We start from the raw sequence: 115,343 nt of genomic DNA on the forward strand, positions 1-115,343 counted from the left end.
AAAATAATGGCGTAAAATTCTATCACAGAAATCGAGAACAAACTATTTTTGATGTTGCGGTAAAACAACAAAAAATGGAATCCGTAAAGGATCAAATGCTGAATCCTTTGGCGAATCTTACTTTTGGCGGATTCATGACCGGAAATAATTTAAAACCGGACGGAAGTTATACCGGAATGTATCAAAATACAGATTTTAAAGGATTTAGTCTTTCAAGTATAAAACCTTCAAAAAAGCATTCGCTAGCACTTTATTTAAATACAAGCCAAAAAGATATTCAGACTTGGAATACGGATTTAAAAAATCAAATTTCATCAAATAAAAATACTGTAAAACAAGCAGAAAAAAACACGATCAAATGGTGGAATAATTTCTGGAACAGAAGCTTTATTTATACACAAAAAAGCAATTCTATAGCAAAGGATTCTGTCTATCAGATTGGGCAAAACTATCAATTATTTCGCTATATGTTAGGCTGCAATGCGTACGGAAAATATCCAACGAAATTCAATGGCGGACTTTTTACGGTTGATCCTGTTTTTACAAATCCCGATTTGAATTTTACACCTGATTTTAGGAATTGGGGTGGTGGAACGATGACAGCACAGAATCAAAGATTGGTTTATTTTCCGATGATAAAAAGCGGTGATTTTGATATGATGAAATCGCAGTTGGATTATTACCTGAGCCTGCAAAAAAATGCCGAATTAAGAAGTCAGGTTTATTGGAAACATAACGGTGCATCTTTTACAGAGCAATTAGAAAATTTTGGTTTGCCAAATCCTGCTGAATACGATTGGAAACGCCCCGCAGATTACGATCCAGGAATGGAATATAACGCGTGGTTAGAATACGAATGGGACACGGTTTTTGAGTTTTGCCAAATGATGTTGCAACAAAAAGAATATGCAGGAGAAGACATTCAGAAGTACAATCAATTTATTATTAGTTGTCTTCGTTTTTTTGATGAACACTATCAATATTTAGCCAAACAAAGAGGTCGAAAAGCGTTGGATGGTAATGGACATTTGGTTCTTTATCCCGGTTCAGCAGCAGAAACGTATAAGATGACGTATAATGCCAATAGCACGATTTCGGCTTTGCAAGTAATTACAGAGCAGCTTTTAAACCTTTCACAAAAAGAATTACCCAAAGAAGATCTAGAATACCTGAAAGGATTTCAAACCAGGATTCCGCCTTTGAATTTCGGAGAGATAAACAATAAAAAAGTATTAGTTCCTGCAAAAACATGGGAGCGAATTAACAATTCTGAAGTTCCACAATTATATCCGGTTTATCCGTGGGGAATTTACGGAATCGGGAAACCGGATTTAGAAACAGCCTTAAATACATGGAAATATGATACTGATGCGGTAAAATTCAGAAGTCATGTGGGCTGGAAACAGGATAATATTTTTGCAGCAAGATTAGGATTAACCAATGAAGCAGCAAAATATAATGTGTTTAAAATGGCCAATTCAGACCGAAGATTTCCGGCATTTTGGGGTCCGGGTTTCGATTGGGTTCCGGATCATAATTGGGGCGGATCAGGAATGATAGGAATGCAGGAAATGTTGTTGCAGGAAAACAACGGGAAGATTTATCTTTTTCCGGCCTGGCCAAAAGAGTGGAACGTTCATTTCAAACTACATGCAAAACAAAATACAACTGTTGAAGCTGAACTTATAAATGGCGAATTAAAAGTTTTAAAAGTGATTCCGGAAGAAAGAAAAAAAGATGTGATAAATCTGCTGGACAAAACGGTAGAAGAAAAAATAAAAATAAATTAAAAAAACATGATACAAAAATTAGTTAGTTCCTTTGCTTTAGCATTACTTTTTGCTGCAAACGGACAAGCACAATCTGAAAAACAAATCGTTAAAGTCGATTTTGATTTTTTTCAAAGAAGATTAGAAGAAGTTCACGATCCCAGTTATGATTCCTGGGTAATCACCGATGCAAAAGAAGCGGAGAAATCCTTTAATAATGTAACCTTTAAACTAAAAGGAAACTTTACATCAAAATGGTATAAAGTAGGTATGAATGCGCCTTTTTATAACAGATTAGGAAGTGACGGTCTGGTTACTGCTGAAAATTTAGAACTAAAAATAAGCGGATTAAAAGAAGGGAAACATACTATGCTGACTTTTCATAACGCTTTTGATGTGATTACAGGAAAGACTTTTTCACCCATCAAAATTTATGTAAACGGAAAATTAGCAGAAACTGTCAATGCAAGTCAAAGAGCGAATGCTAAGATTGATGCTGCAATGGTATATCTTATTTTTAATGCTGAGAAATCTAAGGATGTGATCATTCGATTTGGAATAGATCCAACCACAAATCCTGATGTGGTAAAACAAATTGTGATCAATGGTTTTGAGATTGACACACCAAATTTAATGAATCAAGCGCGTACTCCGGAACCTAAAAACAGAGACGAGCATGTTGAAGTAACTAAAACTCTGATCTTAAAATGGGATGCTCCAAAAAGCGTTGCAGCCCATAAATTGTATTTCGGAGAAGATGAAACTGGTGTGAGCAATGCGACAGAATCTTCAAAAGAATTTAAAGGAAAATTAACTGATAAATCTTTTTCAGTTTCTGATTTATACAGCGGTACAACCTATTACTGGAGAGTTGATGAAGTAGATCATAAAGGAGAAGTGACTTTGGGAAATGTATGGTCATTTAAACCGGCACAATTGGCTTTCCGCGGAGCTGAAGGATACGGACGTTATGCAGTAGGAGGAAGAGGTGGAAAAGTGGTAGAAGTTACCAATTTAAATGACGATGGTCCCGGAAGTTTACGTGATGCTGTAAATCAGGAAATTGGTCCAAGAACGATTGTTTTTAATGTATCCGGAAATATAAAACTGGCATCAAGATTAGTAGTAAATCAGCCTTATATTACAATCGCAGGACAAACTGCTCCTGGTGAAGGAATTACATTGAGCAGAGCTCCAATTGGGCTTACCGGAAATGACGGTATTGTTCGATTTTTGAAAGTGAGAATTGGCGGAGGTACAACTTTTGACGGAATGGGATTAACGGGTGCAAATTATAGTATTATTGATCATTGCTCGATTAGCTGGACAATTGACGAATCGTTTAGTTCTCGTGGTGCGCATCACATTACGTTACAAAGAACACTAATTTCTGAAGCATTAAATGTGGCAGGACACGATAAATACGAAGCTGGAAAAATGCACGGTTATGCAGCAACAATTGGCGGTGATATAGGTAGTTTTCATCACAATTTATTGGCGCACAATTACGGTCGTAACTGGAGTATTGGCGGAGGCTTAAACGGAGATGGTTTCTATTCCGGCAGGTTAGATATCACCAATAATGTAGTATACAACTGGGGACATCGTACAACTGATGGCGGTGCAAATGAAGTTAATTTTGTCAATAATTTTTACAAGCCCGGAGCTTCAACGAATATTTTTGTAGCGTTAAATGCGCAGCATGAGGGAGTTGGAAAAGGAATGCAGCGTTATTATTTTAATGGGAATGTGATGCCGGGTTATTTCGATGAGAAATCTCAGGAAAAAGGAAGAAAAATGACCGTATCAAATAGAGAGATGGTCAATTATGAAACTTTCGTCGATAAGCCATTTTTTCCATCATTTGTGACTACTCAGTCGGCTAGAGCGGCTTATAAAGATGTACTTTCAGATGTGGGTGCGAATCAGCCTTTCTTTGACAAACACGATAACCGAATTGTCGATGAAACTTTAAAAGGAACTTATACTTATAAAGGCAGCAAAAGTGGTTTAGGCGGAATGATCGATAATGAAGCGGATGCCGGAGGATGGCCCAATTTTGCCACAGAAACCCGCCCAGCTGATTTTGATACCGATCATGACGGATTACCAAATTGGTGGGAAAAAGCATTTGGCTTAAACGAAAATTCTAAAGCAGGAGATTTTTCGGATGCCAATTCAGACACAGATAAAGATGGTTTTACGCAATTAGAAAATTATTTAGATTGGCTGGCAACGCCTCATTATTTTATTAATTCCGGAGGAAAAGTGGCTTTTTCAGTGCAGGATTATTTCAAAGGATATGAGAAGAAACCGGTTTATACATTCTCTGAAGTAAAAAATGGGAAAGTTACTTTAAAAGGAAAAGAAGTTCAGTTTACTGCAACCAATAAAGGTTTTGCATCTTTCATCATTTCAGTAAAAGATGCTGATGGAGACTCAATGAGCCGTGTGATTAATTTCTTTGTCAAATAAAAAAGTTTGCCACTAATTACACTAATTTCCACGAATTAATTATCAAAAAAATTAGTGCTAATTTGTGGAATTCGTGGCGAAAAAACAGCACACAGATGAAGCAGATCTAAACGGATTCACGCAGATTTTTTTAATAATACAATTAAAATATAATCTGCTCAAATCTTTTTAAATCTGCGTGAAAAAACAGCACACAGATTTTACTTATATGAGCGGATAAAAAAAATCCGTAATAATCCGTGTTTTGCTTTAGCAATCCGTGTCATCAGCGTTACAACCACAATACCAAGAACATATTCAAAATGAAAAAGCATATAATCTTATTATCGACAATACTTTTTTCTACTTCCTTTTTGGCACAGAACAAAGGATTAGTAGCCAATTCTGAAAGCCCATATTCTAAATTACAAAGTGTTGGTCTTCAAGATGTAAAATGGACAAACGGTTTCTGGAAAGAACAATTTGATGTAGAAACTAAAAATACGTTGCCATATATGTGGAATTTGTATCATAACGATTCGGTTTCACATGCTTATAAAAACTTCGAAATTGCAGCAGGATTGATGAAAGGAAAATTCAGCGGACCTTCTTTCCATGATGGAGATTTTTATAAAATTTTTGAAGGAATGGCGGCCACTTATGCGGTAACAAAAGATAAAAAACTGGATCAGCAGATGGATAAAGCGATTGCACTTTTTGCAAAAGTACAGCGCAAAGACGGTTACATTCATACTCCGGTTTTAATCGATGAACGTTGGGGAACTTTAGGTCCGGAAGAAGTAAAAAAACAATTGGGTTTTGAGAAATACAATATGGGACATTTGATGACGGCTGCCTGTATTCATTATCGTGCTACCGGAAAAATAAATTTTCTGAATATAGCAAAAGGAGTTGCTGATTATTTATATGATTTTTATAAAAAAGCATCACCGGAATTGGCGCGAAATGCTATTTGTCCATCACATTATATGGGAATTGTCGAAATGTACCGAACCACCAAAAATCCAAAATATTTAGAGCTTGCCAATAATTTAATAGATATTAGAGGAACGACAGAAGACGGAACTGATGACAATCAGGACAGAGTTCCGTTCAGGCAGCAAACTACTGCAACGGGGCATGCTGTAAGAGCCAATTATCTTTACGCTGGCGTTGCTGATTTGTATGCAGAGACCGGAGAAAAGAAATTACTGGACAATCTCGAATCGATTTGGGATGATGTTACCTATCGAAAAATGTATATTACCGGAGCATGTGGGGCTTTATACGATGGAGTTTCGCCAGACGGAACTTCTTATGATCCTACTGTCGTTCAAAAAATTCATCAGGCTTATGGACGACCATTTCAATTGCCAAATGCTACGGCGCATACAGAAACTTGTGCCAATATTGGAAATGTCCTTTGGAATTGGAGAATGCTGCAAATTACAGGAGAAGCAAAATATGCTGACATTGTCGAGTTAGCACTATACAACAGCGTTTTATCAGGCGTTAATCTCGAAGGAGATAAATTCTGTTACAACAATCCGTTGAATGTTTCTGATGATTTACCATTTCATCAAAGATGGGGAAATGAACGCGAAGGCTACATTAAATTATCCAATTGCTGCGCACCAAATGTCACAAGAACCATTGCTGAAGTTGGAAATTACGCTTATAATCTTTCGAAAGAAGGTTTAATTGTAAATTTATACGGAAGCAATACTTTAAATACAAAAACATTAAGCGGAGAATCATTAGAAATAGAACAGCAAACTAATTATCCATGGGACGGAAAAATAACATTGAAAATTGTAAAAGCACCAAAGGATAAGTATACTTTCTTTTTAAGAATTCCGGGTTGGAGCAGTGGTGCTGAAGTTGCTGTAAACAATTCTAAAATTCAGGATAAAATTATTTCAGGCACCTATTTCAAAGTAAATCAAAAATGGAAAAAAGGAGATGTAATCGAATTAAATCTGCCTATGCCAGTAGAGTTGATGGAAGCCAATCCTTTAGTAGAAGAAGTTAAAAATCAGGTCGCTGTAAAAAGAGGACCTTTAGTATATTGCTTAGAATCAGATCAGCTTCCTGTGAATTCGAGTGTAAATGATGTCGTTTTAAATCTTAATTCAGATTTCAAAATTGACTTTACAGAATTAAAGAACAGAAAATTGATGACGATTGAGGCGACGTCTTTTATAGCGCAGGACAATTCATGGAAGTATTCACTTTACAAGCCAATTTCGGCAAAAGACGGAAAATCGGTAACTATAAAATTGATTCCGTATTTTGCATGGGGAAATAAAGGAAAAGGGGAGATGACCGTTTGGATGTCACACTAAAAAATAACATATATAATCTTTGTCAAAGTTTTATACTTTGACAAAGATATTGAGATCAATTAAATTAAAAAATCATGAAATATATTCTAGCTTTATTTTTATTAGCAATCCCTTTTGTACGCGCACAAACCCTTGATAATCGGTTAGAACTAACCGTTGCAAAAGATGGATCCGGGGATTTTAAAACCATTCAGGAAGCCATTAATAATGTTAGAGATAATGCAGATAAACACGTGGTAATAACAATAAAACCCGGAGTTTATAAGGAAAAATTGGTTATTCCCGCCTCTAAAAATTTTATTACTTTAAAAGGAACTGACAGAGATAAAACTATTATTTCATTTGATGATTACTCGGGAAAACCAGTTAGAGAAATAGATGCATCTGGCAAGAAAGAATTTGGTACTTCAACTTCCTATTCGTTTTTAATACAGGGAAATGATTGTACACTCGAAAATCTAACGGTCGAAAATACCGCAGGAAAAGTAGGGCAGGCAGTGGCACTGCATATCAAAAGTGATAGGGTTATAGTAAAAAACTGCAATATTTTAGGAAATCAGGATACGCTATATTTATCCGAAGGCAATACACGCAGCTATTTTGAAAACTGTTTTATAAATGGTACAACAGATTTTATTTTTGGAGCCGCGACAGCCTATTTTTATAAATGTACTATAGAAAGTTTAAGTAATTCCTATATTACAGCTGCTTCGACTCCTAAAGATCAGCCTTATGGTTTTGTTTTTACTGATTGCAGGCTTACAGCAAAAGACAATACAGTTGATAAAGTCTATCTGGGAAGACCATGGAGACCTTATGCACAAACTGTTTTTATAAATACAGACATAGGTTCGCATATTGTACCTGAAGGCTGGAATGCCTGGATTGATACAAGATTTCCTGATAAAGATAAAACGGCTTATTATGCAGAATATGGTAGTAAAGGACAAAGTACCAAAAACGTAGCTCAAAGAGTTTCATGGTCACATCAGCTTAAAAAGGCAGATATCAATAAATACAAAAGAGAATTAGTTTTTAATGGATGGAATCCGAATAAATAACAAATAGACGCTCATGAAAAATTTCAAAATCGCTATCATTACAATAAGCTCAATTTTAATATTGAGCGCTTTTAGTTTTAAATCTAAAACCATGACAATTTATTTAATAGGAGATTCAACAGTTGCAGATTATTCGCTGGAAGAAGACTATCAAACCAAGAAATTTCCTCAGGTAGGCTGGGGGCAAATGTTTCAGCCCTTTTTCGAGAAAGACAGTTTGAAACTTGTAAAAAGTAGTATAGGAAATGCTACCGAAGTAAAAATCGATGATCGTGCCAAAGGAGGAAGAAGTACCAGAACCTTTTTTCAGGAAGGACGTTGGGCTGCTGTTTATAAATCACTTCAAAAGGGCGATATGGTAATGATGCAGTTTGGACATAATGATGCATCGGTTGAAAAAACAGAACGTTATGTAAACATTGAAGGTTATAAAGAATTTTTACGCCTTTTCATCAATCAAACCAGAGAAAAAGGAGCGACACCCATACTTTTGACTCCGGTTGCGAGAAACTATCCATGGAAAGAAGTGAAGTTAACAAACGTTCATGGCGAATATCCGCAAGCGGTAAAAGATGTGGCAAAAGAATTGAACGTTAGGCTAATAGATTTAAACGAATTGTCTATGAAGTTTTTTTCTTCTAAAGGACAGGATTTTGTTACGACAAATTACTTCATGAATTTTGAGGGTGGTGTATTTCCTGCTTACCCTAACGGACAAAAAGATAATACACATTTTCAAACTGCCGGAGGGATAGAAGTCGCAAGATTAGTGTTTGATGCCATGAAAAAAGAATAGTTCTTCACCTATATGAAATTAGTGTCACAAACAAATCCCGTGGCAATTCGTGACATTCGTATTATTCTTAAACTTGCGTCCAGACGGTAGGATCCTTCACTTTTTTTTCTTTTAAAAATTTGATAATCCCTTAATATCGTTAAACAAAAAAGGTTTTTTTATACTGTAAACATCTTGCCAAATTTAATTGGTCAGAATTTACGTTTAAAAAAATAAAATTTTAAAAAAAATCTATAGTAAGTTTTTATTAGTGTTTTTAATAGCTACTGTAAGTTTTTTATTAATTAACAAGTGTGTTTTTTACATGAAAACTAAAATAGAGATTAAAGACATATCTTATTTAATTGATTCTGTATCAACATACAAATTATGAGTTTTACGAATTAAACAGCTTACAATTACTTTTACTGCTTTTTTTTCTTCTTTTTCTATAAAACAGGTTTTTGTATTGGATTATAGTCAAACATTTTCTTTATTTTTTCTGATACACATATTGTTTTTTTCTTTTTTTTATTAATATTGTTTTTTTAAGTGTAATTTTTTGGGATAATACTATTTTAACAGGATAGCACAGGACGGTTGTAATACGCAATCGTTATATTTTTGGATCAAAATTAATAAATGTGTTTTGGACATTTAATAAACGATTTAGGATTTATTTAGATTTTGTTTATTAATAAAACATATTAAACATGGCAAACACTTAAACAATTACTAACCTAACCAAAAAAAAACATTTATGAAACAAGCACTTATAAAAAGATGTAGTTTTCTTTTGTTTACATTAATGACAGTGATGAGTTATGCTCAAAACTCAACCACTTACACTACTGTAACTGTAACAGGAACTGTTACCGATAATTTAGGAGGCCAGTTACCCGGAGTTAACGTAACTGAAAAATCTTCAAAAAATACAGTAACTACAGATTTTAACGGGCAGTATACAATAAAAGTAAAGACTGGATCGACTCTAGTTTTTTCTTTCATTGGAATGAAGAAATCAGAATTACCATTAAACGGACGTAATATTCTTAATGCAAAATTAACCGAAGATTCTAACCAATTAGAGAATATTGTTGTGGTAGGTTATGGTACCCAGAAGAAAAAAGAACTTACAGGTGCTATCGCTACGATAAAAGCAGATGATTTGATGGATTTGCCTGTAGCTAATTTATCTGATGCTCTAAAAGGATTGGTTCCGGGTCTTTCTGTTTCAGGAGGTTCAGGGCGACCAGGAGATGCTTCAAGTATTCAAATCCGACAATCTTTTGGTTTCTCAAAAGATGGAAATTCAACAATACCTTTAGTAATCATTGATGATATGATTCAGGTAGATCCAATGAATGGTAAACCAACATTAGAGCAATTCAATAGATTAGATGCCTCAGAGATCGAAAGTATTACGGTTTTAAAAGATGCGTCTGCTGCAATTTACGGAGCTCGCGCATCACAAGGAGCGATTGTTGTAAAAACGAAACGTGGTAAAGCAGGTAAAGCAAAATTCTCCTATAACAGTCAGTTTGCAGTAAATGATGCTGTGAGTCATAGTAAAACGATGAATGCTTACGAATTTGGAGTTTTTAGTAATAGATTTCTAACGAATCAAACACCAACTATTGATCCAATTAAATTGTATTCTGCAGCTGAATTGGAACAAATGAAAGGATTGGATTATGATTGGCTAAAAGAAGCATGGAAACCAGCTATTCAACAAAAACATTCCTTCAATGTGAGTGGAGGCGGTGAAGATATTACCTATTTTGCAGGAGCAACATATTTTACTCAGGATGCCAATTTAGGATACCAAAAATATGATAAATGGAATTATCGTACAGGACTTAATGCCAAAATTGCAAAAAATTTAGAATTATCTGCTTCTATTTCAGGGACTACAGGAACTATTGATAAAACTTTTAGTAAAGCATCTGCAAATATTAGCGATGGTAGTTTTGCTTCTTCTACGGGAGGAGAACAGGCTGATTATGGGTTCTTGCTACACATGCCACAACACGTACCATGGCAGACAACAATTGGGGGGCAACAGTATTATGTATCGCCGTTTCCTAATTCAAATAAAAATTTAGGAAGTGCAAATGCAAATAATACAATTGCGGGATGGAACTATTTTGCGAATTTAAATAATGGCTCACATCAAATTAGTGAAGACAATTCGACTAACGTAAATGCTTCGCTGAATTATAAAGTCGCTGCTGTAAAAGGACTTTCTGCTAAAGTGACCTATTCAAGGACACAAAGTTCTAACTATACAGAACAAATTCAATTACCGTATGACCTGGTAAGAATTAGAAATTATGAAACACAGGATAATCACCTTGCAAGCGCAGCTGATCCAAGTTTTTATAATCAAACTACTAATCCTCAAGGTGATTACCTTTTAGAAACAAATATCAGAAACTCAAGAGTATACTATAACAATAGTAACAGTAAGAGTACTCAGGGAGATTTTATGATCAACTATGAAAGAACTTTTGGTGAGCATCAGATTGGTGCAATGGTAGGTGGTGAAGCTTCTGAAATTTATAATACAACTACCAGATTGGCTTACGAACAGACCTCTAAAGATTATTTGGGAAATTATGCCACAGCTGGAACCCTTAATGCTTCAAATAGTATTGCAACAAAAGTAGAGGGAGGAACACTTTCTTATTTTGGGCGTATTAACTATAGTTATAAATCAAAATATTTAGCACAATTTCTTTTCCGTAGTGATGCCTCGACTAAATTTGCTCCGGAACACTACTGGGGATATTTTCCATCACTTCAGGTTGGTTGGGTAATGTCTAAAGAAGAGTGGTTTTCTAATAACATACCGTGGGTCGATTTCTTTAAAATTCGTTACTCTATTGGTAAAACCGGAAAAGATAATCTTCAGCCTTGGAAGTGGGTTCAGTTTTATGATGTTATTGTGGACAAAGGTTTCCAATTTGGAGATAAAGGAGGATTAAATGGTGCAGGTTTGACACCTAGAGTAAATCCAAACAGAGATGCAACCTGGGATACTACAATAAAAAATAATCTTGGTTTTGATCTTAATGTGTTAAATAACAGATTAAATTTTACAGCTGATTTTTATTATGATAAAACTTCAAATATGTTAACAGATATGAGTAGTGCTGCTGGTGTGCCAATTTCTATTGGTGGGGCATTTGCAGAACAAAACTATGCAGCTGTTGATGCTTGGGGATCAGAGTTTAGCCTTAATTGGAGTGATAAAATAAAAAGTGATGTTAGTTATAATATAGGTATAAACTTTAGTTATGCCAATAACGAGGTAAAAAAATATCCAACTCAGGCAGTTGTAGCTCCATCTAATAACGCTGTTAGAGAAGGACAATCGATAGGATTTAATCCTGTTTGGGGATTTGCAACATGGAAGGGAACTTCTACAGGAGATGGTATTTTACGTACAGATGCTGATATTGCTAATTATTGGTCTTATTTGACTGAGCGTGCTACTGCAGCTGGTACGGTACCAAGATATTTTGACATCAATTCTGCTTCAGGAATCAGAAAAGGATCATTAGCGTATCAGGATGTTGCAGGACAACTTAATCCTGATGGAACTTTAGGAGCACCAGACGGTCAGATTATGAAAGAGAATGATTACGTAAAATTGGCTAATAGCAGTAGAACTTGGGGTTTTACTACAAACTTAGGTTTTAAAGCAAAAGGATTTTACTTCAGAACTCAAATATCAACTTCATGGGGAGGTGCTACTTTTGTTGATTTAGTACAACAAGGAACTTCTAGTGCAGCAAGTATGTGGTCGCATGAAACTTTCTGGAATGATATGTACGGAGATGATAATCCAAACGGAAAATATCCTAATATGGCACAATGGGCATATATGTCAGGGCCTTCAGATTTTTGGCAACTAAACACTTTCCGTTGCTTCGTTAGAAATTTAAGTATTGGTTATGATATCCCTAAAAAAGTTTTTGCAGATACTAAAATTGCAGCTATAACATTAGGTGTAACAGGTACAAACCTTTGGGATTTATACAATCCTTATCCAAATCGTTACCGTAATATGTATGACAACTCTTCTGTAGGATATCCTACACTTAGAACATGGTCGCTTAATTTCAACATCTCATTCTAATTCTAATTTGAAGACAATTATGAAAACAAAATTTAATATATATATTGCAGTAACACTTACACTTATTTTAGGTGTTTCCTGTAGTGATGATTTTCTTAAAGAAAAGAAAAATTACGGTTCATATGATGATACTTTTTATCAAAGTCAGGAACGTACACAAGCTTATGTCGATAATCAGTATTATGACTTTTTTAGTGCTTTTAAATCACCAATACAAAGCGTAGTGGGATCTTACACAGACACAAATTCAAAACTTACTGAAGAATTAGGAGGTACACAGGATTATATCAATCCAAATAAAACCCTAATAAATGCAGCTGATGCCAGTGCGTATTATGGGGCTAAAATTGGAACAGGTATTACCAATAGTCCTTATAATAGAATTAGAGAGTGTAATAATTTATTAGAAGATATCGATGTAAAAGGAGCCACCCTTGATAAAACATTTCGCGATCAGGCAAAAGGACAAATGTATTATTTGCGTGCTTTGCAATATTTTGATTTAATGCGTACTTATGGAGGGGTTCCCCTTGTAACGACAGTTCAGGCAGCAGCAGCAGATAATCCTGAAATTCAATTACCAAGAGCAAAAGTTTCTGAAGTTGTAGATCAGATTGTGAAAGATTTTGATATGGCGGCAAGTTTACTGCCTGGAACCTGGGCTTCGGCATCCACAAACTACGGACGTGTTACAAAAGGTGCAGCTATGGCTCAAAAAGCACGTGTATTATTGACCTATGCAAGTCCATTATTCAATAAAAACTGGGATGGTTCTAATGACCGCTGGGATGCCGCCTTGAAAGCAGGATTAGCAGCAGAGGCTCAATTAACAGCAGATGGTTATGGATTAGTTGGAAATAGTGCTAAACAATGGGAGCAAATGTTTCTTGTTGATAATGCTTTTTGTCCGGAAGCAATTACAGTACAATTTACTAAGTCTGATAATAATGCTCAAACTATGAATAACTCTTGGGAAAGAGCAATTCGTTTGCAAGGTCAGGGTGGTGTTGGAGGTGGTACACCTGCGCCTAAAGAAATGATAGATTTATTCCCAATGGGAGATGGTAGAAGACCTACAGCTGCAAATGGATATAATGATTTTACGTTCTTCGTAAATCGTGATCCAAGGTTTTACAGAACATTCGCTTTCTCCGGAGCGAGATGGGCATACAAAGAAAATACGACTGCTGTTCTTTGGACATACCGTTGGTTAGATGCATCAAGTAAAATTGGTTACGCAGATGGAAACAGTTCAGCATCAAGCCCAGCTTTTGTTAGAAAAATGACGAATTTGACAGCCTCTAATTCTAGTAATTACCAGTATTCGCCAACTGATATTTTTGAATATCGTTATGCAGAATTACTATTGAACATTGCTGAATGTTATGCAGCATTAGGACAAACAGGAAATACTGTAGCGTATTTAGGAAGAATTAGAAACCGTGTAGGAATACCTTCTGCAAATAATTACGGAATCGGAACATTATCTGATAAATACAGTGCGATAGAAGCTGTATTATACGAACGCAGAATCGAATTGGCTTATGAAGGAAAACGTTTTTGGGATGTACAGCGTTGGATGCTTTATGATAATGAGACGCTTCCCGGAGTTACTGGTGGTACAGTTAGTAAGTTAGGTTTAGCACCCATTAATGGTACACAACGTACAGGGAACTTTTTACAGTATAAAAATACAGCCGCATCAATATCGACTGATCCTTTGGCAGCAGCACGTGCAAATGTAGTTGCAGATCCAGATGCCGCTAATTTTCAGGCTCAATTGGCAACATTAGCAACTTTTTATAATACTAATTTTACACGTACACCTTTAGTTACACCTATGGATAATTTTAATGGTGCTGCGGTCAAAATTAAGTTTAATCCAAATTATTACATAAACGGATTGAATAGTACGGCATTAACACAAAATACATGGTTGCTTCAAACTATTGGATGGAATGATGCTAATGGTGGAAGTGGAACCCTAAATTATCAAGAATAAACATAAAAACACACATAAAAACGGTCACCTGTATTCTTTTTAATACAGGTGATTTGTTTAAAAAGAATTACCAAAAGTAAAAATTAACATGAAAAATTCCGTATTATTTATCGCAACTCTGCTTTTTTTAGGAAGTGCAAAGTGTTTCGCTCAATATCCAAAACTAAGTAAAGAAGTTCAGGAACAAGAAAAGGCAATTAAAGACGAAGCTTCAAGACTTTCTGACGAAGCGTGGGAAAAAGCACTCGTAATTATCGAAGAAGAAGCTAAGCACGGAAAACCATATATTCCGTGGGCATCAAGACCAAATGATTTACCACAAGCAGAGATTCCTGCATTTCCGGGAGCCGAAGGTGGAGGAATGTTTACTTATGGAGGTCGTGGTGGAAATGTTTATACAGTAACAAGTCTGGAAGACAGAGGACCGGGAACTTTGCGTGAAGCCTGTGAAAAAGGAGGAGCAAGAATCATCGTTTTTAATGTTGCCGGAATTATCAAAATCAAAAGCCCGTTAATCATTCGTGCACCTTATATTACAATTGCAGGACAAACTGCTCCGGGTGATGGAATTTGTATTGCAGGAGAATCTGTTTGGATCGATACGCATGACGTAATTATCAGACATATGCGTTTCCGTCGTGGAGAAACTTTTGTAGGCCGTCGTGATGATGCTATTGGAGGAAATCCGGTGGGGAACATTATGATCGATCACGTATCAGCAACTTGGGGATTAGACGAGAATATGTCAATTTACAGACATATGTACAGTCCTGGTGCAGGTTATCCGGACGAAAAGAAACCTACAGTAAATATTACGATTCAAAATAGTTTATTTGGAGAAGCATTAGATACTTATAATCATGCTTTTGGAAGTACTTTAGGAGGAGAAAATTGTGCTTTTGTTAGAAACATGTGGGCAAACAATGCCGGTAGAAATCCTTCGATTGGATGGAATGGTATTTTCAATTTTGTAAACAACGTCGTTTTCAACTGGTACAACAGATCAACAGACGGAGGAGATTATACAGCAAATTATAATATCATCAATAACTTTTATAAGCCAGGTCCTGTAACTGATTTGACTCAGCCAATTAGCTACAGAATTTTAAAACCGGAATCAGGAAGAAGCAAATTGCCATATATGGTTTTTGGTAGAGCGTATGTAAACGGTAACGTCGTTAACAACAACGAAAAAGTTACAAAAGACAACTGGGACGGTGGAATTCAGATCGAAAATAAAAAAGGTGAATTAATGGCGTATGACGAAGCTAAAGATTTTTTTGCTAAAATGAAAAGCGACAGACCATTTCCGATGCCTTGGTTCAATAAATTTATGACTGCAGAAGAGTCTTATGATTTTGTACTTAAAAACGTAGGAGCAACATTACCAATCAGAGATAAAGTAGACGAAAGAATCGTAAGAACAGTAAAAACAGGAGTTCCTGAATATGCAAAAGGATTGGAGAAAAAAACATTCTACCAGTTCGAACACAGACGTTTACCGATGGATTCTTATAAAAAAGGAATTATCACGGATATCTCTCAAGTTGGAGGATATCCAGAATACAAAGGAAAACCTTATGTTGACACAGACAAAGACGGTATGCCGGACAAATGGGAAAAGAAACACGGATTAAATCCAAATGATCCTTCAGATGCTAAATTAGATACTGATAATGACGGATATTCTAATATCGAAGAATATCTTAACGGAACAGATCCAAATCAAAAAACAGACTGGAAAGATTTAAGTAACAATCATGAGACCTTAACAAAGTCCATACAAGAATAATCCAGAGAGAAAGTAAGTAAAAAAGTCTGCCTAATCTGTGAGAAAAAATAGCCCACAGATGAGGCAGATTTTATAAAATCATTGTAATTCATAACCTTTTTTAAAATGAAATCGATAAAAAACATAAGTGTTCTAATGCTGTTACTGATATTCGTTACCAGTGTGGCACAACAGCATTTAGATCCGGAATACATCAAAGTAACCAACGAAAGAGCGGCTAAAATTGTAGAAAAATTAGGATTGAAAAATCCTGAAAAAGAAAAAGCCGTTACAGATATTGTAGCACAGCAATTCAGGGATTTAACTGCTATTCAGGATCCAAGAGATGCTGAAATCAAAAAAGCAAAAGAAGATGCCGGTTTATCAAAAGAAAAGCAAAACGAAAAGATTGATAAACTAAAGTCAAAAGCAGATCAGTCTATCGAAAAATTGCATACAGCTTATCTTAAAAAATTAGGAAAACAATTATCAGAAGATAAAATTACTGAGGTAAAAGACGGAATGACCTACGGAGTTTTGCCTATTACCTACGCAGGATATCAGGATATGTTGCCGGCTTTGACAGAAGCGCAAAAAGAATATATCTATAAAGCTTTAGTAGAAGCAAGAGAACACGCCATGGATGGTGGATCATCTAAAGAAAAACACGGTTGGTTTGGAAAATACAAAGGAAGAATCAATAATTATTTATCTAAAGAAGGTTACGATTTAAACAAAGAAAGTGCCGACTGGCATAAACGTGTTGAAGAAAGAGAAAAGAATAAAGCAAATAAATAGATTCCGCTAAGACCTCACAAGATTTAAAAACCTGCTAGGTCTATTTCGAAAGTCATAAACTTCAGATCATAATTCTCATGCAAAATAATTCCTCAAATAGTATTTTAAAACGAACAATGATGATCGCTTCATTTTGTTCAGTGGTTTCATCTGCATACGCACAATATCCTGTAATTCCGAAACCGGTTCAGGAAAAAGCCGATGCAATTTTAGCAGATGAAGAAAAAAGGTTAAACGAAATTTGGACTTCCAATTATAATATCATTCAGTCCGAAGCAAAACAAGGAAAACCGTATTTGCCTTGGGCTTCTTACCCTAAAGATTTTGTTCTGGCAGATATTCCCGCTTTTCCGGGAGCCGAAGGAGGAGGAGCTTTTACACAGGGAGGAAGAAGAGGAAAAATATTTGTTGTCACAAGTTTAGAAGACAGCGGAAAAGGAACATTTCGTGAAGCCTGTGAAGCCGTTGGGGCAAGAACAATTGTATTCAACGTTTCCGGAATTATTCAGTTAAAAAAACGAATCAGCATGCGTGCACCTTACGTAACCATTGCGGGACAAACTGCTCCTGGTGACGGAATTTGCATTGCAGGCGAAACATTAGAAATAGATACACACGACGTTATCATCAGACACATGCGTTTTCGCAGAGGCGCCACAGATGTTACCCGTAGAGACGATGCGCTTGGAGGAAACCCGATGGGAAATATAATCGTTGATCACTGCTCTGTAAGTTGGGGATTAGACGAGAATATTTCGTTGTACAGACACCAATTTCAAGTCAATGATAAATCTAAATTAGAGAAATTGCCGGCTTGTAATATTACCATTCAAAACACGATTTCATCTGAAGGATTAGATACTTATAATCATGCTTTTGGAAGTACAATTGGTGGATTGAATAGTACGTTTATGAGAAATTTATGGGCAGATAATATTTCAAGAAATGCTTCTGTTGGAATGTACGGAGATTTTAATTTCGTAAATAATGTAATCTTCAATTGGTGGAACAGATCTGTTGATGGTGGAGATTATCGCTCGATGTTTAATATCATTAATAATTATTATAAACCGGGACCAATAACACCAACAGATCAGCCAATTCGCTATAGAATTCTAAAACCGGAATCAGGATATATGGTACCAAAAACTTACGGAAGAGCGTATGTTGCAGGAAACTATATCGATGGTTCGCCGGAAGTTACGGCAGACAACTGGAATGGTGGGATACAATTAGAAGATATGCCAGATGAACAAAAGAAATCATATCTGGAATTAATCAAACAGACTAAACCCTTTTCGATGCCCAAGTTTACTATTATGACGGCAGAACAAGCATATGAGTTTGTATTGAATAATGTTGGAGCAACTTTTCCTAAAAGAGATATTGTCGACGAAAGAATCATAAAACAAGTACGTACCGGGAAAATAGATGCTAAGGACGGATTAGAAAATGCAATTGGCAAAGAATATATAAAAAGAAGATTACCTGCGGACTCTTATAAAAAAGGAATTATAACACACCCGGATCAGGTTGGCGGTTATCCGGTATACAAAGGAAAAGCCTATAAAGATTCTGATAATGATGGGATTCCGGATGCATGGGAGAAAAAGTTTGGTTTAAATCCAAATGATGCTTCAGACGCCAATAAAGATGCAAACGGCGATGGTTATACCAACATTGAGAAATATTTTAACGGAATCGATCCAAAAAGTAAAACTGACTGGACAAAACCTGAAAATAATACAGATACATTGGCTAAACTAAAAGGATTAGTACAATAATGTTTTAAATTTATTCCGTTGACAATATTATTTCAACGTCTAACAGGTTTTTCAAAACCTGTTAGGTATTCAAAGAATAAAAGAAAGTAGGTTAGAATGAATTTCGACAATATAAGATCGAGAACTAATACCCAACAGGTTTTTGGAAACCTGTTAGGATAAATTACAACAAAAAATATTTTAAAGTGAATTTCAGCAAACGACAAAAAATAAATTCTCTTCAAAAGGACAAACTGTTTTTGTTCTGTTTCGTTTTGTTTTTAATTGCAAATATAGGAACAGCACAAACCTCGTTCCCGGATATCATCAAAACCAAAGAAGGAAAACTTTCTTTTACCACTGACAATAAAGGAAACCAAATTCCTGATTTTTCTTATGCAGGATACATGGCATCTGAAAAAGCGATCCCAAATCTTGAGAATAAAATTTTTGTACCAAAACAAGAAGAAGATGCTACCCAAAGAATTCAGGCAGCGATAGATTATGTAAGTAATCTTAAACCAAATAAATCTGGTTTTCGAGGCGCCGTACTTTTAGACAAAGCAACTTTTAAAATCAGTGGGACTTTATATATCAGAAAATCAGGAGTTGTTTTACGAGGAAGCGGAAATACTGAAAACGGAACTATTTTTTTAGGAACCGGATTGAAACGAGAAGCCGTAATTCGGGTTTTAGGAGTTGATGATAAAAAGCTCGGTGAAACTTTCGAATTTAATACAAATTATACGCCACTCGGGACAAAAATAATTCAATTAAAAAACACCTCAAAATTAAAAACATCAGATGAAATTATCATCACTAAACCCTTAACTGCAAATTGGATTAAGGAATTAAAAATGGATGATTTTGGAGCAGAAACAGGTTGGATTGGATGGAAAAAAGACGATTGGGATATTTCGTGGAGCAGAGTTGTAACCAAAATCAGTGGTAATGAAGTAACATTAAATGCTCCGTTGACCATGACTTTAGATGATGTTTACGGAACAGCAAAAGCAACGTCTTATTCCTGGACAGGAAGAATCGAACAAATCGGAATCGAAAATATCCTGATGAAATCGACTTATGATCAGTCAAATCCAAAAGACGAAGAACACAGATGGTTCGGAATTAGCATCGAAAACACAAGAAATGCCTGGGTAAGACAAGTTAATTTCAAGCATTTTGCGGGAGGTGCAGTTTCGTTATTAAAATCGGCACAGCAAATTACAGTTGAAGATTGTATTGCAACGGAACCCATTTCTGAAATCGCAGGTTTTAGACGACATACTTTTTATACAGAAGGCCAACAAACTTTGTTTCAGCGTTGTTACTCAGAAAATGGTTACCACGATTTTGCAGTAGGCGGATTTGGAACAACAGGTCCAAATGTGTTTATTCAGTGTGAATCGTTTATGCCCTTCAATAATAGCGGAGCAATTGGTAGTTGGGCGACAGGCGTATTATTTGATGTTTCTTATGTAGACGGTCACGCTTTAAGTTACAACAACAGAGAACAAAACGGCAGAGGAGCGGGATGGACGGCTGCCAATAGTGTTATTTGGGAAACTTCGGCATCTAAAATAGAATGTTATAATCCGCCAACAGTACAAAACTGGGCTTTTGGAGTCTGGGGCGGAATCATGGCTGGCGACGGTCACTGGAAAGATGTAAACAATCATATTTCGCCAAGAAGTTTATTCTATGCACAATTAGAAAACAGATTGGAAAAACTTCCTGTAAATCCTCACATTTATGATTTAGGTTCAGAACCCTCATCAAGTCCTACAGTAGAAGTGGCGCAGGAATTGACTAAAAATTCAGTAGCTCCAAAAGAAAATTTAGTAGAATGGATTGCAGAAGTTTCAAAATCGAATCCAATTGACATCAACAATTCAGGACTTAAAAATGCAAATGATTTAAAAATAAATTCGGTACAAAATAGTACTTCAGATAATAAAGTAGTTACAAAAAACGGCTGGCTTACTTATGACAACAAAGTAATTGCCGGAAATAGATTAAGCGTGCCATGGTGGCGAGGAAGCCTGAGAGATAGTGATATTTCTAAGTCATTACCGGATATTACAAGATTTGTTCCCGGTAGAACTGGTACAGGATTTACAGATAATATCAACGAAGTTGTAGGTTATTTAAGTGCTAATAATATGGTCGCCTTAGAACATAATTATGGTTTATGGTACGAAAGAAGAATGGACGATCACGAACGCGTTCGCCGTTTTGATGCTGATGTTTGGCCACCATTTTATGAGCAGCCATTTGCACGAAGCGGACAAGATTTAGCCTGGGATCAATTGAGCAAATACGATCTGACAAAATTTAATAGTTGGTATTGGGATCGTCTCGCACTTTTTGCTGATTTAGCAGAGGCGAAAGGACAATTGTTAGTCAACCAACAATATTTTCAGCATAATATTATAGAAGCCGGAGCACATTGGTCAAGTTCACCATGGCGTTCAGCAAACAACATAAACAATACAGGTTTTCCGGAACCGCCGCCTTACGCAGGAGACAAACGTATTTTTATGGCAGAACAGTTTTATGATGTTACAAATCCTGTTAGAAGAAAATTGCACGAGGGGTTCATCAGAAAATCGTTGGAGAATTTTCAAGAAAACAGCAACGTAATTCAGCTGACAAGTGCAGAATTTACAGGACCACTTCATTTTATGCAATTTTGGTTAGATGAAGTTCAAAAATGGAAAGACGAAACAGGTAAAAAAGCAATCATTGGTTTAAGCGCTACAAAAGATGTTCAGGATGCAATTTTGAATGATGCCAAAAGAGTAAAAACAGTAGATGCAATTGATATTCGTTATTGGTATTATAAAGAAGACGGAACAGCATATGCACCGCAAGGAGGTCTGAATTTAGCACCAAGACAACACGCCAGAAAATTAAAAACCGGAAAAGAAACAGACGATCAGGTCTATCGCGCTGTTCGTGAATATCGCGAAAAATATCCTGAAAAAGTGATTTTGTATTCAACAGATGGATCTCCAAAATTTGGATGGCCGGCATTGATGGGAGGAGCCTCTTTACCTAATATTCCAAAAATAGAACTGCCTGCATTTTATTCCGCTTTAAGCGAAATGAAATTAGTAGAAGGAAATACGTTTTCAGACAAGCTATGGACATTAGAAAATAAGGGAAAAAGTTATCTTTTTTATGCGAAGAATCCACAAGATATTTCAATTGATTTGTCAGGTTACAAAGGTACTTTCGAAGTATATGAAATTAATGCTACAAAGGGAACTTTCATTAAAAAAGCAAATATAAACGGAGGAAAACAAGTAACAATTCCACAAGCCGAAATCAAAGAAAAAGTACTTCTTATAGTGAAGAAGAGATAGCCACAGATTTTGCATATTAAAAAGATTAAAAATTAAAAATAAATCTGCGAGAGAATTTAAAGACAAAGCTTGGAAAATCCATTAAATCAGTGAAATCTGTGGCAAAAAAATAACAACACAATTCAAAAACAAACCAAAATGAATCTGAAAATTAAATATTTATACGCCCTAAGTATATTCTTTTTGTTGACAGCACAAATCGGACATTCTCAATCTCAAAATCTGCCGCAGCCTAAAGTATCTAAGAATCAACATTATTTTGTAACCGGAGATGAAAAACCATTTTTCTGGTTAGGAGATACAGGTTGGTTAACTTTTGGAAAATTAGACAGAGCGGGAGTAGATAAGTACTTTAAAGACAGAAAAGAGAAAGGATTTAATGTAGTTCAGGTAATGGTTTTGCATACTCTCAATGTGACAAATGTTTACGGCGATATGGCTTTGATTAACGAAGACGTTTCTAAGCCTTTGATTACTGCCGGAAATAACTTCAAAAATCCACAGGAATATGATTATTGGGATCATGTTGATTATACTTTAGAGGTAGCTCAGAAAAATGGCATTTATGTTGCCATGGTTCCGGTTTGGGGAACAAACGTTGCAAAAGGAAATAAAGTAAGCAAAGAACAAGCTACAGAATATGCGAAGTTTTTAGCCAATCGATATAAAAACAGAACCAATATTATCTGGTTAAACGGAGGTGATACGCACGGAAACGAATTTATGGACATTTGGAATGCGATCGGGAGTACTTTAAAAACCAATAATCCGGATCAGTTAGTAACATTTCATCCTTTTGGAAGAACAGATTCATCTGAAAATTACCATAATGCAAAATGGTTAGATTTCAACATGTTTCAGTCAGGACATCGTCGTTACGATCAGGATACTTTACCAAATAGTTTCAAAGAAGACAATTATAAATTCGTTCAAAGAGATTTAACCCTAAAACCCATAAAACCAACACTTGATGGAGAACCGTCTTATGAAGGAATTCCACATGGTTTACACGATACGCTACAACCAAAATGGACAGATAATGATGTAAGACGTTACGGTTATTGGTCAGTTTTTGCAGGAGCTGCAGGATATACTTACGGACACAATGCCGTAATGCAAATGTTCAGAAAAGGAGATAAACCAGCTTACGGAAATAAAGAATTATGGACATCTGCGGTTAATGCGCGCGGAGCAAAACAAATGATATACATTAAGAAATTAATGTTAGGTTTTCCGTATTTAGAAAGAGTTCCGGATCAATCATTAATTGCCAATCAAGGAGAAAAATATGATTATCTAATTGCAACAAGAGCAAATAATTATGCACTGATTTACACATACACCGGTAGAAAAATTGCGCTTAACATGGCAAAGATTACCGGAGATAAAGTAACTGCAAGCTGGTACAATCCAAGAAATGGAAAAGAAACAAAAATTGGAATCGTAGAAAATAAAGGAATCCAGGAATTTCAGCCATTGGGAGATAAAAAAGATGGTAATGACTGGGTGCTTATTTTAAGATCAAAGTAACCACAATCTTGTCATACCGAGGAACGAGGGATCACACACGAAATTCGACAAAGGTTGACCATTAAGTAATAACCACGATCTTGTCTCCCGAGGGACGAGGGATCTGCTCAATCTGCGAGAAAAAATATTGCACTCAGATTTAAAAAAGATTTAAGCAGCTCCCAAAGATTTTTAATTATAGATCTGCCAAAATCAGCAAAATCTGTGTGAAACCAAAAAACATAAACAATGAAAAATATACTAATAATACTCTTCTTCATTACCGGACTTAACACCACTTTCGCAAATGACGGCTGGTTAAACATCCTAAACGAAGGAGGAAATAACAAAGGAGTAAAATGTACAGAAGCCATTCAGAATGCTATCGAAAAAGCATCTAAAAATGGCGGTGGAACCATCTTTTTTCCTGCCGGAGAATATTTGACAGGAGCTTTAAAATTAAAAAGCAATATTACCATTCATTTAGATTCAGGAGCACTTTTGAAATTCTCAGACAATTTTGATGATTTTTTACCTTATGTAGAAATGCGTTACGAAGGAATTGTAATGCAGTCTTTTTCTCCATTATTTTATGCGAAAGATGTAGAGAATATCACTATTAAAGGAAGAGGCGTAATCGACGGACAAGGTAAAGCGTGGTGGAATGAGGTGTACCGAATTGAAACGGCTAAAGGACCAATTCCGTTAACGAAATACCAGAAAATGTGGGAAGAACAAAACAAAGGAATTGTTTATTCTGATTATTATAAAAGAACGATCGACAAAAAGTTTTTCAGACCTTCTTTCTTTCAGGCCTATAATTGCAAAAATATTTTAATCGAAGGCGTTACATTTCAAAATTCTCCTTTTTGGACTATAAACCCGGAGTTTTGTGATAATGTAACCGTTACAGGGATTTCAATTTTTAATCCACATTCTCCAAATACAGACGGAATCAATCCTTCTTCTTGTAAAAACGTTCACATTTCGAATTGTCATATCAGCGTTGGGGACGATTGTATTACGATCAAATCAGGAAGAGACGAAGATGGTCGTAAATACAACAGACCAACGGAGAATGTTACGATTACCAATTGTACGATGTTAAGTGGTCACGGTGGTGTTGTTATTGGAAGCGAAATGTCGGGTGGAATTAAAAAAGTAACGATTTCTAATTGTGTTTTTGACGGAACAGATCGAGGAATCCGTATCAAAGCCGCTCGTGGTCGTGGTGGTGTTGTAGAAGATATTCGTGTTGATAATATTGTCATGAAAAACATCAAAGAAGAAGCCATTGTGTTGAGTCTTTTCTATGATAAAGATACCAAAGTAGAACCCGTAACTGAGAAAACCCCTATTTTCAGAAATATTCACATGAGTAATATTACGGGTTCGAACGTAAACAAAGCCGGACAAATTTTAGGAATTACCGAAATGCCAATTCAAAATATCACTTTTTCTAATATTAATATGGACGGAAAAGAAGGTTTTACAGTAAGCACAGCAACAGATGTTGAATTTCATGATGTAAAAGTAAATGCTTCAATTGGTTCTTCTTTTAAAATATCCGATTCCAAAAATATCATTTTAGACAATGTAGGTTCATCAACACCACTAAAAGGAGTTCCGGTAATTAAGTTAGATAATGTATCTAATATGATGATCAATAATAATTTTCCGTTTAATGCAACGGATGTTTTCATTGAAGCAAACGGAAAAGAAACAAAAAATATTTTCCTGAAAAATAATGTGTTTAATAATGTAAATACAATTGTAAAAAAAGGAAAAGATCTGGATAAAAAAGCCATTACAGAATAAAAATTGGAGAGTCAATTTTGTCAAATTTTCGAACTTTGACAAAGTTTAAACGAGATACAACATGAAAAAAATAGCCTTCATCATAACCCTTTTTGTTTTTGCGATAAGTTATTCACAGAAAAAGAAAGACATTTATCTTTTTACATCGTTTAGAGAACCGGCAACAGCAGGTTTGTATTTGGCTTATAGTGAAGACGGTTACAACTGGAAAGGTCTTGAAGGATCATTTTTGAAACCCGAAATTGGAGCCAGCAAAATAATGCGCGACCCTTCGATAGTAAGAGGCGGAGATAATACGTACCACATGGTTTGGACAACAGACTGGAAAGGCGGAAACGGTTTTGGATATGCCAGTTCTAAAGACTTGATCCATTGGTCAAAACAGGAATATATTCCCGTGATGAAAAACGAGCCGGAAGTAGTAAACGTTTGGGCACCGGAAATTTTCTATGACGATGTCAAAAAAGAATACATCATTATTTGGGCATCTACAATTCCGTTCCGATTTGAAAAAGGAATAGAAGAAGAGAAAAATAATCACCGAATGTATTATGTAACTACAAAAGATTTTAAGACTTTTTCAGAAGCCAAATTATATTATGATCCGGGTTTTAGCGTCATAGATTGTGTGATTGTAAAGAAAGGAAAGAAAGATTATGTTTTGGTTTTAAAAGATAATACAAGACCAATGCGTAAAATTGAAGTAGCATTTGGAAAATCACCTTTAGGACCATTCAGTAAAAGATCAGAACCCCTGACAGAGTATCTATCAGAAGGCCCGACAGTGGTTAAAGTGGCGGAAAAATGGTTGTTGTATTATGATAATTACGGCTCAAAAAATTATAAAGCATTAAGTACTTCAGATTTTGTTCATTTTGAAGATGTATCATCAAAAATAAGTCTTCCGGAAGGGCACAAACACGGAACGATTACCACGATTTCTGAAGAAGTTTTAAAAGGACTAGTTGAAAAGAAATAATTAGAAAATAAATTTCATGCAGATTTAAATGGATTAAGGCAGATCAGGCACATTTTTAATTTTCAATCTGATTAAATAAAATAAAAGCAGGTTAAAAAATGATCTGCAAGAATCAGCTAAAATCTGTAAAATCTGCGTGAAATAAAAAATATAAACAATGATTGCTTTCCAAAATATAAAAACCAACCTCGTAACCACAGCCACAATTCTATTGATTTGTGCCGCTGTAAATGCCCAGAATGATACCGTGCGTTATGTGGGTAAAACACTTTCAAATATCGATTATCATCACGGTCAATTAAGTCCGGCTGTTGGAGTTCACGCCACGCAAATTATGCGCGCCAGCCGTGAACATCCTGAAAAAGCAGATGGTTTTGGCTGGACCTACAATCACCAGCCAACAATGGCGTATTGGAATAATACCTTTTATCTTCAGTATCTGAGTGATCCTGCAGGAGAACATATTCCGCCAAGTCAGACCGTGATCATGACTTCAAAAGATGGTGTGACGTGGAAAATGCCAAGAGTTATTTTTCCTATTTATCATATTCCGGATGGATGGAAAAAAGACGGTGTAGAAGGTGTTGCCAAAAATCTGGATGCGATTATGCATCAAAGAATGGGTTTTTATACCTCCAAAGATAAACGACTTTTTGCTCTTGCCTATTACGGAATTGCAATGGATGAAAAAGACGATCCGAATGATGGAAAAGGAATTGGACGTGTCATTCGTGAAATCAAAAAAGACGGAAGTTTTGGTGAAATTTATTTTATCAGATACAATAAATCATGGGATAAATCAAAATCAGCTTTTCCATTTTACACACAGGCAAAAGACAAAGGACTTAAAAAAGCCTGCGAAGAAATTCTTTCAGATCCTTTAATACTGCAGCAATGGGTTGAAGAAGCGGATCGTGATGACGAATTAATTCCGTTAAAGAAACCTTATAAAGCTTTAAGTTCTTATCATTTGCCAAACGGAGACGTAGTAGGTTTATGGAAACATGCTTTAACTTCAATCAGTAAAGATGGTGGAAAATCCTGGGAATATATGCCCGTTCGCGCTCCTGGTTTTGTGAACAGCAACGCGAAAATCTGGGGACAAAAAACATCAGATAACCGTTATGCAACCGTTTATAATCCATCAGAATATCGCTGGCCTTTAGCGATTTCAACCAGTGATGATGGATTAAATTACAAAGATTTATTACTGGTTCACGGCGAAATAAGTCCGATGCGTTACGGTGGAAACTACAAATCTGCCGGCCCGCAATATGTAAGAGGAATTTCTGAAGGCGACGGAACTCCGCCTGACGGAAAATTGTGGGTAAGTTATAGTGTCAATAAAGAAGATATTTGGGTAGCTTCGATTCCGGTTCCGGTTGTTGCTAAAGTTACAGAAGACGTAAATGATATTTTTAATGAACTTCCTGACGGACAAGAATTAAAACTGTGGAATACCTACGATTTATCCTGGGCTTCAACCAAAATAGAGAAGAAAGCAGACGGTAAAAAATGGCTGACTTTAAGAGATCAGGATTATTTTGATTATTCCCGTGCAGAACGCGTTGTTCCGTTTGCTGAAAAAATGGAAGTAACTTTTATCGTTAAACCAGAACAAAACAATCACGGTTTATTACAGATTGAATTTCAAAACAAGCAAGGATTACCGGCTGTAAGACTGACTTTTGATTCAGATGGACAATTAAAAACAAAAAACGGAGCCCGCTCGAATACCATTGCAAAATACGAAGCAGGAAAAGAATATAAAGTAACATTGAAGCTGAATGTCAAAACACGTTCATACACTATAAAAGTAAATAACGAGAAAGAATCAACCAGAATTTTTTACGCTCCGGTAGAAGGTTTTGAACGAATTATGTTTCGAACAGGTGAACAGAGATATACACCAAATCCTGATACGGCACCGGACACAGACGATTATGATGATCTGCCACAAACCGGAAAATTAATTCCCGAAGCGGTATTTAATATCCAATCGTTGATTACAAAAAGAAATTAAAAATTGAGAATTAAAAATTAAAAAAAATATAGCCACAAATTACACGAATTTGCATAAATGATTTTTTTTGCAGATTTTAAAATTCGGGAAATTGGTGTAATTCGTGGCAAAAAAAGAATTCTGATAAAAGAGACCTGCTAAAGAGAAGACAATAAAGCAAATAAAAAAATCTGTTTTTATCTGCGTCTTTACGAAGTAAATCCGTGTTATCCGCGTTTAAAAATCTCAACAATAAAAAATGAAGAATTTCAAAAATATAATAGTAGCAATTTGTCTTTTAGTAACCCTGGTTTCTAAAGGGCAAATTTTGCCAGTACATCTAACAACAGAAATGGCTCAGAATCCAGTAGCGGTGGTTCAAAATCAGCAACGATTAAGCTGGCAGTTGGTTTCAAAAGAATCCGATGCATCACAAATAGGCTATCAAATTTTGGTTGCTTCATCAGAAGAAAAACTAAAAATTGACCAAGGAGATATCTGGAATAGTGGAAGAGTAAATTCTAATAAAAATTTACAGATAGTTTATGGTGGAAGCCTTTTAAAAGCTGAAACCAAATATTTTTGGAAGGTTAAAGTATGGAATCAGGCAGGCAAAATTTCTAAATGGAGTTCAACCGCATCTTTTAGAATTGCCCCTTTAGACGAAACATTAAATCCAACCTGGATTGGAGCCATTACAAAGGCCAACAGCCATTTACCGGAAGGAAGAAATTTTCATACGGCCACGTTTAACAGACAAAAAAAAGATGCTATAATTAATGCTTCAGATTCTTTGTCGCGCAGAAGTATTATGCTTCGAAAACCATTTACAGTTGCTAAAGAAATTAAGGAAGCGGTAGTGTATATTTCCGGTCTGGGACATTATGAATTAACGATTAACGGAAAGAAAATAGGCAATAGTGAGTTTGCTCCTTTATGGACAGATTACGACAAAACTGTTAATTATAATACGTATGAGTTAAACGCGAAAGAACTAAAAAATGGCGAAAATGTAATTGGTGTTCTTCTGGGAAATGGAATGTACAATACACTTGCTGAACGATATACCAAGTTTTTTGTAAGTTTTGGTCCGCCAACTTTATTTTTGAAAATGAAAGTGGTTTACAAAGACGGTACCGAAGATATTATTAAATCTGATGAAAGCTGGAAATACAGCAAAAGCCCAATAACGTACAATAGTATTTTTGGGGGAGAAGATTATAATGCCAATTTAGAACAAAAAGGCTGGAACGAAACCGGATTCAATGATTCTAGTTGGAAGAAAGTAGTTGTTCAGGAAGCACCAAAAGGAATTTTAAGAGCACAAACAGCACCGCCAATTACGATACAGAAACAATATAATGTTGCATCTGCAAAAGAATTGAAACCTAACTTTTATGTTTTTAACATGGGTCAAAATCTTTCAGGATTTACCACTATAAAAGTAAAAGGAAAGAAAGGTCAAACCGTTCGTGTTTGGGTAGGCGAAAGCTTAAATGATGATGGAACTGTAGGACAGGGAAGATCCGGAAAACCTTATTATTATGACTATACTTTAAAGGGTGGAGGAATAGAAGAATGGCAGCCAAAATTCAGCTATTACGGTTTTCAATATGTGCAAATTGAGAATATCAATTATAAAAAGACCAAAGATCAAAATCTACCGACATTAGTAGATTTAAAATCGAAATTTATTTATAATTCGGCAGGAGAAGCAGGAACTTTTGAATCTTCGAATGCCATTTTTAATAAAACACATGAATTGATAAACAACTCCATAAAAAGTAATTTTCAAAGTGTTTTTACTGATTGTCCGCAACGAGAGAAATTGGGTTGGTTAGAAGAAATTCATTTAAACGGACCGGGATTAATGTTCAATTATAATCTTGAAAGTTATATTCCGGCAATGATGCAAAACATCTCAGATTCGCAAAGAGAAAATGGTTTAATTCCAAGTATTGTTCCAGAATATGTTGTTTTTGGTGGCGATTTTACTGATTCTCCGGAATGGGGTGTATCGGGAGTAATTCTGCCATGGATATATTATCAATATTACGGTGATGCTTCGCTAATTGAGAAATATTATCCTGTAATGAAAAAATATGTCGATTATTTAGGGACAAAAGCAACTAATCATATTGTTTCGCACGGTTTAGGCGATTGGTACGATTACGGAACTCATGCTGCAGGGTATTCTAAAAATAGTCCTATTGCCCTTTCTGCAACTTCTCATTATTTCTATGGAGCAAATTTGGTAGCAAAAGCAGCGAAATTATTAAATAAAACAGATGATATCGCTACATACGAAACACTGACTTCTGATATAAAAAATGCTTTCAACAAGGAATTTTTCAATGTTGAAACCAAACAATACGGAACAAATAGTCAGTTTAGTAATGCCGTTCCCGTTTATATGGATATCGTAGAACCGCAATATAAAGCTGCTGTAATGCAGAATTTATTAAGTGATATAAAAGCAAAAGGCGACCGATTGACAACAGGAGATGTTGGAAACCGTTATTTATTTCAGGCTTTGGCTCAAAATGGAGAAAACGAAACGATGTATAAAATGAACAATCATTATGATGCGCCGGGTTATGGTTTTCAGATAAAATTTGGTTTAACCACTTTAACCGAGCAATGGGATCCAAGAAAAGGAAATTCATGGAATCATTTTATGCTGGGACAAATTGAAGAATGGTTCTATCAGAGTTTAGCCGGAATTGTTGCTGATCCGGAAAAACCGGGTTTCAAACATTTCTATATTCAGCCTGAAATTGTAGGCGATATGACTTTTGTAAAAGCAACGTACCAATCTATTTACGGAGTTATTACATCAGCCTGGGAGAAAAAAGATGGGAAGTTGATTTTGAAAATTGAAATTCCTGTCAATACTTCGGCAACAGTAAAATTGCCGGTTGATAAAAATTCAGAAATAAAAGTAAATGGAAAATTGACAAAGAATTTAAATTTTGGATCAGGAAAATATACAATAGAATACAAAATATAAATGGCACACGGATGACAGGGATTCGCTAAAGCGAAGAAGCGGATAAAAACCGATTTTTTAATTTTTAAATATGGCAAGCTGAATAAAAAATCCATTTTTATCTGCGTTTTTACGAAGTAAATCCGTGGTATCCATGTTCAAATCTATGTTAGTTAATACACAATACAACCATGAAAATAAAACATATTTATATATTAGTTTCAATTTTTGCATTGACAATTTCAAATGCACAAATAACATCTGATGAGAACTTTAGAAAACCCGTTTCAGAAACATTAAAAAAAATCGAAACAGCTTTTCACGTTACGATAAACGACGACCGAGGTTTACTAAAAGGAAAAGAACTGGACTATGCCGATTGGAGAATCGAACCGGGAAATCTGGCAATTTCACTCACCAATATTCTGGCTCCTTTTGAATTGATGTACTTCAAACAACCGGATGGAACTTACATCATTAGAAAATATGAAAATCACAAAGTATCGGTTGATAAAGGAAAAGAACGTCTGGCTTATTTAACCACTTTATATTCGAATGTAACTGAATGGGAAGCACGTAAAAAAGAAATAAAAGCGTGTATGATAACGTCTTTTGGTTTGGATAAAGCACCACCGATGCCAAAATCAAAACCTATTCTGACTCCAAAAAGAATTTATAAAGATTATAGTATCGAAAATATTGGTTTAGAAATCCTACCGGGTGTTTACGTTACAGGCTCGATTTACAGACCTTATCCTTTCAATAAAAAAGCTCCGATTATCTTAACGCCTGACGGACATTTTGGTGACGGAAGGTATCGAAAAGACGAACAATATCGTTGTGCAATTATGGCAAAAATGGGTGCCATTGTAGTGAGTTATGATTTGTTTGCCTGGGGAGAATCATTGCTTCAATTTCCCGAAGAAACACATAGAAATAGTATCGCTTCAACCGTTCAGGTTTTAAGCGGAATCAGATTATTGGATTATTTGGCAACAACAAAAAATGCTGATATGTCAAGAGTTGGCGTGACCGGAGGTTCTGGTGGAGGTTCGCATACCATGTTTTTGGCAGCTTTAGACGATCGAATTACAGTTTCGGCTCCGGTGGTGATGGTTTCTTCGCACTTTTCTGGCGGTTGTCCGTGCGAAAGTGGTCGTGGTATTCACCTTTGTGGAAACGGAACCAATAATGCCGAAATCTCTGCAATGATGGCACCAAAACCACAATTAATAGTTTCTGACGGAAAAGACTGGACATTGGCAGTTCCGGAACTTGAATTTCCTTTTATTCAGCGAACGTACGAATTATACGGAAAGAAAGATCTTGTAGAAAATGCTCATTTTGCTAAAGAAGGACATGATTTTGGAGTTTCAAAACGTATGGCTTTGTATCCGTTTATGGCAAAATATTTAGGATTGGATTTGAATAAGGTAAAAAATGAAAAAGGCGAAATCGACGAATCGACTTGTGTAATTGAACCCAAAGAAAAAATGTTTGTTTTTGGAGATAAAGGCGAAAAATTTCCAGCCAATGCTTTAAAAGACATCAACAAATTGTATGAGATGTTTGGGGAGAAGAATAATAAAATTTACGAGGTTAAGAAATAAAAGAAAGTTGCCACGAATTTCACGAATTAACACGAATTAAAATTTTTGACACAGATTAAAAAAGATTTACGCGATTCTTTAAATAATAAATCCAAATAATCCTTTTAATCTGTGGCTAATAATGATAGTGTGAATTAGTGTAATTCGTGGCGAAAAAAAAATTTATATGAAGTTAAGAAATAAAATTACCTCGATTTGTGTTGGAATTTTTTCGTTTGCTGCAACAGCGCAAAACAACAGCGACCTAAAACTTTGGTACGATAAACCTGCTGCAATCTGGAACGAAGCTTTGCCTTTGGGTAATGGTCGTTTAGGGGCAATGGTCTTCGGCGATCCTGCGGTTGAACGTTTACAATTGAACGAAGAAACGATTTGGGCGGGTTCTCCAAACAGCAACGCCCATTCGAAATCATTAAAAGCTTTACCAATTGTAAGACAGTTAATTTTTGACGGAAAATTTGATGAAGCGCAGGAATTAGCTACTCAGGATATTATGTCGCAAACCAATGACGGAATGCCTTATCAAACTTTTGGGAGCGTTTATATTTCGTTTCCGGGACATCAAAAATATTCGAATTACTACAGAGATTTAGATATTGCAAATGCTACTGCAAAAGTAAAATACACGGTGAATGGCGTTGAATTTACCAGAGAAATTCTAACCTCATTTTCTGATCAGGTAATTGTGGTGAAACTTTTGGCAAGTCAGCCGGGTCAGATTACAGCGAATGTTTTTATGAACAGTCCGCTTGATAAAACGGTTTCGGGAACAGAAGGCGATCAAATTTTATTATCCGGAATTGGAAGCAATTTCGAAGGTGTAAAAGGGAAAGTGAAATTTCAGGGACGTTTAATTGCCAAAAATAAAGGCGGAGAAGTTTCAGCCAGCAACGGAATCATTAGTATCAACAAAGCAGATGAAGTGACGCTTTATATTTCGATTGCAACAAATTTTAAAAATTATCAGGATATCAGCGGTGATGAAATTGCGAAAAGCAAAGACTATTTGGCTAAAGCCGAAGTAAAAGATTTTGCCACTATTAAAAAAGATCATGTTTCCTATTATCAGAAATTCTTCAATAGAGTTTCTTTCGATTTAGGAACAAACGAAGCGGCGAAGAAACCAACAAACGAAAGAATCAGGGATTTCTCAAAACAATTTGATCCGCAATTGGCGAGTTTATATTTTCAGTTTGGTCGTTATCTTTTGATTTCGAGTTCACAACCTGGCGGTCAGCCAGCTAATTTACAAGGGATTTGGAACGATATGGTAACGCCTCCATGGGACAGTAAGTACACCACAAACATAAATGCTGAGATGAATTACTGGCCGGCAGAAGTAACGAACCTTTCAGAAATGCATGAACCGTTTATTCAAATGGCAAAAGAGTTAAGCGTGACAGGAGCCGAAACAGCAAAAATAATGTACAATGCAAAGGGTTGGGTTTTGCATCATAATACTGATATTTGGCGTGTAACTGCTCCGGTTGATTATGCTGCATCCGGAATGTGGCCAACAGGTGGTGCATGGGTAAGTCAGGATTTATGGGAAAGATATTTATACACAGGAGATAAAAATTATTTAAAGGAGATTTATCCGATAATAAAAGGCGCAGCAGATTTCTTTTTAGATTTCATGATTATCGATCCCAATACAGGTTATCTGGTGGTTGTTCCTTCAAGTTCTCCTGAAAACACGCATGCTGGCGGAACAGGAAAAGCAACAATTGCATCGGGAACCACGATGGACAATCAGTTGATTTTTGATTTGTTTACGCACGTTATCGAAGCTTCAAAATTGGTTGCTCCAGATGAAGCTTACGCCAAAAAAGTAAGTGAAGCTTTGGCTAAAATGCCTCCAATGAAAGTAGGAAAGCACAGTCAGTTACAAGAATGGCAGGAAGATTGGGACAATCCGGAGGACAAACACAGGCACGTTTCGCATTTGTACGGTTTGTTTCCAAGCAATCAGATTTCGCCAATTGAAACACCGGAACTGTTTGAAGCTACAAAGAATTCACTGAATTACAGAGGAGACGAATCTACAGGTTGGTCAATGGGATGGAAAGTCAATTTATGGGCAAGATTGTTAGACGGAGATCATGCTTATAAACTATTACAGGATCAATTGCATCTGGTTACGGCAGAACAAAGAAAAGGCGGCGGAACGTATCCGAATATGTTAGATGCGCACCAACCGTTTCAAATTGATGGAAATTTTGGATGCACAGCCGGAATTGCCGAAATGCTAATGCAAAGTCAGGAAGATGCGATCCTCTTATTACCGGCTTTACCAAGTGTCTGGAAAGACGGTAGTATAAAAGGTCTGGTGACCAGAGGCGGTTTTGTAATCGATATGAGTTGGAAAAACAATAAAATTTCGACTTTAAAAATTTACTCAAAACTAGGAGGGAACTGCAGATTGAAATTAGAAAATATACTAAAAGCAGATAAAGGAATTTATATTAAAAAAGCAAAGGGAAAAAATCCTAATCAATTATTTTATGATGTCGAAGTAAAGAAACCAATTATATCAGATCATGCGAATTTGAAGAAAGTGGTTTTACCAAAATATAATATATATGATGTTCAGACAAAAGCAGGACAGACGTATACCTTTTACGGGAATTAGAATTATCCTAACAGGTTTTTAAAACCTGTTAGGTATAGATTGATAGTGTAGTTTGTAGTGTGATTTCTCCCTCCGGTCGAAATGACAAAACAATGGGAATAGGCATTAGTTGTGTGAAGAACAAACAGCCCGATTCGCCGCAGCGAAACACACCCAAAGAATAAGTTTTTAAATAATAATTAGAATATGTTACACCATTTCAAATACAAAATAATAGCTTTCCTAATCTTGATTTCAGCCTTAAATATAGGTTGTAAATCAGGCGTAAATCAGTCTCAAAAAGGAACTTCGGTGGTTTTGAATCCCGCAAATTTCAAACATTACGTTGATTATTTCAATACAATGGAAGATGAGAATTTAAAATTTGCGATTCCGAATAACAGTGCCTGGGGTTGGATGGAGAAAAATATCCCGTTGTTTGAGTGTCCGCAGCAAAATTTTGAGGAGATTTATTATTTTAGATGGTGGAGTGCACGAAAACACATCAAGAAAACACCTCAGGGATATGCGATTACAGAATTTTTGGTAGATCGTTCGTATGCTGATAAATACAATATGATTAGTTGTGCTTTGGGGCATCACATTAACGAATTCAGATGGTTACACAATCCGGAATATTTGGAGCAGGATGTACATTTATGGTTTAGGGGAAATGATGGTAAACCCATGAAAAAACTCAGAACTTTTAGCAGTTGGACGGCGGATGCTTTGTACAATCGCTATTTAGTGAATAAAGATGATAAATTTTTATTGGATATGTATCCTGATCTGGTTGCCGAATATGCCGCTTGGGAAGGTGATAGAAAACGTAAAGACGGTTTGTTCTGGCAGTTTGATGTTAAGGACGGTATGGAAGAATCATTGAGCGGAGCCAGAAAATTTAGAAATGCACGCCCAACGATCAACAGTTATATGTTTGGAAATGCTGCAGCTTTGGCTAAAATAGCCAAGCTGAAAGGAGACACTAAACAAGAGAATTATTTTGAGGCAAAAGCCGATACATTACAAAAATTGGTAGAAACAAAACTGTGGAATGCTAAAAGTGAATTCTTCGAAACGTTTACAGAAAAAGATACTTTGGCACAGGTTAGAGAAGCGATTGGGTTTATTCCGTGGTATTTTAATCTGCCACAGAAAGACAAAGGATTTGAAAAAGCTTGGGAACAAATTAAGGACGAAAAAGGATTTTCGGCACCGTTTGGATTAACAACCGCGGAGAGAAGAAGTCCGCGTTTTAGATCACACGGAACAGGAACTTGTGAATGGGATGGTGCGATCTGGCCTTTTGCGAGTTCTCAGACTTTAACAGCATTGGCGAATGTCTTGAATAATTACGATCAGAATTTTGTTGCTAAGCCGGATTATTTCAAACAAATGAATCTGTATGTAGAATCGCAATATTATCGCGGAAGACCTTATTTGGGCGAATATCTGGACGAAACGACTGGATATTGGTTAATGGGTGACAAAGAAAGAAGTCGTTATTACAATCATTCGACTTTTAATGATTTGATGATTACAGGATTGGTAGGTTTACGACCAAGAGCAGATGAAAAAATTGAAGTAAATCCGTTGATTCCACAAGACAAATGGGATTGGTTTTGTCTGGATAATGTTTTATATCATGGCAATATTGTTACGATTCTTTGGGATAAAACAGGAGAAAAGTATAAAAAAGGAAAAGGTTTCAGGATCTTTAAAAACGGGAAGGAAATTGCGGTTTCTGAGAAGTTGGAGAAATTGGTTTCTGAATAAATATTGGCGAACGGGTTTAATGAATTAAGCAGATTGACACAGGTTTTATTCTCATTTTGTGTCATTGCTCTCAGAGATTTCTCGTTCATCTAAATGACAAACCAAATCGAAAATAAAATAAAATTCGCAATAATCTGTTTGATCGGTTAAAATCTGCAGGCAAAGAATCAACGCATTACATACTAAAATACAACTTATGAAAAGGTTTTTTTTACATACAACATTCATCATTTTAACCCTGATTTCAATTTCGGCGAAAGCCCAAAACAAAATCGGCGTTACAAATTTGCAATGCGAAATGCTCAGCAATCCGGAAGGAATTGATGTCGTTCAGCCACGATTGAGCTGGCAAATAAATGCGAATGTTAGTGATGTAAAACAGACCGCATATCAGATTATTGTGTCTTCGACTTTAGAGAATCTGAACGCGAATAAAGGTGATTTATGGGATACTGGAAAAGTACAAAGCAACGCATCTGTCAATATTATTTATAACGGAAAACGACTGGAAAACCGTCAAAATGCTTTTTGGAAAGTGATTCTCTGGACGAATAAAGGTGAAATTCAATCAGTAGATAAAGCTCATTTTAGTATGGGTATCATGAATTATGCTGACTGGAAATCAACACGCTGGATTGGGTACGAAAAAGCTTCTGCAGGAGATAGTATATCTCAATATTCTAAATTATCAGCAAGATATCTTCGAAAAGAAATCAACTTAAAAAAACAAGTTAAAAGTGCCAAAGTCTACATCATGGGAATGGGATTATATGAGTTGTACATTAACGGAAATAAAATTGGTGATCAGGTTTTGGCGCCTGTTCCTACGGATTATACAAAGAATGTAAAATATAATGTTTTTGATGTGACTTCTCAACTTAAAGAAGGTAAAAATATGTTAGGAACGATTTTAGGAAATGGACGTTTTTTTACGATGCGTCAGGATTTTAAACCGTATAAAATCAAAACTTTTGGTTATCCAAAAATGGCTTTGCAATTGTATGTTGAATATACAGATGGAACAAAAGAAGTAATCAGAACGGATGATACCTGGAAAGTAACCACAAATGGACCCATTTTATCTAATAATGAATATGATGGAGAGGAATACGATGCCCGCAAGGAATTGAAAAATTGGAACACCACCAATTTTGATGATAAAAATTGGTTTCAGGCAGAATATGTTCAGGAACCGGGCGGTTTTTATGAGGCGCAAATGACACCTAATATGAAAATTATGGGTGAGGTAAAACCAATTTCGATCAAACAAACGCCTAAAGGAACTTATATCTTGGATATGGGACAGAATATGGTAGGTTGGCTGCAATTGAAGGTAAAAGGTAAAAGTGGCGACAAAGTGATTTTGAAATTTGCCGAATCCTTGCAAGCAGATGGTTCTTTGTATATCGAAAATTTACGTGACGCCAGAACAACAGATGTTTATACTTTAAAAGGCGAAGGCGAAGAAATTTGGGAACCAACTTTTGTTTTTCACGGTTTTAGATTTGTCGAAGTTTCAGGATTTCCGACGAAACCAACGCTGGATAATTTTGTTGGAAAAGTAGTTTACGACGATATTAAAACGACCGGAACTTTTGAATCTTCAGACGCTGTGATGAATCAGATTTTCAAGAATGCCTATTGGGGAATAAGTGGCAATTATAAAGGGATGCCAATCGATTGTCCGCAGCGAAACGAGCGTCAGCCCTGGCTTGGCGACAGAACAACCGGAGCTTATGGCGAAAGTTTTTTATTCGATAACCAAACTTTATACGCAAAATGGCTGGATGATATTAAAAATGCACAAACGGCAGATGGCGGAATTCCGGATGTTGCACCGGCTTTCTGGCGGTATTATGGCGATAATGTAACCTGGCCCGGAACTTATATTACGGTTGCTGAAATGCTGTACCAGCAATTTGGCGATAAAAAAGTAATTGAAAAACATTATCCGTCGATGAAAAAATGGGTGGTGTATATGGAACAGAATTATTTGGTTAAGGATTTAATGACCAAAGATAAATATGGAGATTGGTGCGTTCCGCCGGAATCATTAGAATTAATTCACTCGAAGGATTCAGCAAGAACTACCAATGGCGAATTAATTGCCAGTGCTTTTTATTATCATTTACTGCAAAAAATGAAAAAGTTTGCTACTATAAATGGAAATAATTCAGATGATATTCAATATTATGATTCACTTTCTGAGAGAGTGAAAACGGCTTTTAATGTGAAGTTTTTCAATGCTTCTAAAAACAATTATGCCAACAATACGGTAACAGCAAATTTGCTTCCATTAGCTTTTGGAATGGTTCCTGAAAATCTTCAGTCGAAAGTATTTGAAAATATTGTTCATGAAGTCGAAGTAACCTATAATGGTCATATTAGTACCGGAGTTATTGGGACTCAGTTTTTAATGCGAACCTTATCTGAGTACGGAAGACCAGATTTGAGCTATAAACTGGCTTCGAATGATACTTACCCAAGTTGGGGTTATATGGCAAAGAATGGTGCAACAACAATCTGGGAATTGTGGAATGGAAATACTGCTGATCCTAAAATGAATTCTCAAAATCATGTGATGTTATTAGGCGATTTACTGATTTGGTATTACGAGAATATTGCCGGAATCAAGAGCAATCCTGAAACTCCGGGGTTCAAACAAATCATCATGAAACCAGATTTCGAAACCGGATTAACCTTTGTGAATGCTTCTTACGAATCGATTCACGGAACGATAAAGAGTAACTGGAAGAAAACTAAAAATAATTTGCAATGGAATATTACGATTCCTGCCAATACTTCGGCAATAGTTTATTTGCCTTCAACGAAAGTTTCAGCTGTAACTTTAGACAATAAAAAGTTAGATAAAACTGCGGTATCTTATAAAGTAGAAAACAATAAACTTATTCTGATATTGCCTTCTGGTTCTTATGTTTTAAATGTAAAATAGTAATAGCAGCACTTAAGCGCATATAATCTTGCTTCAGATCTTTGTCAAAGTTTAAAATTTTGACAAAGATTTTTGCTATTGTCTGGTCTGCCATTGTTAAAAAACGCAAAAAGTATCCCATTTAAAAAAAATTCGGGACAGTACAGGATGGATCTTTAGAATTTTAGTGTCATTTTTACACTTAATAAATAATTTTGTGCGAAAAATTATCAGGAATGCATTTAAAAGCAAAAATTTTAATTCAAAATAAAAAATAATAATGAAGATAATAAAAGTAACATTTGTGTTATTGGGTCTTTTACTCTTGGGAAGTTGCAAACCAACTTTACAAAATAAGACCTGGAAAGAAGGAATTTTAGTAGATGAATTTATATATGATAAAGCACCTTATCCGTCTTGCCACGCTGTTACAATTGTTGAAGCTTCAAATGGGGATTTAGTTTCATCCTGGTTTGGAGGAACGCACGAAAGACATCCGGATGTTTGTATTTATGTAAGTATAAAACCAAAAGGAAGCGATAAATGGAGCGAAGGCATTAAAGTGGCTGACGGCGCGATGAAAGAAGGCCCGAGATTACCAACATGGAATCCTGTTTTATATCAAATTCCTGGTGGCGATTTAATGCTTTTCTATAAAATTGGTCCAAAACCATCTGAATGGTGGGGTGTAATCAGAACTTCATCTGATAACGGAAAAACCTGGTCTGAGGCGAAAAAAATGCCGGAAGGTTTCTTAGGACCAATCAAAAACAAACCGGTTTTATTAAGCAACGGAACTTTATTGTGCCCTTCAAGTATCGAAGGCGACGGCTGGAGACTTCGCATGGAATCTACTCCTGATTTTGGAAAAACATGGGTAATGGGCGATACTTTATCGCGAGGAAAACAAAAGATAAATGCAATTCAGCCAAGTATTCTTTTTCATAAAGACGGAAGTATACAGGCGATTGGAAGAACGAGAAACAGAGCTATTTTTAGTACTTTTTCTAAAGACAACGGAAAAACATGGTCTGATATAGAATTAATTGGTCTGCCAAATAATAACTCAGGAACAGATGCGGTAACGCTTAAAGACGGAAGACATTTGTTAGTTTACAATCATGTCTTACCTCCTGGAACAGAAGCAAAAGGTCCAAGAACGCCATTGAATGTTTCAGTTTCTAAAGACGGAATTCACTGGGATGCAGCGTTAGTATTAGAAGATTCAAAAATTAGTCAATATTCGTATCCATCCATGATCCAGAGTTCTGACGGAATGGTACATATCGTTTACACATGGAGAAGGGAAAAATTGAAATATGTAAAAATTGATCCAAGCAAACTAAAAACGATTCAAATCAAAAACGGAATCTGGCCCGGAGATGAGAACAAAGTAGTAACGGCTGTAAAAGCTGAAGAAGAGTAAGAATTTAAATTTAACCATTAAGATATTAAGTTTCATTAAGCTTAACTTTCTTAATGGTAAAAAACAAAAATATGAAGTCAATTTATTTAAAAAAAAATATTATTATTTTATTTTTTGCTGTTTTGTGCACTAGTTTCAATAGTTGTGCAACGGCTCAGTCATCAAATAACAAACAGCGCTATAAAGTTGCGGTTTGCGACTGGATGATTTTAAAAAGACAAAAATTAGGCTCTTTTGCTCTCGCAGCTGAAATAAAAGCTGACGGAATAGAACTGGATATGGGAGGTTTAGGAAACCGCCCAACCTTTGACAGTAAATTAGGAGATCCAATCGAAAGACAAAAGTTTCTGGATAAATCCAAAGAATTGAATGTCGGAATCAGTTCGATAGCCATGTCCGGATTTTACGCGCAGTCTTTTGCAAAAAGAGAAACTATCGCACCCATGATCGAAGATTGTGTAAAAGCAATGAAAGACATGAAGGTCAAAGTCGCTTATCTTCCTTTAGGGACGGAAAGTGATTTGGTGAAAAATCCTGAATTACGTCCTGTAATTATCGAAAGATTAAAATGGGCGGGAAAACAAGTAGGCAAAATTGGTGGAGTTATAGCAATTGAAACATCATTAGACGCTACCGAAGAAAAAAAACTATTAGAAGAAATAGGTTCTAAATATGTCAAAAGTTCTTTCAATTTTGCGAACGCCGTAGATAACGGAAGAGATATTGTAACCGAATTAAATATTTTGGGTAAAAAACATCTGGCACAAATTCATGCTTCAAATACAGACAAAGTCTGGCTTGAAAACGATACCGCGATCGATATGCCAAAAATAAAACAAGCGCTGGACAAAATGAAATGGAGTGGCTGGCTAATCGTAGAACGTTCCAGAGATGTTACACAGGTTCATAATGTAAAAGCGAATTATGGCGCAAACGTTGCGTACTTAAAACGTGTTTTTCAGAATTAAATAAAGAGGAATCTGCCAGATCTGCAAAATCTGCGAGTGTTAATTTTTGACGTAGATTTTGCAGATTAAGCAGATTTATTCTCATTTTTTGTCATCTCAACGAAGAAGAGATCACACAAACTTCATTCTCACTGTTGCTGAATATTGGATGTGATTTCTCTTTCGTCGAAATGACAAACTAAACAGAAATTTTCAAGAATAAAATTCCAATACCATGAAATATTTAAGTTTACTTTTTTTAGGTTTTTACGTCACTATTGCAACAGCGCAAAACATTACCATAGTTAGTGATGTCAATTCGCCCAGAGCTAAATTCGGTGCCGGAAAACTATCAGAAACACTTACTTCTAAAGGTTTCAAAATCACCTCTGCAAATAAAATCAAAAGCTCAAAAGACCAGTTGATTGTTATTGGAGAAAAGGGAACTGATTTCTGGAAACAGAATGCAAAGAATGCCAAAATAGATGATAGTAAACTCATCAAAAAAGAAGGCTTCCAGATTCGTAGCCAAAAAAACATCATTTATATAGAAGGAACAGATGCATCAGGAGCTTTATACGGCGCTATGGAATTGGTGGATCGTATTAAAACTTCAGGTAAGATTCCAACAGAAATAAATATCGAAGACAGTCCTGAAATGGTTTTAAGGGGAGCTTGTATCGGTATGCAGAAAACAACTTATCTGCCGGGCAGAGATGTTTATGAATATCCGTATACGCCGGAAACTTTTCCGTGGTTTTACGATAAAAAATTATGGACAAAGTATCTGGATATGCTGGTTGATAACAGAATGAATTCCTTGTATTTATGGAACGGACATCCGTTTGCTTCATTGGTAAAACTTAAAGATTATCCGTTTGCTTTAGAAGTAAGTGAGGAAGATTTCAAAAAGAACGAAGAGATCTATAAATTCCTGACCGAAGAAGCCAATAAAAGAGGAATTTGGGTGATTCAGATGTTTTACAATATCATTGTTTCCAAACCTTTTGCAGAACATTATAATATTAAAACACAGGATCGTTCGCGTCCAATTACACCTTTGCTTTCAGATTACACAAGAAAATCAATTGCCGCTTTTATCGAGAAATATCCAAATGTTGGTTTATTAGTTTGTTTGGGAGAAGCCATAAACACCATCGATGATGACGTAGAATGGTTTACCAAAACGATTATTCCCGGAGTTCAGGATGGTTTAAAAGCGTTGGGAAGAACAGATGAACCGCCAATTATTTTGCGTTCGCACGATACCGATGGACCTTTGGTTATGGAAAAATCGCTTCCCTTATATAAAAATCTCTACACAGAAAGTAAATATACCGGAGAATCCCTCACGACTTATACACCAGGCGGACCTTGGGGAGAAACACATAAACAGTTAAGTGCTTTAAAATCGATTCATATCGAGAACGTACATATTCTGGCCAATTTAGAACCTTTCAGATACGGTTCACCTGATTTTATCCAGAAAACAGTAAAAGCCATGCACAGTGTTCACGGTGCCAATGCATTGCATTTGTATCCTCAGGCATCTTATTGGGATTGGCCTTATTCAGCAGATAAAACAAAAACGGGCGAACGAATTCTCGAAATGGATCGTGACTGGATTTGGTACAAAGCGTGGGCAAGATATGCATGGGACAGTAAAAGAGATCGAAATCAGGAAGTTAAATTTTGGGATACAGATCTGGCGGCGAAATACGGAACAGATACAGAAGCCGCCAATAACATCTTAAAAGCCTACGAAGAAACCGGAGAAATTGCGCCAAAGACGTTAAGACGTTTTGGAATTACCGAAGGAAACCGTCAGACTTTATTACTAGGAATGTTCGAAAGCCAATTGGTAAATCCTGCAAAATGGCGTGTTTATCCTGGTTTTCATGAATCGTGCGGACCTGCCGGCGAATTGCTTTTAGAATACGCTAAAAAAGAGTGGAATAAAGAACCGCATTCTGGTGAACTGCCAACTCAAATTATTGCCGAAATCACTGAACACGGTAGATTAGCGGTTGAAGCCATTGACAAAGCGGAACCAAAAGTGACAAAAGACAAAGAAGAGTTTTTACGCCTTAAAAACGATATGCATGCCTATAAAGCTTTCGCCGATTTCTTTTCAGAAAAAGTAAAAGCAGCATTATTGGTTTTGCGATACAGTTACTCAAATGATATTTCAGATCTTGACAAAGCGCTTCCGCATTTAGAAAAAAGTATCGAATATTATGAGTTATTGGTTGATCTTACAAAGGACACATATTACTATGCTAACAGTATGCAAACTGCACAACGCCGTATTCCGATTGGTGGAGACGACGGAAACAACAAAACATGGAAGGAATTATTGCCACATTACGAACGTGAATTGGTTAATTTTAAAAGAAACTTAGGGCTATTAAAATCATCAAAGGATGGTAAGATAGCAACCACAGAAGGCAAACCATGGCAAACTGCAGAAGTCACTTTATTAAGTGAAAGCAAAGGGACTTATGCATTAAAAAACGGAACAAAAGTATACGGAACACCAATTTCTGAGCTTACAAAAGTAGCTCCGGAATTGCAAAACCTGAAAGGAATTACATTCGATGAAACTTCTCAAAACGAGAACGGAACGCAGCTGAAATTCAAAAACACCAAAGCCGTGAAACTGGTTGTAGGTTATTTCAATTCAGATCAGAAGAGATTTTTATTTCCGCCAAGTTTAGAGACAGACGCAGCCGGAAATGCTCACGGTCAGGCCGAAGTGATCTTAGCAAGTGCCATGAATCTTAAAGAATTACCACGTGTAAATATTCATACCTATACTTTTCAGCCTGGCGAAAACAAACTCGATTTAGGCAAAGGAAGAGTATTAATTTTAGGATTTATAGATGCCAATCAAACCATAACACCACGAGATGTGGGTTATATCGATGCAGGAGAAAAAGGCGCGATAGACTGGTTGTTTTATTAATAGTATTGAGAATAAAGTTTCTAATTTGGGCGTATTCGCCGCGGCGAACGGACTATCCGCGATATCTTTTTATTTTTAAAGAAAAAATAAAAAGGATATCGCTTCTATCCCTAACGCAATCCAAACGTCATCGAGACCTGACAGGTTTTAAAAACCTGTCAAGTCTAACTTAAGATATAAACACAATCTTGTCACCCTCGACGAAGGAGAGATCACATCCAGAAAGCAACGAACTGTGAGGATTCAGCAAATTCGATGTCTGTGATTGAGAATATAAACACAATCTTGTCATATCGACGAAGGAGAGATCACATCCAGAGAACAACGAACTCTGAGGATTCAGTAAATTCGATGTCTGTGATTAAGAATATAAACACAATCTTGTCATCTCGACGAAGGAGAGATCACATCCAGAGAGCAACGAACGGTGAGGATTCAGTATATGTCATTTCTCCTTCGAAATAACAAAAACACTAAAATAACCTTATATCGCTTATATGGTTTAATAAAAATATAAGGTTCAAAAAAATATGAAGAAAATAGTTTTTTTTATTTTTTGTTTTTGCTCAAGTAGTTGCCTTGTTTGGAGTCAGGGCAATAGTTCAGTAAAATTTCGTCAGGAAATTTCGCTGAACTCCGCTTGGGCTACTATTGTTTTAGACCAGCTTCCAAAACAAGAAGATGCTTTTGTCAATGATCCCAAAACCGATGCACAATGGCAACGCGTAAATGTACCACACAATTGGGATCAGTATTACGGATTCAGAAGAACAAAACATGGTAATTTGCACGGAACTGCCTGGTATCAAAAATCATTAAAACTGGATAAATTGGTTAAAGGAAAAAGACTTTTCCTTTATTTTGAAGGTGTAAGTTCCTATGCGACCGTTTGGGTAAATGGTAAAAAAGCCGGAGAACACAAAGGCGGAAGAACTACTTTTACAATCGACATTACCCAATTAGTAGTTTTAGGAAAAGAAAATAAGATTCTGGTAAAAGCGGCACATCCATCTTTTATTGCTGATTTGCCGTGGGTTTGCGGAGGATGTTCCGGCGAATGGGGGTTCTCTGAAGGATCCCAGCCTATGGGGATTTTCAGACCAGTTTCTTTAATAATTACAAACGAAATCAGAATTGAACCTTTTGGCGTTCATATCTGGAATGATGCTTCGACTTCTAAAGAAAAAGCAATTCTTCACATGACAACCGAAATCAAAAATTATGGTGTTTTAAAACAAAATTTAACTGTAGAAAATATCCTTTTTGATAAAGACGGAGAAAAAGTAGTTTCAGTAAAAAGTAAGGTAGCCATTAATTCTAATGAAATAAAAGAAATAGCGCAAACACTGCCTGAGATTCTTCAGCCTAAATTGTGGTCGCCATCAAATTCATATCTATACGAATTGGTTACGTCTGTTTATGAAAACGGAAAAAAAATTGACGAACTAAAAACGCCTTACGGAATCCGTTGGGTGAGTTGGCCGGTTAGCAGAGACGGAAAAGACAATCGGTTTTTTATCAACGATCAACCTTTATTCATCAACGGAACCTGCGAATACGAACATTTAATTGGGAACAGCCATTCGTTTTCAGACGAACAGATTCATTCCAGAATCGAACAAATAAAAGCGGCTGGATTTAATGCGTTTAGAGAAGCACATCAGCCCCATAATTTATTGTACCAAAAAGAACTGGACGAAAACGGAATTCTGTTTTGGAGTCAGTTTTCGGCACATATCTGGTACGACACGCCAGAGTTTAAAGAGAATTTCAAAACCCTGTTGCGAGAATGGATTAAAGAACGTAGAAACAGTCCGTCGGTTGTCATGTGGGGATTACAAAACGAAAGTACAATCCCAATGGAATTTGCTGAAGAATGTACTAAAATAATCCGAGAAATGGACCCGATGTCAGCTTCGCAACGTATTGTCACGACTTGTAATGGAGGTGAAGGAACAGATTGGAATGTTGTACAAAACTGGTCAGGAACGTATGGAGGCGATCCGTTAAAATACCATCTTGAAATGACCACCCAGTTATTAAACGGTGAATACGGTGCATGGCGTACAGCAGATTTGCATACTGAAGGTGAGTTTGATCAAAAAGGAATTTTGAGTGAAAACAGATTTTCCCAATTAATGGAGATTAAAATCCGTGAAGCCGAATCGGTAAAAGATAAAATTGCGGGACAATTCAACTGGCTTTTTGCTTCGCATGAAAATCCGGGACGCGTTCAGAACGGAGAAGGTTTTAGAGACATTGACAAAGTTGGACCAGTTAATTATAAAGGACTTTTTACCATTTGGGGAGAACCTCAGGATGCGTATTATATGTACCGTGCCAATTACGTTTCGAATAAAACCAACCCAATGGTATATATCGTTTCGCACACCTGGCCAAGCCGTTGGGATTCGGTGGGAATAAAAAACGGAATCGATGTTTATTCGAATTGTGATGAAGTCGAATTGTTTAATGAAGTTAATAAAACATCATTAGGAAAATTAAAAAATCCAGGCTTAGGTCAGCATTTTCAATGGAATAATGTCAATATTCAGTACAATGTTTTGTATGCTGTTGGTTATGTAAATGGTGTGGCTGTAGCCAAAGACTATATTGTTTTGAACACACTTCCTAAAGCGCCAAATCTAGCCGAATTATACACAGATAAGGCAGATATTTTAGAATCAAAAAAAGGATACAATTATATTTACAGAGTCAATTGTGGAGGTTCTGAACTGACAGACAGCTCCGGAAATATTTGGTTAACTGACACACACAAAAGCGGTCAAAATACCTGGGGTTCATTATCATGGACAGATAAATTCGAAAAACTTCCGGACTTTTATGCGAGTCAGCGTAGCACTTTTGATCCTGTAATGGGCACAAAAGACCCTGTATTGTTTCAAAGTTTCAGATACGGAGTTGATAAATTAAATTACGAATTTCCTGCACCGGACGGAGAATATTTAGTCGAATTATACTTTACAGAACCTTGGTACGGAACTGGCGGAGGATTAGATTGCAAAGGCTGGCGTTTATTTGATGTTGCGATCAATGACAATGTAGTTTTAAAAGACTTTGATATCTGGTCAGAAACAGGACACGACAAAGCCTTGAAGAAAACATTTACTGTAAAAAGCAAAAACGGAAAAATCAATATTTCTTTCCCAAATGTAAAAGCGGGACAAGCGATTATTTCTGCCATTGCCATTGCGACCAAAAACAAGAACGTTAAGCCTGCAAATGCATCGCCAAAAAATATTGAGAATGTTGTTCTAAGTTCTCAAATCCAAAATGAATCAAAAATTGCTTCGTGGCTGGATATCAATTCAAAACAATATTCAGATTCAGATGTTGTTTTTACCCAGTTACCTTCGGAAGTTTTTGGAGCTGATTATTTGCAGTTTTTATCTCAGTCTAAGATTAAAGGTTCTTTTACATTAAAAGAAAACTCAGATTTATATCTTTTGATTGACAATAAAATAAAAACAAAATTTGCGTGGTTATCAGATTATAAAAAATCAGAAGAAATTGCAAAAAACAGTAATAATGTTGAATTTAGTATTTTTTCTAAAAAGGTAAAAAAAGGAGAAAAAGTATCTTTTGATAATTCAGAAGTTTTGAGTTCTATTATTGTCGTTCCAAATTATGATATGGGCGAAAAGGACGATTCAAGACCTGTAGTAGTTATCGAAGCAGAAAATACAAAAACCACAGGAACCGATATTGTAAAAGGAAATTTCAAAAAAGCGGATTATATCGAGTTTACAAAAAAGACACATAATAGTATTGAGTTTGAAGTAAAACCAGGAGTTGCCGGAATTTATTTGATGCGTTTTAAATTCATGAATCGAAACGAAACACCATTAAAAGTAAATTTCAAAATGGAAGACGCTTACGGAATTTTGATGCGAAATGATACGATAGAGTTCTTTCCTTCACCGGAAAAATGGAAGGTTTTGAATACCACTTCTGGAGGATATATTAATGCAGGTACGTATAAAATTACGCTGGAAGCGGAGGATTTAAAAGGATTGATGTTGGATAATTTTGAATTTCAATAGTGGTTTTGCCACGAAGGCACAAAGACGCAAAGGTTTAATAAAGATTAGTAGTGTGTATAATTAGCCACGAAGACACAAAGGCGCGAAGGTTTAATAAAGATTTTTATTGTAGAGGCGCACAGCAGTGCGTCTACGTTCCAATTGTCAGGCTGAGCTAAGTCGAAGCTACGCAAAGAGAGTTTCGCCTCATTTTTGTCATCCCGAGGAACGAGGGATCACATTAGAAATTCCGAATAGAATAGTGTTATTCTTTGTCGAGTTACGTGTGTGATTTATCTGCCGAAGCTGAATGTCATTAGGTTAAGCTTTTTTAAAGACAATTATGGCTAAAAAAATTCGCGCAAAGTCGCAAAGAAAATGGATGTAAACTTGGCGGCTTGGCACCTTTGCGCGAAATCCATTTAAGGATTACGGAATATTGGGTTGGACTTCGCTCAGTCTGACAAATAGGGGGTATATTTTAGATTAGAATAAAAAATATAATTATGATTAAACATAAAAAAAATTTACAAAAAACAGTAATTGCAATATCATTATTATTGCTCTCAACAATTGGTTTTTCACAAGAAAAAAAAGCCAGAATCATCGAAGACTTCAATAAAAACTGGAACTTCAAACTAGGAGATTATCCAACGGCAATTCAGTCTGATTTTAAAACTACCGATTGGAGAACGCTTCAATTGCCACACGATTGGAGTATCGAAGGGGCTTTTGACAAAGACAGTAAAACAAAACAGGCACAAGGATTTTTACCTGCCGGGAAAGGTTGGTATCGTAAAGTATTTACTGTTCCTGCAAATTGGAAAAACAAATCGGTTTCGATAGAATTTGACGGTGTTTTTAAAAATAGCGAAGTATTTATTAATGGACATTCATTAGGAATTCGTCCTAATGGGTATATTTCCTTTGGGTACGATTTGTCAAAATATTTGAATTTTGACAAAAAGGAAAATGTAATTGCTGTAAAAGTCGATAACGATGCGCAACCTAATTCAAGATGGTACACGGGGTCCGGAATTTACAGGAATGTACGTTTAGTTGCGAGCGAGAAACTGCACGTAGGGAAGTGGGGAACTTTTGTAACAACGCCGGAAGTTGCTGCGGCAAAATCAAAAATACATTTAGAAGTCACGATTGATAATGACAATGGTATTGCAAAAGAATTTAAATTGGTTACTTCAATTTTAAATGCTGAAAATAAAGAAGTGGCTAGTTTTACTTCAACTGAAAAAATAAGAGCAAAAACATCAGAGAAAAAGATTCACGATTTGGTTTTAAATCAGCCAAAACTATGGAGCACAGAGAATCCCTATTTGTATAAAGTGGTAACTAAAGTTTATGAAGGATCTAAATTGGTGGATGATTATGAAACACCTCTTGGTTTCCGATTTTTTGATTTTGATGCTGAAAAAGGTTTTTCATTAAACGGGAAACCAACCAAAATATTGGGCGTTTGCCTGCATCACGATAATGGCGCATTGGGCGCTGTAGAAAATATTCATGCCGTGAGAAGAAAGCTTAAAATCTTGAAAGAAATGGGAACCAATGCGATTAGAATGTCGCATAATCCGCACTCTCTGGAAATGATGCAGCTGTGTGATGAAATGGGATTTATTGTTCAGGATGAAGCTTTTGATGTTTGGAAGAAGAAAAAAGTAACCAACGATTACCATAAAGACTGGGATGCATGGCACAAACAGGATCTGGAAGATTTTATCAAAAGAGACCGCAATCATCCATCTGTAATGATGTGGAGTATTGGTAACGAAATCAGGGAACAATTCGACAGTACCGGAATTGCCATTACAAGAGAATTAGCCAAGATTGTAAAATCGTTAGATACTACTCGTCCCGTAACTGCGGCTTTGACAGAGAATATAATCGAGAAAAATTTTATTTATCAATCCGGTGCTTTGGATCTTTTGGGTTTCAACTACAAACACGAAGATTACAAAGATTTTCCTGAACGTTTTAAGGGACAGAAAATATTAGCTTCTGAAAGTGTTTCGGCGTTGGAAACGCGTGGACATTATGATTTTCCAGATGGAATTAAAGCCTGGCCAACAAAGCACGGTGCTGCGTTTGATGGAAATGCAGATTGGACGGTTTCGGCCTATGATCAGGTAAAATCATATTGGGGAGCTACGCACGAAGAAAATTGGAAAACTATTAAGAAACAGGATTTCATGGCGGGAACTTTTATCTGGACTGGATTCGATTATATTGGCGAACCGGATCCGTATCCATATCCGGCAAGAAGTTCTTATTTCGGAATCATCGATTTGGCCGGACTTCCAAAAGATGTGTATTATATGTATAAAAGCGAATGGACAACGAAACCTGTGCTATATATTTTTCCGCACTGGAACTGGAAAGCAGGACAGGAAGTCGATGTTTGGGCGTATTACAACAATGCTGATGAAGTTGAATTATTCCTTAACGGAAAATCACTTGGGAAAAAATCAAAACAGAATGATGACTTACATATTTCATGGCGTGTAAAATTTGAACCCGGAGCGATAAAAGCAGTATCTAGAAAAGATGGGAAAGTAGTTTTAGAGGCAGCAATTCATACAGCCGGAGAAGCTTCTAAAATTGATTTAAAAGCTGATAAAACGACGATCAAAAATGATACTTATGATTTGGTTTATGTAACGGTTTCTATTGTAGACAAGGATGGAAATTTACTTCCTAACGCTAATGATTTAATTAATTTTGAAGTTTTGGGTGGAGGAAAATTAGTTGGCGTTGATAATGGATATCAGGCCAATTTGGATTCTTTTAAAGCCAGTTCCTGCAAATTGTTTAATGGAAAATGTATTGTAATTATTCAGTCGAATGGGAAGAACGAGGCTATTCAATTGAAAGCTTCAGGGGGAAAGGAAATTCCAATTTCATCTATTGAAGTTAAGGTGCAATAATTTTAATTATTTCGCGCAGATTTTAAAGATTTAAGCAGATAATCGCAGATTTATTTGAAAGTAAATTATAGCAAATTTTAAATTTGTTCTCATCTGTAAAATCTGCGTGAAACAGTCTTTTTTGTGGTTATTTCAATATTATTTGATCTAATTATGTTTGTTCTTTGTAGTAAAATAATTCTATATTAGCGTAAACAAACAGATTTATAAGCCTGAATATTTAATCGCAAATAGAAAATAACGAAATGATTTGTACCATTTACTCGCACCAAACTGGTTTCGAAAATATTAAAGAAATAATCTTATTGAATTTCCCAAAAGGGGAAGTTTCAATAAACAAAGAAGATGAATGTGATGTCATCGAAATTGAAATTAAAGAAGGGCCTTTGAATTCCTGGGGAAAGATAGAAATTTTGTATCGTGAAAGACTCGAGCCGTATTATCAAATTCCTGAAATCAACGATTCGACTTTTACAGCAAATCTAAAAGGATTTTACGGATTCGTAAATTCATTGCCAACTGTCGACGAGAAAGTCAAAGATTTGTTTCTGCGTAAAATCCAGACCCTGAATTGTGAGTTTACAGTAATTCAGGAAGAGGGCGAAGTCAAAGATTTAAAGAAGATAATAGCAAATTTAGCACTGGAACTTGATGCTGTTTTATTTGTGCAGCCAGATAGTATTATCAGCAGATCTGGTGGACAGCACTTTTTGGACAAAAATCTGAACCTTATTATTGATATCGAAGGAAATTGTGAAATTGATACTTTAGATGTCAAAATCGATTCCCTTTATTTTGATGAAGATCAAAATGCTTTAGAAGAAGATCAGAAACTCAGAAAAGAAAATAACGAAAAAATTCTTGAGAATTATACGATCAAAATCAACAGAAATCTTCCTTGTATAGAATCTGAAAGCGAAACTACTTTAAGAACCCCAAAAGAAATTGCACAACGTGTTAGCGTTTTGGCGGTAGTAAATTTGGTTGCATTTAATAGTATTTCTCCCGAGGAAGCCACTGAGTATTTGCAAAATTATAAGCTGTGGAATTTTGTAACTGAGAATGAAAAGGAATTTCTGGCGAATCCTACAGACGATAAAAAAGCAAACGAAAGCTGGAAATGCGAAGGAATCTGGGTTTTGATGTGGGCATTAAACAAAGTTGAAACACTGGATTTTCCGAATGAATTTTGTGATTTAGAAAACTTAGATCCTGATGATTATCCTGTTGGTCAGGATAAAGACCCAAATTTTTTTATTGATGCAATCGTTTCAACAAGATCTAAAAGTGAAATTTTGGATGTCAATGATTTGTATTACAGATTTAATTGGGCTTGCGTAGATGAAAGAATTAATGGCAGGGAAATAGAAGGAATTAATCCGGGGATCGTTTATGAAAGACAATATGCTTTAAACTGGCTTGTTAATTATATGGAGCAGGATTGGGATAGTGTTACTTGCGATACCTAGAATTTACTAATTAATTTTATTGCAATCCCTATAGCGATCTGAAACAGAGAATTTTACCGCAAAGCGCGCAAAGTTATATTAATGCGATTTTCTAAGAATTAAAGTTCCCAAAGCTTGGTATTGAAACAGCTTTGCGAACTCTTTATTTATCAACGTAATATTAGGCAAAAAAACTTTGCGTTCTTTGCGGTTAATTTTTTATTACGCTATTAAAAACAAACATTCCGCCCCAAAAAATGAAGCGGAATGTTCTAATTAAAAAAAAAATTCAAGTTATTATCTTTACAGATTATGTTGCTGTGTTTGTATCTTTTTAGAATACACCAATATAATGGTTTCCAGGATTGTTGATCAATTTAGCCCCTTTAGTTACAGCTCCGGTAGGAATGTCGATAATATAAAGGTTTCCGTCTTTTCCAACTGGAGTAACCGCGATGTATAAATCATTTCCGTCAACTACAAAACCTTGGTACTGACCAAAATCTAAAGCCGGGTCATAAGCTATGTCTTCTACTTTTTTAGCTGTTTTTGCATTCAGGTCAACTCTTGCAACAAAACCTTGTTCTCCTGCATCTGCATGAGTATAAAGTACATAAGCAATTCCGTTTCCTGCATATCTCCATGCGTCGATATAAGATCCTTTTACTCCAAGAGCCGTATCTAGGCTAAAGTTATAAGAGTTGTCGTATTGATTGCTTTGGTTAATTCTTAAGATGTAAGAACCATTTTTTGTGTCTCTTTGAGTCGCTTGGTAAATATTACCGTCAGTTGCTAAAAAGCTATTAAAACTACGGAAACCACTTGTATCTCCAAAAGCTACTGTAGAAGTAATCACCTGTGGATTCTCTAAAGAAGGGTAATCAACAATTACAGATTTTGAACCTAAACGGTCAAATGTAGCTTCGTTTTGTCCGGTCTCAGGATTTGTTTTACGCATCCATGTACCAATGATTAATTTATTTCCGGCTTTGTTAAGTGTTGGAGCATCCAAACGGAAAAGGTGATGTCCTTGTGCTTCTTCCTGAGCAGTTAATGCAATTTCGTATTGTTTATATGCCGAAATTAAAGTTTGTTGCATGTTCAATGATACAACAGTTGCAAGTCCTCTGGTATGTTTGTAACTTTTGTCAGTATTAGTAACCACTACCGGGGTCGCTACATTTACAGCTACACCTGTTTTATCACCGTCAAAAAGTTTGTTCCATCTTGGTGATGTTCCGGCATATTGAGAGATATTTACTGTAGCTCCGGACTGCGCAAAGTTAGCAGCTCCGTTTACTTTATAAGTCATAAATTCACCACCGTTTGCACCTGTGTAAGTAATATTAAAAAGAGTGCTTCCATCTACAGATGATTGTAAACGAGCGGTTCTGCTTGACTGAACAGGAGATCCTTTTCCGTATACATCAATAGAAAAATTAGGATTTCTTGCATCTACCTTAGAAACAGAAAATACTTTTGTTCCACCGTTTCCGTCTCCTGGTTCTGTTTGCATCAATGCACCGGCAAGAGTAATCCAACGTCCCGGAGTTTCAGGTAATGTAGGTGGGGTATTATCGTTATTGTCGTTACTGCTACAACTTGTTGTTAGGGCAAATGTTGTAAAAACCAGACCACATGCAAGTAATTTAAATGTACTTTTTTTCATATTCATGGATTTAAAAAAATTAATTATATAGAGTATTAGAATTTATTGAGTGTGTAGTTTAATTTTAAATAAAAAGCCCTTCCTGGTTTTTGTACAGCAAAATTGTCATATACCTGTTCGTTTAGAATATTTCGGGCATCAAAGCTTACTATTATTTTTTTGTTAGGAAAAGCGTAACTCAATCCTAAGTCTTGGGGGAATTGAGTTGTTGTTTTATCTATTTCAAGCCATGACGTATAAAATTCTCCCACATAACCAAAATTGTAATACAAGTTCAGTTCAGAATTCTTTTGTAAAATATCTTTAAAATTATACTGAAGACTTCCGTTTACGGTGAAGTACGGCTCATTAGGTAATTGTTTATTATAGTACAGGAGCACATTTCCGTTTTTGTCGTATTTACTTTTATATAATGAATTAAATTTCGACATGTTCATGGATACGAATAATCTCTTATTGTATACATAATCAAATGAGGCTTCGAAACCCAAAGATTGTGCTTTTCCAAGATTCGCAAAAGGTGTTGATTGTACCGCTTCATTCAAACGGATACTAATGGCACGTACAATTTTGTCTGTAGAATTTCTCCAGAATCCGGATCCGGAAAAAGAGATTCTGTGTTGGTTAAAATCATAAGGACCAAATTTAATTCCTGCGTTTACATTTTTACTTTGTTCAGGTTTTAGTTCAGAATTTCCTATTATATTTTCTCCCGGTCTCCCGAATACTTCATCTTCAGAAGGCAGTCTAATCGCTTTTTCTGCAGATAATGAAACCATTGTTTTAGGGGTAACAAAATAAGAAGTGGCTAAACCGTATCCGAAAAATGAATTTGTGTTTTTAGTTATTTTTTCAATAACGGTATTTTGACCATTTTGAGAAAGGAGTTCAGGTTTTATTTCATTTAACTTCTGTTCATAGAATTTAGCAAAAACATTGGTTCTTAAACGGGAATCAAAAGCTTCCATTTCATATGCTAATGAAGAAACTGTTTTTTGTAAATCGCGTGTTGCCTCAAAATTGTTCTGAAATTCTGGTTTTATCAGGTCATTGTCATTTCTGTCAACCATATAAAACATATTGCTAAACACAATTCTGTTCTTCTCATTTATGTTATAGTTTAATCCCATTCGTGACGTAAGGATATTACTTGCGATAGTATTAATAGTTGGCCCGGCTTGTTGCGCTCCGTAAGTAGATAAAATAGGTTTACCATATAATCCCAGTGCTTTTTCGCCAAACCAATTGTAAGTCCATTTTACAGTGTCATTTAATGTTTCGTTTCTTTGGCTGTAAACTGCGTTTAAGGTAAAGTCAAGTCCTTTTGCAAGGAAATCTTTTTTAGCATAATTCAAGCTTATTGCTGTCGCATCCGCTTCTGTAAAACGGCCTTTATAAGGTCTTGTCATATATTGACCATGCTGAATCTGATTGTGGTCTTCAGAAACATTTACACCTATTAAAAAGTTATCTGCCCATTTAACATCTGTAAAACCAGCCTCAAATCTTCCTCCATATGAACGGTATCTGTTTTCAAAACGTTTGGCTCTAACATAATCGTAGCGTCCGTCTGGCAGGATATTGTAAACAAATTTCCCCCATACCTCATAATCATTATCAGAGTAATTATAGAACCCGGATCCTTTTACTGTAAAACCGGATTTGTCGCGGTATGTAGTATTAAAATTAGACTGAACTGTATTAAAAGAACCATAAGAAACAGAAGCATTCAAGGTATTTTTAGCTCCTTTTTTCAACACTACATTTATGGCTCCACCTAATGCATCATCTGCCAAATGAGCAGGGGTAACGCCTTTGTAAACTTCTATGCGTTCGATTAATGCGGGTGGAATACTGTTTAAATTGAATGATGAGCCATAGGTAGAAATTGGAATCCCGTCTATAAATACTCGTATAGAATTTCCCGTCATTCCGTTTACATTATAATCAACGCTAGATCCTAAACCACCATTTTGCCTGATTCGAACTCCTGCAGAGCGATCCAGTAAATCGTTTGTCTGAAGGTTTCTGGTAGCTGCATCTTTGGTGTCAATGACATTTACCGAGAAACCTTTTTCTGTAATCTCCTTTTTTATGGATTTTTTCTGAATGACAACTTCTTTAAGGTTCTTAGGATCATTTTTTTCTATTGAAATAGTAATATGAAAAGAAGGACGATTTATATGAATGTCAACAGTTTTAGTTTTGGCTTCTAACGAAGAAATTTCTAAAGTATAATTTCCATAAGCCAATCCTTCTATTTCAAATTGACCTTGATTGTCAGCAATAACAAATTTTTGTGTTCCTAAAACAAGTACCGAAGCCCCTGAAGTTGGCTGATGGTGAGGGAAACTTACTTTTCCGGTAATTTTTCCATTTTGTGACCAAGCAGAAAAATTGGCAAGCAAAAGAACAAATAATATAAATCTCATAATTAGTTTACATATCAATAGAAACGCAAACTTATAATATTGTTTATATTTAATCTAAATAAATACATTAGAAAATCATTAGAATTACATTAGAAATTCTAATGTTGGGATTTTGATATTTTTAGAACTTGAATAAGAATGATTTAAGAACAGGGATAAGGAGATTTTGTGTTTTTAAGTGGAGATCGGCAGGTCTAATATTAGAAGAAAACCCGGCAGGTTTTTATCACAAAGCATAATGTCATTAAGCTAATGTTTTTTAAAGAAAATTATGGTTATAAAAATTTGCATAAAGGCGCAAATGCGCAAAGAAAACGGATGTAAACTTGGCGAATTTGCACCTTTGCGCGAGATCCATTCGGTAAAAGCATTATAGATTTTCCTTAACTTAATAACATTGCCCAAAGCGTGGGGTTTAATGTTTTTTTTGCGTGATAAAAAAATTGAGTTTAGTCTCTTGTATGAAAATGCATTAAAGTTTTGCCCTGAATTTTTTGATAGAGAAGTTTTTTGATTTTACCAGTTTTCCATTATCGGTAATCATTACGCAACTGTATTCTGGATATTTCTTAAGGAAAAGCAGCCCTTCTTTTTGTCCTAAAACCATGAGTGAGGTACTAAGACCATTAGCCGTTTCGGCATTTGGACCAAAAACAGATACGCTGCACAATCCTGTGGCAGGATAACCTGTTGCTGGATTTATGATATGAGAATATCGTTTACCATTAAAAACAACAAACTTTTCGTAGCTTCCTGAGGTGGTTACGGCGCCATTATTTAATGGAACTACTGCAAATAAGGTATCCGGATGAAACGGATTGGTCATACCAATATTCCAGTCTTTGCCATTGGGTTGTTTTCCCCATGCCGTCATATCTCCGGATCCGTTTACGATTCCGGCTTTAATGCCTTTTGCGAGCATCATGTTTCGGCATTTGTCAGTCGCATATCCTTCTCCTAAAGCACCAAAACCTATCTTCATTCCTTTTAATTTTAGGAATATAGTAGATTGAACTGAATCTAAAATGATGTTTTTATAACCTACTTTTTCTACCGATTTTTTTATGGCTTCTGCCGAAGGCATCCCGGTCATTGATCCGTCAAATTTCCAAATTCTGTCCATTGCAGCAAAGCTCACATCAAAGCCACCATTTGTAGCTTTAGAAAACTGTATGGCTCTTTGTGTTAATTCAAATACTTCGCGATCTACTTTTATAGGTTTGATTCCGGCATTTTGATTGACTTGTGATACTTGCGAATCTGGTTTCCAGTCGGAAATTAGATTTTCTATTCGTGTAATTTCCGCAATGACTTCATCGATATTTTGTTCAGCCGAAAGAGAATCTTTAGCAACAATTGTAATATCAAATCTTCCGCCCATAAGCAAGGTTGTTCTTTTTCTTAGAATTTGTGCATTGCCGGATAAGCTGCATAAGATTACAGAAAAAAACAGGAAGGTATATAAGGTTGATTTATGCATGAGAATCGTTTTTAAAGACTGTTTTTAGTAAGATTTCAAATGTGACTTTAGATACAAAATATTGGTAGTTATTTATTCGAAATTTGTTAGCGTGCCATAGGTATGCAACAAAATGATTGCTATTGCGTCTACTGCAAGCTAAAAGCAACTGTTTAAATATATATCACCCCGCCGGGGCTCTTTTTTTTTGAATTTATAATTTTCTACCAATATTTAGTACTCTCGTTATGAAATTAATTGCACGAAAGAATTTGTGTAAATTAGTAAAATTCGTGTTTAGTAACAATCACTAAGTAACTGACCATTATCTTTATAATATGAAATGCTCTTCATTTCTCCGGCAAGACACAATTTATCCAGAATGGCTTCAACATCTTTTTGCATCGCAAGCGAACCGCAAATCATGATTACACCACCTTGCAGCAACAGATCAATAAAGAAGTCAGCATCACGTTTTATCAGGTCCATTACATAAAAATGTTCTGCTTCGCGTGATAAAGCCAGATGAAAACTTTGAAGTTTTTGCTTTTGGATCATTTCTGATGTAAACTTCTTATATTCTGAAACAGTTTCAGTTTCCATTCTGAATCCCGCATACAAATGTGTTTCTGTTTTTGCTTTATTTTGTTCAATCATTCCAAGGAAAGGAGCAATACCCGTTCCGTTAGAAATTAATGCTATTTTAGAAACTTTTTGAGGAAAATGAAAGGCTTTATTATTGATAATCCTTGCTTTGATAATATTTCCCGGCACCAGACTATTTAAGAATTCAGAACCTAAACCATGTTGGTGTAGTTTTACAACCAATTGAATATTTCCGGTATGTTTTCCAATAGAGTAGAGGCGTTCCCTCGTATCGTCTGCCGGATAAATAGCAAGTAAATCTCCAGAATTGAACCTTGATCTTAAATTGGCTCTTAGAGTAAGGATAAAAGTTGGCTCATTTTCAGAAACTAACGTTTTATCCAATACCATTATTTTTTGTAAACCCTGAGGAACATGATTGTATAGAGAAGGTGTTGTTGATAATGGAATTTCGTTTTTAGTACTCCATAATTTTATCCATTCTACAAATTCTGCAGCAGATTTATCATTAACTGTTTGAACTTCCAGAAAACGTTCTGCCCAATTCTGATTTTCCAGTTGTTTGTCAATTTCGTATGCAAATCCACAAAAATCGGGATACGCTTTCGAGCCAAAACCGACAACAGAATAATTGATTTTTTGTTGTTGGGGATATTTCTTTAAAAGTGAAATAAATTTATTTCCATTAGACGGAGCATCTCCTAATCCGTGAGTAGACGAAAAAATAATAATATGTTCTGCCTTCGGAAAAACAGTAAAACTATTCAATTCAGTAATAAAAGCTTTTTCTCCATGAGCGATTAATTGCTTGAGAATAGCATTAGCGAACCGCAATGAGCTTCCGTTTTCTGAACCAATTAAAAGAATGATTTTACTTTCGCCGGCTTTGAATTTGTTTTTAATACGGCTTGCTCTTCTTTTTAAAGTAATTGCAAAACCTGAATAGATAAAAAAGAGAATATTTATACTTGCAATGGCTAATATAAAAGCCCAGATTGCATTGGTTTTTCCGGTATGAAGATTAAGGCTTAAATCAGATAACTGAACCGTCATTGGGGAACGTTTTTCAGTCACAACAGCACCTGTAACCTGATTGACTTCGATTTCACGATCGTTTAACTGAATGATATAATATTCTTCAGGATCGTCTGTAAACGGAAATTCGATTTTCTTTACATCGGCCAAAAGGGTAGTTGTAAAGACGGATGGAGTTTTACCTTTTGGAGTTGATACAACCTCTATTTTTTCTTTTTGATTTTTTTCTTTACCCATAAAAAAGTTAAACCTTTCTAAAGATAAATACGTTCCGGTAAGTGCAATAATCAGAATTGGAATTAAAGCCAGTCTGCCTAAAACAACATGATAATATTGAGTGAAATATTCTTTGACTACTTTCGAAAAGAAATTACGAATGCCTCTTTGTCTGTTCAGAACAAGAGCAAAGCCTGAGATCGCGATTAAGACTAATAAAAAAGAGATTACACCCACAAAAAAGCGTCCGGTTTCATGAAGAAATAACGAACGATGAAATCCGGTGACCCATTGTATGAATTCACTTTTTTTGATTGGCTTTCCTAAAGCTTTCCCCGTTTTGGCATCAATATAGGCATTGATATCATTACCATCCTGATCAATTGCCTGTAAGGTTACAAATTGATTATGATCTACGCTTAGTTCTGTTATTTCCGGATAGGCCTTTTTTAGTATTGGCAAAGTTTCGCCTAAGGTGATCTTGCCAAAGTTTTCTGTATGATACGGAAGTGTTTTTTCCTGCATCGCATCAACTGCCAGAATAATACCGGTTGCTGAAGCTAAAACTAAAAACAAAGAAGAGAAAAGAGCCAGAGCCAGGTGTGAGTAACGCCAAAAGGAAAGAGTCATTGAATGTAATCTATAGTGTAATCAAATGTAACTGAGAATTGGTTTGCCACAGATTAAAAAGATTTTCTTCCGGATGGTAAAATATAATTGTTAATCTTTTTAATGTGTCAACTTTGTCAAAGTTCAAAACTTTGACAAAGTTTGTTAGAAACGGTAAACTATTAAATCTTGTTTAATCTCACGTATCTAATATATCCTTTTCCTTCTGTTTTATCAGCTAATCCTTCAGTAGTTAAAGGAATTTCAAGATCACTTACATAGTATTTCTGATCTTCAACAGCAGATTCGAATCTTAGTTTATATCCTTTGTTAATTTTAGAATCTTCAATTTCTATGGTTGTAATACTGCGATCTCCACCAGTAACTGATGCTCCGGTTTTTGCACTGATATCAGCAGGTTTTTGAGTTTGAAATTTATTCCACTCCTTCAATGATTTGTACCATTTTTTATCGTCGCCCATTACATAAAGCGTTTTCTCATAACCACCGGTCGGGTTAATAAGCGAAACTACGATGTAAGCTCCTTCTCCCATGTAATTTGCCATTTGAAGCATACATTTGTATTTGCTCGCCTGTGCATTTGCCTGAAAAGAGATAAGACAGATTAGTGCGCCTGTTAACGCTATTTTAAATATTGATTTCATGTTAATTAATTATGAATTGTAAATTGTGAGTTATTAGTTATTGGTTATAAATTATGGGTTTGAGTTTCGTTTTGACTTATAACTCAAACCCGTAATTCATAATTTTTTATTCTATTTTAAGAACTCAACAGATACGTTGTTTTTAGTTAGGGACTCATTTTCTTTGGCCAAAGCATAAGCACTTTCGTCGAACTCAGTAGTAACGTCTTTTTTAGCGCCAATTGATACTAAATATTTCATGATAGTATCATCTTTGGCAACCATTGCTGCTTTATGCAAAGCGGTTATACCATCTTTGTTTTTAGCATTCACATCAATATTTAAAGACGCTAATTTCTTTACCAGGTTCAAATCATTCTTGGCTGCGGCAAAGTGGTATAATGTGCTTCCGTCTTTTTGCGGCGTACTAAGGTTTAATCCTTTGTCCTGAAGTAATTTTACTTTAGCATCAAACGGATCTTTAGCAGCGTTAGCTTCACCGCGTCCCGCTGGTCTGTAGGATTGTACCAGATAAACGCCTAAATTGTTTCCGTCTTTGTCTTTTACATTTACGTCAGCACCTTTGTTAAGCAAGGTTGCAACTGCTTCAGGAGTTCCTGATTTAACTGCAACTGTCAAAGCCGATTCTCCTTTTAGGTTTTGTGTATTGATGTTTTTTACTTTTGGCAATAGTAATTCCAAAACAGCGGTATCTTTTGCTCTGGCCGCTACCATTAGCGGAGTATTTCCTTCCTTATCAGTTTTATTGGCATCTACGCCTTTAGATAAAAAATAGTTGATAATTTCAGTTTGATTAGGTTTTGCAGCTAGAAAGTGAAGTACATTTTCTCCATCTTTAGTAGTTACAGTAGGTTTGATTTTTACTTCTTCTACTAAATATTTATATGTTTCAAGTGTATTCGTTTCTCTGCGGCTACCCTGAGAAGCGATAATAAGTGCATTGTCAGTATATTTAACTCCTTTTTCTAAGAGCTTTTTCAGAAATGGAATATTTCCGGATCTTGCAGCATAGTTAAATGCAGTATTTCCATCACTATCAACATCTTTCAAAGACATTCCTTTAGTGATAAAATAATCAGTAAGTGTTAGGTTTTTGTCTGCTGCAATAGCTAAAAGCAATAAGTTTTCTCCACTTTTATATTTTTTCTTAGGGCTTATTCCTGCCTTAAAAAAAGCATCGTACAAAGCTGTATTAGTTTGTCCGTTAGATGCAGCAAATACAATTGGAGTAGTGCCGTGGCTGTCTTCCAGATTAATATCAGAACCTTTTGCAATCAGATATTCTACCAGTTCAGTATTTCCTCTGTAAGCCGCCCAATGCAAATAAATACGATTATCATGCGTCATTTTACCTACTTCGTTTCCGGGTTGGTCCAATAAAAATTTAATAGTCGCTAAAGGTGCATCATTGTTAATAGCAAGAACTGTAGGGTCAAAAGCATTTGCATTTGCTTCAGCAGGATTGTTTCCTTTTGCAATTTCAGCTTTAACCGTGTTTGTATCAGGTGCATTTTTCCAAAAAGATTGTTCTAATAAGCTATTTTTTTGTTGGGCACTAACAAATAAAGTAGCGGCTAATGCAAAAGAGATAAAAATATTCTTTTTCATATGGAGATATTTATTGTTTAAATTGGTTTAAGGATATTTCTTTGTATTGTAAAATTCAAATAAGACCTTCAATCTATTTAGAATAATTAAAAATAACACAAATGTAAAAATTAATATTAGTAAATCAATTTATTTAAGGAATAAACTCGAATTTTAATCAATTTTTAAGATTTTAAATAATAAGAAAAAGGCAGGGAAATGACAAGATTCTTGGTTTTTGTTTGTATATACCTGAAAAAAAAAAGGAGATTAGAATGTTGTACTGTAGATTATTATAAGTTATAATTTGAAGAATAAATTCAATTCCCAGTACCGATTCTTTCTGAAGATTTATTACTATTTATTAATCGTTTCAATAATCTTTTCGCGATGGCTTAATCCCCAGTTTACCAAAGTTTCAGTTACCGGAAGAACAGATTTTCCGTATTCTGTAATAGCATAAACGACCGTAATAGGTTTTGTTTGTTGTTGTGTTCTGGAAACAAGCAAATTAATTTCCAGCTCTTTTAGCTCTTTACTGAGCATCTTGGCAGAAATTCCTTCGATTTCCCGTTGCATTTTTTTGAAGTTAATTACCTGATGTGTTCGGTTTGTTAAAAAACGCAGGATCATCAATTTCCATTTCCCTCCTAATATGTCCAGACTATCACGCATTGCCATAAGTTCTTCTGAACAATTTGCTTCACGTAGTATTCCGTTATCATTAATTTTTGCCATAGTAGTTTCTCATTGGTAACTGGTAACCTCGGGTTAACCAATAGCAAAAATAAAGTATTTGTATGATAATTTTGTACCATAAAAAATATAAAAATGAAAGCAATCATTTTACATCAGAATGGGGATTTTAAACTGGAAGAAGTTGATACACCGGAACCAATACACGATCAGGTTCAGGTAAAAATAGTGGCGGCAGGTTTTAACCCGATAGATTACCAAATGACCGAAAATGCGATGGAACGCAAGTTATTGCATTCAACTATATTAGGCAGGGAATTTTCCGGTATTGTATCTGCGATTGGCAAAAAAATTACTGATTTTAAAATAGGAGATGCTGTTTTTTGTGGGTCCGGAAGTATGGGATCAAACGGTACATATGCCAAATATATTTGTGTTCCCGCAGCGATCCTGATGCATTTGCCCAAGAATATTTCTTTAGAAGAAGGAGCCGCATTACCTTCTGTGGGATTGACAGCATTACAAATTATAAAGAGAATGAAAGTCAATAAAGATGATTCTATTTTTATAACAGGAGCTGCTGGCGGAGTAGGGAATATGCTCTTGAAATTGCTTCTTGCAAACGGGTATAATAATTTTATTGTGACGGCAGGAAACGAAAAGAGTATCGTATCATTATTAGATCTTGGCATAAAACAAAATCAGATTATAAATTATAAAAAGGATAAAGTTTACGAAACGGCTTTAGCATTAAATAATGGCGAAAACTTTGATTTTGTCGTTGATTTAGTAGGGAATGAGATGGCAGTTACAGCTGCAAAACTTCTAAAAACAAACGGAACGTATGTTGATGTTACTAATTTTTCTACCCCTGATTCACGCGAAACCCTTTTTAGTAAAGGTGCAACGATTCTCAACATATCCAATTATGCATATGGGTTGGAGAAACGATACGATTATTATAAAGCAGGTCTTGACCAATTGAGAAGTTTACTCGAAAATAAATCTATTATGCCACCAAGTATAGAAATAATGGGGGATTTAGAAGTTTCGACAGTATTAAAAGCACACACAATACTCCGCGAAAATAAAACGAACGGAAAGAAATTAATCATGCAAATAAACCAATTATGAAACCAATTCCGAGAAGGATCATTACGGGAATAAAAAACGGAAAATCAATAATTGAAAAAGATGCAATTGTATCAAATGTTTCAGAACATTTTCCTGGATTAATTATATCAGATATCTGGTCGACAGATTCTATGCCTGTAAAATTAGAAGAAGAAAAAGTGATCGAAAATACTGCTTTCCCACATACACCCAAAAAAGGAAGTTATTTCAGGTATGTTCAAATACCACCCGATAAGGATCTTGGAATTGTGACGCCCAAAGGTCAGCCACATCCGTTGATGCATCAAACTGAAACTTTAGATTATATCGTAATTCTTTCCGGTGAAATCTGGCTTATTGTTGATGAAGGCGAAACTTTATTGCAAGCCGGAGATATTGTCGTGCAAAGAGGAACCAATCATGCGTGGAGCAATCGATCTGATTTGCCTTGTATTCAATTGGCGATATTATTGGATGCAGAGAAATAAGGTTGTTGAATTTATGGCCCACGGATGACACGGATTCGCTATCGCGAAAACACGGATTTGCACGGATTTTTTTATGAATTTTACTTAGTTTTAGCCTCATTTTTGTTTTTCGACGCAAAGAGAAATCTCCGCGAGAAGCTCGTCAAAAATTAGTGATTCTGATTGACGGTTTTGATTACCTATGATGGATTAAAATCCTTCCCTACAATATGTTTTTGTTCCTCCGGAACGTTCTTTAAAAATCGGAGGAATGATTTATTTTGTAGCAACGGATTTTAATCCGTTGTAAAGCAAAAAAAGAAATCCGCGCAAATCTGTTTAAATCCGCATAAATCCGTGTGTCATAAAAACACCCAACCCTGAAACAAGTCTATTAAATTGATAGGATAAAAAAAGTTTCAGGTTTTGTATTAAAATTCAAATTATCTCTTTAAATTTGCCGCAGCAATGAAAAACAATAACCAGTATACAATTCATTACAACTGCAACACGATGTGTTGTGATGCTATGCGATGGTATGAACTGGCTTATATATAATAGTAAAATTATTTATTCCTGAAGCCTTTCATAATCAATTGAAAGGCTTTTTGATTTTTAATTTTAGAATTTCAGAAGCGTTAAGTATTTATGTCTGTGGATTTAGCAGGTTTAACTTGAATTATAAAAATGATTGAATTAAAAAATGTAACGAAGAATTTTCATCAGAAAAACCGAATTGTTTCGGCTTTATCAGATGTTTCTCTTAAAGTTCCTCCAGGGAAAATCTTTGGCGTAATTGGAACTTCGGGAGCTGGAAAAAGTACCTTAATTCGATGTGTAAATTTGTTGGAAAGACCAACTTTTGGAGAAATTATCGTAGACGGAAAGTGGTTAATGCAATTAACGAATGCACAACTGGCGATTGAAAGAAGACAAATCGGAATGATTTTTCAGCATTTTAATTTACTTTCCTCGAGAACGGTTTTCGAGAATGTAGCTTTTCCATTAGAATTGGCTGGTGCATCAAAAGGAGAGATCCAGACTCGTGTTTTAGAATTATTGGAATTGGTAGGTTTAGCCGAAAAAGCCAATGATTATCCTGCAAGCCTTTCAGGAGGTCAAAAACAAAGGGTTGCTATTGCGAGAACTTTAGCAAATAATCCAAAAGTACTTTTGTGCGATGAAGCGACAAGCGCATTGGATCCGGCAACGACAAGATCGATTTTGAATTTATTGAAAGATATTAATCGTCGTTTAAACATTACGATTTTATTGATTACCCATCAGATGGAAGTTGTTAAATCAATTTGTGATGAAGTTGCTGTAATCAGCCACGGAAAACTGATAGAACAAGGAAGTGTAGGCGAAATTTTTGCTGATCCTAAACATGAATTAACCAAGGAATTTATTGCTTCTTCCTTACATCTTGACATTCCGAGAGTATATCAGGAAAGATTACAAAAGGTAGATGGCGAAGGTTTGAGTCCGTTATTGAGATTAGAAATGACTGGGAAATCAGTAAATGAACCTGTTATTTCTGAAGTTTCGAGATTATTTGATACCAACTTTAAAATTGTCAGCGCACAAATGGATCAGGCCGGAGATGTAAATTTTGGCGTAATGCTGATTGAATTATCAGGTAAACGTGAAAATTACGAAGCTGCAATTGAATATTTTATTTCTAAACATATTAAAACAGAAATTATAGGTTATGTCTGATTCTATTATTGACTTATTATTAAAAGGAACCTGGGAAACCATCGTGATGACATTTGTGTCTGGCTTTTTTGGTTTTGTATTAGGACTTCCAACAGGTGTATTGCTTTTTCTTACCCGAAAAAATCAAATTCTGGAGCAACCAATTTTAAACAGAACTTTATCGATTTTAGTAAACATTTTTCGTTCTATTCCGTTCATTATACTAATTGTCTGGATGATTCCGTTTACGCGTGCTTTGGTAGGAACTTCTATTGGTGTGAGTGCCGCTTTGGTTCCGTTAAGTATTGGCGCGGCGCCATTTATAGCACGACTTGTTGAGAATAGTCTTCTTGGTTTGCCTTCAGGATTAATCGAAGCCGCAAGAGCTTTGGGTGCAACACCATTACAAATTGTATATAAAGTATTGCTTCCGGAAGCTTTGCCATCATTAATAAATGCCGCATCGATCACGTTAATCACACTTGTAGGTTATTCTGCAATGGGTGGAGCAGTTGGTGCAGGCGGATTGGGACAAGTTGGGTATCAATACGGATATATTGGTTATGATGCCGTAACGATGAATTCGGTTTTGGCATTATTGGTACTTTTGGTATTTATTATTCAATTTGCGGGTGACTTTTTATCAAAGCGATTTGACCATAGATAATACTTTGCGATTTTACCGCAACGAGCGTGAAGTTTTTTTTATGCTTTGTGAATACTTTGACATTTTACCGCAAAGTGCGCGAAGTTTTTTAATTAAGCGGTTTTATAAAAACACAAAGTTCGCAAAGCTTTGTGTATATTTTGAGATTTAGCTACAAAGCTTTTGTGAACTTAAATTGTGTTTACAAACTTCAATCTTAGTGAACTTTGCGAAAAACCTTTGTGTTCTCTGCGGTAAAACCTTTGCGGTAAAAAACACATATTACACATAAATTAAGAATTAAAAATTAAAAAATACGAGATGATTACTAAAAATAAATTTTTAAAAACGGCCGGAATTATAGCATTAGCATTTGTAGTAGCAAATTGCGGAAAAAGTAAAAATAATGATCCACATCATATTAAAGTAGGAGTTGCAACGGGACCGGAATATAAAGTGGCAGAAGCGGCTAAAAAAGTAGCAAAAGAAAAATACGGATTAGAAGTAGAGTTAATTTCTTTTAATGATTATGTGATTCCAAATGAAGCTTTGAGTCAGGGAGATATTGATGTAAATGCTTTTCAGCACAAACCATATCTTGATGAACAATCGAAACAACGCGGTTATAAATTAGCAATCATTGGTAAAACATTTATTTATCCGATTGCAGCGTATTCTAAAAAAATCAAAAACCTTTCGGAATTAAAGGACGAAAGCACAATTATTATTCCAAATGATCCAACAAACGGTGGACGTTCTTTATTGCTTTTAGAGAAAAACGGATTGTTGAAGCTTAAAGCAGGAATTGGCTTATTGCCTAAAGTAACGGATATTGTAAGTAATCCTAAAAAACTTAAAATATTAGAACTGGAAGCACCTCAATTGCCAAGAGCTCTGGATGATGAGAACGTAACAATTGCGATTATCAACAATACTTTTGCTTCTCAGGCAGGACTTATTCCTTCGCGTGATGCTTTGTTTGTTGAGGATAAAGACTCTCCTTATGTAAACTTGGTAGTAAGTCGTGAAGACAATAAAAACGAAGAAAAAGTAAAACAGTTTTTACAGGCTTTTCAATCTGCAGAAGTTGAGCAGGCCGCTCTGAAAGAATTTAAAGGCGGTGCTGTAAAAGGCTGGTAATAAAAATGAGTATCTTTTTGATATAAAAAAGAAGCGCTGGATCAGTAGATTTAGCGCTTCTTTGGTTTTAAAAAAAAAATATTAAATAAATCATAAGAATCATTTTATGGAAGAAAAAAAGCAAAATGAAATCGTTACCTTTATGCTGCTTATTTACAATTCCTAAAATCGAATCCATTAACAAACACGCTGAATTGATTTATTTTTCAATCGGTATATTTATTCTAAAAATCAATCCAATGAATTTTCAAACAAAAAACATTATTGCTTCACTCTTGCTTTGTTTTGGAGTTACTGCTGCACAGGCTCAACAAAAAGAGGGCGCTTCAAAATGCCGTTATGTTAAAACTGCTGCAGGTTATTTAATGGTTTTACGGGAGTCAGATAATGTTATCGAATCGATTGAAAAGCTCGTTCGGGAAGAAAAAATTCCTTCCGGAAACTTTACAGGAATTGGCTTTGCACAAGAGGTTACTTTTGGTTTTTATGATTTTAATCTCAAGAAATTTAATCCAAAAACCTATAATAAAGTCGAAATGGGAAGCCTCACGGGTTCTATCGCCTGGAATGGAGACAAACCTTCATTACACATTCATGGCGTGGCAACCGATGATAAATTTAGTGCATATGGCGGACACATTCTTGCCTTAAAAGTTGGCACAGGTTCTATGGAGGTTTACATTACAGTGAATACAGAAAAACTGGAACGAAAAATTGAGCAGCCCTTAAATGCTAATGTGCTGCAATTGCCCTGCATACAATAAAGTGCTGACTTAAATTTGCAAAAGACTGATTGAGGCAGGAATTAAAAAACTAAATGCATTTTCAATTCTTACTAAACCAACTATTGGTTAGTCAATCTCTATACTTTCAATTGCTTTTTTCATTGCATTCTCTTTTACTTCCGGTACTTTAAGCCCTTCAGCACGAAATGCCGTAAGATCTGTCATGCCCAGAAACCCCAGAAATGCTTTTAGATAAGGAACTACAAAGTCATTGGCTTTGCCGGGACCTTCAGAAAATATACCACCGGAGCTCATTGCTACGTAAACTTTTTTGCCTGTTACTTTTCCAATTGGGCCATTTTCTCCATACCCAAAAGTTATTCCTGCTCTGGTGATATGATCAATCCAGGCTTTTAATGATGAAGGTATAGTAAAGTTATAAAGAGGTGCGCCGATAACGATAATATCTGCAGCCAATAATTGATTTACAACCTGATTAGAAAAACCAATAGATTCTTTGTCTTGTTGTGTCAGCTGATCTTCCGGAATAAAAAAAGTGCGAAGAACGTCAGGATCAAGATGTGGAATTTTGACATCGGTCAGATTCAATTCTTCAACCGTACTGTTCGGATATTTATCCTGAATTTTTTCAATTATAGCTTTACCCAATTTAATGCTGTAGGATTCATTGCTTTGTATGCTTGAAATTAAATGAAGAATGTGTTTCATAACGAAAATTATTAATGTTAGATTTTTGTATGAAGCAAAGCTACAATTACCAACTATGCAAAAGTGAGTACTTACCCAAAGGAAAGCGGTTACTTTTAGGAAAGTGCCTATCTTTGCAGCATGAAAATATTTGAAGATGAAATACTTCCTACAAAGGACGAATGCACCGGATCGCTTAAGAACATACTCGATGCGCTCTATGTTTTAAACGGCAAATGGAAGATAGCTTTAATTCTTAGCCTTATACAATCACCCAAACGTTTTAATGAGATTCAGAAAGAAGTCACAGGAATTTCGCCAAAAGTTTTAGCCAACGAACTCAAGGATTTAGAATTGAACGAATTTATCAAACGAAATGTGTATCCTACAACTCCGGTAAGCATCATTTATCAAGCTACGGACTACAGTCAAAGTTTAAAAAGTGTGATCCGTGAACTTAGCGCATGGGGCGAGCAACATAGGGAAAGAATTAAGGAAAGTATGCGGAAATAGATGAAAAGGGAATCAAAAATAACTTTCGACATAAGCATTAAAAACAGAACCGCAATTAACCTGTGCGTTAAAATTAAAGCTATTTCAGCCTGTTTTTTTAACGTATCATAAGCTTTATTTAGGGTATATTAACTTTTGTCCTACACGGGGTTTTAGTAAATTTATAATATCAAACTATAAATATATTCTTATGAAAGCAGTACGATATTATGGACACAAAGATGTTAGGATTATAAATGATTTAGAAAAACCTAAACCTTCAGGCGATGAAGTTTTATTAAAAATTGGTGGAGCAGGAGTATGTCATTCAGATTTGCACATTATTGATGAAGGAACAGTTGTAGGAACGACATTTACTTTAGGACATGAAAATGCAGGTTGGGTAGAAGAAGTGGGACAGGATGTAAAAGGTTTTAAAAAAGGAGATGCCGTTTTAGTTTACGGTCCCTGGGGTTGCGGACATTGCAAACCCTGCCAACATTCGAACGAAAATTATTGTGATCACCAATCTGAACAAGCTTATGGCGGAGGATTAGGATTAAATGGCGGAATGGCTGATTATATGCTTGTACCTTCTTCTCGTTTATTGGTACCTATTCACGATTTAGATCCTGTAATTGCAGCTCCACTTACAGATGCTGCCCTAACACCTTATTCCGCCATAAAACGTTCGTTGCATAAATTAATGCCGGATGAATATGTGGTGGTTATTGGAGTTGGTGGACTTGGACATGTGGCACTTCAAATTTTATCCGAAATGTGCGGATCAACCATTATTGCGTGCGATATAACACCAGAAAGACTTGAATTTGCCAAATCACTTGGCGCAGCTCATGCGATAAATTCTACGGATAAAAATGCTGCCGAACAAATCAAAAAAATCACCGGAATAAAAAAAGCCAAAGTTGTACTTGATTTTGTGGGAGCAACTTCGACAATAGATTTAGGAACAAAAATTATCGGCTTAGATGGAGACTTAACCATTGTAGGGTTAGGCGGAGGAAAATTTGAATACAATATGAATGGATTGCCTTTTGGTGTAAGCATGACAAATCCGTATTGGGGATCCAGAACAGAATTAATGGAAGTAATAGGTCTGGCGATTCAAAAGAAAATTCACATCGAAATTGAAAAATACAATCTGGATCAGGCACTTGAAGTATACGATAAATTACGTCAGGGAAAAATTAAAGGACGCGCTGTTTTAATTCCTTAATTTTAAAAATAGATGAGCTTGTTTTATTACAAGCAAAAAGCGCTGAACCAGTACATTCAGCGCTTTTTTTTATAATAATTCGAATTAGTAAAAACAATTTAATATTGAGTACTTAACTTTTTTGAGTTTTTTTCTTTCCCTCAATATTGGGAAGAAAGGTTGTCAAAACTCCAATCAATGGTAGAAAAGCACATACTTTAAAAACGTATTCAATACTTGTAGCATCAGCTAATTTTCCTAAAATTGCAGAACCTAATCCACCCATACCAAAAGCAAATCCAAAGAAAAGCCCCGCTATTAAACCTACTTTTCCCGGAACAAGCTCAGTTGCATAAACCAAAATTGCAGAAAAAGCCGATGAGATGATTAAACCAATGATTACAGATAAAATTCCGGTCCAGAAAAGAGAAACATAAGGCAATAGTAGAGTAAAAGGAGCAACACCAAGTATCGAGATCCAAATGATATATTTTCTTCCAAAACGGTCTCCTAATGGTCCGCCAAATAATGTTCCTGCAGCTACAGCCCCCATAAAGGTAAAAAGATAAACCTGAGATTCCTGTACAGACACATGAAACTTATCGATAAGATAAAAAGTATAATAACTCGTCATGCTGGCCATATAAAAATACTTAGAAAAAATAAGCACCATCAAAATAGCCAATGATAATATTACTTTTTGTTTAGAAAGCGAATGATGAACCTCTTCAACAGAAGCTGATTTGTTTAAAGCTTTAAGGTTTAAATGTTCCTGATACCATTTTGCGATTCCTGAAAGAATTATAATTCCCAGCACAGCAGCAATACAAAACCAGATAATATTAGATTGTCCGTAAGGCACCACAATTATTGCCGCAAGCAAAGGTCCTATGGCACTTCCTGCATTTCCACCTAATTGAAAAATCGATTGGGCTAAACCTCTTTTTCCTCCAGATGCCATATGCGCAACCCTCGAAGCTTCAGGATGAAAAATAGAAGATCCAATTCCTATTAAACTAACAGCAAGTAATATATTGACAAAACTGGAAGCGTAAGCAACAGCGGCCAGGCCAAGCATTGTAAAAACCATTGAAACGGCCAAAGAATAAGGACGTGGCTTTCTATCGGTATAAAATCCAACAAAAGGCTGCAGGATAGATGCTGTAAGTTGATAAGTCAGCGTAATCAATCCTATCTCAGTAAAGGTAAGATGAAATTTGTCTTTTATAATTGGATATACCGCAGGAACGACGGCCTGTAGCATATCATTAATTAAATGAGTAAAACTAATGGTGAATAAAATAGAAAACACTGTCTTTTGGACTAACTGTTTTGAATTGGAAGTGGTATTTGTTGTCATAAATTTAAAATCAGATCATCTGATGAATTTGGGTAAAAAATTAGTAATTAATATGTCCTGTGATTTTTGCGACAATATTCCATGTCTTTTTTTGATCTTTTGCAATAATGCTTTTTAGAAGCTGTTCGTGTATAGCATATGTTTCCTGAAATACTATAGTGTCCGGATAAAGAGTAAGAAATTCCTTTTTTAGATGTTTAGAAACGGATTTGTATAAATCGGCAAGGATCTCATTTTTTGATGCTTCTGCAATAGCAATATGAAATTGTATGTCAGCTTCAACACATTCTTCTATTAAACCTTCATTGGCCGCTTTCATACGATCAGCCAAATGTTGTTTCATAGCAATTATATCATCTTCTGTTCTGTTAAGTGCTGCTTTTTCAGCAATTTTCAATTCAAGCAATTGTCTTACTTCATCTAAATCCTCCAGACTTGCACGTTTAAAACGTTGGTCCATTGGCTCACGTGTATTGGTAACTTCCTGAACAAATGTACCAACACCTTGCTGAATACGAAGTAACCCGGAATTAGCCAATAGCTTCATTGCCTCTCTTATAGAGGATCTTCCAACACCAAAACTTTTCATCAACTCCGCTTCAATTGGTAGCTTCTCATTGATCTTATAGTGACCCAGAGCTATTTGCTCCTGTAATTTTGAAGCAACTTCTTCTGCGAGAGATTTTTTATTGATTAAAGTCATAATTTAGTTGTCATATCATCTGATGATTGCAAATGTATGAAAATATTTTAAATAACGGCAAGAGCTTAAAAATTTTAATGGCAAAGTCTTTTTACCGCAGAGAACACAAAGAAAGAGCAGACAGAGTTGACAAAGGTTTTATTTCTCTGTGAAAATCTTTGTGTTCTCTACGTTTAAAATAAAAAACCTTTTAATTAATTATGTAAATTTTCCTATAAATTATATAACTGTTTTTATTTTTAATTTAAGATTTTTACTTGGTTAAAAATTAAAGCAATACCATTTACAACTTTTTTTAATCATTAAAATCCCAAAACTATGAGAAATATTAACCAGATTGCTATTGTTTCTATTGTGCTAATTACCTTATTAAGCTGCTCAAATGATAAAGAAACGAATGTAGATCCCGGCACAATTACCAATCCTGTCGAAGGTGGTGCTGCCAATACAACATATAAACCGGCATTCGAAGGGCAAACAAGAATCAGTGGTATCCAGACCAATACACCCTATGAAGGAGTTGTTATTGCTACAACATTAACAAGTCCGTGGGGAATAAAAACGCTTCCTGATGGCCGATTATTGATTACGGAAAAAACAGGAACCATGCGTATTGCTACAACAGCCGGCGTTTTGAGTGCTCCAATTACAGGTATTCCTGCTGTTAATCCTGCTAGTCAAGGTGGTTTATTAGGTTTGGCTATTGATCCTGATTTTACGACAAACAGAATGATTTACTGGGTTTTTGCCGAAGCTACAAATGGCGGAAATAATACCGCTGTAGCGAAAGGAAAACTTTCAGCAGACGAAAAAACTATTGAAGGAGCAGCCGTTATTTACAGAGCAAAACCAGCGAACGCAAGTACGCTTCATTATGGCGGAAGAATTCTTTTTGATAAAGCTGGTTTCTTAGTTGTAAGTACCGGAGAGCGTTCTGTTTTAGAAACACGTCCATTAGCACAATCTGTGACTTCAGGTTTAGGAAAAGTAGTCAGAATCACAAAAGAAGGTCAACCCGCAACCGGAAATCCAACTTTTACAGGAACGGGAGCTTTACCGGAATTATATACTATTGGACACAGAAATCCGCAAGGTTTGGCGCTTAATCCTGTTACTAATGAAATTTGGTTAGCAGAACACGGACCACGTGGAGGTGATGAAATAAATCGCCTAAAAGCAGGTTCGAATTACGGATGGCCAACAATTACTTACGGAATTGAATATAGCGGAGAAAAAGTAGGAGCGGGAATTCAGCAGCAAGATGGTTTAGAACAGCCCGTTTATTATTGGGATCCTGTAGTTTCGCCAAGCGGAATGACATTTTATACCGGAAATCGTGTTCCGGAATGGCAAAATAATCTTTTCATAGGCGCTTTAAGCGGAATGCATATCATTCGTCTTGCCATAAAAGACAATAAAGTAATTGGTGAAGAAAGACTTCTTGCATCCGAAAATCAACGTTTTAGAGATGTCACGCAAGGAAATGACGGCGCATTATATGCTGTTACGGATGGTGGAAGACTTTATAAAATTGATAAAAAATAAGTTTCAATTTCAACATATGTTCTTTTCTAAGAACAAAATAATGGCGCTATTTGGCGCCATTATTTGTTATGCGCAAAACGGTTAAGTATATTTGAATTGCCATTAAACCAAAAACAATTGAAGAATAAAATTACAACATATTCACTCGCACATCATAAGAGTTTGTTTGCCGATGTTGATAATACGAAAGAGTACTTTTATATTCAGGCCAAAGATCATCCTTATATAAGCGAACCTTACCGCGCAGAAAGTTATGCCATAGAATTTCTAAGAAAAGGCAGTATTGTTATGCAAACCAAATTGAAGAAAGTCGTAATTCATGCGCCGGCAATAATCACATTAGGACCGTCAGTAATTAGAAGTTTTACAAAAGACAGCGATGAAATTCTAATTGATATTATTTTCTTCAAATCACAATTTTTTCTTCACAATCAGGCCAATGTTTTTTTTCTTTCGCAATATGAGTTTTTTGAAAATAGCGACATGCATGTTTTTAATTTAGAGAAAAACAACGAAGAAAAGTTCGAACAAATATTTTCATTGCTAAAACAATCCCTTGATACTAATTCAGACCATCAGCCCTCTATTTTAAGAGGATATCTGTATATTTTGATTTACGAACTTGATTTTATAAAGCAAACAATAATTAATGAGAATTCACAGAATCCATTGTTTGAAAAATTTAAAGATATCCTTTCCAAAGATTTTTTAAGCCAAAGATCAGTTCAGTATTATGCCGATACTCTAAATGTAACTCGTAAATATTTATCAGAAGTAATCAAAAATAACAGCGGTAAAACAGCCAGCAACTGGATCGAAGATATTGTAATTCTCGAAGCCAAAGTATTACTTCAAAACAAAGATATCACAATCAACCAAATCAGTGATACATTAAACTTCCAGAATCAATCCACTTTTGGTAGATTCTTTAAAAATGCCACGGGAATTTCGCCTTTAGAATATCGTAAGAAAAATATCTAACAAAATATCAAATCATATCACATTTTAAACATAGCCCGAGGTTTCACCCCTTGGGGAATGTAAGGTTATTACGAAATATAAGGTCATTTATTTCAAGTTTGTCATTTCGACGGAAGTAGAAATCACACAAGTAATTCGACAAAGATTGAGGACATTCTGTGAGGAGTTTCTATTGTGATTTCTCCTTCGTCGAAAGGACATAGAATAAGAAAAAAAATATTTTAGTCTGTATTTGAAGCTTTAGGAATGCCTTATTCTATGTGTTTTATTAAAAGTGAAATGCCTTTTTTTAAACATTATGTTAAGCTATTTTTCTATGTGTTTAAAATAAATTCACCGACTTTTTGAACAAAACAAAAGACATTTAGCTCTTTCCTCATCCATCAAATCATCTCAACTTTGCACTTAAGATAATTCAAAATTTTAAAAATAAAAGACATGTCTAAAATAGCAAGATTCGTAGTAATCATAAATGATAATGTAATTTGGATGGAAGAAAAAGCACTGAAATTCTATTCAGATTTATTCGTTGATTCAAAAGAAATAGGAGAGAAGTATGCAAATGAAAATTTGTCAAGTCAGAAATTATTCAAAATACAAAATGACTTTTCGGTTGAAATGTTGATGGCTTACGAAGGCGAAAATCCGTTGTCTTTTATGAAACTGAATTCGTCCCGACTTTCAAATCAAAATCTTGGCGCTAATAAAGCGATTGGTGTTGATCATATTGTTTACTTTAATCAAGAAGATATTTTGATACTTTTTAAACGTGCTCAAGAAGTAGCTTTACAAAGAAAACACGATTTAATTTGGGCAAAAGCCTTTGAGATAGATACAGTTTTAATAGAAACATTGAAGTCTTTGGGGTACGTAGAATTTAATTATGAAAATGATGTGAATCGGGATACCAATCAAAAACAACTTTATTTTAAGAAATCAGTTTAGTTTTATTTTGACTACTTCATCATTTGCAATGGCATACACAATATCATTTTGTTGCGGTTTTAAAACATGCTTTCCTGTAAATTCTCCAAAAGCAGCCAGAATCATTTGGTTTTCTTTTCTGAAAAAGCAAGGTAATTTCAGAGATTGATCACCAAAGCCACGAAGAATAATTCCCGGATGAATATGCCCTGAAAAATTAAAAAAACCTTCTTTTATGGAAGGATGATGAGTCAATAAAAAATCATCGATTTCAAGAAATTCGACAACATCGATATCGAGTTTTATGTAATGCTTTTTGTCAATAATATCGTGATTTCCTGCAATCAGGATAATTTTGTTTGTACAGCAATCTACCCATTGCTGGAATAAATCCCATTCAGAATTTTTAGAACTATGGAATAAATCTCCGAGGAAAATAATTTTTTCAGGTTTAAAATTTTCGACAATATCAGTCAAACGTTTAAAATTTTCCGAAACTACATTATTCGGAATCGCGACGCCATGTTTTCTGAAATGCGAGACTTTACCCAAATGCACATCAGAGATCAGAAGCAAATTTCTGGTTTCCCAAAATAAAGCACCGCTGGGATGTAAAATAAACGTTTGATTTTGTATAGTAATTGTCATAAGTAGCTACTTCATATACGAAGCCGTCATTTTTTTAATTCGTTCTGCCAAAGTCTCACTCGACAATTTTTCGCGTAATCGATCTGTAATTAAGGGAAAACTAAAAGGCGTAGGTTTTAAACATTGTTTCCAGACAATTTCTTGTTTCTCAATTCGTTCCAAAGCCATAATCAAACGGCCTTCTTCAAGCTGATGCTCAAAGGTTTCACGATAAGCCTGTTGAAACAATAAATTATCAGGTTCATAATCCCTAAAAACCTCAAATAACAATTGCGAACCGCTTTGCAAATGTTTTGTCTTCACCATCTTACCAGGAAAACCAGTAAAAACCAAACCTGCAATTACGGCAATATCCCTGAATTTACGCCTTGCCATTTCGGTAGCATTCAAACTTTTTTGTAAATCATGATGTACATATTCCGTCGAAAATAGATTATTATCTAAAACATTCTGCATATCAATTTCCTGATCTGATAATAATTCGAATCCGTAATCATTATACGCAAGCGAAAAACTAATGGGCAATAATAAACTAATTCGGTAAGCCAATAAACTAGCCAAAGCTTCATGTACAAAACGACCTTCAAAAGGATAAAAAATGGCATGATAACCTTCTCTGGTTTTAAAATTTTCAATCAAAAACTGATTATCACCGGGAACAATAGATTCCTTTCTTTGTCTTGTAAATAGTGGTTTTAGAGCTTTTAATTCCGGCGATAAATCATCAGTGTTGGCACGATACAATTCATGTCGCAGCAATTCACTCATTTGTGCCGAAAGTGCCATTCGGCCACCCATCCAGCTTACTACTTTTGATTTCTTTTTAGGATCTGCCTTTCGAACTAAAACCTGCATATTTCGTATTCTGAACAATTCGAGTTGTTTACCCGCAAAGATAAAAGTATCTCCCGGTTTTAGTTTCGAAACAAACCATTCCTCAATAGTCCCAATATAACCGCCGCTCATGAATTTTACGTTCACCACGGCATCGCCTACAATGGTACCAATTTGCATGCGGTGATGCATTGCAATTAATCTACTATTGATTTTAAAGCGTCCGTCTTCCTCAATTTCTACTTTTTTATATTCGTCATAAGCCTGTAAACTTTGGCTTCCGTTAGAAATAAAATTCAGAATCCAGTTCCAGTTTTCCTCCGTCATTGCCTGATAACAAAACGTTCCTTTGACTTCTTTAAAAATTTCATCAGGAAGAAATCCGTCCGAAACTGCCAAAGTATTTAAATATTGTACCAAAACATCCCAACTGTTCAAATACGGAACGCGATCTTCGATTACATTTTCTTCAACTGCTTTTTTTAATGCCGAAGCTTCGATTAGTTCAATCGCATGCGTGGCAAGAAAATAAATCACACTTTCTTTCCCGGGTTGATGTCCGCTTCGTCCCGCTCTTTGCAAAAAGCGCGCGACACCTTTAGGTCCGCCAACTTGAATAATGGTTTCTACAGGCGCAAAATCGACGCCCAAATCCAGACTTGAAGTACAAACAACGACTTTTAATTCTTCGTCTCTAATCGCTTGTTCGACCCAAAGTCGCGTTTCTCTGTTAATGCTTCCGTGATGCATCGCCATTTCTCCCGCAAACTCAGGATATTTCTCGAGTAATCGCTGAAACCAAATTTCGCAAGCCGACCGTACATTGGTAAATATCAAAGTCGTTTTGCTGGCTTTTACAATTTTAGCCACTTCATCAATAAGATGCAAACCCATATGTCCGCGCCACGGATAGGTTTCCATTTTATCGGGAATAATCGAAATGACTTTTATTTTTTTGTGAATTTGAGCCTTTATCAAAACTGAATTATGATACGCATCTGAATCAACTCCCAATAAAACTTCCTGAGCTTGCTGCAGATTCCCGATTGTAGCCGAAATTCCCCAAATACGCATTTTAGGTGCAATCGCTTTTAGTCGGGACAAACCAAGTTCTGTTTGTACGCCTCGTTTTGTACCTAATAATTCGTGCCATTCGTCAATGACAATTGCGGTACAATTGGCAAATATTTTGTCATAACCTTTTGTTGCCAAGAGCAATTGTAAACTTTCCGGCGTTGTGACCAATAAATCCGGCATTTTTCCTTTTTGCTTGGCTCGCTCACTTGCCGATGTATCTCCGGAACGAATCCCGACGGTCATTTTTGTTCCTAAATCATTAACAACTCTTTCTGCAGCTTGTTTGATTTCCACCGATAATGAGCGCAAAGGCGTAATCCAAATTGCTTTAAGTCCCGGAGTATGTTTGGTTTTATAATTAGGATTGTCTTTTATGTAATTCAAAACAATAGGTAACCAGAGCGCATAGGTTTTTCCGCTGCCTGTAGGAGCGTTCAGCAAACCATTTTTTCCCTGTAAAAAAGCAGTCCAGGTTTGCGTCTGAAACGGAAATGGTTTCCATCCCTGATGCTGAAACCATTCATTTGCTACCGCAAAAAGTTGCTCTCTGTTCATTTGTTCTTGTTATTGTTTTTTTATCATTAAGATTTTTTTAAACCATTAAGATATTAAGATTCATTAAGTTTTGAGTTATTAAAGAAAATCAAGGGAATATGTTTTTTAATTAATATTAAATTCAAATGATAAAAATTTATGTAACAGAACCCCAGAGGGGTGACATAATATATGATGATATTATTCGAAACCAATTATATATCGCTCCGCTAGAGCTTTGAAAAACTATATTAACCACAATTTTGTCATTTCAATGGAGGAGAAATCAAACTCGTATTCGAAAATTTTTACTTCTCTGACCAGTTTCTAGTGTGATTACTCCCTTCGGTCGAAATGACAAAAAAAATGCGTAATGACAAAAAAAGCGAATAGAAATTAGAAAAATTTAAAAACAAAAAATAAAAAATAAAAAATCCGTTTTTAATCCGCGTTTTCGCGATAGCGAATCCGTGTCATCCGCGTGCCATTCTGCTCATGCTATATAATCATACTTTTCAAATCATCAATAGAATTCGCTTCATCTATTTTTTTATCGTGCCGCCATCTTAAAATTCTCGGAAACCGTGTTGCAATGCCACTTTTATGTCTTTTCGAAAGTGCAATTCCTTCAAAACCAATTTCAAAAACCAATTGTGGTGTTACGCTTCGAACGGGACCAAATCGTTCCAGTGTATTTTTCTTAATCCAGTCGTCCACCATTCTGAATTCAGCATCGGTTAAACCAGAATATGCTTTTGCAAAAGTCACCAGTTCACGTTCGTTATTTTCGTTATTCTGCCATAAGGCAAACGTATAATCCGTAAATAAATTCGAGCGTCTTCCGTGCCCGCGCATGGCGTAGGTAAGAACCGCATCAATAACAAGAGGTTCAATTTTCCATTTCCACCAATCGCCTTTTTTTCTTCCTACAAGATAAGCAGAATCTTTTCGCTTTATCATCAAACCTTCGCTTTTCATTTCGCGGGAGCGCAATCTTTCCTCCGTCAATTCTTCCCAAGTTGAAAATTTTACCCGTTCAGAAAGTTGCAACGGAATATCGTGGTGTTTGATATCTTCATATAATTGTTCTAATAAGATACGTCTTTCTTCAAAAGGAAGATTTCGAATATCAATCCCTTTCCATTCTAAAAGATCATAGGCTTTTATAATTACAGGAGATTTTTTAAGGATTGCAGCCGAAACTGTTTTACGCCCGATTCTGGTTTGAAGATCATTAAAAGTCCCAATTTCATTATTTATGTAAGGCAGAATTTCACCATCAATTACGGTTCCGTCCGGGATGATTCCAATAAACGAAGCAAATTCAGGATATTTATCCGTAACCAATTCTTCGCCACGACTCCATATAAAGATTTCATTATCACGTATTATGGTTTGCGATCTTATTCCGTCCCATTTGTGTTCAGCGCTCCAATCTTCGGGATTTCCAAGATTTGATGGTTCGCCTTCGATAGGATACGCGAGATAAAACGGATATGGTTTTGATAAATAATCGCTATTTTTTTCATCCAGAATTAATTCCTGAAACGTGATCGTATTAGGATTCCAGTCGCCCATTAATTTGTGTGCCAAAGCATCTTCATCAATGTTTTCGGCTTTAGAAAGTGCACGCGTCATCAATTTTTGGCTTACGCCGATTCTGAAACTTCCAGTAATTAATTTGGTAAAAACAAAACGTTCGTAGTAATTTAAAGCCAGCCAGTTTTCGTGCAGATATTCTTTTTTCTCAATATCGGTTTTCTTTTTCAGCGCAATAATTTCCTGAAGATATTCAGTCAGACTTTTATCCGAATGTTCTTTTGTAGTAGGAATCACCAATGCAATTGTCTCGGCAAGATCGCCTACAATATGATAACTTTCCTCAAACAACCAAAGCGGAATATTTGCCAGTTCATTCGCCCATATTCTCAATAATGTAGTATTAACGGGTCTTGGCGGCCGACGATGCGAAAGTATTGCAATCGTCCAGACTTTATCTTCGTTACTGGCATTGATGAAATAATTGGTCAAAGCATCCACTTTTACCGACGTTTTATTAGAACTGTCAAGCGCTTTAATAAGTTCGGCAAAGTTTTTCATTTTTGTTGTGGTTATTAATTAGGTGTCGTGGGGCTTAATTTTTAAATTTAAACACATAGAGACATAGCTTTTTTAACTTAAAAAATAGGCATTTCACTTATTTTAAATTACATAGTACTTTGCGTATTTGCTATGTGAAAGAAATGTATTTCTTTTTGTATCCTTTTTAAGCATTAAACAAATCCTATGTTTCTATATGTTTCAAAAATTTAAGCAATAGTCTATATTCTATTCTCTTTGTTCTATTTTCTCAGTTTCTATTTCTTCCTCAACATCTTTCTTTGAATCCATTTCTCCCAATTCTCCTTCGTATTGTGTGTGAGCGGTTCGAGCATCATAACCAATTTCCTGAAGGTATTTTGAGAAAATATCTGAGTAGCCGTGTGTACAAATTATCTTTTCGGCTCCTGTTGCTTTAATGCTTTCCAGTAAACCTGTCCAGTCACAATGATCGCTTAGAACAAAACCCCTGTCTACGGCGCGTCTGCGTCTGGCACCTCGAAAGGTCATCCAGCCACTTGCAGAACCTGTAATAAACGGAGTCATTTTCCTGATCCATGTACTTCCGTGAGCGCTTGGCGGAGCGAGGACAATACTTCCCAGTAAATCTTCTTTTTTAGTTTCAGAAGTTACTCTCGTTGTGGGCGGAAAATCTACTAACGGACGCAATACTTCGGTCATGTTTTCGATGGCTCCATGGGTATATATTTTTCCAATATCAGTATCCAGATATTTTAGTAAACGTTGTGCTTTTCCTAACGAATATCCAAAAAGGACTGACGTTTTGCCTTCGGCTCGATTTTCTGCCCACCAATTGTTGATATCCGTCATAACCTCGGCTTGAGGTGTCCATTTAAAAGCGGGTAATCCAAACGTACATTCGGTGATAAAAGCATCGCATTTTACCACTTCATAAGGAGTGGAAACTCCGTCATCTTCGGTTTTATAATCTCCCGTAAAAACCCAGACTTCGCCTTTGTATTCTACGCGTATCTGAGCAGAACCAATAACGTGTCCGGCAGGGTGGAGGGAAAATTGTACACCATTTACGGTAAAAGTTTCGTTCCAGTCTTTTCCGGTAACATTAATATCGCCCAAACGGTGTTTTATAATAGGCACATTTTCATAATGTGTAATGTAATTTTTATGCCCCCAACGTGCATGATCTGCATGTCCGTGTGTGATAATAGCATTTGTAACCGGACGCCATGGATCAAGATATACATCGGCCTGCTGGCAATATATTCCTTTATCGTTGAAGGCTAATAGTGGGGTTTTCATAATTTTAATTAAGCTATTTGTGCAATTCTTGCTGTTTTGTACAACGGATTTGCCGTCATGAAATGAGATACTTCGTCTTTCATTTTCTCATATGATTGTCCGTAAAAGTATAATCCTGTAGTCGAATTTCCTTTCCAATATCTCTCTGTAGTTTGAGAGGTATTGGTTCTTCTTGAAATCTCAGATTGAACAAAATCCAAATTATATTGTTCTTCTTTTTCTTCAGCATTTTCTTCATCAAGATATATGGCAATTCCTTCGTTTTTACCAAACGGAATTTCCTGATGGGTATTTTCTATAATTATTTTTGATCCTTTTGGAGCACCACAATCTTCAAGGCAAGTCTTAATATTTTTTAAAATATTTGGAGCAATTTTTTCATCAAAAAGTTTGATATGGATATCGCAAAAAATAATTTCACCCGGTTCTTCTTTAAGAATTCCACCGCCTGAAATTTCACCATAATTTTTTTCTAATAATAATTCATTTAAAGGAAGAAGATAAAGATTTCTTTTGTCTAAAGGAGAAACCTTATCATTTATCTGAATCACAATATCGTATTCATTATGATCCGTTTCGTCGCTTTCGAATAGTTGTGAGATAAATTGTAGTAGCATAACAATTAAGGTATTAGTGGTAAAATTACTTTCTCAAAGTTACTTCGTGAGGCAAGTTTAGAATTTATACTTTTTTCCGTAAATGTTATATGATTTCTTTTTGAAACTTGATGCGTATGATATCACGTTTCCAAACGGTTGAAACCGTTCGCCATGTTTTTTAGTATCTAAAACCATTTAATTTCTTCATATTTCCGCATAGCCCGAGGTTTCGACCTTGGGAACACCCGGAGAATATTAGTCCAATGCAGGTTTGAAATCTATTGCGATATATATCACGTCCAAACAGTTTAAACCGTTCGCGATGTTTTTTAGTATTTAAAATCATTAATTTCTTCATATTTCCGCATAGCTGGAGGTTTCAACCTCTGGAACATCCAGCGTATGTTAGTGGGATTTAAGATGAAATCTATTGCGATATATATTATATCCAAATGGTTGAAACCGTTCGCGATGTTTTTCGTAATAGCCTAAGGTTTCAATTTTATAATGTATGAGATTATAAGTATTACAAGATACCATCCAGTGTGCTAACTAATTCCTGAAAATTATTAGGTTTTGTAAATATTTGAACAGAATCAAATTCATTGGTTAATTTTTTTAGTGTATCATGAGAGTGCGAGGAGTAAACCACAATCTTAATTGGACTAAGTTTAGGAATTTGTCGTAGTTCTTGAATAAATTCTGCTCCGCTTAGGTAAGGCATTTGCATATCCAAAAATATAAAGTCAGGTAAAACTGTTGCTACTTTTAAATTGTTTAGAGCTTCTAATGAATTATTAGAAATCGTAGTCAGTATATTTTTGTTCAAAGAAGCAATGGCTGCGATAAAAAGTTCGCAATCATCTTCGTCGTCGTCCACTAATAAAATTACTGTATTTTTCATTTTATGAAATTATTTTAAAATCCGGAACTTGCGGTTATATAATTTTATAAGGATGTTACATAATATAGATGTTTAATCTTCGATGAAACAAATTTCAAAAACAGTTTTATGATCTTCGGTTTTATGTGCGATATAACCGCCATGAGCTTCAATAATATTTTTGGATAAGGTTAATCCAATTCCGGCACCTTCTTGTCTTGTGGTGAAAAAAGGCAGGAATATTTTATTTTCTATTTCTTTTTCAATGCCGTTTCCGTTGTCAATAATTTTTATAAAGATTCGGTTTTCTTTTGCTTCCGCCGAAATATAAATCTGCTTATCAAATGTATCTTTCAACGCATAAATGCAATTCGTTAAAAGATTAATTAAAACCTGTTCTATTTGTTGCGCATCAATATTAATGAAGCGTTTAAGTGTTATTGCGTTTACTACTTTAACAGCATTGTCCCTGAATAGCGGATTCATAATCTGAAGACAGTTATCGATTAAATATTGTAGTTCTACTTTTTCTTTTTTTGGAGTAGGCAACATGGCTAGTTTTCGATAGCCTTCGACAAATTTTTGTAAATGATCGCTTCGTCTCAACATGGTTTCAACACTATTTTTGACATCCTCAAGATCTTCTGCCGACATTGAATCCTGTTCGACCAAATCTTGTAAATTCTGGCAAATAGAACGAATAGGCGTAATAGAATTTAATAGTTCATGAGAAATCACCTTCATCAAATTTACCCACGCTTCTTTCTCTTTTTTCTCGACAACATTTTGAATTGAATCGAGTAAAACAATAAAATAATCCTGTTCAAAAATTTCTGTTCTGGAAGCCTGCAAAACAAATGTCTGCATGTTTTGTTCGTTTACCCGGATTTCTACCGATGTTTTAATCTCTTGAAAATTATCTTCTTCAAGGATTTCACACAAAGAAGGCAATTGGTTTTTTAGGTATTTCCATTTGGATACTTTAGGAACATTAAAGTGCGTCGAAAAGTAATCGTTCATTAAAAAAATATTCCAGTCATTATCCTGTTTTTGCAAAATGATAATTCCCGTTTCAATATTATTCAAGATAGAACGATATATGATGTCTCGTGAAACCTGTTCTTTTTGTTTGTTTTTTAAGATATCGTATAAATGAAATAAGTCATTATAATTCTTGTTGAATTTATGTTTCGAAAAATCGGAACTAAAATCATTTTGTAATATCGAAGCTATGGTTTTGCTATAAATCAAAACAAAATTACGAACATAAAAATACATTTCCCTTAGAAGCAGAAAAACGATAAAAAGTCCAAATATTCCAGTAAAAAGCAATTCTTTTTTAAAGAAAAAAATAGAAACTTCGATTCCCGCAACAATTAGAATTAATCTTAAAAAAAGAAGTTTGTATGTCTTGATGGATTGAAACATGTTTTAATAATTAAAAATTGAGAATTAAAATTTAATTTTTTGAAACCATTATTTATCTCATAGCTATGCGATTTATTTTAAGTAAAACGCCTTTCAACACTATGTAATACTATGTTTCTATGTGTTAAAATAAATTAGAGACCATCTGTTTTGATGTTAATATTATATTTTTCTAAACGTCTATATAATGAACCGCGTGACAAACCCAATTCTTCGGCAGTTTTACTGATATTATTATTGTTTTTGATTAACGCTTTTTCAACGGCAGTTTTTTCGACAGCAGAAAGCTGAATGTCATCCACGTTTTCTTCATAAGCGGTGATAATTTCCAGATCTAAATCAGCAACGGTAATTTTATTGTTTTCACAAAGAATAACGGCACGTTCTATCTTATTTTCCATTTCCCTGATGTTTCCATTCCAGGCATGTTTTTCGATTTGTTCGAGAACTTTTTTATCAAAAGTAATCCTGTCCCTGCTGTATTTTTCGATCATTTTATCCAATAGATATTCGGCCAACGGAATTTTATCTTCGTTTCGTTCGCGCAAAGGAGGCAATACAATTTCCATAGTATTGATGCGATAATACAAATCTTCCCTGAAATTTTTATCGGTAACTTCCAGTTTCAGGTTTAAGTTCGTTGCCGTAATAATACGTACATTCAATGGTCTTGCTTTCGTTTCTCCTAATCTGGTTACGGTTTTTGTCTGGATAACCTGCAATAATTTAGATTGTAGATGCAGTGGAACATTCCCAATTTCATCCAAAAATATAGTTCCGTTTTGTGCCATTTCAAAACGTCCCGGAGTATCGGTTTTTGCATCTGTAAAAGCACCTTTTGCATATCCGAATAATTCACTTTCGAAAATATTCGAATTCAAAGAACCTAAATCAACGGCCATAAAAGGGCCATTTTTTCTATCAGACTGACTGAAGATATGATGCGCCAGAACAAATTTTCCAGTTCCATTTTCGCCCAGAATTAAAACATTAGCATCAGTTTTAGCTACTTTGTCTGCGAAGGAATAAGCTTTTTTTATAATTTCAGAAGTACCAATAAAAAAGTTGTTTTCGATTTCAATCTTCTTTTCCTTTTTCTGATCTTTTCGTGCTTTATCAACGGCTTGTTTTACAGATTCGAGTAATTTTTTGTTTTCCCACGGTTTTAGGATATAATCAAATGCACCATTTTTTAATCCTTCAACAGCAGTTTCAACTTTGCCAAAAGCAGTCATTAATATCACAACAGTTTTGGGAGAAAGTGTCTTTATCTCTTTCAATAAATACAAACCTTCTTTTCCGTCTTCAAAACCAATTCGATAATTCATGTCAAGTAAAACAACATCGATGCTTTTTTTTGACAATAATTCGACAATATTTTTAGGATTATTAAGTGTATAAATGTCTTCAAAATACTTTTTCAAGAATACTTTCGACGCAAAAAGGATGTCTTCCTGATCGTCTATGATTAAAATTGAGGCATTTGTCTTTTTCATTTTTGTTCGGTTTTGGACGAAAGCTGTCCAATAGTGGACACTTTTGAATTTCTTAAATAAATAAGAATTTAAAAATAAGGCAGTTACAATCTTTAAATTTTTGGCATGAAAATCACATTAAGATTAGCAAATCATCAAGTATGAGAATCATTATTACCGGTAAATGTAACAAAAATAGATATTTATAGATTATGTTATCTATTATCTTAATTTAGGATCTGTTTTTTACTTCAGCACTTAAAATTCTCAAAAAGAAAATCAAACATCAAAAACAAATTATTATGATCAGTATTACCAAACTTTCAAAAATTTTTAGAACTGAAGAAGTTGAAACAAAAGCTTTAAGTGAAATTTCGCTAACGATTAACCAGGGGGATTTTGTGTCGATCATGGGGCCTTCCGGAAGCGGAAAGTCAACTTTATTAAATATCATTGGATTATTGGACAGTGCTTCAGGGGGAAGTTATAAATTGCTGGGACAGGAGATGATTGGCCTAAAAGAAAAATCAAAATCGAAAGCCAGAAAAGAAAACATTGGGTTTATATTTCAGAATTTCAATTTAATAGATGAATTATCGGTTTATGATAATATCGAATTGCCGCTGATTTACAATAATGTTCCGTCATCAGAGAGAAAGAAAAAAGTAGAGGATATCGCTAAGATATTAGGTATTTCGCATCGTTTAAAACATTATCCGCAACAACTTTCAGGAGGACAACAACAGCGTGTAGCCGTTGCGAGGGCTTTGATCAATGACCCGAAAATTATTCTTGCCGATGAACCAACGGGAAATCTTGACAGTAAAAATGGTAATGAAGTGATGGAGTTATTAACGGATCTTCACGCCAGCGGTGCCACAATATTGATGGTAACACATTCTGATTATGATGCCTCGTTTTCGCAAAAAACTATTTTGATGAAAGATGGGGTAATACTTTCTGAGAAAATGAACAATAGAAATGTCGATGTTTTTGCAGCAAACTTAAATAACTAAGATAATGCTAAAGAACTGGATCAACATATTTATTTACCACATCAAAAACAATAAGCTTTTTACGGCTTTGAATGTTTTGGGTTTGAGTATTGGAATCGCGGGATTAATTTTCGCTATTTTATATTGGAATGATGAGCATTCATACGATCAGTGGAATCCTAATAAAGATAACGTATTTTTAGTCGCCAATCAAATGGATGCGACTACCTATTGGGCTTCAAGTTCAGCACCAATAGGATCTGCAGTAAAAGAAGCAAGCCCTGAAGTAGCATCTTACTGTTATTTGAACGGCAATTATGAAAATGATATTATTCGCGTTAATAATAAAAAAGTGCAGTCTGACAGAATAATTGCAGCACAAAAAAACTTCTTTGATTATTTTCCATATCAATTTATTGAAGGAAGTTCAAAAAATGCATTACCAGATGTAAACAGTATTTGTTTGTCACAGGATTTGGCCATTCAGCTTTTTGGAAACCAACCTGCCGTAGGGAAACAAATCGTACTCCAGGGTAAAAACCTAATAGTAAGAGGTGTTTATAAACTCGATAAAAAATCAGTTTACAATCCTTCGTGCGTGGTTAATTTTATAGATACAAGAATTAAAGAAACCATTCAGCAATGGGGTAATTTTCAATTTGTTCTGTTATTAAAATTAAAAAATCCCAATGACCAAAAGCAAGTGACTCAAAATCTTCAGAAAATATATTTTGCAAACATGACAACTCGTTTTGCAAAAGAGCAAGGTATTAAACCTGAAGAATTTATTAAGAAATATGGCGAGGTAAAACCAGGTTTAGAGTCATTATCATCTATTCGATTACATACAAAAACCGGTGGTGTGGTAGAAGCAAACGGCAATCTTCAATTTTTGCTTATCATGGTTGGATTATCTGTTTTAATCCTAACGCTATCTATTGTAAATTATGTTAACTCTGCTACGGCAAATGCTGTAAAGAGAGCGAAAGAAGTGGGAGTTCGCAAAATCATAGGAGCTTCTAAATTTTCTATAATTCAACAATTTATTTTTGAAACTGCCATCATTTCGTTGTTTTCAATTTTAATATCATTGGTCATTGTCGAGATCTCTTTACCGTATTATAATGCTTTTTTAGATAAATCACTCGTATTGCAAAGCGGACAGTTTTATATCCAGCTTGTTGCTATATTTTTCATAACTGTAATATTGGCAGGAATATTTCCGGCTGTGTATGTTGCTAATTTTGAACCATTAAAAGTATTAAAAGGAAATTTTGGAAGAAGTAAAAGCGGTGTGTGGCTTAGAAACGGGATGCTCATTTTTCAGTTTGCTGTAGCTGCTTTCTTTATTGTAGGATCTTATATTGTTTATGAGCAAATAGAGCTTATGAATGCAAAAGATTTGGGTTTTAGCGGAAAACAAATCCTTAATGTTTCATACCGAAATATCTATGGCGACGCAATAACTGATAAAGACCGTTTTGAACGATATAGTATTATTCAAAACCAATTAAAGCACATAAAAGGAGTGCAGCAAGTTGCAGGAGGTGGTTTTGTTTTTGGAAAAGGTGTAAAATCTGTAATAACATATCATTACAAGTATATAAAAATTGACGGAAGTAATGTACCAATAGATTTTGGACTGCTGGAAATGATGAAAATAAAAGTTGTAAAAGGACGTTATTTGAGTCCGAAATTTGCACAGGATACCGTTACTTCGATGCTAATTAATGAAACTGCCTTAAAGCTATTAAGTGAAAAAAATCCGATAGGTAAAAAACTGAGTTGGAACGGACAAGATGCCATTATTGTGGGAGTTGTAAAAGATTTTAATATAGGAAATCCGGGAGATGCAATACCTCCAATGTCTTTTTTCCATTTTAAAAGCGTTCCTTGGTTTTCAGGACTTTTGAACAATATTTACATTACCGCTGATCCTAAAACTATGCAACAAACCATAGGTGATATAGAAAATCTGTGGACAAAAAAGGTAGATACAGAATATCCATTTGTATATGATTTCGTAGATAAAGAATATAAGAAGTCGTATAGCAGTTATGTAAAGCAAAAAAATCTTTTCTCTTTATTGAATATTGTTGTTATTGTAATTGCACTCTTCGGGTTATTTGCTCTCGCTTCGTACTCTATAGAACGACGTATGAAAGAAATTGCGATTCGAAAAACCCTAGGCGCAGAAACAAATGTTTTATTAAAAGAACTTTGCAAACAATATGTCATCTTTAGTATAGTAGGTTTTTTAATGGCTTTGTTTCCGGTTTATTATTTATTGGATAAGTGGTTAGAGAATTTTGCTTACCGAATTAGTATTTCTGTTTATCCGTTTATAATTGGGTTCAGTGCTTTATTGATATTAACATTATTAGTTGTACTTACAAGAGCGTATCAGGCAACAAAAATTGATGTTTTAAAATATTTAAAATACGAATAAGATGCTAAAGAACTGGACCAACATATTTATATATCACATCAAAAACAATAAGCTTTTTACAGCTCTGAATATTTTGGGTTTGAGTATTGGAATTGCGGGATTAATTTTTGCCACTTTGTATTGGAATGATGAACATTCGTATGATCAGTGGAATCCTGAAAAAGATAAAATTTACGCTGTTCTAAATGATATTGGCGGTGGTAATGTTTGGGCTGTCAATTCTCCTGTACCGGGACCGCTCTTAAAATCAACTGCAGATGTACAGGATTATTGTTATTTTTCAAGTAATTACGAAAAGGAAACCATACAGTACAATGGGAAAATAGAATTGGTCGATAAGATTTTTTCTGCTCAGGGCAATTTCTTTTCTTTTTTTCCTTTCGAATTTATTAGAGGTAATAAAAAAGACGCTCTTCATGACCGTAATAGTATCGCGTTTTCTGAAGAGACAGCTGCCCGTTTGTTTAAGAATGAAAACCCAATGGGAAAACAGGTTAAATATGCTGAAAATTATTATGTCGTTCGCGGTATATACAGCTTATCCAAAAAATCTTCGGTAATGCCTGCTGCAGTTACTAGTATAATAGAGGAAAATCTGGAAAAGAAGAAAGATAACTGGGGATTAAATTTTGGATTAATTCTAAAATTAAACAAACAAAGCGATACGACTGCTGTCCTTAAAAGGCTGAATACTATTTATATTGAAAATTGTTATAAAAAACAGGCAAAAGCTGAAGGAATAACCTTTGATGCTTACTTAAAGCTCTATGGCGAACTGACAAAGCCAAAATTACTGGCATTTTCAAAGTCGAGGCTTCATCAGGGAAACTGCCCTTTTCCGGAAGGAACCGGAAATCTTCAGTTTTTAAAAATTTTAATGGGATTATCGATTCTTATTTTAGTATTATCAATTGTAAATTACATTAATCTTGCTACTGCAAATGCGGCTAAACGTGCTAAAGAGGTTGGTGTAAGAAAGATCGTTGGTGCTGCAAAGTCACAAATTATCACTCAATTTGTATTTGAAACCACATTAATTACGCTTTTTTCGCTCTTGTTAGCATTGGTAATTGTCGAACTTTCACTTCCTTTTTATAATTCACTTATAGGCACAAATTTAATCCTTGAAAGTTCTCAGTTTTATTTACAGTTAATAGTCATTTTTGTAATTGTCATTTTGGTTTCCGGAGTTTTACCCGCTATTTATGTTTCTAATTTTGAGCCTTTAAAGGTTCTAAAAGGAAATTTTTCCCGCAGTAAAAACGGAATCTGGCTTAGAAATGGTATGCTGGTTTTGCAATTTGCGATCGCAACTTTTTTTATAATTGGTTCTTTTATAGTATATCAGCAGGTCAACTATATGGCCAATAAAGATTTAGGTTTTAAAGGAGCTCAGGTAATGGATATTTCTTTTAAACCCAAAAAAGAAAAAAATCAATTTGAACGGTACAAAATAATACAACAGGAACTTTTGAAAATAAAAGGGGTTCAGGCCGTTTCAGCTGGAGTATTTTCTATAGGAAATGATGTTAATTCTTGGTCAGGATTGCATTATAAAGACAATAAGGAAGTCATAACACAGCAAATGCCAATTGATTTTGGAATGCTGGATCTTCTGGGAATTAAGATAGCTAAAGGAAGGGATCTGACAAGTAAATTTGCTTCTGACACTATTAACAACGTTTTGCTTAATGAAGCTGCCGCTAAGACATTACAGGAAAAAGATCCTCTTAATAAAGAAGTTATTTGGGAAGGTAAAAAATTAAAAGTAGTAGGGATCGTAAAAGACTTCAATTATTTTGGACTTGAAAATAACATTTCGCCAATGATTTTCATGCATATCAAAGCCTTTGACTGGATGTCTAGGGACATGTCTAATATTTCGGTTAAAATTCAGCCAAAAGATATGCCTGAAACAATTGCTGCAATTGATAAATTCTGGAGAACAAAGGTAGATGCCGAATATCCTTTTGAATACAATTTTGTAGACAGAAGTTTTGCACGTACTTATAAAAATTATGAAAGTCAAAGTGAATTATTTTCTCTGTTAAACGGAATTGTGATTCTAATTGCCATTTTTGGATTGTTCGCTTTAGCTTCTTTTTCTATGGAAAGGAGGTTGCGTGAGATTGCTATCAGGAAAACACTAGGCGCTGATACAAATGTTCTGCTTAAAGATTTATCCAAACAATATGTGATTTTTTGTGCGATTGGTTTTTTGATAGGAATTATTCCGGCATATCTTTTATTGCAAAAATGGTTAGAGGATTTCGCCTTTAGAATTGATATTCCCATCATTCCCTTTCTTGTAGCTTTTGTTGTTTTGATATTTTTGACATTAACTATTGTGCTTGCAAAAGCATATCAGGTCACTAAAATTGACGTTCTGAAATATTTAAAGTACGAATAAAAGAGTAAATGTCTTTATTCTATTTAACCACTAACTATAACTATGATACTAAACTATATCAACATATTTATTTACCGCTTAAAGCACAACAAGCTTTTCTCTTTTCTGAATATTCTAGGATTGTCAATAGGAATTTCCGGGCTGATTTTTGCACTACTTTACTGGAACGACGAACAAAATTACAATGCCTGGAATCCTGAAAAAGAAAAAGTATACCAGGTTTTGGTTCAACTAAGCGATATGCCTGCCTGGTCAGATTGTGCCTTATTCCTGAAACCGGCTTTAGACGAAGATCCAAATATCGAATCTACATTATATGCTGATTCTGATTACTGGTATCAAAAGGATAAAATTATTTACAAAGGAAAAAAGGAATTTGTAGATAAAATTATCAATGTCGAACAAAATTTATTTTCTTTTTTTCCTTTCAAAATTATTCAGGGCGATGCAATTTCAGCTATAAAAGATGATTCCAGCATTGCTATTTCAGATCTTACAGCTAAAAGGGTTTTTGGAAATGAAAACCCCATTGGGCAACAAATAAAATGCTTTGACCAGCTGTTTTCTGTACGGGCTGTTTATCATATTCCCGGAAATTCTTCGATTGCGCCAAATGCCATCATCAATAAAATGAAGAAACTGACCACTTCAGGAAAGACAAATCCGTTTATTTTAAAGTTATTATTAAAAGTAAAAGATCCGTCAAAAGTTGATCTGACAAGACAGAAACTCGAAAGAATTTACAACCATAATTTTATTGCGCAACTTGCCAAAGAAGCAGGTTTTACGCCCGAAGTTATGGCTAAAAAAGTAGGTCATTTTACGGTTATTCTTGAACCATTATCAAAAGCCAGATTACATTCGATAACAGATGGTTATCCTGAAACACGAGGGAATTATCAATTTTTAATGATCATGATGGGGTTATCTCTTTTAATTCTCATTTTGTCGATTGTTAATTACATCAATCTCGCAACCGCTAATGCCGTAAAGCGGGCGAAAGAAGTTGGAGTACGTAAAATTTCGGGTGCATCAAAAGGCGATATTATTAGTCAGTTTCTCTTTGAAACGGTTTTAACCACGAGTTTTTCTATTTTACTGGCGTTAGTAATTGTAGAGCTGACTTTGCCGTATTACAACAATTTTTTAAACAAAAACATTGTACTTCTTGCCAGTCAGTTTTACATACAATTGATATTGATTTTTATCATTACAATTTTGACGGCAGGATTATTTCCGGCTATTTATATATCCAATTTCGAAACTTTTAAAGTTTTGAAAGGAAATTTCGAAAGAAGCAAAAACGGTATTTGGCTGCGTAACGGAATGCTTATTTTTCAGTTTGCCATTGCGGCCTTTTTTATTATTGGCTCAAATATAGTATACCAACAAATTAAATATTTACAGAATAAAGATTTGGGTTTTAAGGGCGATAAGGTAATTTCGGTTTCTTTAAATTTTCCATCGGTCGATTACCAGGGAGAAAATGCAGCGCAAAATATTTACAACAAATACAATATCATAAAACAGCAGCTCAACAAGATTAAAGGCGTTGAACAAATCTCGACGGGCCTTATTGCGTTTGATGGTTCAGATAATTCTATAAATGCGGTTTTATACAATGATGAACTTTTTAAACAACGCATTATTCCTTTAGATTTTGGCATGTTTGAAATGTTGAACATCAAAATAATTAAGGGAAGAAATTTTGATAGAAAACGGGCTTCAGACACTATAAATTCTGTGATCATAAACGAAAGTGCATCAAAATTAATGAATCTTAAAGATCCTCTTGGCAAGGAACTTTTAATTCGGGAACAAAAATTAAAAATAATTGGTATTGTTCAGGATTTTAACTTATTAAGTCCTGAATCAAAAGTACCGCCAATTGCTTTTTACAATATCAAAATGTTTGGTATGACACATAACATCAACAAAGTTTATGCAAAACTAAAACGGGATCATATGGAAAACACGATTGCCAATATCGAAAAATTATGGTCGAAAGTTGATACCGAATATCCATTTCAATATGATTTCGTAGATAAAGAATATGCGAGAACTTATGAAGCTTACACAAAACAAAAAAACTTGTTTTCACTGCTCAATATTGTTGTTGTTTTAATTGCTCTTTTTGGATTATTTGCACTTGCATCTTATTCCATACAAAGGCGTATGAAAGAAATTGCAATAAGAAAAACGCTAGGAGCAGAAACAAATACTTTACTAAAAGAATTATCAAAACAATACATCCTGTACTGCGTAATAGGATTTTTAATCGCCATTTTTCCAGTATATTATTTGCTGAATAAATGGCTAGAGAACTTTGCTTATCGAATAGAAATGTCGCTAATTCATTTCATTTTAGGCTTTGTAGTTTTATTAATTCTGACTTTAATAATTGTATTGTCAAGAGCTTATATAGCAACCAAAACTGATATTTTAAAATACTTAAAATACGAATAAATCTTAAAAAATACGGAAGTTATTTATTAAAGAGTTGTTAATTTATTTTTGATATAAAGTTTTCTACCTGATATTTAGGGCTAATTAGAGAATTGATATTTTATTTTTGTAATAAATCAAACTCCTAAGACTAAAACAAGAATAGATTTAATAATAAACTATGGAAAATTTTTTTGAACCCGTTGATCCCGAAAGTTGGGAACGACAACCTTATTTTGATTATTTTAATAATATTATAAAATGCAAATACACAATCAATGCGAATGTTGACATTACAGAATTGCTCCAAGTATCAAAAGGAAGGAAATTAAAGTTTTTCCCGTCATTTCTTTACGTAATTATGCGTTCTGTAAATCAGAACAAAGAATTTAGGATGAGTTATAATGATCAATATCAATTAGGTTATTGGAATTACGTTGTTCCTTCATACACGATTTTTCATGAAGATGATAAAACTTTTTCAGATGTTTGGAGTGAATATCATGAAGATTTTAAGTTTTTCTATGAAACAATAGTAGGCGATATAGAAAAATACAAGGATGTTAAAGGTATAAAAGCACGCTTAGATCGTCCTGCAAATTTTTGTTCTATTTCGGCTTTACCTTGGTTAAGTTTTACAAATTTTTCTCAAGATACATATCAGGAATCTAATTTCATGTTTCCGCTAATTCGTTTTGGAAAATACTTTAAGCAAGATGACAGAATATTAATTCCGGTTGCAGTATTTGTAAACCATGCGGTTGCTGATGGATATCACACCAGTAAGCTGATTAATGATATGCAGGATTTTGCTAAAAATGCGGAAGATTGGATGCTTTAATCAAAAAAAACGGAGAGTTTTATTAATCGAAAAACGGATTATCGAATGTGATTTCTAAATAATAAAACCTCCAAAGTCATTGATTTTGGAGGTTTTAGTTTTATTGAAAATTATTTTAATCAACCATGAGCAGCTACAGAAACATCAGCCCATTCTTCCCAGGTTGCTAATTTTTGCTCGTAAGTTTGTTTTGCAAATGGCAACGCTATTCTTCCTAAGAATAGGCGTAGTGGTGGATTTTCTGCTTCAACCAGTTTGATGATTGCAGGAACTGTAGCACTTGTTTTTCCGAAATTGTCAGGATCATGTCCTTCTGCTATTGCTTTTCTAAGTCCGTCATAAGCATCAATACTTTTACTATTGAAACCGTTACCCCAGATATCAGTAAAATAACCGTTTGGTTCAACCAAAGTAACATTGATACCAAATTGTTTTACTTCCTGAGCCAGAGTTTCAGTAAGACCTTCTACGGCGAATTTAGACGCATTATAAAGACCTAAATTGGGTAAAGTGGCAATTCCTAAAATAGAAGAAACTTGTATAATATGACCGCTTTTTTGATTTCTCATAATTGGTAAAACTGCCTGAGTTAACCAAAGAGTTCCAAAGAAGTTCGTTTCAAATTGTGCTCTTGCTTCTGTTTCGCTGGCTTCTTCAACAGCTCCGTTTAGTGCATAACCTGCATTATTGATCAGGATATCAATTGTACCAAAATGTTGTTTTACCTTTTCTACTAATGCAAATGAATCTTCGCGTTTATTTACGTCTAATGTTAAAGGCAAAATTGCGTCTCCGTATTGTGCTTTTAAGTCGGCAAGGGTATCGATATTTCGCGCTGTTGCAGCTACATTATATCCTTTTGCTAAAAGTGCTTCTGTCCAGGCTCTTCCAAATCCTTTTGATGCTCCTGAAATTAAAATTGTTTTTGACATGATCTTAAATTATTAATTGTTAGTGGTGAATTATTAATGATATTGATATTTGTAATTATTTTAGTGACCGTTCGGTCATTTTTATAAGAAAAAAAAATTAAAGTGTGTTTTCCTCTATTATTTTTCTTAGGGTTTTGGTTATAATTCTCATTTTGTCATTACTGCCTGAGACTCTTGATATAAGGTGACCACCTTCCATCATGGCAAACATAACGACTGCAAATTCCTCAGCATCCCATTCCGGTTCAAACTCTCCATTGGCAATTCCCTTATTTACACTATTAGCCAATAGCTGTTGATTAGAGTTACAGCCTTTATTTATTTTTGCTTTAACAACGGGGTTGGTATCATCTGCCTCTGTCCCGAAATTCAATAACGGACAACCGCCTGTAAGCGGAGGATTTACGGCATTGCTAAAAAAATCTATATAAGCAAAAAGCTCTTCTTTGGCCGTTTTACTTTTACTCACTTCAGATAAAAGTTTATCACCCAATACCTTCATATTATGATCTACAGCGGCGCAAGCAAGGACATCTTTATTTTCGAAATGAACGTACATGCTTCCCTTAGACAATTTGGTAGCCTCCATAATATCACTCATAGAAGTAGCGGCAATCCCTTTTGTGTTAAAGATTGGGGCTGCTTTCTCTAGAATGAATTGTCTGGTTTCTTCTCCCTTTGTCATGATAGTTTTCATTTACGGGTACAAATATATGACCGATTGGTCATTTATGCAAATTGTTTTAATTTTTTGTGATAAGTTTCACATTTCATAGCTGCATTAATTGTGCGAATCTCACAAAAAGCGCAAGTTTATTTCACGCAGATTAGGCAGATTTAAGCAGATTTTTTAATTTAAATGCTGACATAATAAAGAAATAAAAAATAATCTTCAATATCTGCTTAAATCTTTTTTAAATCTGCGTGAAACAAAAAATAACAATTTTTAATCAAATATTTTTATTTACGTATTTAACTACGTAGTTTTGCATTGTAAATTGTAAAAGAAATGAAATCACAAATTATTCCTATCGAAAATAAATACTCTAACGAAATTGTAGAGTTAATTTTAAACATACAGCAAAAGGAATTTAATGTCGCCATTACGATCGAAGACCAACCGGATTTATTAAATATAAAGAACTTCTATTATAATGGAGGAGGTCATTTCTGGGGTGCTTTTATAAATAATGAATTAGTAGGCACAATTGCTTTAGTAAAATTTGCTGACAAAGAAGCTGCGATTAGAAAAATGTTTGTTAAGAAAGAATTTCGTGGAAAAGAGTTTTCGATTGCCCAGAAATTATTAGACACTTTACTCGATTATTGCAATGAAAATCAAATTGATGATTTATATTTGGGAACCATAACGGTATTAGAAGCTGCTTTGCGTTTTTATGAAAGAAACCATTTTATAAGAATCGAAAAAGAAGCACTTCCAAATACATTTCCTGTCATGAGTGCCGACAATGTATTTTGTCATTTAAAACTAAAAAAGAACGATGAATATAATTGATGAATCAGGAATTTTAGCCATTTCAACCCGATTACAGCGTCTGAGCGAGCAATTGCGAAAAGATGGTGCGTTATTTTATAAATCATACGGCATCGATTTTGAGCCCAAATGGTTTCCTGTCATTTACACTTTACATCATAAAGAGGTTTTGAGCGTTGTCGAAATTGCAAACGAAATTGGTTATACTCATCCTTCGACCATTAGTTTATTAAAAGAGCTCGAAAAACAAAAACTAATCCGTTCAAAAAAAGACAAAGTCGACGAACGTAAAAGATTGATTTTGCTTACGCCAAAAGGCCAGGAATTGATTCTGAAAATGAAACCAGTTTGGGATGTAATGTCGAACGTCCTTAAAGAAATAGCAGACAATCAAAACAATTTACTTCAGGCGATTAACGAAGCCGAAAACAAAATAAAACAGCAGAGTTTTTTACAAAGAGCGTTACAGTTGAAGAGTTTGGAGTAAAGAATAGAATAAAGAGTATAGAATAAAGAGTAAGTTTTTATTGTAGAGGCGCACAGCAGTGCGTCTTCTTTGTTGTCGGAAGTTTGTGATTTATACTTTTTTTTTCGAAAACGAATACCTAACTATGATAGGAAGAAAAAAGCTTTGTCCATTTGAGCCTTTGCATCTTATAAAAAAAACCTTTGTACCTTTGCCCACTCTGAACCTTTCTACTTTTTTTATGAATACCAAAGAAATACTACAGCAACATATCGCCAAAACTGCTTCATTGACAGAGGAGCAATTTGATTATTTCTTTTCGCATTTTAAGCCTTTATCTTTCAAAAAAGGGCAAACTATAATCAGCGAAGGCGACAAAGTAGAGTGCGAGTATTTTGTGATTTCAGGTTGTTTGAAAGCTTTTTTTATCAACGACGAGATCAAAATGTATATTCTGCAATTTGCCATGCCAACCTGGTGGACATCAGATTATGATGCTTTATATAATCAAACTGCCGCAACCATAAATGTAGATTGCATTTCAGATGTCGAATTACTTTGCCTTTCTAATAACGACCGTGAGAAATTATGTAATGAATTTCATCAAATCGAGCATTTTTTCCGTTGGAGAACCAACAAAGGATATATCGCTTCTCAAAAACGACTTTTATCTTTTATGAATAATAATGTCAAAACTCGTTACGAAGAACTTATGGTATTATATCCCCAACTTTACAACTTAGTTCCTAAACATTTAATTGCTGCTTATCTTGGCGTTTCGAGAGAAACCCTAAGCCGACTTAACGCGTGATTTTTTTTATGCAGATTTTGGGAGATTTTAGGAGATGATTTATTTAATTTCTATTTTCCGGTTTGCTTGTCATCTCGACGAAGGAGAGATCACACCAGAAACTCCGCAAATAAAGTGACAATCTTTGTCGAGCTATATGTGATCTGTCCTTCGTCGAGATGACAAAAATGAGAATGAAAATCTACGTAAAACAAAACACTTTGCACCTTAAAAAAAGATTGTGATCTACATCACGTAACCAATTTTCATACCCGCCGTTCCTTTGTATTGTACTTTTAAATACAATAAAAATGGAAACAATAAATTTTAAAATCATAAGCTCAAATAGCAAAATCGATTGGACTGGCCGAAAAGTTACCGGTTCGCATAATGGTACAATTGGTATCGAAGAAGGTCATTTTATCCTGATTGACGGCAAAATAAAAGGCGGAAATATTGTAATCAATACAGCTTCAATACAAATACTCGATGTTACGGATTCTGCAACAAACGCACAATTTGCCGGACATTTGGCATCGGATGATTTTTTTGCTACAGAAAAATTTCCTTTTGCAAATTTTGATATTATAGATGCAAAGGAGCAATCAGATAACAGCTATTTTCTTGAAGGAAATCTTACCATAAAAGGAATCACACATTTGGTTGGGTTTAATGTAATAATAGAAAATAATAGAAATACCATTTCCCTTAATGGTAAACTGGTAATTGATCGTACCAAATACAATATCAAATTCCGTTCAGGAAACTTCTTTGTTGATTTAGGAGATACCTTGATTTACAATGACTTCGATTTAGATTTTAATATCACTGCCGAAGCTTCATTTTCATCAGAATCTAAAAACTGAAGCCATGCCATACGTAAAACTAGAATTGACACGTGAAGGCGTAACCCGCGAACAAAAACAGCAATTAATAAGCGGAATCACCAATTTGATTACTGATGTATTGAACAAGGATCCGCATTTAACTCAAGTTGTAATTCAGGAAATAGAATTAGACGATTGGGGTTACGCAGGAGAACAAGTATCAATATTAAGGGAAAAAGGCATTACAACCAATAAAAAATAAGCATCATGAAAAAACAAACTATAATTGTTACCGGAGCATCATCTGGGATAGGAAAAGGAATCTCGAAATATTTTCTGGACAGAGGCGATAATGTGATCATCAACTCGTTTACAGCATCTTCTTTAGAAAGTGCTTATAATGAATTGGGAGCGGGCAATAATCTGGCAATGTTTGCCGGAGATGTGAGCAATAAAGAAACGGGCGAACAATTGGTAAAAATTGCTTTAGACAAATTTGGTTCTGTAGATGTATTGGTTAACAATGCCGGTATCTTCGAAAGCAAACCATTCCTGGAAGTGGATGAAGCATATCTGGATAAATTTTTGAAAACAAACCTAAAAGGAACTTATTTCACTACACAATCAGTGATTCCGCAAATGCTGAAGCAACAAGACGGAGTTGTAATTAATATTGGAACACCTATAGTAAACCACGGATTAGGCGGTTGGCCAGCTTCGGCACCAATTGCCAGTAAAGGTGCAATTCATGCTTTGACGCTTCAGTTAGCAGCTGAATTCGGGAAACAAAATATTCGTGTAAATACTGTTGCTCCAGGCGTTATTCGTACGCCAATGCACGGCGCTAATGCTGATCAAAGTGCGGGATTACATCTTTTAAACAGAGTAGGAGAGGTCGATGACGTAGCCGAAATGGTGTATACCGTTGCAAAAAGTAGCTTTATTACCGGTTCAATCATCAATGTTGATGGCGGTAAAGGAGCGGGGCATCATTTAAATTAAGTTGAAAAATATTTTATTAATGGCTTTTATGCTTTGTACCTTACAAGGCATAAAAGCTCAAAATAATACCAAAATGGAAAATCAGGCAGACGTATCAGCTATTACTGATGCATTAGATAATTATTATTTTAAAGGAATCTACGAAGGAGACGAAATACGTTTGGGGAGCATTTTTTATGAAGGCGCTTTACTTTTTGGAGACGTACAAGGCCAGCCTTATTTTAAAACGGTGGATCTTTATTTAAGTGGTGTAAAGAACAGGCAAAGTCCCAGGGATTCAGGAAAACCTTTCAAAGGGGAAATTCTGAAAATTTCTGTAGTGAACTCGATTGCTATGGCCGAAATTAATGTAAAAATGTACGATTTTAATTATCGGGATTTTTTATCTTTCCATAAGATTAACGGAAAATGGCTTATCGTCAATAAAATGCTGACGGATACAAGCAATTAAACTTTAAATAAAATAGCAATGTGGTACAATACAAAAGCTACAAAATTATTAGGCATTGATTATCCTATCATGCAGGGACCATTTGGCGGTAATTTATCAACGGTAGAACTGACTGCCGCGGTATCAAACGCAGGCGGACTTGGCGGATACGGAGCTTATACAATGTCTCCTCAGGAAATTTTTGATGCAGACAAACAATTAAAAGCTGCTACCAATAAACCTTATAATATCAACCTATGGGTTTCTGATCATGATATTCCACAATCAGGTCTTACAGACGAGCAATACAACAACACGAAAGCATTATATAAGCCTTATTTTGATGAAGTTGGAATTCCGATACCGGAAAAACCGGTTCCGTTTCAATCCCGATTTGAGAATCAGTTAGAAGTAATTTTGGATGTCAAACCTAAAGTATTCAGTTTTATGTTTGGGGCACTTTCTGCAGATGTTTTAGAACAATGTAAAAGGTTAGGAATTATAACCGTTGGCGCAGCAACTACATTAGATGAGGCTATTTTTCTCGAAAATTCAGGTGCAGATATGATTATTGCATCGGGTTTTGAAGCTGGCGGACACCGGCCTTCATTTTTGGCTTCCGCCGAATCATCCTTAACGGGAACTTTTGTATTATTACAGCTTATTCGTGAAAAAGTAAAAATTCCTGTTATCGCTGCAGGCGGAATTGCAAACGGAAAAGGTGTTGCCGCAGCATTAGCTTTAGGAGCAGACGCTGCCCAGATTGGTACCGCATTTTTAGCCTGTGATGAATCGAATGCTTTACCAATTCACAGGCAAATGTTATTCTCTGATGCCGCAAAATACACCACTTTATCCCGTGCGTACACAGGACGTTTAGGTCGAGGATTAACGAGCAGATTAGCTGAAGAAATTTTAGGTAAAGAAGAAAGTATTCTTCCCTTTCCGTTACAAACTACGCTTATATCGCCATTGCGAAAAGCAGCTCTTGATCAGCAAAAATGGGATATGATCTTATTTTGGGGTGGACAAATTGCACCTATTTTAAAGCATACCAAAGCTGTAGCATTAATGAACTCTTTGATTGAAGAAACTACGGCTTATTTTAATGATCTGAAAGGATAGTCTGATTCAAATATATAAAAGTGGAGATTCTTTCTCTCACATATTAAACCCGACAAGTTTTAAAAACTTGTCGGGTTTGCTGTAATATTATTATTTAGCTGTTTTTTTCTTCTTTCCTAACCAGATTAATAAACCCGTAATAGGTAATGTCAAAGCAAAAAGAGAAACTAAAAAAGCAAGTATTTTGGTTGGTAAACCATAAATGCTTCCGGTATGAATAGGGTAGTTCAGACGTTTTATTTTATCTCCGTTTGAAAAAGATTCGTAAGGTCTTGCTTCAATTTCCTTAGCCGTATATTTATCAAAATAAGCAGCACTGGATTGATTGGGAATTGTTTTTTCTAAATTTTCTTTCAATACCAAAATGCTATTGATTGTATCAACAGGCATCCTGATTTGAATGTTTCCGGTATACGGAAAAATACTGTCTGCTTTATTGTAAATGCTTTGATAAAAGGCCGTATTGTTTAGTTTAGGATCTATTTTTGTTGGATTTTTTACTTTCGCAGAAGGTCTCTTTGTTGTGCCGTCAGCCAGAAAATAAACTCCGTCCTGAAACCAGGAAAAAGCAAAGGATAATCCGGTTAGGGAAATAATCAATAAAATTAAAAAGCTGTAGAAACCAAAAGTCGAATGAAAATCCCAATTCACCCTTTTAAAAGAAGCGCCCCATTTTACAGTTAATCTTTGTTTCATGTTTTTAATCTTTTTTGGCCACCATAAAACAATACCTGAGATAAGCATGAATACAAAGATCAGGCAGGAAGTTCCCATAATAATTTTTCCAACATCGACCATCAATAGTTGTCTGTGCAAAGAAAGAAGAAAAACAAAAAATCTTTTTTCCTGAGGTGTTGTTGCCAGAACTTTTCCAGTATAGGGATCAATAGAAAAAAATTGGGCTTTTTTCTTTGTATCCTTCCCTAAGATTTGCATTGTACGCGCAGGATCATTAAAAGTGTAAATACGCGTTATTTTCTTTATATCATAGTGTTTCTGTAGTATATCCGTACAGTAATCAATGGTTTTTTTTGTGGTACCTATAGTTGTAACATTATAAAATTCAGGATGTATGGCAGTGTCGATTTCCTTTTCAAAAACTAAAAGACTTCCTGTTAATGCAGCAATAAAAACAATTAAACCAGAACCAAGCCCCAGCCATAAGTGGATCATACCAACAGTTTTTTTTAATCCTTTCTTCATACTATTTCTATATTCTAAAATTCAGCGACAAATTTATACTTATTTAGACTAATTCTACAGCATCTTTAGAAAAATAATTATGATTTAAAGACAGTTAAAGTGATGCTATTGGATGGGATAGGAAAGAAGAAAAGAGAATAATAATGAAACGTTACCTATTATTTTTTGTAATAATAAGTAATAACTATTGCATTGCGAAATTTAGAGTCACTCGTATATGTTCTAAGTAATTGATTTTTAATTAATTAATTTTTTGTTGCATAAAAAATTAACAGAATAAGCAGAAATAGTACTGCGTAAACGATTATTAATATTTACTTTTGCGCTGTTTTTATTTATTCTAAATAAAAACTAAACCTAACCAAATACCAAAATCAATGAACAATCTTAATTTAAGAACATCTAAGTTTTTACTTATTATTTGCCTTCTATTTTCAGTCTTTTTATCTTTTGCACAACAAACCGGCGGAAAAATAAAAGGAGAAATAACAACTTCCAACGGAAAATCGGCTTCGGGAGCAATCATTACTCTTAAAAACTCAAAGTATAAAACAACTGCAACTAATGACGGCAGTTTTAGATTGAATAATGTTGCAGAAAATATTTATACGATACAGGTTTCTTTAGCAGGTTATGAAACAATCGAACAACAAATTACGGTTGTAAATAATGAAAAGACTATTGTTAATCTTCAATTGAAGTTTTCAGGGAAAACGGATGAGGCACAAAACAATGAAATTTCAGAAAAAAGCGGTTCTCAGCTTGACGAAATTATTGTTTCAGCCAGCAGAAAGGTAGAAACGCTATCAAAAACACCATCTTCTGTTACGGTTATCAATGCTAAGGATATCGAAGATTTATCTATTGTGAGTCCAAACATTGCAAACATCGTGGCTTTTGCGGTTCCGGGTTTAGGATCAGCAACCAATAATACAGGGAATTACGGGCAAACCCTAAGAGGTAGAAATCCACTTGTATTAATCGACGGAATTCCGCAGTCAACGCCATTGAAATCAGCCGGACGAGAAATGCGTTCTATTGATCCTTCTGTAATTGAGCGTATTGAGGTTATCAAGGGAGCAACAGCTATATATGGTAATGGAGCCGATGGTGGATTGATTAATTACATTACGAAATCGGGTAAAACTCAAAAGAGATTTGCCGGGTACAGTGAAGCCGGAACTACAGGAAATATAAAAGGAGATAGTACGGCAGGATACAGGTTTAACCAACAGTTTTACGGAAAAATCAATAAATTCAATTATATGGTAGCCGGAACTTACGAAAAGACAGGCGTATTTAGAGATGGTGAAGGACAGGTTATATCTCCTGAATATGGTTTGGGAGAAACTAAAACGTATAATATTTTTACTAAGGCAGGTTATAATCTAACTGACAAGCAAAGAATTGAATTAATGTACAATTATTTTAGTTCCAATCAGGATTCTGATTTTATCCTAAAAAATGGTGTTTACGGCGTAAGTCCGGCAATTGGTGTTCTCGGGAACAGACCAGGAGTAGACGAAGGAACACGTTACAATCACAATGCAAATCTTCAATATGTAAACAAGCAGATTTTTAGGAGTACATCATTAACGGCTAATTTGTATTTTCAGGATTTCCTGACGATATTTTCTAACTCTGCCTTTTTCTACGGAAGCGGACAATCTCAAACGGCATCTGCTAAAAAAGGTTTGAGAGTTTACTTGAATTCTCCTTTTACAGTTTCTTCCAATTTTACAGGAGATGTAACTTATGGATTTGATTTACTTAATGATAAAACCAATCAAAAACTGGTTGACGGACGTGTTTGGGTACCTAATATCAATATGGTCAATTTAGCGCCTTATGCACAAATATCGACACAAATTTTTGGTGATTTTAATGTAAAAGCAGGATTACGTGCAGAAAATATTAAAATCAATATTGATGATTATAACACATTGGCAACAGGTGCAAACGGAGCAGGAAGTATTGCTGTCAAAGGAGGAGATCTTACTTATGATGCCTTTGTTTTTAATACGGGCCTTAGATATTCAAAATTTAAATTCTTCAATCCTTTCGTGAGTTTTTCTCAGTCTTTTTCTGTATTTGATCTGGGGCGTGTACTCACGAATGCTAAAGAAGATGCGATATCAAAACTACAGACAAAGCCTATCATCGTTAATAATTATGAAGGAGGTTTTAGCAGTCAGTTAGGGAAATTCAATTTGAATGCTGCGTATTATTTCAGTACTTCAAAACTAGGAACGAATCTGGTTCAGGTCGATGGTTATTTAGTAGCTGAACGTTTACCGGAAAGAGTTTGGGGTTATGAAGTTCAGGCAGATTATCAGATTATAAAACAATTGACAGTGGGAGGAAATTATGCTTATGTACAGGGTAGGGGTGACAAAGATTCTGACGGACATTTTTACGGACCAACAGATATTTATCTAAAATCAAACAGAATCCCGCCGTCTAAAGTAACAGGTTATGCAAAATATGGCGATAAGAGATTAAATGTAGAATTGTACTGGATGATGGTTGGTGATCGTGACGTTTTTCAACCTAATGCCAAAGGAGCTTATGCAATTGGTGAAGGACCAATAAAATCATTTAATTTATGGAATGTAGCTACGGCTTACAGAGTTACAGAACAGATCAGGGTAAAACTAGGAATCGAAAATCTTTTTAATACAGATTATTATACCACAACATCTCAGTTTTATGGCACTAATGCTAATTATACCAGAGGAAACGGTTCAAGGTTCAATTTAGCACTTGGTTATAGTTTCTAAAAAGTAGAATTTAAAAAAATATTTTTTGTTTTTTTATTGGAGGTTTCTGGCGATCTTTTTTGTCAGGAACCTTTTTTATGTTTTTAAGAAACAACAATCCAAAAAAAATCCCTCAACATTTGAAATTGAGGGATTCTGTTTTTTTAATTGTCTTGATGTAAAGCAATCATAATTATTTAATTACTTTTTTGAATCTCATCATTGGGATGTCCTTCATGATCAAATTCAATTTTCCGTCTTTATCAATAGAGTAACTATCAATATCTTTAATAGTTTTTGTAAAAACCTGTTCTCCGCCACCTTCGCAATACATTAAAGTTGCAGGACCTTGTTCTCCAAAAGTAAGGGATTTTCCTTTTACTGTAAATGGAGCACTATAACCATTGCAACCAGCATTTCCAGAGACTTGTTTAGTCGCTTCATCAAACTTAATAAACGGTTTTTTATCAGGAAATAAACCTTCAAAAGCAATACGTGGTCCGGTAATATATTCCAGTTCCCAAGTTGTATTATAAAGATCAGCAGAGCTTGTTTTGTCTTTCATCGTTGTACAGGAATTAAAAGATAATGCTAAAACAGAAACGAATAGTAGTACGTAATTTTTCATAAAATAAGATTTTAAAACATAAATTTAAAGATTATTAATCGAATTCGCATCAAAAATGAGCGATTATATTTACTAACTTCTTTTGATTTTTTATTGTAATTTATTCATTGGAAGTTAATTTTTTAAAAAAAGTACAAAACCAATACAGCCATTCTAATTTTATGTTTCTATTTCGCAATAGAAATAAAATGGCAATGAAATGTCCCGTTTGTAACTTCTCCTTTATCTCTAAGAGAGCAATTATTGGAAAAGGTTGGGTGTAAAGTCAAGTTTTTTTTCAAAAAAAATCTAAAATTTAAAGCAAAACCAGTAAAACGTTTGATTATTAAGACGTAAGGGTTTTAGCTTTGCTGCTTTTATATTTTTATTCTTTCATTATATTTACTGCTCTTCAAATTTCTGTTACATATACTGGAAAGGTCCTGAATTATTAGAAATTGAATTTGACAAGATATGTGATGTTATTTTTAGAACCATTTGCATTTTTATTTAAAATATTCAGGCATAAATTGATTTCTGAAAATTTTCATATATTCCTGATCTGATTTGCTGTTTCTTAAAGCAATCATAGGTTCTAAATCCGGTCCTGCAATGTAGCGCAAAGTATGACTTTGATCCGTTACGGCGCCATAAATAATTTTAGCAACATCAGAAGGCGTGGCAATATTTTCGTTTTCAAAAGAGGAGAATAATGAATTCATTTCATCCTGAAAAGGTTTGTAATCTTCTAAAGCCGGATCGAAAGCAAAATCAGTAGCAGCCCTTTCGTGGAAAGAGGTTGGCACATATCCAGGCTCTATAATTTTGACTTTGATGTTTTGGGATTCCAGTTCATAAGAAAGTGATTCAGAGAAACCTTCTATAGCAAATTTTGAAGCAGCATATACAGAAACCAAAGGAACCGTTATGCGTCCTACACCAGAAGTAACATTTACAATCGTACCTTGTTTTCGGTTTCTGAAATGAGGTAAAATAGCACGCGTAACATCCATTAAGCCAAATACATTTACCTCAAACTGTTCACGGATTTTCTCTGCCGAAATAGCTTCAAACAAGCCTTGCTGTCCATAACCGGCATTATTAATCAACGCGTCAATATGTCCAAATTTCTCTATTCCCTCACTAATTGCTGTTGTAATAGATGGCAAATCAGACACGTCAAGTCGTGTTACAAAAACATTTGAAAGGTTTTTTAGTTCGGTTTCTTTTTCAGGATTTCGCATAGTAGCAATAACATTCCAGCCTTGTTGAGCAAAAAATAAAGACGTAGCTTTTCCCAGACCGGAGGAAGCTCCGGTAACAAAGATTACTTTTTTCATAGTAAGAGTATTTATGTTTATTAGATTATTTCAAAGTAAACAGCGTCAAATTGCAGATGGATTAACGCCAAATAGTTTTTTAAAGGAATAAGAAAAATGAGAAATACTTTCAAATCCCACCTCGTGATACACGTCAGAAGGGCGTTTCTTTTTTTCTTTGATAAGATAATGAGCTTCTTCGAGGCGTCTTTTCTGTAACCAGCGATTGGGTGACATCTGAAAGATTTTTTCAAAATCTCTCTTAAAAGTAGCCAGACTTCTACCGGTTAAAAAAGCCAGTTTTTTTAAGTCAATATTAAACTTAAAGTTTTGTTGCATAAAAGCTTCCAGATCTATTTTTCCGGGCTGATTAAAATCGAAAAGGATATTTTTTAAATCAGGATTTATTTCGAGCAACAGGAGTAAAGCTTCTTGTTTTTTTAATGCAATTAAGTGCTCCGGAATTTTCGAATCGAAATAGGTAAGTAGCGTATCGTAGAAATTTTTAAGTAAAGCATTCTCTTTCAGTTGCAAAACTGCCTCTTTTAAGAGATAAGGTTTATCATAGACAACATGATATTGCTGACTGAATTTCTGCAAAGTATCCCTGTCAAAAATAATTGCAATTGATTTGAACGGTTCTTTTTCGTTGGGAATCTTGGTGAACTTTGAAAGAAAATTTTTTCTGTAAAAAAGTAAATCACCTGCACCAAAAAATCTTGTTTGTCCCGCGTCTGTAACTTTTAGATTTCCGGAAATAATATACGATAATCCATGTTCGATAATAAACTGTTCGCCAATAACCTTTTGTGTTTCATAATAAGAATAGACGATTCCGGGAAGTTGGTCGGTATGTAAAAATGTTTCTTTCATCACTACTTGTTTACAGTACAAAGATCAGTAAAATTTGCCTATACTGTTTTCGTGAGAAGCTCAAAATTACTTTATTGAAAGGCTCTTTCCTGCTTATTATTTATAACTAAGCGTAACCACTTTTTCATAACGCCCGTGATGACTGATAGAAACATCCTGAAGTATATTCGATGTAGAATGGGACAGATAAGGTATTCCGTTACTGTCTTTTACAATATCTTTTCTCACGATCTCAATTACATTGTTCAAATTGTCCGGACAAGTAACCGCAATAGTATGCAAAACATCGGGAGTAATAATAGTTTTTGTGTAATAGATATTTTGCTCACAAATAACTTTTCCTGTACAATAATTAGGCTCTTTTGAGCCAATTGTACAGGCTAATTTTTTAGGGATATATTCCCTAATTTTTGTTTGTCTGTTATAGATTTTATAGGCAGCTTCTTTCATGCTCCAAAGTATCCATAACATCATCTCCGGTTCCGGATCATGTGTTATAAGCAACTGTTCGTCAATGGTAAAGAGTTTTTGCGCAAGACCTTTGCGTTGCCAATTGCTTTCCTTGCGGGATTGCACGATATCTATAACATCATTGCCTATCATTTTTCGGCAAGCTTTGTTTCGATAATTTCTACTGCAGTTTTTACATCCAGCATTCGTTCCATATCAGTATTATCAATAACAATATCAAATGCTTCTTCGATATCCAGTACAATATCAACCAGATTGGCTGAATTTATACTAAGATCGTTTATGAAATCAGTATTTTCTGTTAGATTATCAAAAGCCTCTGTATTGGTAGTATAGGGCTTGATAATAACTTTTAGTTTCGCAATAAGTTCGTCTTTATTCATAATTAGTTTTTAAATTTTTTAAAGATAATACAGGCATTTACATCACCAAAACCAAAGCTGGCTTTAGCAATTATATTTAGATTCGTGTTTATTGTTTTTAACGGAACTTTCGAAGAATCAATTAGTGTTGTAATTTCCGGATTCAGATCTTCGCAATTCAGGTTACCAAATAAAAAACCTTCATGAAGCTGCAAAACGGTAGCTACGCTTTCTATGCTTCCGGCGGCACTAAGACAATGCCCGGTCATACTTTTTAAGGAATTAATGTACGGAAAATTATCCCCTTTTCGATTTAATGCTTTCGTCCAGTTTTCTATTTCCAGACTGTCTTTTGTCGTTGCTGTAAGATGACCGTTTATGGCATCAATATCATTTGCTGCAATACCTGCATTTCTCAATGCGCTCATAATGCATTCTTGTACAGCTTTGCTGTTAGGAGCAGTCATGCTTCCGGTGCCGCGCTGTCCTCCGGAGTTTACATTACCTCCCAGTATTTCGGCATAAATGGTTGCGCCTCTTTCTATGGCAGTATCTAAATCTTCTATTACTAATGCTCCTGCGCCACTACCGGGTACAAATCCTGCTGCCGAAGCACTCATGGGACGGGAACCGCTTTCCGGATCTTCATTATATTTAGAACTGCACACACGCAAAGCATCAAATCCAGCCCAAATATACGGACCGCTATCGCCAGTACTTCCTGCCAGTATTCGTTTTGCCTGTCCGGATTGTATGCGGTCATAGGCCATCATAATAGCTTCTGTTCCTGTTGCACAAGCAGAGGAATTGGTTGTGACCTGATTGCCAAGTCCTAATTTACCGCCAAGATAAGCGCTAATGCCACTGTTCATCGTTTGTGCCACTACGGTACTGCCAAGTCTTCGAACTTGTAATTCGTCTATTTTATAAATACTTTCGCGAAACTTATCAATTCCTGATGTTCCGGATCCAAAAATTGTTCCGCTGTCCCAATCAGGATCTTCATTAACTTCAGTTGATAATCCGGCATTTTTCCAAGCTTCTATTCCGGCAATTACGCCGTATAAAATACCCGTACTGTTAAACCCCCGCAATTCAAGTTCTGTAAAATACGCTGATTTTAATTCCTCTGAAATTTGTGGCTGACCTGCGATCTGACAAGAGAATTGCAATTCCTGCAATTGTGCATCGTGCCGAATTCCCGAAATACCATTTTTTAAGGAATGTGTAAACGCAGGAATTCCAACCCCGTTTGGAGCTGCTACACCCAGACCTGTTATTACAACTCTTTTGTTCATAGTTTTGTGGTAATCATACCCGCCAAAATGCCTTTGCAGACTTCTTGTCCGGCTTCGTTTGTCATAATTACATCACACTTTAATTTACCAAATCTAAAAAAAGATTTTTGAGACGTAACCGTTACTTTTTCGTTAGGATAAACCGGTTTTAAAAATTGCATATCTGCAGATGTAAAAGCAATTACTGTATCCTTACTAAATTTTTCTCCCAGTAAATAGATTCCCAGGCAAACCATACCAATCTGAGCCATAGTCTCAGTTAAAATTACGCCCGGAGTTACAGGATTATCTTTAAAATGACCTTTATAAAAATCAAGATCTTCATTAAAAGTATACGTTCCGGTTATTCCGTTTTCATCGACTTGCAATAGCTCATCTACAAAAAGAAAAGGTTTACTGTAAGGCAGCTTTGCTAAAATATTTTTTAAAGTCATAGTTTGTTTCGT

Annotated in this window: 79 protein-coding genes (1 of these 79 only partly in view); 51 read left to right on the forward strand and 28 right to left on the reverse strand. The window is 35.1% G+C overall.

What is annotated here, in order from left to right:
• The 26 genes from NJT12_RS01480 to NJT12_RS01605 all read left to right on the forward strand — a co-directional run.
• On the forward strand, window positions 1–1,790 hold the 3' portion of the coding sequence (locus tag NJT12_RS01480) for a DUF5703 domain-containing protein (protein WP_271334157.1). The gene continues 541 nt to the left of window position 1, outside the view; the window shows 1,790 of its 2,331 coding nt (coding positions 542–2,331); its start codon lies off the left edge, out of view; it ends in the stop codon at window positions 1,788–1,790.
• A 6-nt stretch (window positions 1,791–1,796) separates the two neighbouring features.
• Complete coding sequence (locus NJT12_RS01485) at window positions 1,797–4,244, forward strand: pectate lyase family protein (protein WP_271334158.1); 2,448 nt, start codon at window positions 1,797–1,799, stop codon at window positions 4,242–4,244.
• 302 nt (window positions 4,245–4,546) lie between these two features.
• On the forward strand, window positions 4,547–6,568 hold the full coding sequence (locus tag NJT12_RS01490) for an aceric acid hydrolase (RefSeq protein ID WP_271334159.1): 2,022 nt from the start codon (window positions 4,547–4,549) through the stop codon (window positions 6,566–6,568).
• 74 nt (window positions 6,569–6,642) lie between these two features.
• A complete protein-coding gene (locus NJT12_RS01495) occupies window positions 6,643–7,629 on the forward strand; it encodes a pectinesterase family protein (RefSeq protein ID WP_271334160.1) in 987 nt (328 codons plus the stop codon).
• A 13-nt stretch (window positions 7,630–7,642) separates the two neighbouring features.
• Window positions 7,643–8,425 carry a rhamnogalacturonan acetylesterase gene (locus NJT12_RS01500; protein ID WP_271334161.1) on the forward strand — a complete coding sequence of 261 codons (783 nt, stop codon included), beginning with the start codon at window positions 7,643–7,645 and terminating at the stop codon, window positions 8,423–8,425.
• A 739-nt stretch (window positions 8,426–9,164) separates the two neighbouring features.
• Entirely contained in the window at window positions 9,165–12,548 is a 3,384-nt protein-coding gene (locus NJT12_RS01505; protein ID WP_271334162.1) for a SusC/RagA family TonB-linked outer membrane protein, read from the forward strand.
• A 19-nt stretch (window positions 12,549–12,567) separates the two neighbouring features.
• Entirely contained in the window at window positions 12,568–14,550 is a 1,983-nt protein-coding gene (locus NJT12_RS01510; RefSeq protein WP_271334163.1) for a RagB/SusD family nutrient uptake outer membrane protein, read from the forward strand.
• Window positions 14,551–14,638: 88 nt separating this feature from the next.
• Entirely contained in the window at window positions 14,639–16,342 is a 1,704-nt protein-coding gene (locus NJT12_RS01515) for a polysaccharide lyase (RefSeq protein ID WP_271334164.1), read from the forward strand.
• Between the two features lie 105 nt (window positions 16,343–16,447).
• Window positions 16,448–17,119 (forward strand): DUF3826 domain-containing protein, encoded by a 672-nt coding sequence (locus NJT12_RS01520; RefSeq protein WP_271334165.1) that lies wholly within the window; start codon window positions 16,448–16,450, stop codon window positions 17,117–17,119.
• A gap of 77 nt (window positions 17,120–17,196) precedes the next feature.
• Entirely contained in the window at window positions 17,197–18,903 is a 1,707-nt protein-coding gene (locus NJT12_RS01525; RefSeq protein ID WP_271334166.1) for a polysaccharide lyase, read from the forward strand.
• Between the two features lie 185 nt (window positions 18,904–19,088).
• Window positions 19,089–22,250: a DUF6298 domain-containing protein gene (locus NJT12_RS01530; RefSeq protein ID WP_271334167.1), complete on the forward strand. Its 3,162-nt coding sequence runs from the start codon at window positions 19,089–19,091 to the stop codon at window positions 22,248–22,250.
• Window positions 22,251–22,388: 138 nt separating this feature from the next.
• The gene (locus NJT12_RS01535; protein WP_271334168.1) at window positions 22,389–23,780 is read left to right on the forward strand and encodes a glycoside hydrolase family 140 protein; all 1,392 of its coding nucleotides are present in this window, start codon (window positions 22,389–22,391) and stop codon (window positions 23,778–23,780) included.
• Window positions 23,781–24,008: 228 nt separating this feature from the next.
• On the forward strand, window positions 24,009–25,577 hold the full coding sequence (locus tag NJT12_RS01540) for a glycoside hydrolase family 28 protein (RefSeq protein WP_271334169.1): 1,569 nt from the start codon (window positions 24,009–24,011) through the stop codon (window positions 25,575–25,577).
• A 61-nt stretch (window positions 25,578–25,638) separates the two neighbouring features.
• Window positions 25,639–26,556: a glycoside hydrolase family 43 protein gene (locus NJT12_RS01545; protein WP_271334170.1), complete on the forward strand. Its 918-nt coding sequence runs from the start codon at window positions 25,639–25,641 to the stop codon at window positions 26,554–26,556.
• Between the two features lie 157 nt (window positions 26,557–26,713).
• The gene (locus NJT12_RS01550) at window positions 26,714–28,579 is read left to right on the forward strand and encodes a six-hairpin glycosidase (protein ID WP_271334171.1); all 1,866 of its coding nucleotides are present in this window, start codon (window positions 26,714–26,716) and stop codon (window positions 28,577–28,579) included.
• A 238-nt stretch (window positions 28,580–28,817) separates the two neighbouring features.
• Window positions 28,818–31,568, forward strand: a complete 2,751-nt coding sequence (locus NJT12_RS01555) for a glycoside hydrolase family 78 protein (protein ID WP_271334172.1) — start codon at window positions 28,818–28,820, stop codon at window positions 31,566–31,568.
• Between the two features lie 170 nt (window positions 31,569–31,738).
• Window positions 31,739–33,157, forward strand: a complete 1,419-nt coding sequence (locus tag NJT12_RS01560; RefSeq protein ID WP_271334173.1) for an alpha/beta hydrolase family protein — start codon at window positions 31,739–31,741, stop codon at window positions 33,155–33,157.
• Window positions 33,158–33,323: 166 nt separating this feature from the next.
• Entirely contained in the window at window positions 33,324–35,789 is a 2,466-nt protein-coding gene (locus NJT12_RS01565) for a glycoside hydrolase family 95 protein (RefSeq protein WP_271334174.1), read from the forward strand.
• A 186-nt stretch (window positions 35,790–35,975) separates the two neighbouring features.
• On the forward strand, window positions 35,976–37,544 hold the full coding sequence (locus NJT12_RS01570) for an MGH1-like glycoside hydrolase domain-containing protein (protein ID WP_271334175.1): 1,569 nt from the start codon (window positions 35,976–35,978) through the stop codon (window positions 37,542–37,544).
• 196 nt (window positions 37,545–37,740) lie between these two features.
• On the forward strand, window positions 37,741–40,497 hold the full coding sequence (locus tag NJT12_RS01575; protein WP_271334176.1) for a glycoside hydrolase family 78 protein: 2,757 nt from the start codon (window positions 37,741–37,743) through the stop codon (window positions 40,495–40,497).
• A 259-nt stretch (window positions 40,498–40,756) separates the two neighbouring features.
• Window positions 40,757–41,902 (forward strand): sialidase family protein, encoded by a 1,146-nt coding sequence (locus NJT12_RS01580; RefSeq protein WP_271334177.1) that lies wholly within the window; start codon window positions 40,757–40,759, stop codon window positions 41,900–41,902.
• Window positions 41,903–41,973: 71 nt separating this feature from the next.
• Window positions 41,974–42,870 carry a sugar phosphate isomerase/epimerase family protein gene (locus tag NJT12_RS01585; protein WP_271334178.1) on the forward strand — a complete coding sequence of 299 codons (897 nt, stop codon included), beginning with the start codon at window positions 41,974–41,976 and terminating at the stop codon, window positions 42,868–42,870.
• Between the two features lie 214 nt (window positions 42,871–43,084).
• Window positions 43,085–45,814 carry an alpha-d-galacturonidase gene (locus NJT12_RS01590; protein ID WP_271334179.1) on the forward strand — a complete coding sequence of 910 codons (2,730 nt, stop codon included), beginning with the start codon at window positions 43,085–43,087 and terminating at the stop codon, window positions 45,812–45,814.
• Window positions 45,815–46,344: 530 nt separating this feature from the next.
• Window positions 46,345–49,878, forward strand: a complete 3,534-nt coding sequence (locus tag NJT12_RS01595) for a malectin domain-containing carbohydrate-binding protein (protein WP_271334180.1) — start codon at window positions 46,345–46,347, stop codon at window positions 49,876–49,878.
• A gap of 485 nt (window positions 49,879–50,363) precedes the next feature.
• Entirely contained in the window at window positions 50,364–52,799 is a 2,436-nt protein-coding gene (locus tag NJT12_RS01600) for a glycoside hydrolase family 2 TIM barrel-domain containing protein (RefSeq protein WP_271334181.1), read from the forward strand.
• 245 nt (window positions 52,800–53,044) lie between these two features.
• Window positions 53,045–54,268: a DUF4272 domain-containing protein gene (locus NJT12_RS01605; RefSeq protein WP_271334182.1), complete on the forward strand. Its 1,224-nt coding sequence runs from the start codon at window positions 53,045–53,047 to the stop codon at window positions 54,266–54,268.
• A 313-nt stretch (window positions 54,269–54,581) separates the two neighbouring features.
• On the opposite strand, the gene NJT12_RS01610 is transcribed toward NJT12_RS01605, so the two are convergent.
• The 7 genes from NJT12_RS01610 to NJT12_RS01640 all read right to left on the reverse strand — a co-directional run bounded on the left by NJT12_RS01610 (window position 54,582) and on the right by NJT12_RS01640 (window position 65,263).
• Entirely contained in the window at window positions 54,582–55,916 is a 1,335-nt protein-coding gene (locus tag NJT12_RS01610) for a hypothetical protein (protein ID WP_271334183.1), read from the reverse strand.
• Window positions 55,917–55,951: 35 nt separating this feature from the next.
• On the reverse strand, window positions 55,952–58,348 hold the full coding sequence (locus NJT12_RS01615) for a TonB-dependent receptor (RefSeq protein ID WP_271334184.1): 2,397 nt from the start codon (window positions 58,346–58,348) through the stop codon (window positions 55,952–55,954).
• Window positions 58,349–58,820: 472 nt separating this feature from the next.
• Window positions 58,821–59,828, reverse strand: a complete 1,008-nt coding sequence (locus tag NJT12_RS01620; RefSeq protein ID WP_271334185.1) for an FAD:protein FMN transferase — start codon at window positions 59,826–59,828, stop codon at window positions 58,821–58,823.
• Window positions 59,829–60,104: 276 nt separating this feature from the next.
• Entirely contained in the window at window positions 60,105–62,294 is a 2,190-nt protein-coding gene (locus NJT12_RS01625; protein ID WP_271334186.1) for a PepSY domain-containing protein, read from the reverse strand.
• A gap of 161 nt (window positions 62,295–62,455) precedes the next feature.
• Window positions 62,456–62,938 (reverse strand): DUF2271 domain-containing protein, encoded by a 483-nt coding sequence (locus NJT12_RS01630; RefSeq protein WP_271334187.1) that lies wholly within the window; start codon window positions 62,936–62,938, stop codon window positions 62,456–62,458.
• 111 nt (window positions 62,939–63,049) lie between these two features.
• A complete protein-coding gene (locus NJT12_RS01635; protein WP_271334188.1) occupies window positions 63,050–64,546 on the reverse strand; it encodes an ankyrin repeat domain-containing protein in 1,497 nt (498 codons plus the stop codon).
• A gap of 336 nt (window positions 64,547–64,882) precedes the next feature.
• Entirely contained in the window at window positions 64,883–65,263 is a 381-nt protein-coding gene (locus tag NJT12_RS01640) for a winged helix-turn-helix transcriptional regulator (RefSeq protein ID WP_271334189.1), read from the reverse strand.
• Between the two features lie 93 nt (window positions 65,264–65,356).
• On the opposite strand from NJT12_RS01640, the gene NJT12_RS01645 reads away from it, so the two are divergent.
• From NJT12_RS01645 to NJT12_RS01670, 6 genes are all read left to right on the forward strand, one after another.
• A complete protein-coding gene (locus tag NJT12_RS01645; RefSeq protein WP_271334190.1) occupies window positions 65,357–66,355 on the forward strand; it encodes an NADP-dependent oxidoreductase in 999 nt (332 codons plus the stop codon).
• Complete coding sequence (locus NJT12_RS01650) at window positions 66,352–66,822, forward strand: cupin domain-containing protein (RefSeq protein WP_271334191.1); 471 nt, start codon at window positions 66,352–66,354, stop codon at window positions 66,820–66,822. The genes NJT12_RS01645 and NJT12_RS01650 overlap by 4 nt, the downstream gene beginning before the upstream one ends.
• A gap of 666 nt (window positions 66,823–67,488) precedes the next feature.
• Window positions 67,489–68,520 carry a methionine ABC transporter ATP-binding protein MetN gene (gene metN / locus NJT12_RS01655; protein ID WP_271334192.1) on the forward strand — a complete coding sequence of 344 codons (1,032 nt, stop codon included), beginning with the start codon at window positions 67,489–67,491 and terminating at the stop codon, window positions 68,518–68,520.
• Entirely contained in the window at window positions 68,513–69,166 is a 654-nt protein-coding gene (gene metI / locus NJT12_RS01660) for a methionine ABC transporter permease MetI (protein WP_271334193.1), read from the forward strand. The genes metN and metI overlap by 8 nt, the downstream gene beginning before the upstream one ends.
• A gap of 300 nt (window positions 69,167–69,466) precedes the next feature.
• On the forward strand, window positions 69,467–70,285 hold the full coding sequence (gene metQ / locus NJT12_RS01665; protein WP_271334194.1) for a methionine ABC transporter substrate-binding lipoprotein MetQ: 819 nt from the start codon (window positions 69,467–69,469) through the stop codon (window positions 70,283–70,285).
• Between the two features lie 239 nt (window positions 70,286–70,524).
• The gene (locus tag NJT12_RS01670) at window positions 70,525–71,049 is read left to right on the forward strand and encodes a PPC domain-containing DNA-binding protein (RefSeq protein WP_271334195.1); all 525 of its coding nucleotides are present in this window, start codon (window positions 70,525–70,527) and stop codon (window positions 71,047–71,049) included.
• An 87-nt stretch (window positions 71,050–71,136) separates the two neighbouring features.
• Here the strand turns inward: NJT12_RS01670 and NJT12_RS01675 are convergent, their stop codons facing one another.
• Window positions 71,137–71,739, reverse strand: a complete 603-nt coding sequence (locus NJT12_RS01675) for an FMN-dependent NADH-azoreductase (protein ID WP_271334196.1) — start codon at window positions 71,737–71,739, stop codon at window positions 71,137–71,139.
• Between the two features lie 120 nt (window positions 71,740–71,859).
• Between NJT12_RS01675 and NJT12_RS01680 the strand changes: the two genes are divergently transcribed.
• Together NJT12_RS01680 and NJT12_RS01685 are read left to right on the forward strand one after the other, a co-directional pair.
• On the forward strand, window positions 71,860–72,231 hold the full coding sequence (locus NJT12_RS01680; protein WP_271334197.1) for a winged helix-turn-helix transcriptional regulator: 372 nt from the start codon (window positions 71,860–71,862) through the stop codon (window positions 72,229–72,231).
• 190 nt (window positions 72,232–72,421) lie between these two features.
• On the forward strand, window positions 72,422–73,447 hold the full coding sequence (locus NJT12_RS01685; protein ID WP_271334198.1) for an NAD(P)-dependent alcohol dehydrogenase: 1,026 nt from the start codon (window positions 72,422–72,424) through the stop codon (window positions 73,445–73,447).
• Between the two features lie 112 nt (window positions 73,448–73,559).
• Here NJT12_RS01685 and NJT12_RS01690 read toward each other — a convergent pair whose 3' ends face one another.
• Both NJT12_RS01690 and NJT12_RS01695 read right to left on the reverse strand, forming a co-directional pair.
• A complete protein-coding gene (locus NJT12_RS01690; protein WP_271334199.1) occupies window positions 73,560–74,786 on the reverse strand; it encodes an MFS transporter in 1,227 nt (408 codons plus the stop codon).
• A 40-nt stretch (window positions 74,787–74,826) separates the two neighbouring features.
• Window positions 74,827–75,489 (reverse strand): FadR/GntR family transcriptional regulator, encoded by a 663-nt coding sequence (locus tag NJT12_RS01695; protein WP_271334200.1) that lies wholly within the window; start codon window positions 75,487–75,489, stop codon window positions 74,827–74,829.
• A 318-nt stretch (window positions 75,490–75,807) separates the two neighbouring features.
• On the opposite strand from NJT12_RS01695, the gene NJT12_RS01700 reads away from it, so the two are divergent.
• From NJT12_RS01700 to NJT12_RS01710, 3 genes are all read left to right on the forward strand, one after another.
• Complete coding sequence (locus NJT12_RS01700) at window positions 75,808–77,034, forward strand: PQQ-dependent sugar dehydrogenase (protein WP_271334201.1); 1,227 nt, start codon at window positions 75,808–75,810, stop codon at window positions 77,032–77,034.
• A 117-nt stretch (window positions 77,035–77,151) separates the two neighbouring features.
• Entirely contained in the window at window positions 77,152–78,015 is an 864-nt protein-coding gene (locus NJT12_RS01705; protein WP_271334202.1) for a helix-turn-helix domain-containing protein, read from the forward strand.
• Window positions 78,016–78,453: 438 nt separating this feature from the next.
• Entirely contained in the window at window positions 78,454–78,960 is a 507-nt protein-coding gene (locus NJT12_RS01710; RefSeq protein ID WP_271334203.1) for a hypothetical protein, read from the forward strand.
• Here NJT12_RS01710 and pdeM read toward each other — a convergent pair.
• The 8 genes from pdeM to NJT12_RS01750 all read right to left on the reverse strand — a co-directional run bounded on the left by pdeM (window position 78,952) and on the right by NJT12_RS01750 (window position 89,819).
• Window positions 78,952–79,587: a ligase-associated DNA damage response endonuclease PdeM gene (gene pdeM / locus NJT12_RS01715; protein WP_271334204.1), complete on the reverse strand. Its 636-nt coding sequence runs from the start codon at window positions 79,585–79,587 to the stop codon at window positions 78,952–78,954. The two genes, NJT12_RS01710 and pdeM, sit on opposite strands and share 9 nt — an antisense overlap.
• A 6-nt stretch (window positions 79,588–79,593) precedes the next feature.
• Window positions 79,594–82,053: a ligase-associated DNA damage response DEXH box helicase gene (locus NJT12_RS01720; protein WP_271334205.1), complete on the reverse strand. Its 2,460-nt coding sequence runs from the start codon at window positions 82,051–82,053 to the stop codon at window positions 79,594–79,596.
• 477 nt (window positions 82,054–82,530) lie between these two features.
• Complete coding sequence (locus tag NJT12_RS01725) at window positions 82,531–84,132, reverse strand: ATP-dependent DNA ligase (RefSeq protein WP_271334206.1); 1,602 nt, start codon at window positions 84,130–84,132, stop codon at window positions 82,531–82,533.
• Between the two features lie 228 nt (window positions 84,133–84,360).
• Complete coding sequence (locus tag NJT12_RS01730) at window positions 84,361–85,413, reverse strand: ligase-associated DNA damage response exonuclease (protein WP_271334207.1); 1,053 nt, start codon at window positions 85,411–85,413, stop codon at window positions 84,361–84,363.
• A gap of 8 nt (window positions 85,414–85,421) precedes the next feature.
• Window positions 85,422–86,030, reverse strand: a complete 609-nt coding sequence (locus NJT12_RS01735; protein WP_271334208.1) for a hypothetical protein — start codon at window positions 86,028–86,030, stop codon at window positions 85,422–85,424.
• Between the two features lie 508 nt (window positions 86,031–86,538).
• On the reverse strand, window positions 86,539–86,916 hold the full coding sequence (locus tag NJT12_RS01740) for a response regulator (protein ID WP_271334209.1): 378 nt from the start codon (window positions 86,914–86,916) through the stop codon (window positions 86,539–86,541).
• Between the two features lie 72 nt (window positions 86,917–86,988).
• A complete protein-coding gene (locus NJT12_RS01745; protein WP_271334210.1) occupies window positions 86,989–88,323 on the reverse strand; it encodes a sensor histidine kinase in 1,335 nt (444 codons plus the stop codon).
• A gap of 134 nt (window positions 88,324–88,457) precedes the next feature.
• Entirely contained in the window at window positions 88,458–89,819 is a 1,362-nt protein-coding gene (locus NJT12_RS01750; RefSeq protein WP_271334211.1) for a sigma-54-dependent transcriptional regulator, read from the reverse strand.
• 281 nt (window positions 89,820–90,100) lie between these two features.
• On the opposite strand from NJT12_RS01750, the gene NJT12_RS01755 reads away from it, so the two are divergent.
• From NJT12_RS01755 to NJT12_RS01775, 5 genes are all read left to right on the forward strand, one after another.
• A complete protein-coding gene (locus NJT12_RS01755) occupies window positions 90,101–90,814 on the forward strand; it encodes an ABC transporter ATP-binding protein (protein WP_271334212.1) in 714 nt (237 codons plus the stop codon).
• Window positions 90,815–90,818: 4 nt separating this feature from the next.
• Entirely contained in the window at window positions 90,819–93,242 is a 2,424-nt protein-coding gene (locus NJT12_RS01760; RefSeq protein WP_271334213.1) for an ABC transporter permease, read from the forward strand.
• Window position 93,243: 1 nt separating this feature from the next.
• Window positions 93,244–95,652, forward strand: coding sequence for an ABC transporter permease (locus tag NJT12_RS01765; protein ID WP_271334214.1), 2,409 nt, complete (start codon window positions 93,244–93,246; stop codon window positions 95,650–95,652).
• Between the two features lie 42 nt (window positions 95,653–95,694).
• On the forward strand, window positions 95,695–98,118 hold the full coding sequence (locus NJT12_RS01770; protein WP_271334215.1) for an ABC transporter permease: 2,424 nt from the start codon (window positions 95,695–95,697) through the stop codon (window positions 98,116–98,118).
• A gap of 160 nt (window positions 98,119–98,278) precedes the next feature.
• Entirely contained in the window at window positions 98,279–98,938 is a 660-nt protein-coding gene (locus tag NJT12_RS01775) for a CatA-like O-acetyltransferase (RefSeq protein ID WP_271334216.1), read from the forward strand.
• 119 nt (window positions 98,939–99,057) lie between these two features.
• On the opposite strand, the gene NJT12_RS01780 is transcribed toward NJT12_RS01775, so the two are convergent.
• The gene (locus NJT12_RS01780) at window positions 99,058–99,870 is read right to left on the reverse strand and encodes an SDR family NAD(P)-dependent oxidoreductase (protein ID WP_271334217.1); all 813 of its coding nucleotides are present in this window, start codon (window positions 99,868–99,870) and stop codon (window positions 99,058–99,060) included.
• A 97-nt stretch (window positions 99,871–99,967) separates the two neighbouring features.
• The gene (locus NJT12_RS01785) at window positions 99,968–100,555 is read right to left on the reverse strand and encodes a TetR/AcrR family transcriptional regulator (protein WP_271334218.1); all 588 of its coding nucleotides are present in this window, start codon (window positions 100,553–100,555) and stop codon (window positions 99,968–99,970) included.
• A gap of 324 nt (window positions 100,556–100,879) precedes the next feature.
• Here NJT12_RS01785 and NJT12_RS01790 point away from each other — a divergent pair, with 324 nt between their 5' ends.
• From NJT12_RS01790 to NJT12_RS01825, 8 genes are all read left to right on the forward strand, one after another.
• Entirely contained in the window at window positions 100,880–101,386 is a 507-nt protein-coding gene (locus tag NJT12_RS01790) for a GNAT family N-acetyltransferase (protein ID WP_271334219.1), read from the forward strand.
• Window positions 101,373–101,852, forward strand: coding sequence for a MarR family winged helix-turn-helix transcriptional regulator (locus NJT12_RS01795; RefSeq protein ID WP_271334220.1), 480 nt, complete (start codon window positions 101,373–101,375; stop codon window positions 101,850–101,852). Before NJT12_RS01790 ends, NJT12_RS01795 begins: the two co-directional genes overlap by 14 nt.
• A gap of 220 nt (window positions 101,853–102,072) precedes the next feature.
• A complete protein-coding gene (locus NJT12_RS01800) occupies window positions 102,073–102,642 on the forward strand; it encodes a Crp/Fnr family transcriptional regulator (RefSeq protein WP_271334221.1) in 570 nt (189 codons plus the stop codon).
• Between the two features lie 290 nt (window positions 102,643–102,932).
• Complete coding sequence (locus tag NJT12_RS01805) at window positions 102,933–103,487, forward strand: YceI family protein (protein WP_271334222.1); 555 nt, start codon at window positions 102,933–102,935, stop codon at window positions 103,485–103,487.
• 4 nt (window positions 103,488–103,491) lie between these two features.
• Window positions 103,492–103,710, forward strand: a complete 219-nt coding sequence (locus NJT12_RS01810) for a tautomerase family protein (protein ID WP_271334223.1) — start codon at window positions 103,492–103,494, stop codon at window positions 103,708–103,710.
• 5 nt (window positions 103,711–103,715) lie between these two features.
• Window positions 103,716–104,450: an SDR family NAD(P)-dependent oxidoreductase gene (locus NJT12_RS01815; protein WP_271334224.1), complete on the forward strand. Its 735-nt coding sequence runs from the start codon at window positions 103,716–103,718 to the stop codon at window positions 104,448–104,450.
• 1 nt (window position 104,451) lies between these two features.
• Window positions 104,452–104,901 (forward strand): nuclear transport factor 2 family protein, encoded by a 450-nt coding sequence (locus tag NJT12_RS01820; protein ID WP_271334225.1) that lies wholly within the window; start codon window positions 104,452–104,454, stop codon window positions 104,899–104,901.
• Window positions 104,902–104,919: 18 nt separating this feature from the next.
• On the forward strand, window positions 104,920–106,005 hold the full coding sequence (locus tag NJT12_RS01825; protein WP_271334226.1) for an NAD(P)H-dependent flavin oxidoreductase: 1,086 nt from the start codon (window positions 104,920–104,922) through the stop codon (window positions 106,003–106,005).
• Between the two features lie 90 nt (window positions 106,006–106,095).
• On the opposite strand, the gene NJT12_RS01830 is transcribed toward NJT12_RS01825, so the two are convergent.
• Window positions 106,096–107,208, reverse strand: a complete 1,113-nt coding sequence (locus tag NJT12_RS01830; RefSeq protein ID WP_271334227.1) for a PepSY-associated TM helix domain-containing protein — start codon at window positions 107,206–107,208, stop codon at window positions 106,096–106,098.
• A gap of 377 nt (window positions 107,209–107,585) precedes the next feature.
• Between NJT12_RS01830 and NJT12_RS01835 the strand changes: the two genes are divergently transcribed.
• Window positions 107,586–109,988: a TonB-dependent receptor gene (locus NJT12_RS01835; protein WP_271334228.1), complete on the forward strand. Its 2,403-nt coding sequence runs from the start codon at window positions 107,586–107,588 to the stop codon at window positions 109,986–109,988.
• A gap of 172 nt (window positions 109,989–110,160) precedes the next feature.
• On the opposite strand, the gene NJT12_RS01840 is transcribed toward NJT12_RS01835, so the two are convergent.
• The 7 genes from NJT12_RS01840 to NJT12_RS01870 all read right to left on the reverse strand — a co-directional run bounded on the left by NJT12_RS01840 (window position 110,161) and on the right by NJT12_RS01870 (window position 115,331).
• Complete coding sequence (locus tag NJT12_RS01840; RefSeq protein WP_271334229.1) at window positions 110,161–110,595, reverse strand: META domain-containing protein; 435 nt, start codon at window positions 110,593–110,595, stop codon at window positions 110,161–110,163.
• Between the two features lie 485 nt (window positions 110,596–111,080).
• Window positions 111,081–111,914, reverse strand: a complete 834-nt coding sequence (locus tag NJT12_RS01845; RefSeq protein WP_271334230.1) for an SDR family oxidoreductase — start codon at window positions 111,912–111,914, stop codon at window positions 111,081–111,083.
• Between the two features lie 45 nt (window positions 111,915–111,959).
• Window positions 111,960–112,766, reverse strand: a complete 807-nt coding sequence (locus tag NJT12_RS01850; protein WP_271334231.1) for an AraC family transcriptional regulator — start codon at window positions 112,764–112,766, stop codon at window positions 111,960–111,962.
• A 96-nt stretch (window positions 112,767–112,862) separates the two neighbouring features.
• Window positions 112,863–113,369 carry a 4'-phosphopantetheinyl transferase family protein gene (locus NJT12_RS01855; RefSeq protein WP_271334232.1) on the reverse strand — a complete coding sequence of 169 codons (507 nt, stop codon included), beginning with the start codon at window positions 113,367–113,369 and terminating at the stop codon, window positions 112,863–112,865.
• Entirely contained in the window at window positions 113,366–113,620 is a 255-nt protein-coding gene (locus NJT12_RS01860; protein WP_271334233.1) for an acyl carrier protein, read from the reverse strand. Before NJT12_RS01860 ends, NJT12_RS01855 begins: the two co-directional genes overlap by 4 nt.
• A gap of 2 nt (window positions 113,621–113,622) precedes the next feature.
• Window positions 113,623–114,897 carry a beta-ketoacyl-[acyl-carrier-protein] synthase family protein gene (locus NJT12_RS01865; RefSeq protein WP_271334234.1) on the reverse strand — a complete coding sequence of 425 codons (1,275 nt, stop codon included), beginning with the start codon at window positions 114,895–114,897 and terminating at the stop codon, window positions 113,623–113,625.
• Entirely contained in the window at window positions 114,894–115,331 is a 438-nt protein-coding gene (locus NJT12_RS01870) for a 3-hydroxyacyl-ACP dehydratase FabZ family protein (RefSeq protein WP_271334235.1), read from the reverse strand. The genes NJT12_RS01865 and NJT12_RS01870 overlap by 4 nt, the downstream gene beginning before the upstream one ends.
• Window positions 115,332–115,343 lie beyond the last annotated feature (12 nt).

Source organism: Flavobacterium azizsancarii (assembly GCF_027980145.1).
In the GTDB taxonomy this organism is placed as follows: domain Bacteria; phylum Bacteroidota; class Bacteroidia; order Flavobacteriales; family Flavobacteriaceae; genus Flavobacterium; species Flavobacterium azizsancarii.

What these genes read in the sequence shown, in the direction of transcription:
- NJT12_RS01485 (WP_271334158.1), top strand. Translation starts at nt 1,797, where the DNA reads ATGATACAAAAATTAGTTAGTTCCTTTGCTTTAGCATTACTTTTTGCT.
- NJT12_RS01490 (WP_271334159.1), top strand. Translation starts at nt 4,547, where the DNA reads ATGAAAAAGCATATAATCTTATTATCGACAATACTTTTTTCTACTTCC.
- NJT12_RS01495 (WP_271334160.1), top strand. Translation starts at nt 6,643, where the DNA reads ATGAAATATATTCTAGCTTTATTTTTATTAGCAATCCCTTTTGTACGC.
- NJT12_RS01500 (WP_271334161.1), top strand. Translation starts at nt 7,643, where the DNA reads ATGAAAAATTTCAAAATCGCTATCATTACAATAAGCTCAATTTTAATA.
- NJT12_RS01505 (WP_271334162.1), top strand. Translation starts at nt 9,165, where the DNA reads ATGAAACAAGCACTTATAAAAAGATGTAGTTTTCTTTTGTTTACATTA.
- NJT12_RS01510 (WP_271334163.1), top strand. Translation starts at nt 12,568, where the DNA reads ATGAAAACAAAATTTAATATATATATTGCAGTAACACTTACACTTATT.
- NJT12_RS01515 (WP_271334164.1), top strand. Translation starts at nt 14,639, where the DNA reads ATGAAAAATTCCGTATTATTTATCGCAACTCTGCTTTTTTTAGGAAGT.
- NJT12_RS01520 (WP_271334165.1), top strand. Translation starts at nt 16,448, where the DNA reads ATGAAATCGATAAAAAACATAAGTGTTCTAATGCTGTTACTGATATTC.
- NJT12_RS01525 (WP_271334166.1), top strand. Translation starts at nt 17,197, where the DNA reads ATGCAAAATAATTCCTCAAATAGTATTTTAAAACGAACAATGATGATC.
- NJT12_RS01535 (WP_271334168.1), top strand. Translation starts at nt 22,389, where the DNA reads ATGAATCTGAAAATTAAATATTTATACGCCCTAAGTATATTCTTTTTG.
- NJT12_RS01540 (WP_271334169.1), top strand. Translation starts at nt 24,009, where the DNA reads ATGAAAAATATACTAATAATACTCTTCTTCATTACCGGACTTAACACC.
- NJT12_RS01545 (WP_271334170.1), top strand. Translation starts at nt 25,639, where the DNA reads ATGAAAAAAATAGCCTTCATCATAACCCTTTTTGTTTTTGCGATAAGT.
- NJT12_RS01550 (WP_271334171.1), top strand. Translation starts at nt 26,714, where the DNA reads ATGATTGCTTTCCAAAATATAAAAACCAACCTCGTAACCACAGCCACA.
- NJT12_RS01555 (WP_271334172.1), top strand. Translation starts at nt 28,818, where the DNA reads ATGAAGAATTTCAAAAATATAATAGTAGCAATTTGTCTTTTAGTAACC.
- NJT12_RS01560 (WP_271334173.1), top strand. Translation starts at nt 31,739, where the DNA reads ATGAAAATAAAACATATTTATATATTAGTTTCAATTTTTGCATTGACA.
- NJT12_RS01565 (WP_271334174.1), top strand. Translation starts at nt 33,324, where the DNA reads ATGAAGTTAAGAAATAAAATTACCTCGATTTGTGTTGGAATTTTTTCG.
- NJT12_RS01570 (WP_271334175.1), top strand. Translation starts at nt 35,976, where the DNA reads ATGTTACACCATTTCAAATACAAAATAATAGCTTTCCTAATCTTGATT.
- NJT12_RS01575 (WP_271334176.1), top strand. Translation starts at nt 37,741, where the DNA reads ATGAAAAGGTTTTTTTTACATACAACATTCATCATTTTAACCCTGATT.
- NJT12_RS01580 (WP_271334177.1), top strand. Translation starts at nt 40,757, where the DNA reads ATGAAGATAATAAAAGTAACATTTGTGTTATTGGGTCTTTTACTCTTG.
- NJT12_RS01585 (WP_271334178.1), top strand. Translation starts at nt 41,974, where the DNA reads ATGAAGTCAATTTATTTAAAAAAAAATATTATTATTTTATTTTTTGCT.
- NJT12_RS01590 (WP_271334179.1), top strand. Translation starts at nt 43,085, where the DNA reads ATGAAATATTTAAGTTTACTTTTTTTAGGTTTTTACGTCACTATTGCA.
- NJT12_RS01595 (WP_271334180.1), top strand. Translation starts at nt 46,345, where the DNA reads ATGAAGAAAATAGTTTTTTTTATTTTTTGTTTTTGCTCAAGTAGTTGC.
- NJT12_RS01600 (WP_271334181.1), top strand. Translation starts at nt 50,364, where the DNA reads ATGATTAAACATAAAAAAAATTTACAAAAAACAGTAATTGCAATATCA.
- NJT12_RS01605 (WP_271334182.1), top strand. Translation starts at nt 53,045, where the DNA reads ATGATTTGTACCATTTACTCGCACCAAACTGGTTTCGAAAATATTAAA.
- NJT12_RS01610 (WP_271334183.1), bottom strand. Translation starts at nt 55,916, where the DNA reads ATGAAAAAAAGTACATTTAAATTACTTGCATGTGGTCTGGTTTTTACA.
- NJT12_RS01615 (WP_271334184.1), bottom strand. Translation starts at nt 58,348, where the DNA reads ATGAGATTTATATTATTTGTTCTTTTGCTTGCCAATTTTTCTGCTTGG.
- NJT12_RS01620 (WP_271334185.1), bottom strand. Translation starts at nt 59,828, where the DNA reads ATGCATAAATCAACCTTATATACCTTCCTGTTTTTTTCTGTAATCTTA.
- NJT12_RS01625 (WP_271334186.1), bottom strand. Translation starts at nt 62,294, where the DNA reads ATGACTCTTTCCTTTTGGCGTTACTCACACCTGGCTCTGGCTCTTTTC.
- NJT12_RS01630 (WP_271334187.1), bottom strand. Translation starts at nt 62,938, where the DNA reads ATGAAATCAATATTTAAAATAGCGTTAACAGGCGCACTAATCTGTCTT.
- NJT12_RS01635 (WP_271334188.1), bottom strand. Translation starts at nt 64,546, where the DNA reads ATGAAAAAGAATATTTTTATCTCTTTTGCATTAGCCGCTACTTTATTT.
- NJT12_RS01640 (WP_271334189.1), bottom strand. Translation starts at nt 65,263, where the DNA reads ATGGCAAAAATTAATGATAACGGAATACTACGTGAAGCAAATTGTTCA.
- NJT12_RS01645 (WP_271334190.1), top strand. Translation starts at nt 65,357, where the DNA reads ATGAAAGCAATCATTTTACATCAGAATGGGGATTTTAAACTGGAAGAA.
- NJT12_RS01650 (WP_271334191.1), top strand. Translation starts at nt 66,352, where the DNA reads ATGAAACCAATTCCGAGAAGGATCATTACGGGAATAAAAAACGGAAAA.
- metN (WP_271334192.1), top strand. Translation starts at nt 67,489, where the DNA reads ATGATTGAATTAAAAAATGTAACGAAGAATTTTCATCAGAAAAACCGA.
- metI (WP_271334193.1), top strand. Translation starts at nt 68,513, where the DNA reads ATGTCTGATTCTATTATTGACTTATTATTAAAAGGAACCTGGGAAACC.
- metQ (WP_271334194.1), top strand. Translation starts at nt 69,467, where the DNA reads ATGATTACTAAAAATAAATTTTTAAAAACGGCCGGAATTATAGCATTA.
- NJT12_RS01670 (WP_271334195.1), top strand. Translation starts at nt 70,525, where the DNA reads ATGAATTTTCAAACAAAAAACATTATTGCTTCACTCTTGCTTTGTTTT.
- NJT12_RS01675 (WP_271334196.1), bottom strand. Translation starts at nt 71,739, where the DNA reads ATGAAACACATTCTTCATTTAATTTCAAGCATACAAAGCAATGAATCC.
- NJT12_RS01680 (WP_271334197.1), top strand. Translation starts at nt 71,860, where the DNA reads ATGAAAATATTTGAAGATGAAATACTTCCTACAAAGGACGAATGCACC.
- NJT12_RS01685 (WP_271334198.1), top strand. Translation starts at nt 72,422, where the DNA reads ATGAAAGCAGTACGATATTATGGACACAAAGATGTTAGGATTATAAAT.
- NJT12_RS01690 (WP_271334199.1), bottom strand. Translation starts at nt 74,786, where the DNA reads ATGACAACAAATACCACTTCCAATTCAAAACAGTTAGTCCAAAAGACA.
- NJT12_RS01695 (WP_271334200.1), bottom strand. Translation starts at nt 75,489, where the DNA reads ATGACTTTAATCAATAAAAAATCTCTCGCAGAAGAAGTTGCTTCAAAA.
- NJT12_RS01700 (WP_271334201.1), top strand. Translation starts at nt 75,808, where the DNA reads ATGAGAAATATTAACCAGATTGCTATTGTTTCTATTGTGCTAATTACC.
- NJT12_RS01710 (WP_271334203.1), top strand. Translation starts at nt 78,454, where the DNA reads ATGTCTAAAATAGCAAGATTCGTAGTAATCATAAATGATAATGTAATT.
- pdeM (WP_271334204.1), bottom strand. Translation starts at nt 79,587, where the DNA reads ATGACAATTACTATACAAAATCAAACGTTTATTTTACATCCCAGCGGT.
- NJT12_RS01720 (WP_271334205.1), bottom strand. Translation starts at nt 82,053, where the DNA reads ATGAACAGAGAGCAACTTTTTGCGGTAGCAAATGAATGGTTTCAGCAT.
- NJT12_RS01725 (WP_271334206.1), bottom strand. Translation starts at nt 84,132, where the DNA reads ATGAAAAACTTTGCCGAACTTATTAAAGCGCTTGACAGTTCTAATAAA.
- NJT12_RS01730 (WP_271334207.1), bottom strand. Translation starts at nt 85,413, where the DNA reads ATGAAAACCCCACTATTAGCCTTCAACGATAAAGGAATATATTGCCAG.
- NJT12_RS01735 (WP_271334208.1), bottom strand. Translation starts at nt 86,030, where the DNA reads ATGCTACTACAATTTATCTCACAACTATTCGAAAGCGACGAAACGGAT.
- NJT12_RS01740 (WP_271334209.1), bottom strand. Translation starts at nt 86,916, where the DNA reads ATGAAAAATACAGTAATTTTATTAGTGGACGACGACGAAGATGATTGC.
- NJT12_RS01745 (WP_271334210.1), bottom strand. Translation starts at nt 88,323, where the DNA reads ATGTTTCAATCCATCAAGACATACAAACTTCTTTTTTTAAGATTAATT.
- NJT12_RS01750 (WP_271334211.1), bottom strand. Translation starts at nt 89,819, where the DNA reads ATGAAAAAGACAAATGCCTCAATTTTAATCATAGACGATCAGGAAGAC.
- NJT12_RS01755 (WP_271334212.1), top strand. Translation starts at nt 90,101, where the DNA reads ATGATCAGTATTACCAAACTTTCAAAAATTTTTAGAACTGAAGAAGTT.
- NJT12_RS01760 (WP_271334213.1), top strand. Translation starts at nt 90,819, where the DNA reads ATGCTAAAGAACTGGATCAACATATTTATTTACCACATCAAAAACAAT.
- NJT12_RS01765 (WP_271334214.1), top strand. Translation starts at nt 93,244, where the DNA reads ATGCTAAAGAACTGGACCAACATATTTATATATCACATCAAAAACAAT.
- NJT12_RS01770 (WP_271334215.1), top strand. Translation starts at nt 95,695, where the DNA reads ATGATACTAAACTATATCAACATATTTATTTACCGCTTAAAGCACAAC.
- NJT12_RS01775 (WP_271334216.1), top strand. Translation starts at nt 98,279, where the DNA reads ATGGAAAATTTTTTTGAACCCGTTGATCCCGAAAGTTGGGAACGACAA.
- NJT12_RS01780 (WP_271334217.1), bottom strand. Translation starts at nt 99,870, where the DNA reads ATGTCAAAAACAATTTTAATTTCAGGAGCATCAAAAGGATTTGGAAGA.
- NJT12_RS01785 (WP_271334218.1), bottom strand. Translation starts at nt 100,555, where the DNA reads ATGACAAAGGGAGAAGAAACCAGACAATTCATTCTAGAGAAAGCAGCC.
- NJT12_RS01790 (WP_271334219.1), top strand. Translation starts at nt 100,880, where the DNA reads ATGAAATCACAAATTATTCCTATCGAAAATAAATACTCTAACGAAATT.
- NJT12_RS01795 (WP_271334220.1), top strand. Translation starts at nt 101,373, where the DNA reads ATGAATATAATTGATGAATCAGGAATTTTAGCCATTTCAACCCGATTA.
- NJT12_RS01800 (WP_271334221.1), top strand. Translation starts at nt 102,073, where the DNA reads ATGAATACCAAAGAAATACTACAGCAACATATCGCCAAAACTGCTTCA.
- NJT12_RS01805 (WP_271334222.1), top strand. Translation starts at nt 102,933, where the DNA reads ATGGAAACAATAAATTTTAAAATCATAAGCTCAAATAGCAAAATCGAT.
- NJT12_RS01810 (WP_271334223.1), top strand. Translation starts at nt 103,492, where the DNA reads ATGCCATACGTAAAACTAGAATTGACACGTGAAGGCGTAACCCGCGAA.
- NJT12_RS01815 (WP_271334224.1), top strand. Translation starts at nt 103,716, where the DNA reads ATGAAAAAACAAACTATAATTGTTACCGGAGCATCATCTGGGATAGGA.
- NJT12_RS01825 (WP_271334226.1), top strand. Translation starts at nt 104,920, where the DNA reads ATGTGGTACAATACAAAAGCTACAAAATTATTAGGCATTGATTATCCT.
- NJT12_RS01830 (WP_271334227.1), bottom strand. Translation starts at nt 107,208, where the DNA reads ATGAAGAAAGGATTAAAAAAAACTGTTGGTATGATCCACTTATGGCTG.
- NJT12_RS01835 (WP_271334228.1), top strand. Translation starts at nt 107,586, where the DNA reads ATGAACAATCTTAATTTAAGAACATCTAAGTTTTTACTTATTATTTGC.
- NJT12_RS01840 (WP_271334229.1), bottom strand. Translation starts at nt 110,595, where the DNA reads ATGAAAAATTACGTACTACTATTCGTTTCTGTTTTAGCATTATCTTTT.
- NJT12_RS01845 (WP_271334230.1), bottom strand. Translation starts at nt 111,914, where the DNA reads ATGAAAAAAGTAATCTTTGTTACCGGAGCTTCCTCCGGTCTGGGAAAA.
- NJT12_RS01850 (WP_271334231.1), bottom strand. Translation starts at nt 112,766, where the DNA reads ATGAAAGAAACATTTTTACATACCGACCAACTTCCCGGAATCGTCTAT.
- NJT12_RS01855 (WP_271334232.1), bottom strand. Translation starts at nt 113,369, where the DNA reads ATGATAGGCAATGATGTTATAGATATCGTGCAATCCCGCAAGGAAAGC.
- NJT12_RS01860 (WP_271334233.1), bottom strand. Translation starts at nt 113,620, where the DNA reads ATGAATAAAGACGAACTTATTGCGAAACTAAAAGTTATTATCAAGCCC.
- NJT12_RS01865 (WP_271334234.1), bottom strand. Translation starts at nt 114,897, where the DNA reads ATGAACAAAAGAGTTGTAATAACAGGTCTGGGTGTAGCAGCTCCAAAC.
- NJT12_RS01870 (WP_271334235.1), bottom strand. Translation starts at nt 115,331, where the DNA reads ATGACTTTAAAAAATATTTTAGCAAAGCTGCCTTACAGTAAACCTTTT.